At 74.3% G+C, this 83,974-nt stretch carries 69 protein-coding genes and 3 tRNA genes (1 of these 72 running past the window's edge); 23 read left to right on the forward strand and 49 right to left on the reverse strand.

What is annotated here, in order from left to right; all coding sequences use genetic code 11:
• A protein-coding gene (locus tag ACLQ22_RS08450) for a lysophospholipid acyltransferase family protein (RefSeq protein ID WP_425691731.1) crosses the window boundary here: on the reverse strand, nucleotides 1–194 show its 5' portion. It extends 544 nt beyond the left edge of the window; only the first 194 of its 738 coding nucleotides appear in the window; the start codon lies at nucleotides 192–194; its stop codon lies off the left edge, out of view.
• A gap of 127 nt (nucleotides 195–321) precedes the next feature.
• Here ACLQ22_RS08450 and cofC point away from each other — a divergent pair, with 127 nt between their 5' ends.
• From cofC to ACLQ22_RS08470, 4 genes are read left to right on the forward strand one after another with little or no spacing between them, the layout of a single operon-like run.
• Nucleotides 322–957: a 2-phospho-L-lactate guanylyltransferase gene (cofC, locus tag ACLQ22_RS08455; RefSeq protein ID WP_425691732.1), complete on the forward strand. Its 636-nt coding sequence runs from the start codon at nucleotides 322–324 to the stop codon at nucleotides 955–957.
• Nucleotides 958–978: 21 nt separating this feature from the next.
• Nucleotides 979–1,176: a cold-shock protein gene (locus tag ACLQ22_RS08460; RefSeq protein ID WP_425691733.1), complete on the forward strand. Its 198-nt coding sequence runs from the start codon at nucleotides 979–981 to the stop codon at nucleotides 1,174–1,176.
• Nucleotides 1,177–1,229: 53 nt separating this feature from the next.
• Nucleotides 1,230–3,557, forward strand: a complete 2,328-nt coding sequence (locus ACLQ22_RS08465; protein WP_425691734.1) for an RNA degradosome polyphosphate kinase — start codon at nucleotides 1,230–1,232, stop codon at nucleotides 3,555–3,557.
• A gap of 24 nt (nucleotides 3,558–3,581) precedes the next feature.
• A complete protein-coding gene (locus tag ACLQ22_RS08470; protein WP_425691735.1) occupies nucleotides 3,582–4,550 on the forward strand; it encodes an NUDIX hydrolase in 969 nt (322 codons plus the stop codon).
• A gap of 52 nt (nucleotides 4,551–4,602) precedes the next feature.
• On the opposite strand, the gene ACLQ22_RS08475 is transcribed toward ACLQ22_RS08470, so the two are convergent.
• The 4 genes from ACLQ22_RS08475 to leuC form a co-directional block, all read right to left on the reverse strand.
• Nucleotides 4,603–6,570 carry an endonuclease/exonuclease/phosphatase family protein gene (locus ACLQ22_RS08475; RefSeq protein WP_425691736.1) on the reverse strand — a complete coding sequence of 656 codons (1,968 nt, stop codon included), beginning with the start codon at nucleotides 6,568–6,570 and terminating at the stop codon, nucleotides 4,603–4,605.
• A 130-nt stretch (nucleotides 6,571–6,700) separates the two neighbouring features.
• Nucleotides 6,701–7,417 carry an HU family DNA-binding protein gene (locus tag ACLQ22_RS08480; RefSeq protein WP_425691737.1) on the reverse strand — a complete coding sequence of 239 codons (717 nt, stop codon included), beginning with the start codon at nucleotides 7,415–7,417 and terminating at the stop codon, nucleotides 6,701–6,703.
• Nucleotides 7,418–7,589: 172 nt separating this feature from the next.
• Nucleotides 7,590–8,177, reverse strand: a complete 588-nt coding sequence (leuD, locus tag ACLQ22_RS08485; RefSeq protein ID WP_425691738.1) for a 3-isopropylmalate dehydratase small subunit — start codon at nucleotides 8,175–8,177, stop codon at nucleotides 7,590–7,592.
• 12 nt (nucleotides 8,178–8,189) lie between these two features.
• Nucleotides 8,190–9,638, reverse strand: a complete 1,449-nt coding sequence (gene leuC / locus ACLQ22_RS08490; protein ID WP_425691739.1) for a 3-isopropylmalate dehydratase large subunit — start codon at nucleotides 9,636–9,638, stop codon at nucleotides 8,190–8,192.
• A gap of 49 nt (nucleotides 9,639–9,687) precedes the next feature.
• On the opposite strand from leuC, the gene ACLQ22_RS08495 reads away from it, so the two are divergent.
• Nucleotides 9,688–10,374, forward strand: coding sequence for an IclR family transcriptional regulator (locus ACLQ22_RS08495; protein WP_013284529.1), 687 nt, complete (start codon nucleotides 9,688–9,690; stop codon nucleotides 10,372–10,374).
• Between the two features lie 432 nt (nucleotides 10,375–10,806).
• Here the strand turns inward: ACLQ22_RS08495 and ACLQ22_RS08500 are convergent.
• From ACLQ22_RS08500 to ACLQ22_RS08520, 5 genes are all read right to left on the reverse strand, one after another.
• A tRNA-Glu gene (locus ACLQ22_RS08500) sits at nucleotides 10,807–10,879 on the reverse strand.
• A gap of 242 nt (nucleotides 10,880–11,121) precedes the next feature.
• A complete protein-coding gene (locus tag ACLQ22_RS08505; RefSeq protein ID WP_425691740.1) occupies nucleotides 11,122–11,358 on the reverse strand; it encodes a hypothetical protein in 237 nt (78 codons plus the stop codon).
• Nucleotides 11,359–11,403: 45 nt separating this feature from the next.
• Nucleotides 11,404–11,476: transfer RNA gene (locus ACLQ22_RS08510), tRNA-Glu, on the reverse strand.
• Between the two features lie 133 nt (nucleotides 11,477–11,609).
• A tRNA-Gln gene (locus ACLQ22_RS08515) sits at nucleotides 11,610–11,681 on the reverse strand.
• Between the two features lie 107 nt (nucleotides 11,682–11,788).
• Nucleotides 11,789–12,592, reverse strand: coding sequence for a fumarylacetoacetate hydrolase family protein (locus tag ACLQ22_RS08520; RefSeq protein WP_425691741.1), 804 nt, complete (start codon nucleotides 12,590–12,592; stop codon nucleotides 11,789–11,791).
• 193 nt (nucleotides 12,593–12,785) lie between these two features.
• Here ACLQ22_RS08520 and ACLQ22_RS08525 point away from each other — a divergent pair, with 193 nt between their 5' ends.
• A complete protein-coding gene (locus tag ACLQ22_RS08525; RefSeq protein ID WP_425691742.1) occupies nucleotides 12,786–14,069 on the forward strand; it encodes a hypothetical protein in 1,284 nt (427 codons plus the stop codon).
• A 34-nt stretch (nucleotides 14,070–14,103) separates the two neighbouring features.
• Nucleotides 14,104–14,997 (forward strand): 3-methyladenine DNA glycosylase, encoded by an 894-nt coding sequence (locus tag ACLQ22_RS08530; RefSeq protein WP_425691743.1) that lies wholly within the window; start codon nucleotides 14,104–14,106, stop codon nucleotides 14,995–14,997.
• Between the two features lie 20 nt (nucleotides 14,998–15,017).
• Here ACLQ22_RS08530 and arfB read toward each other — a convergent pair whose 3' ends face one another.
• From arfB to ACLQ22_RS08565, 7 genes are all read right to left on the reverse strand, one after another.
• Entirely contained in the window at nucleotides 15,018–15,443 is a 426-nt protein-coding gene (gene arfB, locus ACLQ22_RS08535) for an alternative ribosome rescue aminoacyl-tRNA hydrolase ArfB (protein ID WP_121396149.1), read from the reverse strand.
• Nucleotides 15,444–15,452: 9 nt separating this feature from the next.
• Nucleotides 15,453–15,755 (reverse strand): hypothetical protein, encoded by a 303-nt coding sequence (locus ACLQ22_RS08540; RefSeq protein ID WP_425691744.1) that lies wholly within the window; start codon nucleotides 15,753–15,755, stop codon nucleotides 15,453–15,455.
• Nucleotides 15,756–15,864: 109 nt separating this feature from the next.
• On the reverse strand, nucleotides 15,865–16,728 hold the full coding sequence (locus ACLQ22_RS08545; RefSeq protein WP_425691745.1) for a S1C family serine protease: 864 nt from the start codon (nucleotides 16,726–16,728) through the stop codon (nucleotides 15,865–15,867).
• 44 nt (nucleotides 16,729–16,772) lie between these two features.
• Nucleotides 16,773–17,732, reverse strand: coding sequence for a VWA domain-containing protein (locus ACLQ22_RS08550; protein ID WP_425691746.1), 960 nt, complete (start codon nucleotides 17,730–17,732; stop codon nucleotides 16,773–16,775).
• Nucleotides 17,729–18,715, reverse strand: coding sequence for a DUF58 domain-containing protein (locus tag ACLQ22_RS08555; protein ID WP_425691803.1), 987 nt, complete (start codon nucleotides 18,713–18,715; stop codon nucleotides 17,729–17,731). The genes ACLQ22_RS08550 and ACLQ22_RS08555 overlap by 4 nt, the downstream gene beginning before the upstream one ends.
• 29 nt (nucleotides 18,716–18,744) lie before the next feature.
• Complete coding sequence (locus ACLQ22_RS08560) at nucleotides 18,745–19,794, reverse strand: AAA family ATPase (RefSeq protein ID WP_425691747.1); 1,050 nt, start codon at nucleotides 19,792–19,794, stop codon at nucleotides 18,745–18,747.
• Between the two features lie 159 nt (nucleotides 19,795–19,953).
• The gene (locus ACLQ22_RS08565; protein WP_425691748.1) at nucleotides 19,954–20,481 is read right to left on the reverse strand and encodes a hypothetical protein; all 528 of its coding nucleotides are present in this window, start codon (nucleotides 20,479–20,481) and stop codon (nucleotides 19,954–19,956) included.
• Nucleotides 20,482–20,884: 403 nt separating this feature from the next.
• On the opposite strand from ACLQ22_RS08565, the gene ACLQ22_RS08570 reads away from it, so the two are divergent.
• On the forward strand, nucleotides 20,885–21,874 hold the full coding sequence (locus ACLQ22_RS08570; protein WP_425691804.1) for an endonuclease/exonuclease/phosphatase family protein: 990 nt from the start codon (nucleotides 20,885–20,887) through the stop codon (nucleotides 21,872–21,874).
• Nucleotides 21,875–21,922: 48 nt separating this feature from the next.
• Here ACLQ22_RS08570 and cimA read toward each other — a convergent pair whose 3' ends face one another.
• The gene (cimA, locus tag ACLQ22_RS08575; protein WP_425691749.1) at nucleotides 21,923–23,503 is read right to left on the reverse strand and encodes a citramalate synthase; all 1,581 of its coding nucleotides are present in this window, start codon (nucleotides 23,501–23,503) and stop codon (nucleotides 21,923–21,925) included.
• Nucleotides 23,504–23,844: 341 nt separating this feature from the next.
• Here cimA and ACLQ22_RS08580 point away from each other — a divergent pair, with 341 nt between their 5' ends.
• From ACLQ22_RS08580 to ACLQ22_RS08595, 4 genes are all read left to right on the forward strand, one after another.
• Nucleotides 23,845–24,405: a peroxiredoxin gene (locus tag ACLQ22_RS08580; protein WP_121396157.1), complete on the forward strand. Its 561-nt coding sequence runs from the start codon at nucleotides 23,845–23,847 to the stop codon at nucleotides 24,403–24,405.
• Between the two features lie 2 nt (nucleotides 24,406–24,407).
• The gene (locus ACLQ22_RS08585) at nucleotides 24,408–24,938 is read left to right on the forward strand and encodes a carboxymuconolactone decarboxylase family protein (RefSeq protein WP_121396158.1); all 531 of its coding nucleotides are present in this window, start codon (nucleotides 24,408–24,410) and stop codon (nucleotides 24,936–24,938) included.
• A 168-nt stretch (nucleotides 24,939–25,106) separates the two neighbouring features.
• On the forward strand, nucleotides 25,107–25,565 hold the full coding sequence (locus tag ACLQ22_RS08590; RefSeq protein WP_425691750.1) for a PRC-barrel domain containing protein: 459 nt from the start codon (nucleotides 25,107–25,109) through the stop codon (nucleotides 25,563–25,565).
• 30 nt (nucleotides 25,566–25,595) lie between these two features.
• On the forward strand, nucleotides 25,596–26,360 hold the full coding sequence (locus tag ACLQ22_RS08595; protein WP_425691805.1) for a tyrosine-protein phosphatase: 765 nt from the start codon (nucleotides 25,596–25,598) through the stop codon (nucleotides 26,358–26,360).
• Between the two features lie 75 nt (nucleotides 26,361–26,435).
• On the opposite strand, the gene ACLQ22_RS08600 is transcribed toward ACLQ22_RS08595, so the two are convergent.
• Together ACLQ22_RS08600 and ACLQ22_RS08605 are read right to left on the reverse strand one after the other, a co-directional pair.
• Nucleotides 26,436–27,533, reverse strand: a complete 1,098-nt coding sequence (locus ACLQ22_RS08600) for a branched-chain amino acid aminotransferase (RefSeq protein ID WP_425691751.1) — start codon at nucleotides 27,531–27,533, stop codon at nucleotides 26,436–26,438.
• A gap of 195 nt (nucleotides 27,534–27,728) precedes the next feature.
• Nucleotides 27,729–28,760: a 3-isopropylmalate dehydrogenase gene (locus ACLQ22_RS08605; RefSeq protein ID WP_425691752.1), complete on the reverse strand. Its 1,032-nt coding sequence runs from the start codon at nucleotides 28,758–28,760 to the stop codon at nucleotides 27,729–27,731.
• Between the two features lie 223 nt (nucleotides 28,761–28,983).
• On the opposite strand from ACLQ22_RS08605, the gene ACLQ22_RS08610 reads away from it, so the two are divergent.
• Together ACLQ22_RS08610 and ACLQ22_RS08615 are read left to right on the forward strand one after the other, a co-directional pair.
• Nucleotides 28,984–29,829 (forward strand): FAD:protein FMN transferase, encoded by an 846-nt coding sequence (locus ACLQ22_RS08610; protein WP_425691753.1) that lies wholly within the window; start codon nucleotides 28,984–28,986, stop codon nucleotides 29,827–29,829.
• 319 nt (nucleotides 29,830–30,148) lie between these two features.
• Nucleotides 30,149–30,505, forward strand: a complete 357-nt coding sequence (locus ACLQ22_RS08615; RefSeq protein WP_121396167.1) for a hypothetical protein — start codon at nucleotides 30,149–30,151, stop codon at nucleotides 30,503–30,505.
• Between the two features lie 64 nt (nucleotides 30,506–30,569).
• Here the strand turns inward: ACLQ22_RS08615 and serA are convergent, their stop codons facing one another.
• The 5 genes from serA to ACLQ22_RS08640 form a co-directional block, all read right to left on the reverse strand.
• Complete coding sequence (serA, locus tag ACLQ22_RS08620) at nucleotides 30,570–32,168, reverse strand: phosphoglycerate dehydrogenase (protein WP_366638273.1); 1,599 nt, start codon at nucleotides 32,166–32,168, stop codon at nucleotides 30,570–30,572.
• Between the two features lie 384 nt (nucleotides 32,169–32,552).
• Nucleotides 32,553–33,566: a ketol-acid reductoisomerase gene (gene ilvC / locus ACLQ22_RS08625; RefSeq protein ID WP_366638271.1), complete on the reverse strand. Its 1,014-nt coding sequence runs from the start codon at nucleotides 33,564–33,566 to the stop codon at nucleotides 32,553–32,555.
• 121 nt (nucleotides 33,567–33,687) lie between these two features.
• Nucleotides 33,688–34,203: an acetolactate synthase small subunit gene (gene ilvN / locus ACLQ22_RS08630; RefSeq protein WP_089001623.1), complete on the reverse strand. Its 516-nt coding sequence runs from the start codon at nucleotides 34,201–34,203 to the stop codon at nucleotides 33,688–33,690.
• Between the two features lie 81 nt (nucleotides 34,204–34,284).
• Nucleotides 34,285–36,180, reverse strand: a complete 1,896-nt coding sequence (locus ACLQ22_RS08635) for an acetolactate synthase large subunit (RefSeq protein ID WP_425691754.1) — start codon at nucleotides 36,178–36,180, stop codon at nucleotides 34,285–34,287.
• Nucleotides 36,181–36,447: 267 nt separating this feature from the next.
• Complete coding sequence (locus ACLQ22_RS08640) at nucleotides 36,448–38,772, reverse strand: putative bifunctional diguanylate cyclase/phosphodiesterase (RefSeq protein WP_425691806.1); 2,325 nt, start codon at nucleotides 38,770–38,772, stop codon at nucleotides 36,448–36,450.
• Nucleotides 38,773–38,900: 128 nt separating this feature from the next.
• On the opposite strand from ACLQ22_RS08640, the gene ilvD reads away from it, so the two are divergent.
• A complete protein-coding gene (ilvD, locus tag ACLQ22_RS08645; RefSeq protein ID WP_425691755.1) occupies nucleotides 38,901–40,748 on the forward strand; it encodes a dihydroxy-acid dehydratase in 1,848 nt (615 codons plus the stop codon).
• A 138-nt stretch (nucleotides 40,749–40,886) separates the two neighbouring features.
• Here the strand turns inward: ilvD and ACLQ22_RS08650 are convergent, their stop codons facing one another.
• From ACLQ22_RS08650 to ACLQ22_RS08675, 6 genes are all read right to left on the reverse strand, one after another.
• Nucleotides 40,887–42,734: a SulP family inorganic anion transporter gene (locus ACLQ22_RS08650; protein WP_425691756.1), complete on the reverse strand. Its 1,848-nt coding sequence runs from the start codon at nucleotides 42,732–42,734 to the stop codon at nucleotides 40,887–40,889.
• Nucleotides 42,731–43,069, reverse strand: a complete 339-nt coding sequence (locus ACLQ22_RS08655) for an ArsR/SmtB family transcription factor (protein ID WP_089003636.1) — start codon at nucleotides 43,067–43,069, stop codon at nucleotides 42,731–42,733. The genes ACLQ22_RS08650 and ACLQ22_RS08655 overlap by 4 nt, the downstream gene beginning before the upstream one ends.
• Nucleotides 43,070–43,239: 170 nt before the next feature.
• Complete coding sequence (locus ACLQ22_RS08660; protein ID WP_425691757.1) at nucleotides 43,240–45,690, reverse strand: glycoside hydrolase family 2 protein; 2,451 nt, start codon at nucleotides 45,688–45,690, stop codon at nucleotides 43,240–43,242.
• Nucleotides 45,687–46,520, reverse strand: coding sequence for a carbohydrate ABC transporter permease (locus ACLQ22_RS08665; RefSeq protein ID WP_366640194.1), 834 nt, complete (start codon nucleotides 46,518–46,520; stop codon nucleotides 45,687–45,689). The genes ACLQ22_RS08660 and ACLQ22_RS08665 overlap by 4 nt, the downstream gene beginning before the upstream one ends.
• A 106-nt stretch (nucleotides 46,521–46,626) precedes the next feature.
• The gene (locus tag ACLQ22_RS08670; RefSeq protein WP_425691758.1) at nucleotides 46,627–47,643 is read right to left on the reverse strand and encodes a carbohydrate ABC transporter permease; all 1,017 of its coding nucleotides are present in this window, start codon (nucleotides 47,641–47,643) and stop codon (nucleotides 46,627–46,629) included.
• 69 nt (nucleotides 47,644–47,712) lie between these two features.
• Nucleotides 47,713–49,002: an ABC transporter substrate-binding protein gene (locus ACLQ22_RS08675; RefSeq protein ID WP_425691759.1), complete on the reverse strand. Its 1,290-nt coding sequence runs from the start codon at nucleotides 49,000–49,002 to the stop codon at nucleotides 47,713–47,715.
• Nucleotides 49,003–49,377: 375 nt separating this feature from the next.
• Between ACLQ22_RS08675 and ACLQ22_RS08680 the strand changes: the two genes are divergently transcribed.
• Nucleotides 49,378–50,397 (forward strand): LacI family DNA-binding transcriptional regulator, encoded by a 1,020-nt coding sequence (locus tag ACLQ22_RS08680; RefSeq protein ID WP_425691760.1) that lies wholly within the window; start codon nucleotides 49,378–49,380, stop codon nucleotides 50,395–50,397.
• Between the two features lie 93 nt (nucleotides 50,398–50,490).
• Here ACLQ22_RS08680 and ACLQ22_RS08685 read toward each other — a convergent pair whose 3' ends face one another.
• Nucleotides 50,491–50,631 carry a hypothetical protein gene (locus ACLQ22_RS08685; protein WP_425691807.1) on the reverse strand — a complete coding sequence of 47 codons (141 nt, stop codon included), beginning with the start codon at nucleotides 50,629–50,631 and terminating at the stop codon, nucleotides 50,491–50,493.
• A gap of 54 nt (nucleotides 50,632–50,685) precedes the next feature.
• Nucleotides 50,686–52,962 carry an EAL domain-containing protein gene (locus ACLQ22_RS08690; RefSeq protein ID WP_425691761.1) on the reverse strand — a complete coding sequence of 759 codons (2,277 nt, stop codon included), beginning with the start codon at nucleotides 52,960–52,962 and terminating at the stop codon, nucleotides 50,686–50,688.
• A gap of 204 nt (nucleotides 52,963–53,166) precedes the next feature.
• Between ACLQ22_RS08690 and ACLQ22_RS08695 the strand changes: the two genes are divergently transcribed.
• On the forward strand, nucleotides 53,167–53,544 hold the full coding sequence (locus ACLQ22_RS08695) for a PH domain-containing protein (RefSeq protein ID WP_121396183.1): 378 nt from the start codon (nucleotides 53,167–53,169) through the stop codon (nucleotides 53,542–53,544).
• Nucleotides 53,545–53,565: 21 nt separating this feature from the next.
• Here the strand turns inward: ACLQ22_RS08695 and ACLQ22_RS08700 are convergent, their stop codons facing one another.
• Complete coding sequence (locus ACLQ22_RS08700; RefSeq protein WP_425691762.1) at nucleotides 53,566–54,492, reverse strand: 2-hydroxyacid dehydrogenase; 927 nt, start codon at nucleotides 54,490–54,492, stop codon at nucleotides 53,566–53,568.
• A 191-nt stretch (nucleotides 54,493–54,683) separates the two neighbouring features.
• On the opposite strand from ACLQ22_RS08700, the gene ACLQ22_RS08705 reads away from it, so the two are divergent.
• The 3 genes from ACLQ22_RS08705 (at nucleotide 54,684) to ACLQ22_RS08715 (ending at nucleotide 59,373) form a co-directional block, all read left to right on the forward strand.
• Entirely contained in the window at nucleotides 54,684–56,498 is a 1,815-nt protein-coding gene (locus tag ACLQ22_RS08705) for a SpoIIE family protein phosphatase (protein WP_425691763.1), read from the forward strand.
• A 67-nt stretch (nucleotides 56,499–56,565) separates the two neighbouring features.
• Nucleotides 56,566–57,741, forward strand: coding sequence for a PQQ-dependent sugar dehydrogenase (locus ACLQ22_RS08710; RefSeq protein WP_425691764.1), 1,176 nt, complete (start codon nucleotides 56,566–56,568; stop codon nucleotides 57,739–57,741).
• 57 nt (nucleotides 57,742–57,798) lie between these two features.
• Entirely contained in the window at nucleotides 57,799–59,373 is a 1,575-nt protein-coding gene (locus ACLQ22_RS08715) for a metallophosphoesterase (protein WP_425691765.1), read from the forward strand.
• Between the two features lie 762 nt (nucleotides 59,374–60,135).
• Here the strand turns inward: ACLQ22_RS08715 and ACLQ22_RS08720 are convergent.
• The 6 genes from ACLQ22_RS08720 to ligA form a co-directional block, all read right to left on the reverse strand.
• Complete coding sequence (locus tag ACLQ22_RS08720; protein WP_425691766.1) at nucleotides 60,136–62,493, reverse strand: transketolase-like TK C-terminal-containing protein; 2,358 nt, start codon at nucleotides 62,491–62,493, stop codon at nucleotides 60,136–60,138.
• Nucleotides 62,494–62,686: 193 nt separating this feature from the next.
• A complete protein-coding gene (gene gatB, locus ACLQ22_RS08725; protein ID WP_425691767.1) occupies nucleotides 62,687–64,186 on the reverse strand; it encodes an Asp-tRNA(Asn)/Glu-tRNA(Gln) amidotransferase subunit GatB in 1,500 nt (499 codons plus the stop codon).
• Nucleotides 64,187–64,199: 13 nt separating this feature from the next.
• Complete coding sequence (gatA, locus tag ACLQ22_RS08730) at nucleotides 64,200–65,681, reverse strand: Asp-tRNA(Asn)/Glu-tRNA(Gln) amidotransferase subunit GatA (protein WP_425691768.1); 1,482 nt, start codon at nucleotides 65,679–65,681, stop codon at nucleotides 64,200–64,202.
• Nucleotides 65,678–65,983: an Asp-tRNA(Asn)/Glu-tRNA(Gln) amidotransferase subunit GatC gene (gatC, locus tag ACLQ22_RS08735; RefSeq protein WP_121396190.1), complete on the reverse strand. Its 306-nt coding sequence runs from the start codon at nucleotides 65,981–65,983 to the stop codon at nucleotides 65,678–65,680. Before gatC ends, gatA begins: the two co-directional genes overlap by 4 nt.
• A 178-nt stretch (nucleotides 65,984–66,161) precedes the next feature.
• Nucleotides 66,162–68,822 (reverse strand): putative bifunctional diguanylate cyclase/phosphodiesterase, encoded by a 2,661-nt coding sequence (locus ACLQ22_RS08740; RefSeq protein ID WP_425691769.1) that lies wholly within the window; start codon nucleotides 68,820–68,822, stop codon nucleotides 66,162–66,164.
• Between the two features lie 172 nt (nucleotides 68,823–68,994).
• Complete coding sequence (gene ligA, locus ACLQ22_RS08745; RefSeq protein WP_425691770.1) at nucleotides 68,995–71,130, reverse strand: NAD-dependent DNA ligase LigA; 2,136 nt, start codon at nucleotides 71,128–71,130, stop codon at nucleotides 68,995–68,997.
• 198 nt (nucleotides 71,131–71,328) lie between these two features.
• On the opposite strand from ligA, the gene ACLQ22_RS08750 reads away from it, so the two are divergent.
• A complete protein-coding gene (locus tag ACLQ22_RS08750) occupies nucleotides 71,329–71,859 on the forward strand; it encodes a type II toxin-antitoxin system PemK/MazF family toxin (protein ID WP_425691771.1) in 531 nt (176 codons plus the stop codon).
• Nucleotides 71,860–72,028: 169 nt separating this feature from the next.
• On the opposite strand, the gene ACLQ22_RS08755 is transcribed toward ACLQ22_RS08750, so the two are convergent.
• The 7 genes from ACLQ22_RS08755 to ACLQ22_RS08785 all read right to left on the reverse strand — a co-directional run bounded on the left by ACLQ22_RS08755 (nucleotide 72,029) and on the right by ACLQ22_RS08785 (nucleotide 78,586).
• The gene (locus ACLQ22_RS08755) at nucleotides 72,029–73,030 is read right to left on the reverse strand and encodes an ADP-ribosylglycohydrolase family protein (RefSeq protein ID WP_425691772.1); all 1,002 of its coding nucleotides are present in this window, start codon (nucleotides 73,028–73,030) and stop codon (nucleotides 72,029–72,031) included.
• 73 nt (nucleotides 73,031–73,103) lie between these two features.
• Complete coding sequence (locus tag ACLQ22_RS08760; protein ID WP_425691773.1) at nucleotides 73,104–73,463, reverse strand: VOC family protein; 360 nt, start codon at nucleotides 73,461–73,463, stop codon at nucleotides 73,104–73,106.
• 35 nt (nucleotides 73,464–73,498) lie between these two features.
• Nucleotides 73,499–74,503: a methionine synthase gene (locus ACLQ22_RS08765; RefSeq protein WP_425691774.1), complete on the reverse strand. Its 1,005-nt coding sequence runs from the start codon at nucleotides 74,501–74,503 to the stop codon at nucleotides 73,499–73,501.
• Nucleotides 74,504–74,543: 40 nt separating this feature from the next.
• Nucleotides 74,544–75,617 carry a tRNA 2-thiouridine(34) synthase MnmA gene (gene mnmA / locus ACLQ22_RS08770; protein WP_425691775.1) on the reverse strand — a complete coding sequence of 358 codons (1,074 nt, stop codon included), beginning with the start codon at nucleotides 75,615–75,617 and terminating at the stop codon, nucleotides 74,544–74,546.
• Nucleotides 75,618–75,805: 188 nt separating this feature from the next.
• Nucleotides 75,806–76,981, reverse strand: coding sequence for a cysteine desulfurase family protein (locus tag ACLQ22_RS08775; RefSeq protein WP_425691776.1), 1,176 nt, complete (start codon nucleotides 76,979–76,981; stop codon nucleotides 75,806–75,808).
• Nucleotides 76,982–77,102: 121 nt separating this feature from the next.
• Nucleotides 77,103–77,759: a class F sortase gene (locus ACLQ22_RS08780; RefSeq protein ID WP_425691777.1), complete on the reverse strand. Its 657-nt coding sequence runs from the start codon at nucleotides 77,757–77,759 to the stop codon at nucleotides 77,103–77,105.
• Entirely contained in the window at nucleotides 77,756–78,586 is an 831-nt protein-coding gene (locus tag ACLQ22_RS08785) for a DUF4397 domain-containing protein (protein WP_425691778.1), read from the reverse strand. Before ACLQ22_RS08785 ends, ACLQ22_RS08780 begins: the two co-directional genes overlap by 4 nt.
• Before the next feature lie 230 nt (nucleotides 78,587–78,816).
• On the opposite strand from ACLQ22_RS08785, the gene ACLQ22_RS08790 reads away from it, so the two are divergent.
• Nucleotides 78,817–79,419 (forward strand): RNA polymerase sigma factor, encoded by a 603-nt coding sequence (locus tag ACLQ22_RS08790; protein ID WP_366638220.1) that lies wholly within the window; start codon nucleotides 78,817–78,819, stop codon nucleotides 79,417–79,419.
• Nucleotides 79,373–80,158: an anti-sigma factor gene (locus tag ACLQ22_RS08795; protein ID WP_425691779.1), complete on the forward strand. Its 786-nt coding sequence runs from the start codon at nucleotides 79,373–79,375 to the stop codon at nucleotides 80,156–80,158. Before ACLQ22_RS08790 ends, ACLQ22_RS08795 begins: the two co-directional genes overlap by 47 nt.
• 117 nt (nucleotides 80,159–80,275) lie before the next feature.
• On the opposite strand, the gene ACLQ22_RS08800 is transcribed toward ACLQ22_RS08795, so the two are convergent.
• Both ACLQ22_RS08800 and ACLQ22_RS08805 read right to left on the reverse strand, forming a co-directional pair.
• Complete coding sequence (locus tag ACLQ22_RS08800; protein WP_425691780.1) at nucleotides 80,276–82,984, reverse strand: HAD-IC family P-type ATPase; 2,709 nt, start codon at nucleotides 82,982–82,984, stop codon at nucleotides 80,276–80,278.
• Nucleotides 82,985–83,155: 171 nt separating this feature from the next.
• Nucleotides 83,156–83,974: electron transfer flavoprotein subunit alpha/FixB family protein (locus ACLQ22_RS08805; protein WP_425691781.1), on the reverse strand; the 819-nt coding region annotated here is incomplete at its 5' end.

Consider the following 83,974-nt stretch of genomic DNA (forward strand, 5'->3'; position numbering starts at 1 on the left):
CGGCCGGAGTCGTAGACGAAGTGCGCCGCGACGAGCGGGTCGGCGTGCGAGATGTGGTTCGGCACGATGATCACGCCGCCGTCGCGACGCAGGTGCTCCATCCCGCGCCAGGTGCGCCGGGTCCAGACGGTCATCACCGGCTTGACCAGCACCACGGCGAACCATTGCCAGAACCCCAGCCTCCGCCGTGTCACCCGCGCCTCCTCGTGCCGCCCCGACCCGCACCGGATCCGCACCGGTGACGCCCGCAGCGGAAATCATGCCTGCTCGACCCGGGTCCGGCCAGAGAGGGTACCGCCGTACGGCTGGCAGGATGGCGGTGTGAGTCAGCCGAGGTGGACCGTGGTGGTGCCCGTGAAGCGCCTCGCCGCCGCGAAGAGCCGGCTGCGGGGGGCGCTGCCGGCCGTACCGCACGAGGAACTGGCGCTGGCCCTGGCCGCCGACACGGTCGCCGCGGTGCAGGCCTGCCCGGCGGTGGCCGGGGTGCTGGTCGTCACCGACGACGCCCGAGTGGCCGAGGCCGCCCGGCGCGCGGGCGCCCGGACGCTGCCCGACGCCCCCGGCGCCGGGCTGAACGCCGCCTTCCGGCACGGCGCGTCGGCCGCGGGCGGCGGCTGGGTGGCCGGGCTCACCGCCGACCTGCCCGCGCTGCGCCCGGCCGAGCTGGCGGCGGCGCTGCGGGCGGCGCAGGCCGCGCCCCCGGGCGTACGCCGGTACGTGGCCGACGCCCCCGGCCAGGGCACCGTGCTGCTGGCCGCGCCGCCGGGCGTGGCCCTGGATCCCCGCTTCGGGGTCGGCTCGGCCGACGCGCACGCCGCGAGCGGGGCGCTCGCCCTCACCGGGGACTGGCCGAGCCTGCGTCGGGACGTGGACACCGCCGACGACCTGGCGGCGGCGGTCCGGCTCGGGCTGGGGCCCCGCACGGCCGCCTTGGCCGCCGCCGGCTGCCCGGCCTGAGGGGCGTGTAGCGTGCGGGGCATGCAGGGCACGGTGGCCACCTACGACGCGGCGACCCGCAGCGGGACGCTGCTCCTCGACGACGGCACCGAGCTGGCCTTCCCGGCCCGGGCGTTCGACGCCTCCGGCCTGCGGCTGCTCCGCCTCGGCCAGCGGCTGCGCGTCGATACCGACGCCACCGGCGCGGTGGTCCGGGTGACATTGCCGACGATGGCCTGAGCGGCTGGTCGAAGTTCATTTTGCGTTAACCGCATCCGGGTGATTATGGGCAGGTGAGCACCCCTCGCAAGCACCCCGCCAACCGACCGCCCACCGACCCGGCCGCACCCCGCAACGGCACCCGGTCCCGGGGCGCCGACGGCCGGTTCCACGCCGACGCACCCACCGGAGGCTCCGCGCCGGACGCCGCCGGGACCGACGCGGCGAGCGCCTCCGCCGGCCTGGAGGAGGTGCTGGACCCGGCGCCCGGCCCGCCCACCGAGGCGGCGGCGACGCCGCCCGCGCCCGACCTCGGGGATGAGCCCCCCACGGCGGAGCCGCTGCCGGAGGACCGCTTCCTCAACCGGGAGCTCTCCTGGCTCGACTTCAACGCCCGGGTGCTGGCGCTCGCGGAGGACCCGCGCACGCCGCTGCTGGAGCGGGCCAAGTTCCTGGCCATCTTCGCCAGCAACCTCGACGAGTTCTACATGGTGCGCGTCGCCGGGCTGAAGCGCCGGCTCCAGGCCGGCCTGCCGGTACGCGGCGGGGACCGGATGCCGCTGCGCACCCAGCTGGAGCTGGTCGCCGGGAAGGCCGCGACGCTGGTGGCCCGGCACTCGGCCTGCTTCACCGACGAGGTGCTGCCGAAGCTGGCCGCCGAGGACATCCGGATCCTGCGCTGGGCCGACCTGGACGACCCCGAACGGGAACGGCTGCGCGCGTACTTCCGGGAGCAGATCTTCCCGGTGCTGACCCCGCTGGCGGTGGACCCGGCGCACCCCTTCCCGTACATCTCCGGGCGGTCGCTCAACCTCGCGGTGGCGGTGCGCGACCCGGACGGCGGCTCGGAGTTCTTCGCCCGGGTGAAGGTGCCGAACAACGTGCCCCGCTTCGTCCGGGTGCACCGCAGCCTGCCGGGCGTACGGATGCTGCCGCTGGAGGACCTGATCTCGGTGCACCTGGGGCAGCTCTTCTCCGGCATGCAGGTGGTCGAGTGCCACCTGTTCCGGGTCACCCGCAACGCCGAGGTGGAGGTCGACGAGGACCGCGACGAGGACCTGCTCCAGGCCCTGGAACGGGAGCTGGCCCGGCGCCGGTTCGGCCCGCCCGTCCGGCTGGAGGTGGCCGCCTCGATCTCCGACCACGTGCTGGAGCTGCTCGTGCGCGAGCTGGACATGCACGACCAGGAGGTGCTGCGGGTGCCCGGCCTGCTCGACCTCTCCGCGCTCTGGCAGCTCTACGACGAGGCCGACCGGCCGGACCTGAAGGATCCGCCGTTCGTGCCGGCCACCCACCCCCGCCTCACCGAGGGCGAGGTGCCGCGCAGCGTCTTCGCGACCCTGCGCGACGGCGACATCCTGGTGCACCACCCGTACCACTCGTTCGCCACCAGCGTGCAGCGCTTCATCGAGCAGGCCGCCGCGGACCCGGACGTGCTGGCCATCAAGCAGACCCTCTACCGCACCAGCGGCGACTCCCCGATCGTGGACGCGCTCGTCGACGCGGCGGCCGCCGGCAAGCAGGTGGTGGTGCTGGTCGAGCTGAAGGCGCGCTTCGACGAGGTGGCCAACATCGGCTGGGCGCGCAAGCTGGAACGCGCCGGCTGCCACGTCGTCTACGGCCTGGTCGGGCTCAAGACGCACTGCAAGACCGCCCTGGTGGTACGCCAGGAGGGCAACCAGATCCGCCGCTACTGCCACATCGGCACCGGCAACTACCACCCGAAGACCGCCCGGCTCTACGAGGACTTCGGCATGCTCACCGCCGACCCGGAGATCGGGGCCGACCTGACCGACCTGTTCAACGTCCTCACCGGCTACAGCCGGCAGACCGCGTACCGCCGGCTGCTGGTGGCGCCGCAGGGCATCCGCAGCGGGCTGATCGAACGGATCGAGCGGGAGATCGCGCACGTGCGGCTGGGCATGCCCGGGCTCGTGCAGATCAAGGTGAACTCGCTGGTCGACGAGGAGATCACGGACGCGCTCTACCGGGCCTCCCGGGCCGGCGTCCACGTGGACCTGGTGATCCGGGGCATGTGCACGCTGCGACCGGGGGTGCCCGGACTGTCGGAGAACATCCGGGTCCGCTCGATCCTGGGCCGGTTCCTGGAGCACTCCCGGATCTTCCGGTTCGGCAACAACGGCGACGCCGAGTTCTGGATGGGCTCGGCGGACCTGATGCACCGCAACCTGGACCGCCGGGTCGAGGCGCTGGTGCGGGTGAGCGACCCCGTCGCCCGGGCCGAGCTGGACCACGTGATGAGCGCCGCGATGAGCCCCGACGTGGACGCGTTCGAACTGGCGGCGGACGGCACCTGGAGCCGGCGTACCGGCACGGCGGAGGAGCCGCGGGTCCATCTCCAGGAGTTGCTGCTGCGTCGCGTCGGTGGCACGGCGGGCTGACCGGTACCCGCATAGGCTGACCTGATGCTGGATGAGCGGGACGCGGCCGGCCCCGGCCGGGGCCGGCTGGCCGGGTTCCCCGACGCCACGCCCCCGATCCGGGCGGCGGGCGGTGTGGTGTGGCGCCCCGCCGACGACCCCGGGCCGGTCGAGGGACCGGCCGCGGTGCCGCGAAGCGGAGTGCTGGTCTGCCTCGTGCACCGGCCCCGCTACGGCGACTGGTCGCTGCCCAAGGGCAAGCTGGAGCCGGGCGAGCATCCGCTGCGCGCCGCCGTGCGGGAGGTGGCCGAGGAGACCGACGTCCGGGCGGTGCCGCAGGTGCGGCTGCCCACCGTGCGCTACCGCAGCGAGGGCCGCCCGAAGGTGGTCGACTACTGGTCGATGCGGGCGGCGGCCACCGGCGGTTTCCAACCGGCCACCGAGGTCGACGACGTGCGCTGGCTCGGCGTGGACGAGGCGATCCGGCTGGTCAGCTACCCGCACGACGCCGAGGTGCTGGCCGCGTTCGCGGCCCTGCCGACGGTCACCGCGACGGTGGCGCTGGTCCGGCACGCCCACGCCGGCAAGCGGGCCACCTGGTCGGGCCCGGACACCGGCCGGCCGCTCGACGCCCGGGGCTGGGCACAGGCCCACGCGCTCGCCCCGCTGGTGGCGCTGGTCCGTCCGGTACGCCTGCTGTCGGCCTCGGCCCGCCGCTGCGTACAGACCCTCGACCCGGCGGCGGCGCTGCTCGACCTGCCGATCGAGGTCGACGGCGACCTGGACGAGCCGCGGCCGGGCCAGCAGCCCGACGAGTGCGCGCTGGCCGCCGCCGCCCGCCTGGCCGCGCTGGCGGCCACCGGCGAGCCGGTGGGGTTGTGCAGCCAGGGCAAGGTGATCCCGGGCGCCCTGGCCCGGCTCAGCGGGCGGCCGGGCGACTTCACCACCCCGAAGGGCGGCGGCTGGCTGCTCGCCTTCGCCGGTGACCGCCTGCTCGCCGGCGACCGCCTCTGACCGCGCGCCCGCAGGGGCCCCGGCGTTCCTGACCGCCCCGGCGGGCGGCGGGTCAGGCCGGCGGCAGGGTCAGCGTCACCGCGACCGGCAGGTGGTCGCTGGCCGTCCCGGGCGGGGCCGCCGCGTCGCCGGCGGCCAGGTCGGGCGTGACGAAGACGTGGTCGATCTGCTGGCGCGGGGCGTCCGCCGGGCTGGTCGGCAGGGGGCGGGCGGCGGCCAGCGCGTCGACCAGACCGGCCCGGGTGAACTCGGCGAACGCCGGGTCGCCCGGCTCGGTGTTCAGGTCGCCGGCGACCACCAGGGGCCGGCCGGCCGCGTACCGCACGGCGAAGTCGGCGACCGCGCGGGCCTGGACCACCGGGTCCTCGCCGGGCGGCGGTTGCAGGTGGGTGGCGACCACCGCGAGACGGACGCCCGCGCCGAAATCCACCGTGACGCTGAGGGCCTGCGCCCCGGTGGGCGCGCCGACCGCCGGCAGCGGCCGGGTCCGCGCCGCGTCCAGCGGCCACCGGCTCAGCACGGCGTCGCCCCAGAGCGGGTCGGCGGCCGGCGCGAAGACGTACGGCATGTCCAACCGCTCCGCCAGCAGGTCGAGCGTGTCGTGGCCGCCGTTGAGCAGCCAGCCCCGGTCCACCTCGCTGAGTGCCACGACGTCGGCCCCGGCGACGGCCCGCGCCAGCGCGTCCGGGTCGAAGCGGCCGTCCATCCCGAAGCCCATCCGGACGTTGTACGCCGCCACCCGCACCGTCTCCGGCGGCCCCTCCCGGTTGCTCGCGGACAGCAGTTCGTCGCTCGCGACCGCGGCCAGCAGCGTCAGTACGGCGGCCGAGGCGGCCGTCCACACCGGCGGCAACGGCGACCGGACCGGCCGCGGGGTGGGCCGGGTGGCCAGCGCGACGGCGGCGACCAGCACCGCCACCGCCACCGGCACCCCGGCGTTGGGGTGGCCGAGGTCGTAGGCGGAGTAGTAGGCCACCGCCGCGACGGCGAAGACGAGCATCCCGGCGACGGCGGCGTACCCGCGTCGCCCGGCCGCCCGTGCCGGGTCCGGCCCGCCACCGGCCGCCCGGGTCGGGTCCGGCCCGCCGCCGTCGGAGCCCTGGGCCCGGGCTCCGTCGGCGCCCCGTCCGTCGGCCGCGCCGGCCGACGCCAGGCACGCGCCGAGACCGACGGCGGTGAGCAGGACGGCCGGCAGCAGCAGCTCCCCGCGGCCGAGGGTGACGAGGACGGCCCCGCCGACTAGGGCCACCGGCCCGAGCCACCGCCAGGCGCCCCGGCGGGGCGACGCCAGCGCGGCGAGCAGGAACCCGCCGACCGCCACGGCGAGCGGGGCGGGGCCGAACAGCGGCACCGTGGCCACGCCCACCTCGTCGGCGGGATCCGACCGCAGCAGACCGAACTGGTACGAGCTTGCCGTCCGGGCGACCGCCGGGGAGAGCGCCACCATGCCGGCGAGCAGCAGCGCCGGCCCGGCCAGCAGCCAGCTCCGTACGCCGCCCGCCCCGGCCTGCGGCGCGGGCCGTGCCTGCCCCGCGAGGAAGAGGCCCGCGACCCCGACGGACGCCAGCCACGCCGGCCAGTCCCCGAAGAACGCCGAGCGGTACGTGTCTAGCACCGTGTGCAGGACGGCCCCGACAGCCAGCCCGAGCGCCAACCCGGGTACGGGGCGGTCGGTGCCGGCGGCGACACCGGCGAGCCAGACCAGCCCGGCGAGCAGCCCGACCGTGGCGAGCCAGAGCTGGAGCCGTCCGCCCGGCTGGCCGTTGACGGCGAGCCGCGCCAGCACCAACAGCACCGCGGCGACGAGCGTGACGGGGCGGGCGCCCACCCGGCGGATCAGCGCGGGCGCTGCCAGGGCGAGCAGGAACCAGCCGAACGCGAACGCCCCCAGCAGTTCGGCGGGGGTCGAGGCGGCCTGACCGAAGATGGTGATGACCGCCGGCAGGAAGACGCGCAGCACGTCGACCAGGAGCACGACGCCGAGGGCGAGGGTGACGGTGGTGAGGTGGCGGTAGCGCACCGGGCTGCCTTTCGCCGACCGGAAGGGGTGCGGCGATTCTGCGGGCGGGGCACGGTCGGGGTCAACGGGTGGGGGTGGCCACGGCGAAGGGCGCCCACCGTCGGTGGACGCCCTTGCCGTACCGCTGGGTTCAGCGCTTGGTCGCGGCCTTCTTGGCCGGCGCCTTCTTGGCCGGCGCCTTCTTGGCCGGCGCCTTCTTCGCCGCCGCGCTCTTGCTCGCCGTCGCGGCGGTCTTCTTCGCCGCCGTGGACTTGGTCGCCGCGGTGGTCTTCTTCGCCGGGGCGGCCTTGGTGGTCGCGGTCTTCTTCGCCGCGGTGGTCTTGGTCGCCTTCGCCGCGGGGGCCTTCTTGGCCGCCGCGGTCGCCTTGGCCCCGGTCGCCTTCGCGCCCGCCGCCTTGGCCCCGGTGGCCTTGGCCCCGGTGGCCTTGGCCCCGGTCGCCTTGGCTCCGGTGGCCTTCGCCCCGGTGGCCTTGGCACCCGTCGTCTTGGCCGCCGCGGTGGTCTTGGCGGCGGCCGTGGTCTTGGCGGCGGCCGCCGTGGTCTTCTTCGCCGCCGCCGTGGCCTTCGGCACCTTGCCGCTGGCCACCATCTCCTTGAACCCGGCGCCGGGCCGGAAGGTCGGGACGGATGTCTTCTTGACCTTCACCGCCTCGCCGGTCCGCGGGTTGCGCGCTGTTCGGGCGCCCCGGACGCGCTTTTCGAACGCTCCGAATCCGGTGATCGCCACCTTCTCGCCCTTGGTGACCGCCGCCTGGACCTCAGCGAGGACCGCGTCGAGCGCGGCCGTCGCCGTCTTCCGGTCCCCCAGGCGAACGGCGAGCGCCTCGATGAGCTCGGCCTTGTTCACGACTTCCTCCCGATTGTGCAACTGACTCGACGCGAGCCATTCTGCGCGCACGGTATGCCCTGTGCTGCCGGGACACAAACATTCGGTCGAAAAAAGCCCTTGTGTCGCAACGGATTCGCCCCCACCGGTGAGACCGGCGGGGGCGGAAACCGCTGTGGGATCGGGCGTACGGCTATGCGACCGAGGGCAGGAACGGCGGCCGGGTGGCCTCGAAGGCGCTGATCTCCGACTCGTGGCGGAGGGTGAGTCCAATGTCGTCCAAGCCCTCCAGCAGCCGCCAACGGCTGAAGTCGTCCATCGGGAACGACCAGGTGGCCTCGCTGACTCGCACCTCGCGGGCGGTCAGGTCCACGGTGACCGGGGTGGTCGGGTCGGCCTCCACCAGGTCCCAGATCTGCTCGATCGCCTTCAATTCCAGCTCGACCGGGAGCAGACCCTCCTTGAGGGCGTTGCCCCGGAAGATGTCACCGAAACGGGGGGCGATCACGGCACGGAAGCCCCAGTCGCGCAGCGCCCAGACGGCGTGCTCCCGGGAGGAGCCGGTGCCGAACTCCGGACCGGCCACAAGAATCGACGCGCCGGAATGGACGGGATCGTTGAGCACGAATTCCGGGTCCTCACGCCAGGCGCTGAACAAGCCGTCCGCGAAACCGGTCCGGGTCACCCGCTTGAGGTACACGGCGGGGATGATCTGATCGGTGTCCACATTGGAGCGCCGCAGCGGCACGGCGGTGCCCGTGTGGGTGGTGAACCTCTCCATCTGGGTGCCCTTCTACAGGTCGGCGGGAGCGGCCAGCCGGCCCGCCACGGCGGTGGCGGCGGCGACCGGCGGGGAGACCAGGTGGGTGCGTCCGCCCCGGCCCTGGCGGCCCTCGAAGTTGCGGTTGGAGGTGGAGGCGGAGCGCTGGCCCGGCGAGAGCGTGTCCGGGTTCATCCCCAGACACATGGAGCAGCCGGCGAAGCGCCACTCGGCGCCGGCGTCGCTGAAGACCTTGTCCAGCCCCTCCGCCTCGGCCGCCTCGCGGACGGCGGCGGAACCGGGCACGACCAGCATCCGCACCCCGTCGGCGACCCGGTGCCCGCGCAGCACGTCGGCGGCGGCCCGGAGGTCCTCCAGCCGGCCGTTGGTGCAGGAGCCGACGAAGACCACGTCGACCGCGAGGTCCCGCAGTGGGGTGCCGGGACGCAGGTCCATGTACTCCAGCGCGCGCCGGGCGGCGGTCCGCTCGGCCTCGGTGACGAACTCCTCGGGCGTGGGCACCACCGCGCCCAGCGGCGCGCCCTGGCCCGGGTTGGTGCCCCAGGTCACGAACGGGGTGACCGCGCCGGCGTCCAGGGTCACCTCGGCGTCGAAGGTCGCGCCCTCGTCCGTGGGCAGGGTCCGCCACCAGGCGACCGCCGCGTCCCAGTCGGCGCCCTTGGGGGCGTTGGGCCGTCCCTTCAGGTACGCGAAGGTGGTCTCGTCCGGCGCGATCATGCCGGCCTTGGCGCCCCACTCGATGGACATGTTGGCGATCGTCATCCGCCCCTCCATGGACAGCGACCGGATCGCCTCGCCGCGGTACTCGACGATGTGCCCACGGCCGCCGCCCGTGCCCACCTGGGCGATCAGCGCGAGCACCAGGTCCTTGGCGGTGACCCCGGGGGCCAGCCGCCCCGTCACGTTCACCGCCATCGTCTTCGGCCGGCTCTGCGGCAGCGTCTGGGTGGCCAGCACGTGTTCGACCTCACTCGTGCCGATGCCGAACGCGAGCGCGCCGAACGCGCCGTGGGTGGCGGTGTGCGAATCCCCGCAGACGATGGTCATGCCGGGCTGGGTGACGCCGAGCTGCGGGCCGATGACGTGCACGATGCCCTGGTTCTCGTCGCCCAGCGGGTGCAGCCGCACACCGAACTCGGCGCAGTTGCGGCGCAGCGTCTCGATCTGCGTACGCGAGGTGGGGTCGGCGATGGTGAGCAGGTCGCCGCGCCGCTGCTGGAACGACGGGTCGGCGTACCCCGTCGGGGTGTTGTGGTCCTCCGTCGCGAGCGTGAGGTCGGTGCGGCGCACCCGGCGCCCCTCGAGGCGCAGCCCGTCGAAGGCCTGCGGGCTCGTCACCTCGTGCAGCAGGTGCAGGTCGATGAAGAGCAGATCGGGCTCGCCCTCGGCGGACCGCACGACGTGCGCGTCCCAGACCTTCTCGGCCAGGGTCCTCGGCTCGGTAGTAGTGACTCCCACCATCTGGACATCCTAAATTCTGGGAGGTAAGTTTCGGCTTGTGGGACACAGTATGAGCGGTGTCGGCGTTCTCGACAAGGCGGTGGTCATCCTGGCCGCCTGCGTCGACGGCGCCAGCCTGGCCGAACTCGTTGAACGCACCAAGCTGCCCCGGGCCACCGCGCACCGGCTGGCGCAGGCGCTGGAGATCCACCGGATGCTGGTCCGGGACACCCAGGGTCGCTGGCGTCCCGGCCCGCGCCTGGGTGAGCTCGCCAACGCCGCGCCGGACGTGCTCCTGACGGCGGCGGAGCCGCTGCTGGCGGCGCTACGGGACGCGACGGGCGAAAGCGCCCAGCTCTACCTGCGCCGCGCCGACGAGCGCATCTGCGTGGCCGCCGCCGAGCGGGCCAGCGGCCTGCGGGACACCGTGCCGGTCGGCTCGGTGCTGCCGATGACGGCGGGCTCCGCGGCGCAGATCCTGCTCGCCTGGGAGCCGCCGGAGGCGGTGATGCCGCTACTGCCCCGGTCGAAGTTCACCGGCCGCACCCTGGCCGAGGTACGCCGCCGGGGCTGGGCGCAGAGCGTCGCCGAGCGGGAGGCCGGTGTGGCGAGCGTCTCGGCGCCGATCCGCGACCGCACCGGTCGGGTCATCGCCGCGATCAGCATCTCCGGCCCGATCGAGCGCCTCGGACGCCGCCCCGGCGAACGCCACGCGATGGCCGTGGTCCGAGCCGGCCAACGCCTCTCCGGCCTCTGACCCACCACCTGCCCGCCTGCCTACTGCCGACGCCATCCCGGCCCGACCTGGCCCCGGCCCGACCCCGCCGGACCCTGACCGCCCGCCCGGATGCACCGGCACCCTGGCTGTCCAGGCCGGTGCGCAACCGCCGGATGATCAAGAAGTTTGCGTCCAGATTCGGCGCCGGACCAGACGCAAACTTCTTGATCGCCCGATTCGGAGCGCCACGGCGCCAGGGGCGACCGCCGGCCGGGGCAGCCCCGGACAGCCCCGGCCCGACCCCAGCAGCCCGTCCCGGACGACTCGCGTCGGTGATCATGAAGTTGGCGGCAGGGTTGGAGATCATCTTCGCCGCCAACCCCATGATCACCGCTCGAAAGGGTGGGGTGGGTGGGAGGGCGGGATGCGGAACGGCCCGTCCCACCGGGGTGGGACGGGCCGTTCGAGATGTAGCCCCGACCGGATTCGAACCGGCGCTACCGCCTTGAGAGGGCGGCGTCCTGGGCCGCTAGACGACGGGGCCAAGACTTCACTGCTTCCACCGCCCTTCCGAGCGGTGCGGCTGTAGTCTAGCGGCGTCCCCTCGGGGGACGGAAATCGGGGCGACCGACGCCGGGTCGACGGAGGCACCCACAGGTCAACACACCGAGCAGTCGAGCAGCCGGGTCGAGCCAGCCAGCGGCAACCAGGTCTCGCCCGCCCAGCGGCCAGCACCACTAAGCCCGCCCAGTGGGCCGCATCACCAGGCCTGCTCAGGGGGCAGCATCACCAGGCCTGCCCAATTGGGCAGCACCACTGGAGCACCAGCACCAGCACCGGCTGGGGCCGCCCACCAGCCAGCCAGTCGAGCCACCAAGCGGCCAGCACCGCAGAGAAGCCAGTCAGCGGCGGCACCACGGCGGCACCCAGCGGCGGGACCACAGGGTCGGCCAGCGGCCGGCAGGGCGGCGCGACCGCCTGCCAGTGGGGTGCCCGCCGGGCCGACGGCGCGACGCGGGACATGCGAAACGGCCCGCCCCACCGGAGTGGAACGGGCCGTTCGAGATGTAGCCCCGACCGGATTCGAACCGGCGCTACCGCCTTGAGAGGGCGGCGTCCTGGGCCGCTAGACGACGGGGCCAGAACTACTTGCGGCACCGCTCCGCGGAGCGGTGCCGCTGGACTCTATCAGAGATAACCCCGATCCCCTGCCGGGAACCGGAGTCGTCTCCTACGAGATCCAGCGCCCGAAGCTCTTCCGAACCTCGGCTGCGCTGGGGTACCAGGACTCGAACCTAGACTAACTGAACCAGAATCAGTCGGGCTGCCAATTACCCCATACCCCATTGGCCCCTTGCGGTGCCGGGATCAAACTTTACCCTCCCGGTGCCAGCAGGCCAAATCGAGTCCCCCAAACCGCCCCTGAACTGCGGAAACGGGGCCTCGACGCGGATCAGGCGACGGGTACCACCGGGTTGGTCAGGTCCCCGATCCCCTCGATCCGCACGGTGACCGTATCCCCGTCCAGGAGCGGGCTAACCCCGGCCGGCGTGCCGGTGAGCACCACGTCGCCGGGGAGCAGCGTCATCACGTGCGAGACGTACGACACCAGGGCCGGCACGTCGAAGACCATGTCGCGGGTCCGGCCGAGCTGGCGGACCTCCATCTCCTCGGGATTGCGACCCACCTCACAGCGGATCTCCAGGTCGCGGACGTCGAGCCCGGTGGTGATCCACGGCCCGATCGGGCAGAACGAGTCGAAGCCCTTGGCGCGGGTCCACTGGCCGTCGGAACGCTGGAGGTCCCGGGCGGTGACGTCGTTGGCGCAGGTGTAGCCGAAGATGGCCCGCTCCGCGGCGGCCCGGTCGGCCCGGCGGGCGCCGGGCGCGCCGATGACCACGGCCAGCTCGGCCTCGTGCTCGACCTGCTTGGAGAAGATCGGCAGCCGGATCGCGTCCCGGGGCCCGATCACGGAGGTGGACGGTTTGAGGAAGAGCAGCGGCTCCTTCGGCACCTCGCTGCCGTGCTCGGCGGCGTGCTCGGCGTAGTTGCGGCCGACGCAGACGACCTTGCTGGGCAGGATCGGCGAGAGCAGGCGGACGTCGGACAGTGCCCAACGGGCACCGCTGAAGGTGATCTGCCCGAACGGGTGGCCCTCGATCTCGGCGACGGTCAGGCCCTGCGGGCCCGCCTCCGACTCGCCCTCGACGACCCCGAACGACATTCCCTTGGCATGAGCAAAACGAGCGATACGCACCAGGCCAATCTAGCCCCGGCGACCCGCGACCCGGCCGAGGCCGCGGGGAGGCGCACCGGCACGGCCGGCGGCACACCCGCAGACCAGGGAGCGCGCACCCTACGCCACCGCCCGCTCGCGGGGGCGGAGTTCGCGACTTCGTACCCGCCCGGCGTCGTCGCGCCCCTAGCGTCGGCTCCGGAGGTTCGTTCGTATGCCTGCATCGACACGACACCACAGGGCCCTCGCAGTGTTCGTACACTGCCTCGGCATTCTCGCCGCCGTGCCGGCACTGCCCACGGCGGCCCCACCCGCGGCGGCCGCGCCGCCACCACCGGTGGTCGCGCCGACCCCGGAGCCGGCGATGCCGTCGGCGCCGCCGGCGGTGCCCACCCCGACCCGGGCCGCCCCGCCGGTGGCGAAGCCGCCGGTCACGGTCGCGGTGCTGCCGGAGCGCTCGCCGGCGCCGCGCTACCGGATCCAGGTCCGCAACAGCGGCGGTACGCCGGTCGACACCACGGTCCGGCAGGAGCTGCCGCCCGGGGCCTCGGCGACCGCCATCACCGACGGGGGCCGGGCCACCCGGGGCGCCGGGCAGTCGGCCACCGAGGTGACCTGGCAGCTGAAGCTGCCCGCCCGCAGCACCACCACCCTGGGCACGGCGCTCAGCACCGCCGCCCCGGCCCGACCGATGACCGCGCCGGCCTGCGCCTTCGCCCGTGACGGCAGCCGGCCGTACGACTGCGCGACCGCGACCTGGAGCGCGGGCGTGCCGGCCGCCGCGCCCGAGCGTTCCGAGGCGCCGCCGTGGCGCCGGACGCCGGTGCTGCTGGCCGGGCTCGCCACGGTGGCGGTGCTCGCGGTGGGCGGGGCCTGGACCTGGCGCCGGCGCCACCGGCCGGTCGCCGCGGCCCTCTCCGGCGAGGGGCCGGGGACGGTCTACCCGCGCCCGGCCGCGCCGCGACCGGAACAGGTCCGCCGCAAGCCGTCCGTCTGGTTGATCGTCCCGGTGGCCGCCGCCGTGCTCGCCGGCACGGTGGGGACGGCAGCCTGGACGGCCACCCGGGAGGTCGCCGCCGTCGACACCGGCAGCCAGCCGACCAGCGGCGCGTGGGTGGGTCAGGGGGTCAACGGGGCCGTCGGCGAGCCGCTGCGCGAGTCGGCGTTCGAGTTCACCGTGTACCGCGTCGCGTGCGAGCCCGGCGCGGCGGCCCGGCAGTGCGAGGCCACGGTCGGGGTGCGCAACCTCACCCCGGAGCAGCAGAGCTGGCACGGCCGGCTGCAACGCGCGTACCTGCCCGACGGCAACTTCGTCAGCACCGACGAGCAGGCGACGCGGACGGCCAACCAGGGCCGGGACGTCTTCGCCCAGCCGATGGCGGCCGGCAGCCGGACGGTGCTGCCGCTGGTCTTCACCGTCGACGGGCAGGCGCCGCCGGAGCAGTTGGAGCTGCGCAGCGGGGTGTTCTCCGCCGGGGTCCGGGTGGACGTGCCCTGACGGGGCGCCGGGCGGCGGTCGTACCCTGGGGTCCGTGACCGCCGCCCTCGCCCCGACCGTCGTGCTCGACGCGGCGCGCTGGCAGGCCCGGTGCCGGGCGCACGAGGAGCGGGTCGACGCCTGGCTCACCCCGCACCTGGCGCGCCGCCGCCGGGGCGGGAAGCACCCGGTGGAGGACTTCCTCTTCACCTACTACTCGCACCGCCCTGCCCAGTTGCGCCGCTGGCACCCCGGCGCCGGCGTGGTGCTGCGCGACGCGGACCCGGCCGGGTTCGGCCGGGACTACCGCGCCACCGCCGCCGGGGTCACCGTCGACACCGAGGCGGTACGCGCGCGGCGCGCGGAGTCGATCGGGTGGATCCGGGCGCTGCTGGCGGCGACCGCCGACCGGCCCGCGCACCTCGGCTGCTTCGGGATGCACGAGTGGGCCATGGTCTACCGGCAGACCCAGGAGGAGGTACGCCACAACGCCTGGCCGCTGCGGCTCAGCCCGGAGCGGACCGCCGCCCTGGTGGAGGAGCGCGGCGTGCGGTGCAGCCACTTCGACGCGTACCGGTTCTTCACCGCGCCGGCCCGGCCGTTGAACCTGCTCACCCCGACGCGCGAGACGCAGCACGCGCACGAACAGCCGGGCTGTCTGCACGCCAACATGGACCTCTACAAGTGGGCCTACAAGCTGTCCCCGCTGGTGCCGAGCGAGCTGGTCGCGGACGCGTTCGAGCTGGCGCGGGAGATCCGCACGCTGGACATGCGCGCCTCGCCGTACGACCTGAGCGCCCTCGGCTACGCACCCGTGCGGGTGGAGACCGTCGAGGGCCGGCACGAGTACGTGGGGGCGCAGCGGTCGTTCGCGGAGCGGGCCGCCCCGCTGCGGGCGCGCCTGGTCGCCGAGTGCGACCGGCTGCTGTCGACGACCGTCGACGGGTGAGGGGGCCGACCCGCCCCGGGTCAGTCGCCGTCGACGCGGCGGTCGCGCTTGCGCTGTGACCGGCGCTTCTTCTCGGCCAGTCGGCGTTCCTTCGCGCCGCGCGACGGGCGGGTGGGGCGGCGGGGCGGGGGCGGCGGGGCGGCGGCCTCGCGCAGCAGCGCGGCCAGCCGTTCCCGGGCGGCCTCCCGGTTGGCCAGTTGCGCCCGGTGCTCGCTGGCGGTGACGGTCAGCACGCCGTCGACCAGCCGGCCGGCGAGCCGCTCCAGCGCCCGCGCCCGCAGCGGCTCGGGTACGCCGGGCGAGGCGGCCAGGTCGTAGCTCAGCTCGACCCGCGAGTCGGTGGTGTTGACGCCCTGCCCACCGGGCCCAGACGACCGGGAGAAGCGTTCCCGCAGCTCGGCGGCGGGCACGGTCCACCGGTCGTTCACCCGCAGTCCGTCGTCCACCCCCCGAGGCTAGCGCCCCGCCCGGACGCTCGGGGTCGCGGCCGGGCTCGGGGTCTGCGCGGGTGGGGCGGGCTCACCGTCGGAGCCGGCGGCGGCGTACGCGACCGCCCCCATCAGCAGCAGGGCGATCACCCCGATCTTCGTGGTGGCCACCTTGATCAGCAGCCACGCGGCGCGCCGGGCGCCGGGCACGGTCTTCCTGACGGTCTGGTAGTCGGCCCACCCGCGTCGTGCCCGGGCGTACGCCGACCCCACACCGGTACCGATCAACAGGCCCACCAGCAGGAGGACCACGATTTCAGGACGCTCCACCCACGCCAGTATCCATACTCAGCGTGATATTTCTATTGGCCGATCATTTCGCGCCGGGTATCCGACAGTTTTCACATTCCCGAGCGGCTCATCGGGGCAAGATCGCAGCTCAGCCGCCCTTTCCGATGATCGTGTCGGCGGTCTGCTGCACCTGTTCGATGGGGATGGCGAAGCCGATGCCGATCGAGCCGTTGCCGTCGATCGTGGCGATGGCCGTGTTCACCCCGACCACCTCGCCGCGCGCGTTCACCAGCGGGCCGCCCGAGTTGCCCGGGTTGATCGAGGCGTCGGTCTGCACTGCGGTGTGCCGGTTGTCGCCGAGGCGTACCTGCCGGTCCAGGGCGCTGACGATGCCGGCGGTGACGGTGCCGGGCAGCCCGAGCGGCGAGCCGACCGCCAACACCGGCTCCCCCACCCGGGTGGATCCCGGCTTGGCCAGCGGCAACGCCGCCAGGCCGGCCGACGGTGGCACCCGGAGCACGGCGAGGTCGCTGCGGGGCTCCCGCCCGACCACCTCGGCGGCGAACCGCCGCCCGTCGGGCAGTTCCACCGTCACCGAGCCGCCGCGCCCCTTGGCCAGGATGTGGTCGTTGGTGATGATGTGCTGCTGGTCGTCGACGGCGAAGCCGGAGCCGGTGGCCGAGGCGCCGCCGGCCCCGCCCACCAGCACCGAGACGACCCCCGGCACGGTCTTGCCGGCGGCGGTCACCAGCTCCGCCGGGACCGGGGCCGCCGAGGCCGCCGCCGGGCCCGCAGCGTCGTCGCGGCCGGCCACGATGCCGCCGGCCACCGCGCCGGAGGCGGTCGACAGGGCCACCACCGCCAGCGCCGCCAGCACCCGCCCGCGCGGGCGCCACTGGCCCGGGCCACCGTCCGGTCCGGGCCCGGCCCACCGGGCCCGCCCGTCCGGATCCAGCTCCGGGGAGATGAACCAGGGGCCGCGCGGTTCGCCCAGCCCGGTCTGCACTGCCATGCGTACGCTCCTCACGTGTCCTTCTCGACGGTGGCCGGACAGGTTCAGGGCAGCCGGGCGAACCAGCGCATCGAGCCGGCCGCGGCGCCCATGGCGAACATCAGCCCGAGCCCGATGAAGCGGGCCGAGACGTCCTGCCGTTCGGTGCGGTAGCCGACCGAGGTGCCGATGTCCTCGTAGACGGCGCGCAGCTCGTCGCTGGTGCTGGCCTCGTGGAACACGCCGCCGGTCTCCTCGGCGACCGCGCGCAGGGTCTGCCCGTCGACGGGCACCTGGATCGGCCGGCCGCCCCGGTCCACGGTGCCGCCCGGGGTGCCGAAGGAGATGGTGTGCACCGGCACCTTCATGTCGATCGCCTCGGACGCCGCCTCCATCGGGTCGATGCCGGAGGTGTTCGCCCCGTCGGAGAGCAGGATGATCCGGGCCGGCGGCGGATCCTTCGCCGCCTGGCTGTCGAAGCCCTTCACCGCGCCGAGGGAGGTGCTGATGGCCTCGCCGATGGCGGTGCCCTGCACGCCGGTGGCCCCCTCGACCAGCCGCTCGATGCCCTCGTGCAGCGCCTCCCGGTCGGTGCTCGGTGGCACCAGCACCGCCGCGCTGCCGGCGAAGGCGACCAGCCCGACGTTGAACTCGTCCGGCAGGCCGTCGACGAAGCGCCGGGCGGACTCCTTGGCGGCGCTGAGCCGGTCCGGTTCCACGTCGCCGGCGAGCATCGAGGTGGAGACGTCGACGGCGACCATCACCGTGGCCCGTTCGCGGGGCACCCGGACCTCCGCCGTGGGCCGGGCGAAGCCCACCACCAGCAGCGCCAGCATGGCCAGGAAGAGCCCGGCCGGCACGTGCCGCCGCCAGGCCGGGCGGTGCGGCGCGACCCGGTCGAGCAGCCGCAGGTTGGTGAAGCGGACGGCGTACCGGCTGCGTCGGCGCTGCATCAGCAGGTAGCCGACGGCCAGGGCGAGCACCCCGAGCAGGAGCCAGAGCCGGACGGGCGACTGCCAGATCACGCCGCACCTCCCCGGGCCGCCCGCGCCGGGGCGGCGGCGAGGCGCCGCTGGGCGTGCACGTGCCGCACGATGTCGGCGCCCCAGTCCCGGTCGGTGCGCAGCGGCAGGTGCGTGGCCCCGCTGCGGCGCAGCGCCTGGCGTACCTGCTCGCGCTGGGCGGTCGCGGCGGCGGCGTAGCGCTCGCGCAGCGCGCGGTCGCCGGTCCAGACCTCGCGCCGCCGCCCGGTCTCCGGGTCGACGAGGGTGACCAGGCCGACGTCGGGCAGTTCCAGCTCCCGGGGGTCGGTGACCTCCACGGCGAGCACCTGGTGCCGCGCGGCGAGGCGGCGCAGGGGCGCCTCCCAGGACGGCGCCTGCCGTTCCTCGTCGGGCAGCCCGTCGAGGAAGTCCGAGACCACCACGACGAGGCCGCGGCGCAGCGCCACCCGGTGCACGGCGGCCAGGCCGTCGGCCAGGTCGGGGCCCGCCGGCGCCGGCTCGTCCCCGTCGTGGCCGCCGACGCGCGGGGCGGCCAGCAGGGCCCGGAGAAGCCCGAACAGGTGGGTACGCCCGCTGCGGGGCGGGAACCGGCGCAGCCCGTCCGGGCCGAGCACCTGCGCGCCGAGGCGGTTGCCCACGCCGCCGGTGAGGAAGCCGACCGCCGCGACGGCCGCCACGGCCAGCTCCCGCTTGTCCAGCTCGGCGGTGCCGTACTCCATGCTGGGGCTCGCGTCGACCAGCAGCCAGGTGGTCAGCTCCCGGTCGGCGTCGACCTCGCGCACGTGCGGGACCGTGGTGCGGGCGGTCACCGCCCAGTCCATCCGGCGTACCTCGTCCTCACCGGGCCGGTACTCCCGGCTGCCGGCGGTCTCGCTGCCGGGCCCGGGCAGCAGGCCGCGGTACCGGCCGTGCAGCAGCCCGTCGAGGCGGCGCGTGACGGTCAGCTCCAGCCGGCGCAGGCGACGGTCCGCGGTGAGGTCGGCCAGTCCCGGCTCGGCCGGCAAGGGGGCCGGCGCGGTGGCCCCGCGCCACCTCATGCCGCCGCCAGATCGGCCGCGTGTTCCGGGTGGGCGGTGGCGACGCGGGGCGGCGGCACGGCCTCCACCAGCCGCCGGACCACCGCTTCGGCGGCCACCCCGTCGGCGACGGCGTCGAAGGAGAGCACCAGCCGGTGGGCGAGCACGTCGACGGCGAGTTCGCGGACGTCCTCGGGCAGCACGTACCCGCGGCCGCGCAGCAACGCCTGGGCCCGCGCGGCGCGCACCAGGCCGAGGGTGGCCCGGGGGCTGGCCCCGTACGCGAGCAGCGGGGCGATCTCGGGCAGGCCGAACCGGCCGGGGTCGCGGGTGGCGAAGATCAGCCGGACCACGTACTCGGCGATCGCGTGGTGCACGAAGACGTGGGCGGCGCGGGCCTGGAGGTCCCGCAGTCGCTGCGGGTCGAGCACCCGCCGGGCGACGGGCCGGTCGGCGCTCATCCGGTAGAGGATGGCGAGTTCGTCGGCGTCGCTCGGGTAGTCGACGACGACCTTCATCATGAACCGGTCGCGCTGCGCCTCCGGCAGCTGGTAGACCCCCTCCGACTCGATGGGGTTCTGGGTGGCCAGCACCAGGAACGGCTCGGGCACCGGATAGCTGCGCCCGCCGATGGAGACCTGCCGCTCGGCCATCGCCTCCAGCAGGGCGGACTGCACCTTCGCCGGGGCCCGGTTGATCTCGTCGGCGAGCACCAGGTTCGCCATGATCGGGCCCAGCTCGATGTCGAAGTCCTCGCGCGACGCGCGGTAGATCCTGGTGCCGACGATGTCGGAGGGGACCAGGTCCGGGGTGAACTGGATCCGGGAGAAGGTGCCGCCCACCACGGTGGCCAGGGTCTGCGCGGCGAGCGTCTTGGCCACCCCGGGCACGCCCTCCAGGAGGCAGTGCCCGTCCGCGATGAGGGCGGTGAGCAGGCGCTCGACGAGCCGATCCTGCCCGACGATCACGCGTTTGACCTCGAAGAGCGTCTGTTCCAGGTCGGCCGGTGTCGCATCGGGATCGGCCGGGCTGGGCACGCTGGCCAGGGTGTCCGAGATGTCCGTCACGGTGCTTGCTTCCCGTGCCGGCGGTCGGACAAACGTCGGATTATCGGCGCCGGGGCGGCCCTAAGGGGCCCGAACCGGGACGAGCTTCCTGGTCCGGCAGGGACGGCGCGGCGGTGCCGGCCCCCACACGAGATGGGGGCCGGCGCCGTCAGCGGGTGCTCAGTTGGCGATGACGAGGTGGAACGGCCGATCGGCCGCGTTCCCCGACGAGCTGCGGGTCTGGATGAAGACCGCGTTCGGCGTCTGGAGCCGTGGCGCGACGGAGACCTCGCCACCCGGGGGCACGTTGTACGGGTCGGTGGTGCCGATGGTGGCCACGAACGTCTTCAGCGAGACGTTGTAGTTGAACACCACGTGGTACTCCCCGGGGCCGTACCGGGTGGCGGAGACCACCTCGGGCGAGCCGCGGAGCAGGGTGCCGTTGCTGGTGACGACGGCGGAGGCGACCGTGCCCGGCGCGCTCGCCTGCGCGGACGGGCCCTGCGCCAGCGCGGCCTTGGCCTTGCGGGCCTCGGCGGGGGTCACCGCCGGCTGACTGCCGGAGCCGGGCTGGCGGGCGGCCGGCTGGGCGACCTCGGCGGGCGCCTGCGCCGCCGGCTGGGCGACGGCGATCCCGCCCCCGGCCAGGGTGAGCGCCAGCGCGGCGAACGCCACCGCCACCGCCTTGCGTCGGAAGAGTGTGGTCATGACAGGTCTCCCTTTTGTTGACCGTGCGGATTCGACCGGCCCCACTGATCGCGGGGACGGTTGATTTCCATTTTTCGGGCCGGAGAAATAGCGACAACCGCCTGGAGCCCACACCTTCAGGCCGCACCTAGATGTTGCCGCTTCAACGATTTTTCACCGGCTCTGAGCAGCCAATACTACTCAGAGTTTCGACGTCTCAACCCACTGGAAGGTAGCACCGCAAAATGCCGGGCGTCAATAGTCGATCACGCCCCGTCAATCGCTCCATCTGATGTCGCCGAATTGTGAGAAGCGAGGGCTGGAACATTCACGAATGCGCGACGCGAAAGCGTCCGGGCCGCCGCGTGGGCGCGCGTCCGGGCCCGCCGGGCGGGCGCGGAGACGCTACCCTCCAGCCGTGATCATCGAGACCGCGCGGCCGCCGGCGGGCCGCCGGGCGGCGCGGCTGCGCACCGCGCTCTGCTGGGCCGCCGTCGCACCCGGCGTCGCCTGGGCGGCGGTACGACTGGGCGGACTCGACCGGGGGCCGCTGGTGCAGCTGCTCGCCTTCACCCCGTACGCCGCCGCCGGGAGCCTGCTGCCGCTGGTGCTCGCGCTCGCCCTGCGGCGCCGCGCGCCCGCGGTGGTCGCGGCGCTGGTCGCGGCGGTCCTGGTGGCCGTGGTGGCGCCCCGGGCGCTGCCGTCCGGCCAGCCCTCCGTCACCGGGCCCACGGTGCGGGTGCTGACCGCCAACCTGCTCGCCGGGGCCGGCGACGCGCGGGCGCTGGTCGACCTGGTCCGGCAGCACCGGGTCGACGTGCTCGCCGTGCAGGAGTTCACCCCGGACGCCGAGGCGGAGCTGGACCGGCTCGGCCTGCCCGGACTGCTTCCGCACCGGCAGCTCCACCCGCAGATCGGCACCGTCGGCTCCGGCCTCTACGCGCGGTTCCCGATCAGCGACGGCGGCGTCCGGCACAATCGCGGCGGCTGGGGCTTCGACCAGGCCTACGGCACGGTGGCGGTCCCCGGGGCGCCGGCGGTCCGGGTCGAGTCGGCGCACCCGTCGGCCCCGTACGCGGTGGACCAGGTCGGCCACTGGCGCACCGACCTGGCGGCGCAGCCGCCCGCCACCCCGGACGGGCCGCTGCGGGTCCTCGCCGGCGACTTCAACGCCACCCTCGACCACGCCCCGCTGCGCGCCCTGCTGGACACCGGCTACGTCGACGCGGCCGACCAGGCCGGCGCGGGCCTGGTCGGCACCTGGGGCCCGTACGACGAGGACCCGATCCCGCCGGTGACCATCGACCACGTGCTGGTCGACCGGCGGATCGCGGTGCGGGCGGTCAGCGTGCACCGCGTGCGGGGCAGCGACCACCGCGCCGTCCTGGCCGAGCTGCGCCTCCCGGCGCGGTGACGCCCGGGCCGTCCCGCAGCCGCCGGTGGCGCGGGTGGCCCGGGCGGCTCAGACCCGGGCGCGGTCGAGGCCGTAGGTGAGCGCGTCGACGAGGGCGTGCCAGGACGCCTCGACGACGTTGGGGTGCACGCCGACCGTGGTCCAGTCACGGTTGCTGCCGTCGACCGTCTCCAGCAGCACCCGGGTCACCGCGCCGGTGCCGTGGGTGCCCTCGAGGATCCGCACCTTGTAGTCGGCCAGCTCGAAGTCGCGCAGCTCCGGGTAGTGCCGGGCCAGCCCGACCCGCAGCGCCTCGTCCAGGGCGTTGACCGGACCGTTGCCCTCGGCGGTGGCGATGACCCGCTCCCCGCGTACGCGGATCTTGACGGTCGCCTCGGAGACCACCGCGCCGTCCTCCCGGTGCTCGACCAGCACCCGGTACGACTCCAGCGCGAACGGCCTGGCGGGGGCGGTGTCCAGCTCCGAGCGGACCAACAGCTCGAACGACGCGTCGGCGGCCTCGAACGACCAGCCGCCGGCCTCCAGCTCCTTGACCCGCCGGGTGACCCGCGACAGCGCCTCCGGATGGCCGGCCAGGTCCAGGCCGAGTTCACGGCTCTTGAGCTCGACGCTGGCCCGGCCGGCCATCTCGGTGACGAGGATCCGCATGTCGTTGCCCACCACCTGGGGGTCCACGTGGTTGTAGAGCAGCGGATCCACCTTGATCGCGCTCGCGTGCAGCCCCGCCTTGTGGGCGAAGGCCGCGGCCCCGACGTACGCCTGGTGGGTGTCGGGGGCGATGTTGGCGATCTCGGCGATGGCGTGGGCGACCCGCACCATCTGCCCCAGGCAGCCCTCCGGTAGGACGGGCAGCCCGAGCTTGAGTTGGAGGTTGGCGACCACGGCGAAGATGTCGGCGTTGCCGGGGCGCTCGCCGTAGCCGTTGGCGGTGCCCTGGAAGTGGCGCACCCCCGCCTCCACGGCGGCGACGGTGTTGGCCACCGCGCAGGCCGTGTCGTTCTGGCAGTGGATGCCGAGCAGCTCCGGGCCGACCCCGAGCCGCGCGGTCAGGTCGGCGATGGCGGCGGTCACCTGGGACGGCAGCATCCCGCCGTTGGTGTCGCAGAGCACCACCCGCTCGGCGCCGGCGGCGAGGGCGGTCTCCACGACGGCGGCCGTGTACGCCGGGTCGGACCGGTAGCCGTCGAAGAAGTGCTCCCCGTCGACGAAGACCCGGCGTCCCTCGGCCACCAGGTGCGCCACCGTGTCGCGGACCATCGCCAGGTTCTCGGCCGCGGTGGTGCGCAGCGCCCGCTCGACGTGCCGCAGGTCCGCCTTGGCGACCAGGGCGATCGCCGGCGTCTGCGCGTCGAGCAGGCCGCGGACCTGCGGATCCTCGCCGACGGCCACCCCGGCCCGCCGGGTGGCCCCGAACGCGACCAGCAGCGCGTGCTTCAGGTCGAGCTCGGTGCGCGCCCGCCGGAAGAACTCGGTGTCCTTCGGCACGGCGCCCGGCCAGCCCCCCTCGATGAAGCCGACCCCGAACTCGTCGAGCAGGCGGGCCACCGCGAGCTTGTCGACCACCGAGTAGCTGAGCCCCTCGCGCTGGGCGCCGTCGCGCAGCGTGGTGTCGTACACCTGGAACGTCATCAGGGAGTCCTTTCGGGGAGCAACAAAAAGACCCCCCGCGGATGCGGGAGGTCTGCGCGCTCGGCGGAGGGGAGGCCGGCGCGCTAGGGGCGAATAATCAGGTCGGTGCTGGTCACGATCGCCACTCTGCCACCTGGAACCCGGTTTTGGGAGGCGCAATCCACATGGCGGGACGGTGACGGAGGGTCCCGGTACCGCACGGATGGCCGGTTCACCGGCACAACCCGCCGCTCGTGATCGACTTCACAAGTCACCCGGCCGCCACGCGGCGGAAACGGGGCTGCGGAAGTATCTGGAACCGATCCAGTTACCGGCCCTCGTGCCGCTGTCAAGGAGGACCTGTGCTCACTGTCGGTGACCGCTTCCCCGAGTACGAACTCACCGCCTGCGTGTCGCTGGACGCCGACAAGGCGTTCGAGTCGATCAACCACAAGTCCCACCAGGGGAAGTGGCGCGTCGTCTTCTTCTGGCCGAAGGACTTCACCTTCGTCTGCCCGACCGAGATCGCGGAGTTCGGCCGGCTGAACGAGGAGTTCGCCGACCGGGACGCCCAGGTCCTCGGCGTGTCGGTGGACAACGAGTTCGTCCACTACGCGTGGCGCAAGGACCACCCGGACCTGCGCGAGCTGCCGTTCCCGATGCTCAGCGACGTCAAGCGTGAGCTGACCGCCGCCTGCGGCGTGCTCGGCGAGGACGGCGTGGCCCAGCGGGCGACCTTCATCGTCGACCCGGACAACGAGATCCAGTTCGTCATGGTGACCGCCGGCTCGGTCGGCCGGAACGTCTCCGAGGTGCTGCGGGTGCTCGACGCCCTCCAGACCGACGAGCTCTGCCCGTGCAACTGGAACAAGGGCGGCGAGACCCTGGACGCCACCAAGCTCCTCGCCGGCGCCGGGGCCTGACCATGGGTCTGGACGCGGTCAAGGCGGCCCTGCCGGAGTACGCCAAGGACATCAAGCTCAACCTCGGCTCCACCATCGGCACCAGCACGCTGAAGCCGGAGCAGGCGTGGGGCACCGCCCTGGCCTGCGCCGTCGCGGCGCGCAACCCGGTGGTGCTGCGTGAGATCGCCGCCGAGGCGGCCACCCACCTCGGGCCGGAGGCGGTCGAGGCGGCCAAGGGCGCCGCCGCGATCATGGCGATGAACAACGTCTACTACCGGGCCAAGCACCTGATCGGCGACGAGCAGTACCAGTCGATCCCGGCGCGGCTGCGGATGCAGATCATCGCCAAGCCGGGCGTGGACAAGGCCGACTTCGAGCTCTGGTGCCTGGCGGTCTCGGCGATCACCGGCTGCGGGGTGTGCCTGGAGTCGCACGAGAAGACCCTGCGCAACGCGGGCTTCAGCCGCGAGCAGGTGCACGAGGGGCTGCGCATCGCCGCCGTCGTGCACGCCGCCGCGGTGACCCTGGACGCCCAGGCCGCGCTCGCCTGACGGGTACGACACGGGGGGCCGGTGCCGCGGTGCGGCGCCGGCCCCCCGTCGTCTCCGGCACCGGCCCCCGCCGTTTCCGGTGGCGACGGCCCGGGTAGCTCCTCGGAGGAGACGAGAGACACCCGGACCGGCGAGACGACTGGCGACAGTCGGGGCAGGAGTTGTCAGATGGACAGGCTCGACCCGCACAGCACCCACGGCAGCCCGGATCCGCTGCGCGGCGGCGGCCAGGGCGAGTTCGCCGGTGGCGCCCCGGCCGGCACGTTCGACCCGTGGCGTTACCGCGACACCGCGAGGGTCGCCGACGCCGACCTGGTCGGCTACAAGGTCGAGGCCACCGACGGCGGCATCGGCAGGATCGACAGCGCCAGCCACGAGGTCAACGACAGCTATCTCGTGGTGGACACCGGCCCGTGGATCTTCGGCCGGAAGGTCATGGTCCCGGCCGGCACCGTCAACCACGTCGACCACGACGAGCGCAAGGTGTACGTCGACCGGAGCAAGGACCAGATCAAGGCCGCCCCGGAGTACGACGAGACCGCCGACACCGACCCCACCTACCGGGACCGCCTCGGCGGCTACTACGGCGAGACGTACTCGGCCATCCCGCCCGGCACCGCCCGCTAGCCGGCACCGGCGCGCGACGGCCTCCCGCGAATCGCGGGAGGCCGTTACCGTGTCAGCGTGGACTCCATCGAGGTCGGTCGCAGGATCCCCTTCTCCGCGATGTTCAACTTCCGCGACGTGGGCGGCCACGCCGGCCACGACGGCCGCACGGTGCGCCCGGGGCGGCTCTACCGCTCCGACTCGCTGCACCGCCTCGACGACACCGACCGGGAGGCGTTCGCCGCCCTCGGCGTCCGCACGGTCATCGACCTGCGCCGCCCGTACGAGGTGGAGCGCGACGGCCGCGTCCCCCACTTCGACGGCCTGACCTGGCGCAACATCCACCCGGAGCACGCGGAGTGGGGCGAGCGCCCCTACCGTCCCGGCACCGACCTGGCCCGCTACCTGGCCGACCGGTACGCCGACCTCGCCGGGACCGGCGGCGCCGGGCTCGCCGAGGCGGTCGGGCTGATCGCCGACTCCGCCAACGCCCCGGTGGTCGTGCACTGCGTCGCCGGCAAGGACCGCACGGGCATCGTCTGCGGGCTCACCCTCGCGGTGCTCGGCGTCGCCGACGACGACATCGCCGCCGACTACGCCCTGAGCACCGAGGCCGGCGAGCGCTACCGCGCCTGGTTCGAGGCCACCGGCCGGCAGGCCGGGCACACCCTGCCGGTGCTGACCTGCCCCGCCGAGGCCATGACGCTCTTCCTCGCCGAGCTGCGGGAGGCCCACGGCTCGGTCGAGGGCTACCTGCGCCACACCGGCGTCACCGACGCCCAACTCGCCGCGCTGCGCGACCACCTGCTGACCTGACCCCGCCCTCCTCCCGCGACGGCGCCGCCCCCGCACCGGGGCGGCGCGGGGGCGGGGCGGTGCGAAAGGGGCGGATCAGAGGATGCGGCGGACCCAGCCGTGCGGGTCGTCGACCTTTCCGCGCTGGAGGTCGACGAGCTGCTGGCGCAGGGCCGTCGTGACCCGGCCGGGCTCGCCGCCGCCCACCAGGAACTCGCCGTCGGGGAAGCGCACCCGCCCGATCGGGGTGACGACGGCGGCGGTGCCGCAGGCGAACACCTCGCGGAGCCGGCCGCTCGCGGCGTCCGCCTGCCAGTCGGCGAAGCTCACCGGCCGCTCCTCGATCCGGTGCCCGGCGTCGGCGGCCAGGGTGAGCACCGACTCCCGGGTGATGCCGGGCAGGATCGTGCCGGTCAGCGGCGGGGTGACCACGGTGTCGTCGTCGTAGACGAAGAACACGTTCATGCCGCCCAGCTCGTCGACGAAGCGACGCTCCACCGCGTCCAGGAAGACCACCTGGTCGCAGCCGTGCTCGATCGCCTCGGCCTGCGCCACCAGCGAGGCGGCGTAGTTGCCGCCGCACTTCGCCGCGCCGGTGCCGCCCGGGGCGGCCCGGGTGTAGTCCGGGGAGACCCAGACCGTCACCGGCTTCACCCCGCCGGAGAAGTACGCGCCGACCGGCGAGGCGATCACCACGTAGAGGTACTCGTTGGCGGGCCGGACGCCGAGGAACACCTCGCTGGCGAACATGAACGGCCGCAGGTAGAGGCTGCCGTCCTCGCCCTCGGGGATCCAGTCCTGGTCGGTGGCCACGAGCTGACGCAGCGAGTCGACGAACGCCTCCTCGGGCAGCGGCGGCATCGCCATGCGCCGGGCGGAGGCGGCGAACCGGGCGGCGTTGGCCTCCGGGCGGAACATGGTGACCCCGCCGTCGGCCGTCCGGTAGGCCTTCAGCCCCTCGAAGATCTCCTGCGCGTAGTGCAGCACCGCGGCGGCCGGGTCCATCGGGATCGGCGCCCGCGCCTCGACCCGGGCGTCGTACCAGCCCTTGCCGTCGGCGTAGCGGATGGTGACCATGTGGTCGGTGAAGACCCGGCCGAAACCCGGGTTGGCCAGCAGGGCGGCCCGGTCGGCGACGGATACCGGCGCGGGATTCGGACGGATCTCGAAGTCGAGCTTGTCACCACCGCTCATCGCGTTGACCTCCCTGCGGGACTACGGCACACGGGTCCGCATGCCGAGAAATCTGGTGCGAGAAACTTACCCCGAACGGTCGTTCAGCGGGTAGCGCCGCCCGGGCGTACCGGCAGCACCGGACGGGTGTACGCCGCCGGGCCGGGTGCGGCCGGGCGGCGTGGTCGGAACTCGGGACGGGGTGGGCCGGCGGCCTCAGGAGGTGGCGTACCCGGCCAGCCGGTCGCCGACCTCCTCGGTGCGCAGTGCCGCGCCCGGGGCCCGCCCGGCCAGCTCCACGCCCACCGCCGCGGTGACCCGGGCGGCGGCGTCGGCGTGCCCGAGCTGGTCGAGCAGCAGGGCCGCCGAGAGTACGGCCGCCACCGGGTCGGCCACGCCGCGCCCGGCGATGTCCGGCGCCGAGCCGTGTACCGGCTCGAACATCGAGGGGTACGCCCCCTCGGGGTTGATGCTGCCGCTGGCGGCCAGCCCGATCCCGCCGGTGACGGCGGCGGCGATGTCGGTGAGGATGTCGCCGAACAGGTTGTCGGTGACCACCACGTCGTAGCGCTGCGGCTGGGTGACCAGGAACATCGCGGCGGCGTCGACGTGCTGGTACTCCGTGGCCACGTCGGGGTGCTCGGCCGCCACGGCCTCGAACGCGCGCGCCCACAACGAACCGGCGTGGGTGAGCACGTTGGTCTTGTGCACGAGGGTGACCTTGCGCCGCTCCCGGCGCGCGGCGCGGGCGAAGGCGTCGCGGATCACCCGCTCCACGCCGTGCCGCGTGTTCAGGCTCTCCTCGGTGGCGACCTCCGCCGGGGTGCCCCGGTGCAGCGCGCCACCGGCGCCGGCGTAGAGGCCCTCGGTGCCCTCGCGGACGACCACCAGGTCGACCTCGCCGGGCTTGACGCTCGCCAGCGGCCCGGCCACGCCGGGCCAGAGCCGCGACGGGCGCAGGTTGACGTACTGGTCGAAGGCGAAGCGCAGCTTCAGCAGCAGGCCCCGCTCCAGCACGCCCGGCGGCACGGTCGGGTCGCCGACGGCGCCGAGCAGGATCGCGTCGTGCCCGGCCAGCTCGGTCAGCACCGAGTCCGGCAGCACCTCGCCGGTGCGGTGCCAGCGGGCGGCGCCGAGGTCGTACTCGGTGGCGTCCACCCCCGGCAGCACGGCGTCGATGACCTTGCGGGCCTGCGCGACCACCTCGGGTCCGATCCCGTCCCCGGCCACCACCGCGATCCGTGCCACGTCCCTGTGCTCCCTCGCCTCGCCGTTTCGTCCGACCGTACGCCGCCGTCCCGCCTCCCGGTACGATCCTTCCAGAATGCGGGAAAGGAGGATGCACAGGATCCTCCCAGGTGGCATTCATGGTGGGGTCATCTCCGCTGCCTAGCGTGATGACGAGCGGGTCAACGGGGGCCCGTGACGGAGGCCGCGAGGGCGCGGCCGGCGTCAGCGAGGGAGCAGCGTCATGCGGATCGACCAGCAGCCACGGACCCGATGGGTGGACCAGTCGGCCTTCCAGCCGCGCCGGCCGGACCTGCGGCTGGGCGCCCGCAGTCACCGCGTGGACCGGCCCGGCACGGTCGGCGAGGACCGGATCGCCGTCCAGCACACCGTGCGGACCTCCACGGCGGAATACTCGCTGCTGCTCAACGCCCCCGAGTGGCTGGGCCGTCGCGGTGTCGGGGAGGCGCTGCGGGACGCGGTGGCGGAGCTGCGCGCCATCGACCTCACCTACGGCCCGACCCGGCCGGAGAGCCTGGTCTCCCGGCTGCGCCGGGGTGAGATCAGCCCCGACTCGTACCCGCCGCTGGCCGACCTGGTGGACCGCTGCGCGGCGATGCGGGCGGCCACCGACGGCTGGTTCGACGCCTGGGCGGTGCCCGGCGGCTTCGACCCCGGCGGCCTGCTCGGCGGGTGGGCGGTGGAGCGCGCCGCCGCCCGGCTGCGCGCCGCCGGCGTCCACGACTACGCCGTGCTCACCGGCGCCGACCTGGTCGTCCGCGGGCACGCGGCGCACGGCGGCCCGTGGCGGGTGGCGGTGCACCACCCGACGGACCAGCACCGGGCGCCGCTCGTGCTGGAGATGACCGCGGGCGCGGTCGGCACCTCGGGGGTGAGCGGCCGGCAGGGGCACGTGGTGGACCCGCACACCGGGGAGCCCGCCGACCAGCTGGTCGCCGCGACGGTGGTCGGGCCGGACCTCGCCGTCGCCGACGCCTACGCCACCGCGCTCTACGCCGCCGGGCCGGCCGGGCTGGACTGGTTCCGCGACGGGTCGGACTACCGCGCGCTCTTCGCCCACCGCCGCTGAGCCGGCCCCGCGTCGCCTCAGGCAGCGGGCCGGACGCGCGATCGGCCCCCACGGTCTCGGCAACGACCGTGAGGGCCGGTCAGCGACGAGTGCGCGTGGCTCGCGCAATCGAGGGGTGCGGGCCGGACGGCCGGACGTCGACCTCGCCACCCGAAGACGGGCCCACGCCGCGAGCTCGGCCAGTGACCGCACCGGTACGCTAGCGAATCGACGCAACTCAACGCAAGGGTCTCCACAGCGGACCGTCGCGACAGGAGCGTGCCGATCCGGCGGCGGGCCGATTTCGACGCGGTGAACGGCGGATGGCACGCTGTCCGCCGTGAGTTTCGATCTGAGCGTGTGGGCCCTGGCGGACGGGGCGACACCCGAGGACGTGCGGGCGGCGGTGCTGCGGTGCCGGCAGGGACAGCACGTCGACCGGTACCCGGACCCGCGGGTGGTGGCGTTCTACCGCGCCATCACCGGCAGCTACCCGGACCGGCCGGCCGGCCCCGGCACCCCGTGGGCGGTGGCGCCGCTGCACGCGGCCAGCGACCACGTCGAACTGAACCTGCACCCGACCTGCGAGGACCAGGTGCTGCTCGACATCGAACGGCTGGCCGGCGCGTACGACCTGATGCTCTTCGACGCGCAGGACGGCTCGGTCTACCCGCCGCCGGCCCGACTGCCCGGCTGACCACTCCCCGAGCACGACGAGGGGCCCGGCGGATCCGCCGGGCCCCTCGTGTCGCGCGTTCAGGTCACTCGTCGCGCAGGTCCGCCGCGCTGGCCGCGACCGCGCCGATCGAGTCCGCGGCCGAGGTGAGCAGGTCGGCGCCGAGCGCCTGGTCGACCGTGAGGGTCATCAGGGTCTCGCCGCCGGCCTCGCGGCGGGCCACCTGCATCGCCGCGATGTTGACGCCGGCCTCGCCGAGCAGCGTGCCGACCGTGCCGACCACGCCCGGGCGGTCGACGTAGCGCAGGAAGACCAGGATGCCCTCCGCGCCGATCTCCACGTCGAAGCCGTCGACCTCGGTGAGCTTGATGACGTCGCGGCCGCCGGCGGTGGTCACCGTGCCGGAGACGCTGACCGTGCGGCCGTCGGGCAGCGCGCCGCGGACGGTGACCAGGCTGGGGTGGTCGACCGCGTCGGTCTGGGCGACCAGCGTGACCTCGACGCCGCGCTCGGCGGCCAGGTGCGGCGCGTTGACGTAGGTGACCTGCTCCTCGACCACCGAGCTGAACAGCCCCTTGGTGGCGGCGAGCTTCAGCACCGACACGTCGTGGTTGACGATTTCGCCGCGCACCTCGACGGTGACGCTGGCGGCGACCCCGCCCGCGACGGCGGTGAAGGCCCGGCCGAGCTTCTCAGCCAGCGGCAGCAGCGGCCGCACGTCCTCGGCGACCACGCCGCCGGCCTGCACGTTCACGGCGTCCGGCACGAACTCGCCCTGCAACGCCAGCTTCACGCTCTTGGCCACGGCCAGGCCGGCCTTGTCCTGCGCCTCGCCCGTGGAGGCGCCCAGGTGCGGGGTGGCGACCACGTTGTCGAAGGCGAACAGCGGCGAGGAGGTGCAGGGCTCCTTGGCGTAGACGTCCACGCCCGCGCCGGCGACCCGGCCCTCGGCGATCGCGTCGGCCAGGGCCTGCTCGTCGACGAGCCCGCCCCGGGCGGCGTTGACGATCCGGACGCCGGGCTTGACGACGGCCAGCTCCTTCTCGCCGATCAGGCCGACGGTCTCCGGGGTCTTCGGCAGGTGGATCGAGATGAAGTCGCTCTCCCGCAGCAGCTCCTCCAGCCCCACCAGGCGGACGCCGAGCTGGGCCGCGCGGGCCGGCTGGATGTAGGGGTCGTACGCGATCAGCCGGGTGCCGAAGGCGGCGATCCGCTGGGCGAAGAGCACGCCGATGCGGCCGAGGCCGACCACGCCGACGGTCTTGCCCTGGATCTCGACGCCGGTGTACTTCGACCGCTTCCACTCCCCCGCCTTCAGCGCGGCGCTGGCGCTGGCGGTGTTGCGGGCCACGGCGAGCAGCAGCGCGAGGGCCTGCTCGGCGGCGGAGACGATGTTCGAGGTGGGGGCGTTGACGACCATGACGCCCCGCGCGGTGGCGGCCGGCACCTCGACGTTGTCCAGACCCACGCCCGCCCGGGCGACGACCTTCAGCCGGGGCGCGGCGGAGATCGCCTCGGCGTCGATCTGGGTGGCGCTGCGCACGATGACGGCGTCGGCCTCGGAGAGCGCCGAGAGCAGGGCCGGACGGTCGGTGCCGTCGACGTGCCGGACGTCGAAGTCGTGGGCGAGCACCTCGATGGCGGCGGGGGCGAGTTCTTCGGCGATCAGTACGACAGGAGTCATTGGTCCTCGTAGTTGTCGTCAGAGCGGTGGGCCGGGCTGCGGGACGCCGCGCTGCGCCCTGCGCTGATCCGGGCCATGGCCGTCAGGTGCCGGCTACGCACCTACCCCGCGATCGTAGGGGCCCGGCCGGCCGGCATGTCCCGGACTACGGGGTGAGTGCCCTCACAACGGGTGACGGCCCGCCGGTGAACGGCGCGTGACGGGCGCGTGGGGTCGCCCCGGCGTGGCGGGTGTGCCGGTCGGCCCCGGCCGGCTCGGCCGGGGGCCGTCGCGCGGCGAGCCGGTGCGGACACGGCCTGCGCGAGCGGCGGGGTGGCGCGGACAGGGAGCGGCCCGGTCCGGGCGCCGGGGAGAGCGCCCGGGCCGGGCCGCCGGGGGTGTGACTCAGGCGGTCTCGGTGATCGGGCGGTCGACCCAGCTCATCATGCCGCGCAGCTTGCTGCCGGTCTCCTCGATCGGGTGCGCCGCGCCCTCGGCCTGCCACTTGCTGAAGTTGGGCCGGCCGGCCTCGTCCTCGGCCACCCACTCCCGGGCGAACTCGCCGGACTGGACCTCACTGAGGATCTTGCGCATCTCCTCCTTGACCCGGGCGTCGATGACGCGCGGGCCGCGGGAGAGGTCGCCGTACTCGGCCGTGTCGGAGATGCTGTAGCGCATCTTCGCGATGCCGCCCTCGTACATGAGGTCGACGATCAGCTTCAGCTCGTGCAGGCACTCGAAGTAGGCCACCTCGGGGGCGTAGCCCGCCTCGGTGAGCACCTCGAAGCCGGTCTGCACGAGCGCCGCCGCGCCGCCGCAGAGCACCGCCTGCTCGCCGAAGAGGTCGGTCTCGGTCTCCTCGGTGAAGGTGGTCCGGATGACGCCGGCCCGGGTGCCGCCGATGCCCTTGGCGTACGACAGGGCCAGCGCGAGGGCGCTGCCGCTGGCGTCCTGCTCGACGGCGACCAGGCAGGGCACGCCCTTGCCGTCGGCGTACTGGCGGCGCACCAGGTGACCCGGGCCCTTCGGCGCGACCATCGCCACGTCCACGTCGGCCGGGGGCTTGATCAGGCCGTAGCGGATGTTGAAGCCGTGGCCGAAGAAGAGCGCCTTGCCCGGGGCCAGGTTCGGCGCGATCGACTCGGCGTAGATGCTGCGCTGGGCGGTGTCCGGCGCGAGGATCATGATGACGTCGGCCTCGGCCGCCGCCTCGGCCGGCGTGAGGACGCGCAGGCCCTGCTCCTCGGCCTTGGCCCGGCTCTTGGAGGCCTCCGGCAGACCGATCACCACGTCGACTCCGGAGTCGCGCAGCGACAGCGCGTGGGCGTGGCCCTGGCTGCCGTACCCGATCACCGCGACCTTCCGGCCCTGGATCAGGCCCAGGTCGGCATCGTCGTCGTAGTACACCTCAACGCTCATGATTTCCCTTTCGTACGGCGGCCCGGGCGGCCCGTCGTGGATCTGTGCGGTCCCAGGCGGCGCGACGCGCCGGCACTGGTCGGGCGGTCCCGGCCGGCGCGGGGCACCGGCCGGGTCGGGGTCAGGCGGCCCGGAGCGAGGGCCCGGCGGTGATGGAGCGCGAGCCGCGCCCGATCGCCACCAGCCCGGACTGGACCATCTCCTTGATCCCGAACGGTTCGAGGTCGCGCAGCAGCGCGTCGAGCTTGTCCGGGGTGCCGGTGGCCTCGATGGTCAGCGTGTCCGGCGCCACGTCGACCACCCGGGCCCGGAACAGGCCGACCGTCTCCAGCACCTGGGCCCGGGCCGCGCGGTCGGCGCGCACCTTGACCAGGAGCAGTTCCCGGGCGACCGAGACCTGCGGGTCCAGCTCGACGATCTTGAGCACGTTGACCAGCTTGTTGAGCTGCTTGGTGACCTGCTCCAGCGGGGACGACTCGGCGTTGACCACGATGGTGATCCGCGAGACGTCCGGGTTCTCGGTCTCCCCGACGGCGAGACTGTCGATGTTGAAGCCGCGCCGGGAGAACAGCCCGGAGACCCGGGCCAGGACGCCCGGCTTGTTCTCCACCAGGACGCTCAGCGTGTGCATTGTCATGCCACGACCTCGCTCCGCTCGGTCGTGCCCTGACGCGGCACGGGACTGAGCCTGATGATTCGCTCGCGTTGCTCGCTCATGTCAGATGTCATCCTCGTCGAAGGCCGGGCGGACGCCCCGGGCGAACATGATCTCGTCGTTGCTGGTGCCGGCGGCGACCATCGGCCACACCATGGCGTCCTTGCCGACGACGAAGTCGATGACCACCGGTGCGTCGTCGATGGCCATCGCGGCGGCGATGGTCCGGTCGACGTCCTCGGCGTTCTCGCAGCGCAGGCCCACGCAGCCGAGCGCCTCCGCGAGCTTCAGGAAGTCGGGGATGCGGTGCTTGTGGGTGCCGAGGTCGGTGTTGGAGTAGCGCTCCCCGTAGAACAGGGTCTGCCACTGCCGCACCATGCCGAGGTTGCCGTTGTTGATCACGGCGATCTTGACCGGGATGCCCTCCAGCGCGCAGGTGGCCAACTCCTGGTTGGTCATCTGGAAGCAGCCGTCGCCGTCGATCGCCCACACCACCGTGTCCGGCTTGCCGGCCTTGGCGCCCATCGCCGCCGGCACCGCGTAGCCCATCGTGCCGAGGCCGCCGGAGTTCAACCAGGTGTACGGCTTCTCGTAGGAGATGAACTGCGAGGCCCACATCTGGTGTTGGCCGACCCCCGCCACGTAGATCGCGTCCGGGCCGACGAGCTCGCCGAGCCGCTTGATCACGTACTGCGGGGAGAGGGTGCCGTCGGCGGGCTCCTCGTAGCCCAGCGGGTACCGGTTGCGCAGGTCGTCGAGCTGGGTCCACCAGTCGGCGAGGTCGACGCGCCGGCCGGCCGCCTGCTCGTTGGTCACCGCCGCGATCAGCTCGTCGATGACGTGCCGGGCGTCGCCGACGATCGGGACGTCCGCGTGCCGGTTCTTGCCGATCTCGGCCGGGTCGATGTCGGCGTGCACCACCGCCGCGTCCGGGGCGAACGAGTCCAGCTTGCCGGTGACCCGGTCGTCGAAGCGGGCGCCCAGGGCCACGATCAGGTCGGCCTTCTGCAGGCCGTAGACCGCCGAGACGGTGCCGTGCATGCCGGGCATTCCCAGGTGCTGCGGGTGCGAGTCGGGGAACGCGCCGAGCGCCATCAGCGTGGTGACCACCGGGATCCCGGTCAGCTCGGCCAACCGGCGCAGCCCCTCCGTGGCGCCGGCCTTCAGCACGCCGCCGCCGACGTAGAGCACCGGGCGCCGGGCGGTGGCCATCAGCCGGGCCGCCTCGCGGATCTGCTTGCCGTGCGGGTGCAGGGTCGGGCGGTAGCCGGGCAGGTCCAGCGTCGGCGGCCAGGTGAAGGTGGTGGGCGCCTGGAGGACGTCCTTGGGGATGTCGACCAGGACCGGCCCGGGTCGGCCGGTGGCGGCCAGGTGGAACGCCTCGGCCAGCACCCGGGGGATCTCCTCGGCCTCCTGCACCAGGAAGTTGTGCTTGGTGATCGGCAGGGTGATGCCCTGGATGTCCGCCTCCTGGAAGGCGTCCGTGCCGATCGAGGGCCGCGCGACCTGCCCGGTGATCGCCACGATCGGCACCGAGTCCATGTACGCGTCGGCGATCGGGGTGACCAGGTTCGTGGCGCCGGGCCCGGAGGTGGCCATGCAGACCCCCACCCGGCCGGTCGCCTGGGCGTAGCCCGTCGCCGCGTGCCCGGCGCCCTGCTCGTGGCGGACCAGGATGTGCCGGACGGTGGAGTCGTAGAGCGGGTCGTACGCCGGCAGGATGGCGCCGCCCGGGATGCCGAAGACGATGTCGACGCCGAGCGCCTCGAGGGACCGCACGAGCGAGCCGGCACCGCTGACCTGGGCCGGGGCGGGTGTGCGTACCCCCGGGACGGCCGGGACGGCCGGGGTGGCCGCGGCGCGGGCGGCGCCGGCGTGCTCGGCGTCGCTCGCGGGCTCGGCGACCGTGCGGGCCCGCCGGGCGGAGTGGGCGAGTGTCTCTGGCGTGGGTCTCGTCATGGCGGTTCAGGCCTTCGGCTGGAGTGGGTGCGGCTGTTCGAGCGGGTGACGCGGGCGACGCCCGGCGTCGATGGGTCCGACGGCAACAAAAAAGCCCTCGTGCAGGATGCACGGGGCCAGCGCACTCTCGACATGGAGAGTGCGCTCAGGTAAGTACTCGCAGCGACCGGTACGACGACATGCGGCAAGCCTGACGCATCTCACGCGATGAGTCAACTGATCCCACATGTTGGTTGACGGAGCGTCGGATTTCACCCGTCCGGGACGCTAGGAACCCCGCTCCACCTGCGTGGACCCCTGCCCGGAGGGGCGTGGGGCGGGCAGCGTCGGCAGCCGCCGGGGCGGCGGCGACGCGGGCGGGCCGGCCGGCGCCGGGGCCTGGGCCGGGCGGGCCCCCGGGGACGTGGCCGCCTCCAGCATGGCTTCCAGGTGCTCGGCCGGCACGCCCCAGCCGAAGAGCGCTCCCTGGCCGAACCGGCAGCCGGCGGCGACCACGGCGGCCAGCTCCGTCGGCGTGGTCACCCCCTCGGCGATGACCTCCAGGCCGAGCTGGTGACCGAGCCGCATGACGATGTCGACCATCGGCGCGAACGCCGGGCCGTCCCTGCCCACCGGCCGCACCGGCTCGTGCTCCGCGACCAGGCCGTGGTCGATCTTGAGGATGTCGATCGGCAGGCGGCGCAGCTGGCCGAGCGACGAGTATCCGGCGCCGAAGTCGTCCAACGCGATCCGGACACCGGTCAGCCGCAGCGCCGTCAGCCGCCGGATCAGCTCGTCCAGGTCCGTCGCGACGGCGTGCTCGGTGACCTCCAGCACCAGCCGCTGCGGCGGCACGCGGTGGGCGCGCAGCGCCTCGGCGACCTGGACCACGTACTCCGGGGCGTGCAGCTCGCGGGGCGACACGTTGACCGAGACCCAGACGTCGTGGCCGTCGGCCAGCCAGCGGGAGAGCTGGTGGCACGCCTGGTGCAGCACCCAGGCGCCCAGCTTGGCGATCATCCCGCACTCCTCGGCCAGCGGGATGAACTCGTCCGGGCCGACGTTGCCCAGCACCGGGTGGCGCCAGCGCAGCAGCGCCTCCGCGCCGACCGGGCGTACCGAGGGCAGCGACGCCACCGGCTGGAACGCCAGGCGCAGCTCGTCGCGCTCGATCGCGCCGCGCAGCTCGTGTTCCAGCGTGGTACGCCGGCGCAGCAGCTGGTCGTACGCGGCGTCGTAGCGCTCGATCCGGTTCTTGCCGCGCTGCTTCGCGTAGCGCAGCGCCAGGTCGGCGTGGCGCAGCAGCAGCTCCACGTCGGGCTCGTCCGTCCAGCCGGCCACCCCGATGCTCACCGACAGGAAGACCGGCCCCTCCGGCTGGTCGTAGGCGCGCCCGAGCACGCCGAGCAGGCGCTCGGCGACCCGGTCCGCGTCGGCGGGCTGGCCGTGCATCAGCACCGCGAACTCGTCGCCGCCGAGCCGGGCCGCCACGTCGCCGGGGCGCAGGTTGGCGCGCAGCCGCTCGCCGACCTCGGCCAGCACCGCGTCGCCCACGTCGTGGCCGCGCATGTCGTTGACGTGCTTGAAGCCGTCGAGGTCGAGCCCGAGCAGCACGCAGGGCGCGCCGGCCTCGGCGCACCGGTGCAGCGCCCGCAACAGCCCTCGCCGGTTGGCCAGCGCGGTCAGTTGGTCGGTGTGCGCCAGCTCGCGGAAGTGCGCCTCCCGCTCGGCCAGCCGCCGGGCGTAGCCGCGCACGTCGCGCAGCGTCAGGTACTGCCGGGTCACCAGGGCGAAGCCCTCCACGCTGCCGGCGACGATGCCCAGCGCGTCGAACCGGCCGTCCTGGAGCAGGTGGTACATCGCCGAGGCGGCCATGGCGAACATCGGGACGAACGCGTACGCGCCGTCGCGGCGGATCAGGTCGGTGGCCGGCCGGTCCGCCGCGTCCGGCCGGCGGGCGGCCGACGCGGCGGCGACCAGGCCGGCGGCGAGCACGCCCGCCCCGACCAGCGCCATGCCCGGCCCGGCCTGGCAGAGACCGGTGGCGATGCCGAGCCCGCCGCAGGTGACGGCGGTGGCCCCGGCGCCGGCCCAGGCGGCGCGACCGCGCGGCGGCGGGGCACGGAAGGCCACGATCAGGGCGAGCCCGGCGGTCAGGGCCGCGCTGACCGTGGCGAGCAGGATCGGCACGCAGGCCACCGGGGTGGCGTCGCCGAGCAGCCGGGTGGGCTCGGAGAAGATCACCCAACCGACGAACCAGAACGCCGTCGCCATCACCAGGCCGTCGAGCGCCAGCCGGGCGGTGGCCGCCGCCGTGGCGGCCACGCCGGGCAGCCGGAGCAGCCCGGCGGAGAAGATCAGCCCGCTGACCGCCGTGCCGATCGACACGACGCCGGCCCAGCCCATGCGCCGGTCCGGGGCGTGCCCCTCGTGCCCGGCGATGGAGAGCGCCACGGCCACCCCGACCAGCAGGGTGACCAGCGCCACCCCGGACGCGGCGGCGAGCAACGCGTACGCCTGCCGGTGCGGCCCGGCGCGGCGCAGGACGCCGGCGGCCGACAGCGCGGTGGCCGCCGCGGCGACCAGCCCGCACAGCACCGCGACCGCGACCATGCCCGGGGGGAACTGCACGTTCCAACTCTGCCGGATGCGCGCGCGGCGTGGGGGCCCGGGTGTGCATCCTTTGGGACACGGCGCGCACGGCGGCCGGCCGTCCCGGCGACGGTGTCACACTGGTGGGCATGCCTGAGCTGCGGTCGAAGACCTCCACGCACGGTCGGACGATGGCCGGCGCCCGGGCCCTGTGGCGGGCCACCGGGATGACCGACGACGACTTCGGCAAGCCGATCGTCGCCATCGCCAACAGCTTCACCCAGTTCGTACCCGGTCACGTGCACCTCAAGGACATGGGCGGCCTGGTCGCCGAGGCGGTGGCGGAGGCCGGCGGGGTGGGCCGAGAGTTCAACACCATCGCCGTGGACGACGGCATCGCCATGGGCCACGGCGGGATGCTCTACTCCCTGCCCAGCCGGGAGCTGATCGCCGACGCGGTGGAGTACATGGTCAACGCGCACTGCGCCGACGCCCTGGTCTGCATCTCCAACTGCGACAAGATCACTCCGGGCATGCTGCTGGCCGCCCTGCGGCTGAACATCCCGGCCGTCTTCGTCTCCGGCGGGCCGATGGAGGCCGGCAAGACCGTGGCGATCGAGGGCGTCGTGCACTCCAAGATCGACCTGATCGACGCGATGATCGCCTCCTCCAACGAGGCCGTCACCGACGACCAGCTCGGCGAGATCGAGCGGTCGGCCTGCCCGACCTGCGGTTCGTGCTCCGGCATGTTCACCGCCAACTCGATGAACTGCCTCACCGAGGCGATCGGCCTGGCGCTGCCGGGCAACGGCTCGACGCTGGCGACCCACGCCGCGCGCCGGTCCCTCTTCGTCGAGGCCGGCCGCACCGTCGTGAAGATCGCCAAGCGGTGGTACGACGGCGACGACGCCTCCGTGCTGCCGCGCGCCGTCGCCAGCCGGGCCGCGTTCGAGAACGCGGTCGCCCTGGACGTGGCGATGGGCGGCTCGACCAACACGATCCTGCACCTGCTCGCCGCCGCCCGCGAGGCCGAGCTGGACTTCGACGTCGCGGACATCGACGCCGTCTCCCGCCGGGTGCCCTGCCTGGCCAAGGTCGCCCCGAACTCCCCTCAGTACCACATGGAGGACGTGCACCGGGCCGGCGGAATCCCGGCCATCCTCGGCGAACTGGACCGGGCCGGCCTGCTCCACCGGGACGTGCACGCGGTGCACTCCCCCAGCCTGGAGCGCTGGCTCGCCGACTGGGACGTCCGGGGCGGGTCGGCGACGGCGGAGGCGGTCGAGCTGTTCCACGCCGCCCCGGGCGGGGTGCGCACCACCGAGCCGTTCTCCACCACCAACCGCTGGTCGTCGCTGGACACCGACGCCGCCGGGGGCTGCGTGCGGGACCTCGCGCACGCCTACAGCGCGGACGGCGGGCTGGCCATCCTGCACGGCAACCTGGCCCCGGAGGGCTGCGTCGTGAAGACCGCCGGGGTGCCCGAGGAGTGCCTGACCTTCCGGGGCCCGGCCAAGGTCTACGAGTCGCAGGACGACGCCGTCGAGGCGATCCTCAACAAGCGGATCGTCGCCGGCGACGTGGTGGTGATCCGCTACGAGGGGCCGAAGGGCGGCCCCGGCATGCAGGAGATGCTCTACCCGACCTCGTTCCTCAAGGGCCGGGGCCTGGGCCGCTCCTGCGCGCTGCTCACCGACGGCCGCTTCTCCGGCGGCACCTCCGGGCTCTCCATCGGGCACGTCTCACCGGAGGCGGCCTCCGGCGGGCTGATCGCCCTCGTCGAGTCCGGCGACGAGATCGTCATCGACATCCCGGGCCGGTCGATCGAGCTGAACGTGGCCCCCGACGTGCTGGAGGCCCGCCGCGTCGCGCAGGAGAAGCGCGACAAGCCGTACACCCCGGTCGACCGGCAGCGGCCGGTGTCCGCGGCGCTGCGCGCGTACGCCTCGATGGCCACCTCGGCCAGCGACGGCGCCTACCGCCGCGTCCCGGAGTAGCCGCCGCGGCGCGTTCGCCAGTGTCTCGTCACGCAGCCTTGACCGGGTGATCCGTGCTCCCTGGGGCGGTGGTGGTCGCCGAGCCGGTCCGCGGGCGAAGGGCCGTACGGGCGCTTTCGAGCTGAGTCGTTTGTGACATCAGGCGAGGCGTCCGGGCCGCGCTGTGCCACCGAACTGCGATGAATCGTCTACGACATCAGCTCGGCACGTGCTCCGTGGGCACCCGCTTCCGCTCGTCAGCGGAGGCGGGTGCAGACGGGCCGCCGCACCCGCGAGGCCGGAAGGACCACCCGGGGAACAGGGTGCCTTCTGCATCAGCGCGACGCCACGGCCGGGCAGCACGACGGTCCGGGCGTACCGGATGGCGGCCGGGGTGTCGGGGAAGACCAGGCCGTCGCGGCGCAGCCGGTCGGCGACGCCGAGGGTGGCCAGCACCTGGTCGTGGCCCGGGTGGATGCCGGAGAGCAGCACGGTGATGCCGCGTTCGGAGAGCCGGAGTATGGCGTCGCCGAGCACCTGTGCGCCGGTGGCGTCGAGGGCCGTCACCCGGGACATCCGCAGGATCACCACGCGCACGTCGGCCACGTCGGAGAGTTGGAGCAGGAAGTGGTGCGCGGCGGCGAAGAAGAGCGGGCCGTCCAGCCGGTAGGCCACGATGTGGTCGGCGAGCAGGGCACGCTCCTCGGCGCTGTGCTCGCCGGGGTCGAGGGCAACCTGTTCCACCCGGGCCGTGCGGGCCACCGCGCGCAGGGCGATCACGATCGCCACGCCCACCCCGACCGCAACGGCGGTCACCAGGTCCAGGGCCACCGTGACCGCGAAGGTGAGCACCAGCACGAGGGCGTCGCCACGCGTGGCGCGGGCCAGCGCCCAGAGCGACCCGGCCTCGACCATCCGGACGGTGGTGGCCAGCAGGACGCCGGCCAGGGCGGCGAGCGGGATCCGGCCGACCAGCGGGGCGGCGGCCAGCACGATCCCGGCGAGGGCGACGGCGTGGGTGAGCGCGGCCAGCTTCGAGCTGGCGCCGGCGCGCACGTTCACGGCCGTACGGGCGATGGCGGCGGTGGCCGGAATCCCACCGAACGCCGGTGCGGCGAGGTTGGCCAGGCCCTGGCCGAACAGCTCGCGGTCGGGGTCGTGGCGCTGGCCGACGGTCATCCCGTCCGCCACGGTGGCGGAGAGCAGGCTCTCCAAGGCGGCCAGCGCGGCGACCGCGAGGGCGGAGGGCAGCAGGACACCGACGGCGTCGAGGTCGACGAAGCCGAGCGAGGGCGCGGGCAGGCCGGCGGGCAGGGCGCCGATGCGGGCCAGCTCGACCGGGGTGGTCTCGGCCAGGACGGTCGCGACGGCCACCCCGAACAGGGAGAACGGCCAGCCGGGACGCCAGCGGGCGCCGAGCAGCATCACCGCCGCGACGCCGAGGGCCATCGCCACCGGGACCGGCCGCGGGTCCGCGATGAACCGGGTGACCGCGTCGGCGGCCACGGCCCAGACGCGGTCGCCGTGCGCGTCGGTCACCCCGAGCGCCGCCGGCACCTGTTGCAGGGCGATGACCACCGCGATACCGGCGGTGAATCCCTCGATCACGGGGACGGGGAGGTAGTGGACGTACCGGCCGAGGCGGGCGAGGGCCAGCGCGATCAGCACCAGCCCGGCCAGCGCTCCGACCATCAGCACACCGGTGGGGCCGAACTGCTGGACCACCGGCACCAGCACCACGGTCATCGCCCCGGTCGGCCCGGAGACCTGGAGGTGGGAGCCGCCGAAGACGGCGGCGACGGCGCCGGCCACCACCGCCGTCACCAACCCGGCCTGTGCCCCGAGCCCGGAGGTGACGCCGAAGGCCAAGGCCAGCGGCAGCGCCACCACCGCCACGGTCAGCCCGGCGAGCAGGTCACGCCGGGGCGAGCGGCGGACGGCCTGCCAGTCGGCGCGCGGCGGCAGCAGCCCGAGGAAGCGCTCGCCCAGCCCGAGTGCCTGGCTCACCGCTGCGTCCCGGAGGAGCGCAGCTCGTCCAGCAGCGCGTCCCGGTCGGTGAGGACCGCGCCCAGGATGCGCCGCCCGGCGGCGAGCAGGTCGGCCACGTCGGGGGTGCTGAGCGCGTACATCACGAGGGCGCCCTCGCGACTGGAGGTGACCATGCCGGCCCGGCGCAGCACCGCGAGCTGCTGCGACAGGTTGGACGCCTCGACGTCGATGGCCGCCAGCAGGTCGCGGACCGGCTTCGGCCCGTCCTGAAGCAGCTCCAGCACCCGGATCCGTACCGGGTGGCCGAGGGTGCGGAACAGCTCCGCCTTCGCCTGGTAGAGCGGTACCGACACGTCAGCCTCCGTCATGCGACCCACATCCGGTTGCCAACTTTAGCACTTGCAAAACTCTTCAATTGGTGCGCAACGGGGTGCCCGCGACGGAGATCTTGGTGCGGTGCGGCCCCTGCGGGGGCGGTATCTTGCCAAGATCTCCGTCGCGGCTCCCCGGCCGCGCGAACACCTCAGTCGGCGACGATGTCGCTGACGTGGCGCAGGACGGGGCGGGTGGTCAGGGCCGCCGGGGCCAGTGGGGCGTTCGTGCGCACCGTGAACGTGGTCGACTCGCCGGGTAGCAGGGTGACCAGCGCCTCGTCGATCTCGGCCGCCGGGTCGAGGCGGTCCGGGAAGAGCGTCAGGTCGCGCAGGACCGTGCGGGCGGTGACCCGGACCCGGTGCCCGCCGTCGACCGGCTCGACCGACGCGTCGTACCCGGCCGGCGGCCAGTCGGCGTCGCGGTCCTCGGCGAAGAACCAGAGCGCCCGCTCGGCCGTCCCGCCCGCGTCGGCCACCAGCAGCTCGCGGCGGGCCTGCTCCGGCCGCGCCAGCTCCGCCGGCAGCGCCAGCTCGATCCTGGCGTACGCGGGGACGTCCAGCTCCAGCGTCGTCTTGGCCCGGGGCTCGCCGGTCAGGGTCAGCCGGGTCACCGAGGCGGTCGCCCGCCACGGGGTCGCCCCGTCGTTGACCCCGATCAGGGCCAGGCCGCCCGCGCGGGGCTGGACGGTCAGCAGCCGGTCCGCGTACGCCCGGCGCAGCGCGTACCACAGCGGCTTGCGGCGGCCGTCGCCGTCGACGGCCGACCACGAGGTCACCGGCCAGCAGTCGTTGAGCTGCCACACGATCGTGCCCGCGCAGACGTCCCGGTGGGAGCGGAAGTGCTCCACCGCGAGCTGGATCGCCCGCGCCTGGTTGAGCTGGGTCAGCCAGTGCCAGTCGTCGAAGTCCGCCGGTGGCGGCAGGTGGGCGTCGAGCCCCCGCCGGAGCTTGGCGTCTCCGTCGATCGCCTTCTGGTGGTGCGCCATGCCGGGCGAGTCGGGTGCCAGGGGCTCGTCCGACAGCGCCCGGCGCAGCGTCGCGTACGCGGGCGGGGCCTGGTAGCCGAACTCGGCGACGAAGCGCGGCACGTACTCGCGGTACTTCGTGTAGTCGTCGGTGTTCCAGACGTCCCAGATGTGCGTCGTGCCGTGCGCCGGGTCGTTGGGGTGGATCTCCTCGCTGCCCGACCACGGGCTGCCCGGCCAGTACGGGCGCGTCGGGTCCAGCTCGGCCACGATCCGGGGCAGCAGCTCCAGGTAGTAGCCGCGCCCCCAGCTGCGCCCCGCGAGGGGCTCCTGCCAGTCCCAGTCGTGCCAGCCCCAGATGTTCTCGTTGTTGCCGGTCCAGAGCACCAGCGACGGGTGCGGCGCCAGCCGGACCACCTGCTCGGCGGCCTCGGCGGCCACCTCGGCGCGGAACGGCTCCTCCTCCGGGTAGGCGGCGCAGGCGAAGAGGAAGTCCTGCTGCACGAGCAGCCCCAGCTCGTCGGCGAGGTCGTAGAAGTCGTCCGACTCGTACCGGCCGCCGCCCCAGACGCGCAGCAGGTTGACGTTCGCGTCGGCGGCCTGCCGGAACCGGTGCGCCAGCCGGTCCCGGGTGATCCGGGTGGGGAACGCGTCGTCGGGGATCCAGTTGACCCCCCGGACGAAGACCGGGGTGTCGTTGACGTGCAGGGCGAACGGGGTGCCGTGCGCGTCGGGGGCGGTGTCGAGGCGTACGGAGCGGAAGCCGATCCGGCGGGACCACGTGTCGAGTGGGCGGGCGTCGGCGTCGTACAGCGTCACCTCCAGCGGGTGGCGGGCCTGGTCGCCGTACCCCCGGGGCCACCACAGCGCCGGATCGCGGACGGTGAGGGTCAGCGCGGCCGTGCGCTGCCCGGCCGGAATCGTCGCCTCGGCCCGCGCGCCGACGACGGTCGCCCGCACGCTCAGCGGCGCGTCCCCGGCCCGCTCGACCTCGACGTGCAGCTCCACCCGACCGTCGCCGGCCTCGACGGTCACCAGGGGACGCACGACGGCCAGCCGCGCCGTGGACCAGGCGTGCAGCCCGATCTCCTGCCAGATGCCGGCGGTGACCAGGGTCGGCCCCCAGTCCCAGCCGAAGTTGCAGGCCATCTTGCGGATGAACGGGAACGGCTCCGGGTAGGCGTTCGGCCGGTCCCCGAGCCGGTCCCGCTGCGCCTCGGCGTAGCGGTAGGCGGAGTCGAAGCGTACGGCCAGGGTGTTGGACCCCGCGACCAGCCGCGACCGGACGTCGAAGCGGTGGCCGCGGTGCATGTTCTCGGCGCGGCCGACCTCGGCGCCGTTGAGGGTGAGCGTGGCGACGGTGTCCAGGCCGGCGCAGACCAGGTCGACCCGCTCGTCGTCGCCCGGCTCGTGGCGGAAGGTGGTCTCGTAGACCCAGTCGGTGCGCCCGATCCAGGCCAGCGCCTTCTCGTTGTCGTCCAGGTACGGGTCGGGGATCAGGCCGGCGGCGAGCAGGTCGGTGTGTACGCAGCCGGGGACGGTGGCCGGCACCGCGCGGCCCGCTACCGCGGGCGGCACCTGCGGCCCCGGTACCGCCCGCAGGGTCCAGCCCTCGTGCAACGCTTGCCGGATCACGACTTCACCGCACCTTCCATGATTCCGCGGACGATCTGACGGCCGCCGACGAATAGCATCACCAGCAGCGGGAGGGTGGCGACCAGGGCGCCGGCCAGCACCCGCCGGTACAGCACGTAGTTGCCGCTGGCGAGGTCGGAGAGGGCGACCATCGAGGTCGGGTAGTCGGTGCCGCCGAGGGTGATCAGCGGCCACTGGAACTCGTTCCAGGTGGCGACGAAGGTCAGCAGGCCGAGCACCGCCATGGCGGGCCGGACCGCCGGCACCACCACGCTCCAGAAGATCCGCATGGTGCTCGCGCCGTCCATCCGCGCGGCCTCGACCAGCTCGTCGGGGACCGCGTCGAGGATGAACTGCCGCATGTAGAAGACGCCGAACGCGGTGACCAGGCCGGGCACGATCACCGCGAGGAGGGTGCCGTTCCAGCCGCCCTCGCCGGGCATCCGGCCCATCAGGATGTAGAGCGCGACGACGCCGAGCTGGTTCGGCACCGTCATGGTCAGGACGACCATGACCATCAGCGCGTTACGTCCCTTGAACCGCAGCTTGGCGAAGGCGAAACCGGCCAACGAGCAGAAGAAGAGCACCGACGCCGTCACCACCGACGACACGATCACGCTGTTGCCGAGCGACTGGAGGAAGAACACGTCCTGCATGGAGAAGACCTCCCGCAGGTTGGTGACCAGCTGACCGCCGGGCAGCACCTGGGGCGGGATCTTCGCCAGCGCCTCGTCGGTGTTCGTGGCGATGACGAACATCCAGTAGAGCGGGAACGCCGAGAACGCGATCACGACGCTCAGGAACAGGTAGGTCCAGACGGTGCCGGGCATGTGCTGCGGCGCCCGGCCCGTCAGCGCCGCCCGCCGGGAGTTCGAAACCTTCACCTGTACCTCCTTTCGTTCGCGGCTACGGGGCTCGCAAGCTCACTCCTCGCGCTCACCGCTTGCCACCTCCCAGGCGGTTGGTGATCAGGGCGTTGATCCCCGCGACGAGCAGGATGACCAGGAAGAGGGCCCAGGACATGGCGGCGGCGTAGCCGAGGTTGAGGTCCCTCCAGCCGACCTTGTAGATGAGCTGCGCGACGGTCTGCCACTGCCCGTCGTCGCCACCGAGACCCAGGGCCGGATTGGCGTCGAAGAGCATCGGCTCGGTGAACAGTTGCAGGCCGCCGATGGTGGAGAGCACCACGGTGAAGATGACCACCGGCCGGATCATCGGCACGGTGATCCGCCACAGCTGGCGCCACGGCCCGGCGCCGTCGACGGCGGCGGCCTCGTACACGTCGCGCGGGATGGACTGCATGGCGGCCAGGTAGAGCAGCGCGTTGTAGCCGATCCACTTCCAGTTGACCATGGTGGCGATGGCGATCCACGACGACCACTTGGCGGACCGCCAGTCGATCGGCGCGGTCTCGCCGATGCCGAGCAGCGACAGCGCCCAGTTGGCGATGCCGGTGTCCCGGGCGAAGACCACGGAGAAGATCAGCGTGGAGGCCGTCACCGGGGTGATGTACGGCAGCAGCACCCCGACCCGGAACCAGGTCTGGGCCCGCAGCTTCCGGTTCAGCAGCGACGCGACGACCAGCGCCAGCAGCAACTGCGGCACGGTGGAGAGCAGGAAGATGCCGAAGGTGTTGGAGAGCGCGTTGAAGAAGTCGTCGTCGGTGAACAAGCGGCGGAAGTTCTCCAGCCCGGCCCAGCCGGTCAGCGTCGGGTCGTCGAGCCGCCAATGGCGCAGGGCGACGACGCCGTTGAAGACGATCGGGAAGAGCCCGAAGACGGCGAAGAGCAGGAAGAACGGGGCGATCAGCAGGTACGGCACGTAGCGCATGTCGAAGCGGTGCAGCCGGGTGCGCCAGGGGCCGGGCTCGTAGGGGCGGTTCCGGTGGCTGGCCGTCGCGCCGGAGTCCCGGCCGGGCCGGGGCGTCTCGGGGGCGGCGCGGGTGGTGGACATCGGGGACCTCCAGGGGACCGGGTGGGACGGCCGGCCGGGACGGGGCGACCCGCCCCGACCGGCGTACGGTCAGGACTTGGCGGCCTTCTCGGCTTCCTTGACCGCCTCGGTCCACGCCTGGTCGGGCTTGCCCTTCAGGTTCCCGGTGGCCAGCCGGTTCAGGACGTTCTCCACCGCCACCCGGGTCGGGCCGTTCCGGCGGCCGAGGTACTGGGGGGTCAGGTTCTCCGCCGTCCTGGAGAAGATCTGGCCGACCGGGGCGCCGCTGAAGAAGGGGTTGGTGAAGTCCCTGATCGCCGGGTCCTGGTAGAGCGCCGGCTGGGAGGGCAGGTTGCCGACCTTCTTGAAGATCTCGATCTGCTGCTCGGGCTGGATCAGCCACTCGACGAACCTGTACGCCTCGTCGACGTTCCTGCCCTGCTTGGGGATGGTCAGGAACGAGCCGCCCCAGTTGCCGCCCCCGCCGGGGATGGCGGCCACGTCCCACTTGCCGCTGGTGCCGGGGGCGGTGTTCTTGATGTGCCCCTGCATCCAGGCCGGACAGGCGAGCACGGCGAAGTTGCCCTTGACGAAGCCGCTGTTCCACTCGGGGGAGAACGCGGTGAGGTTGGCCGAGAGATCGGCGGCGATGGTCCGGGCCGCCACGTCGAACGCGACCTTCGGGCCGCCGTCCATCTTCAGCGCCTCGCTCTCGTCGTAGAAGCCGACCGGCTGCTGCCCGAGGACGGGGTTGAAGATGTTGGTGCCGGCGTCGATGAACTTCTTGCCGCTCCTGGCCGTGTACTGCTGGCCGACCTCGATGAACCTGTCCCAGGTGGGCCAGAGCGCGGAGACCTGGTCGCGTGCGGTGGGCAGCCCTGCTGCCTTGAACAGGTCGGTGCGGTAGCACATGGCCAAGCCGCCGACGTCGGTGCCGAGGCCGATCTGGGCCTTGCCGTCGGGTGTCAGGGTCTGCTTCCACTTCCACGGCAGGTACTTCTGCTCGTACGTGCCGGCGCCCTTGTCGAGCAGGTTGACGAACTTGTCGGCCTGGCCGCGGAACTGAACGACGAAGCCCTCGTCGACGGCGGCGATGTCCGGCGCGCCGGAGCCGGCGACGAGCTTCTTCTGCAGGTCCTCGTGCTGGGCGTTGTACTCGCCGGTGTTCAGGCTGATCCTGACGTTCGGGTTCGCGTCCTCGTACTTCGTCTTGAGCTCGTCGAGCCCGAAGTCGCCCCAGAAGTTGATTTTGAGGGTGACCGGGCCGCCCGCCTGGGAGTCGCCGCCACCCCCGCTGTTGCCGCTGCACGCCGCGACCATGACCAGGCTGACCGCGCCGACGGCGGCCGCCCTGGCCCAGTGCGTCAAGGACCGTCTCATGTCATCCTCCGCGCCAGATGGGATCGCTCCCGACATCGAGAGCCGTTGACTGAACCGGATAAGTTCCGCCACCGTACGGTCCGGTTTCGACAGTGTCAACGGGCAGTCGCCACGGGCGTCTCGGGGTAATCTGCAACGACCGTGGGAGCGCGATCATGGGAGGTGGAACCATTTCGGCGAGAGACCGGAACGCGCGCCGACGGTACGGCCCGAGCCGCATCACGATCACTTAACCGGGAAAGTCGGCGACCGGCCCGGCGGCGCGCCCTGGTCGCGCCGGCCCGCTCCCGGGACGGTGCAGTAGCGTGGACCGCCGCCGGTCGCCCCGGCCTCGTGGTGACACCCGCCCGGGCGGGAGAGTGGAGGAGTACGCCGGTGAAGCGGCCCACGATCGCCGACGTCGCCCGCCGTGCCGGGGTGTCCAAGGGGGCGGTCTCCTACGCGCTGAACGGCCAGCCCGGGGTCTCCGAGGCCACCCGGCAGCGGATCCTCGCCATCGCCGCCGAGATCGGCTTCAACCCGAGCCGCGCCGCCCGCTCCCTCTCCGGGGCCACTGCCGACGCTGTCGGCCTGGCCCTGTGCCGCCCGGCCCGCACGCTCGGCATCGAGCCGTTCTTCATGGAGCTGATCAGCGGCGTCGAGGCCGAACTCTCCGCCCGGTCGTACGCCCTCACCCTCCAGGTGGTGGCCGACCAGGACGCGGAGGTCGCGGTCTACCGCCGGTGGTGGGGCGAGCGCCGTGTCGACGGCGTCCTCGTCTGCGACCTGCGCGCCGACGACCGCCGGGTGCCGGTGCTGGAGGAGCTGGGCCTGCCCGCGGTGGTGATCGGCGGCCCGGGCGGCACCGGCGGGCTGGCCAGCGTCTGGTCCGACGACGCGGCGGCGCTGGTGGAAACCGTGGAGTACCTGGTCGCCCTCGGCCACCGCCGCATCGCCCGCGTCGGCGGGCTGCCCGCCCTGCTGCACACCGAGATCCGCACCGAGGCGTTCACCCAGGTGTGCCGCCGGCTCGGCCTGGCCGACGCGGTCACCGTGCCGTCGGACTACACCGGCGAGGAGGGCGCCCGCGCCACCCGGCGGCTGCTCAGCTCGGCCGGCCGACCCACCGCCGTGATCTACGACAACGACGTGATGGCGATAGCGGGGCTGTCGGTGGCCCAGGAGATGGGCCTCGCCGTGCCGGGTGACCTGTCCATCGTGGCGTGGGACGACTCGCCGCTCTGCCAGCTGGTGCACCCGCCGCTGACCGCGCTCGGCCGGGACATCCCGGCGTACGGCGCGCACGCCGCCCGGCAGCTGCTCGCGGTGATCGGCGGCGCGCCAGCCGACCGCGTCCAGGACGAGACGGCCCACCTGACCCCCCGGGGCAGCACGGCGCCGCCGCGCGCCGGCTGAACGGCGGGCACCGGGGGCAGGTCGACGACCGCGAAGTCCCGCGCCGCCGCGCGGTCGGCCGCCACCGTCACCCCGGCGTGCACCACCACGGCCTCACCCTCCCCCGCCGCTTCGTACCAGGCCAGGCTCGGGCCGCTGGGGGCGACGCCCGCCTCGCCGAGGCGCCGGAGCCGCACCTGCCCGAGGGGTGAGCCCGAGTTCCTTGAGGACGATCACCCGGTTGAGCCGGTGCAGCTGCTCGGCCCGGTAGGACCGGTAGCCGCGGGGCGAAGTCCGCGGGCCGCCCGGTCAGCGCGAGGCCGAGGGGAACTCCTCGAAGTACGCCTCGACCCGCTCTGCGGTGGCCGGGCGGGCCAGCGCGAAGCCCTGCCCGTACCGGCAGCCGGCCCGCCGCGCGCCCTCGACCAGGTTGGCCGACTCCAGCTCCTCGGCCACGATGTCCAGACCCAGGCGGTCCCCCACGTTCACCACCACGTCGATCAGCGGGCGCTGCGGGTCCGCCGGGTCCACCAGCTGCGGGCCGACCTTGAGCAGGTCGATCGGCAACCGACGCAGCTGCGCCAGCGAGGCGTGCTCGGCCCGGAAGTCGTCCAGCGCGGTGCGCACGCCCAGCGAACGCAGCCCAGCCAGCCGGGCCACCACGGTCGGCAGCTCGGCGCCCACCCGGGGCTCCGCCACCTCGACCACCAGCCGGTCCGGCGACAACCCGTACGCGTCGAGCACGGCCGCCGTGCGCGGCACGAAGTCGGGCGAGGCCAGCTCCCGGACGGTCACGTTGACCGCCATCCAGAGCTGCCGGCTGCCCGCCGACCAGGCGGCGAGCTGCCGGCAGGCCCGGTCCAGCACCCAGCAGCCCAGCTCGCCCACGATGTCGAGGTCCTCGGCCACCGGCAGGAACTCGGCGGGAAGCACCGTGCCGAGCACCGGGCTGCGCCAGCGCAGCAGCGCCTCCGTGCCCACCGGCTGCCGGTCGGTCAGGTCGAGCACCGGCTGGTAGACGAGGTCCAGCTCGCCCCGGGCGACCGCCCCGGGCAGCTCCCGTTCCAGGTCGAGCCGGCGGACGAGCTGCTCCTCCAGGTAGGCGTCGTACCACTCGACCCGGTCCCGGCCGAGCTGCACGGCCCGTCGCCGGGCCAGGTCCGCCTGGCGCAGCACGTCCTCCGGGCCGCCGTTGCCGATCTCGGCCAGCCCGATGCCGGCCCGCAGCCGCAGCACCGCACCGGCCACCTCGTAGGGCTCGGTGAGCGCCGCGAGCAGCCGGGTGCCCAGCGCGTACGCCAGCACCGGCCCGACCTCGGTGACCACGGCGAAGCCGGTGGCGGTGACGTCGGCGAGCAGGTCGCGGGGGCCGACGACCGCGCGGGCCCGGCGGACGGCCTCGGCCAGCACGGCCTCGCGGCCCTGGTGTGCATCGGAGGCGGGGCCGGTTCCGTCGAGGTCGACGACGAGCAGCGCGCCGGCGGGGCCCGGCGCGTCGCGGAGGGTGGCGAGGGCCCGCAGCAGCGCGGGTCGGTCCACGGGCGCGCCGGAGCGGTCCGGGTCCGGCGGGCGGTGCCGGACCGGCGGGCCGTCGGGGCCGGTCGACCGCGCCGGGTCGTCCGCCCGGAGCAGGTCGCGGAGCACCAGCGGCGGGGCCAGCGCGAGGGCGAGCAGGACCGCCGTGAGGTCGGGCGGGCCGCCGTCGCGGAGCTGCCACCCGACGGCCGCCACGGCCGCGACGGCCGGGACCACCGCCCGGGGCCACACCCTGGTCGGCGGGGCGGGCGGGTCCGGCTCCGGGCGGGTCGCCCGCCGCGCCCCCGCCGCCGTCAGCAGCACCCCACCCACCAGCGGGGGTACGGCCACCAGCGCCGCCCGCTCCGGTGCCGTGCCCGTCTGCACCGCGGCCAGCACCATCAACCCGGACAGGGTGAGCGCCGCCCCGCCCCGGCAGCGGGCCGCGCCGGTACGCCGGTGCGGCCCGGTCAGCACCAGGAGCACGGCGAGCGCGAGCCCGGCCAGGGCCACGGCCACGGCGAACCGCACCGGCGGGTCGAGCGGGTCACGGGGCAGCAGCAGCCAGCCGGCGAGGACCAGCCCCAGGCCGGCGGCGGTCGCGTCGACGGCCCCGCGCAGCCGGACCCGGGCGGACGGGCGGGGCCGCCGCGCCGCCCGAGGCAGACCCGCGACGAACAACGCGGCGGAGGCGGCCAGCCCCGACACCACGACGGCGGACCGTTGGCCCGGTTCGGCGAGCGGGAGCACGGCGGCGGTGAGCCCCGCCGTCACCACCGCGGCGTCGAGCAGCACGGCGACGCGGCGGGGCGGCGCCGCGCGCCGGCGGGCGGCGCGGGACCGGGTCGGGACCTGGGCGGGGATGGGGGCCGGCGGCGGGGCGGCGGTGAGCCGGGAGAGCCGCGCGCCCGCCAGGGCGCAACTGGCCGCGCCGGCCAGCGCCACGACGGCCAGGGCGGGCACCCGACCGGCCGCGCCGGCGAGCAGGAGCAGCGCGACGGCGGCGAGGACGAGGGTGTCCGGCAGTGCGGGGCGGGGGATGGACGCGCGTTGCGGGTACGCGAGGGGCACGGCGGTCGCCTTCGTGAGGGGGCACGGGCGGTGCGACGGTGCGGGGCGCCGGACCCGGGGTCGGTCCGCTGCCCACCAGTCGCTAACGAACGGACACGAGGGCGGTGACGCCGGGTCCACCGTGATCCCCGTCACTGACGCTCGCGGTCCGCCCCGGTGCCGCCCGGCGCGTACCGGGGCCGGCGGGGGTGGGATCATCGGGGTGTGAGCAGCTCCGACACCGTCCACTTCCGGCACAACCAGGCCATCCTGGCCGCCGCGATCGTCGCCTTCTTCGGCGCCCTGCCGGTGGCCGGCGCCCGGTGGTACCTGCTGCCGGTGCTGCTCGTCCCGCTCGCCGTCACGGTGTGGGCGTGGCGGGCCGGCACCGACGCGGACGCCCGCGAGCTGCGCCTGCGGGCGCTGGTCGGGCAGCGCCGGATCAGCTGGGACCGGGTCGTCGAGCTGGCCGCCGACCCGCGCGGTCGGGCGGTCGCCCGGCTCGACGACGGCCAGCGCGTCACGCTGCCGGCCGTACGCGGCACCGACCTGCCCCGGCTGGTCTCGGCCACCGGCCAGACCCTGCCCGGCGCGGCCGGCTGAGCACCGCCGCGCCGGCACCGGTCAGTAGCCGTCCACCACCGTGTTGATCAGCGGCTCGCCGGCGGCGAACCGGCGGACCTGGTCGCCGACCAGCCGGTACGCGCGCGGCAGCAGGCCGCGCACCGATCCGGCGACGTGCGGGGTGAGCAGCACGTTCGGCATCGTCCACAGCTCGTGGTCGGCGGGCAGCGGCTCGGGATCGGTGACGTCCAGCGCGGCCGAGATCCGGCCGGTACGCAGCTCGGCGACCAGCGCCTGAGTCCGGGCCACCGGCCCACGGGCGGCGTTGACCAGCAGCGCGCCGTCCCGCATCGCGGCGAGGAACCTCTCGTCGACCAGCCCCCGGGTGTGCTCGGTCAGCGGCACCAGCAGCACCACCACGTCGGCCTCGGGAAGCAGCCCCGGCAGCTCCTCGACGCCGTGCACGCCCTGCTCCGGGCGGGCGGTCCGGGCCACCAGCGTGAAGCTCACCTCGAACGGCGCGAGCCGGTCCCGCACCGCCGTGCCGATGGAGCCCGCCCCGACGATCAGCACCCGCTTGCCGGTCAGCTCGTCGGTGGGGGCCACCTCGTCGTACGCCCAGTCGCGCCGGGCCTGCGCGCGGGCGAGGGCCGGGAAGCCGCGCAGCTGGGACAGGATCGCCGCGACCACCCACTCGGCGGTGGACGGGTCGTGCACCCCCCTGGCGTCGCAGAGCGTCACGCCCTGCGGGACCCTGCCGGCCCACGTGTCCGCCCCGGCGGAGAGGAGCTGCACCACGGCCAGGTCGGGCAGCTCGCGCAGCAGCGCGGTGGCGTCCCCGCCGGCCAGGAAGGGCGGCACCCAGAACCGGACGCCGGCGGTGGCCGAGGGGAGCCGGGAGACGTCCTCGGCCACCTCGACCGTGACCTCCGGCGGCACCTCACCGAGAAGTGTCCGGCCGGCCTGATGCGGGATCCATACCTTCACGCCCGCCGACGATAGCCCCCGGCGGGGGTGCCCGTCGGGCGGGGCGGCCCCCGGCACCCGGACGGGCCCGCCCGGCTCGGGTGAGGTGATCAAGGCGACGGTCCGGCGACCGCGTCGATTCTGGTCCGGAGGGGGTATAAGGGAGGACCGGAGTGCCGGTCGGCCTCCATCCGGCACGGACAGGTGGGTCAATGACCGACGGCTCCCGCGACGACGCCCCGGAGCGGGCCGACCCGATCGCGGCGCTCCGCGATCCCGACCGGCTGCGTTCCCTCGCCGAGACGCGGCTGACCGCCGCCCCCGACGAGGCGTTCGACCGGTTCGCCCGGCTGGTCGGGGACCTGCTCGACGTGCCGGTCGCGCTGGTCTCCCTGGTCGACGCCGAACGCCAGTTCTTCCCCGGCGAGGTGGGCCTGGCCCGGCCGTGGGCCGCCCGGCGGCAGACCCCGCTGAGCCACTCGTTCTGCCAGCACGTCGTCGACCTCGGCACCCCGATGGTGCTGCCGGACGCCCGGCTCCATCCCGCCCTGCGGGACAACCTCGCCGTGCCCGAGCTGGGCGTGGTCGCGTACGCCGGGATGCCGCTGACCGATCTGGAGGGACGCGTCCTCGGGTCGCTCTGCGCGATCGACGACAAGCCGCGCGACTGGACCGCCGAGCAGTTGCGGACGCTCGCCGACCTGGCCGCCGCGTGCTCCTCCGAGCTGCGGCTGCGGATCGCCCTGGAGGGCGCCGAGCAGGCCCGGCGGCGCGCCGAGGATGCCAACGGGCGGCTGGAGCTGCTGGCCGGGCTGGCGGGGACCCTGGCCGGGACGCTCGACGTGGCCACCGCGCTGCGCCACCTGCGCGACACGATGGTGCCGCTGCTGGCCGACTGGTCGCTGGTGACCCTGGTCGGGCCCGACGGGGCGCCGCGCGACGTGACCGCCGCGCACCGCGACCCGGCCCGCGCCCCCGACGTCGCCCGCTTCGCCGAGCTGATGCGCACGGGGCTGAGCCCCGACTCGATCACCCGGGCGGTGCTGCGTACCGGGCGGCCCGTGCTGGGCGGCGCGGCCACCCTCGCCGACGTGCGTCGGGGCACGATCGGGCCGGAGATGCCGGAGATCGCCGCCCGCCTCGGCTTCTCCTCGCACCTCAGCGTGCCGATCACCGACGCCGGGCGGGTGCTCGGCTGCATCACCCTGATCAACGGGCCGCAACGGCGGCACTTCGACGACAGCGACCTGCTCATCGCCGAGGACGTCGGCCGCCGGGCCGGACAGGCGATCGGCAACAGCCGGATGTACGGCGAACAGCGGCACGTCGCGCACGTCCTGCAACACAGCATGCTGCCGCGGCTGCCCGTCACCGACGACCTCGAACTGGCCGCTCGCTACCAGCCGGCGGCGGACCGGGTCGAGGTCGGCGGCGACTGGTACGACGCCTTCCGTCAGCCCGGCGGGGAGCTGATCGCGGCGATCGGCGACGTGGCCGGGCACGACATCGAGGCCGCCGCGACCATGGGACAGCTGCGCAACCTCGTGCGGGGCAACGCGTACGGCCGGCCCGACGCGGTCGGCGAGCTGATGAGCCGACTCGACGAGACGATCCGCGGACTGCACATCCCCGCCGCGGCCACCGCGACCCTCGTACGGCTGCACGCCGACGACGTCGGCGGCCAGCGGGTCACCTGGTGCAACGCGGGCCACCCCGCGCCGCTCGTGGTCCGGGCCGGGGGCAGGGTGGAGGTGCTCGCCGGGACGCCGGAGCCGCTGCTCGGGCTGAACCGTCAGGTGCGGCGGACCAGCCGGCACGCCCACCTGGCCACCGGCGACACCCTGCTGCTCTACACCGACGGCCTCATCGAGCGGCGGGACCGGTCCATCGACGAGGGGATGACCGAGCTGGTCGCCCGGCTGGGCGGCACGGACCGGCTGCCCCTGGGCGAGCTCTGCGACCTGCTGCTGACCGCCGCGCCCCGCCGGGAGGACGACGTCGCGCTGCTCGCGGTCCGGGCGATCTGACCGCCGCACGGAGCCGGTCCGATCCGTCGACCCCGGTTAGACGCCTCGGCGGACTACCCTGGGCCGGGTGAGCGCCCGTCCCCCGTACCCCCGCACCCACCGTCTCCGGGCGGCCCTGGCGGCCTCGTGCGCGGCGCTGCTGCTGGCAACCGCCGGTTGCAGCCTCGGCGAGCCGGAGCCCGACCCCGCCGGTGAGCCGCCCACCTTCCCGACGCCGTCGGCGACGGCGAGCCCTGGCGGCGCAGGCCAGGAGGTCGTCACCACCGTGCTGGCCAAGGGCCTGCGGGTGCCGTGGGCGATCGCCTTCCTGCCCGACGGCGCGGCGCTGGTCACCGAGCGGGACAGCGGCCGGATCCTGCGGGTCGGCCCCGAGTCGGGGCCCGACGGGCTGAAGGTCACCCCCGTGCAGACCATCTCAGACGTGGCGGCCTCCGGCGAGGGCGGGCTGATGGGCATCGCCGTCTCGCCCGACTACCAGCGCGACAAGACGGTCTTCGTCTACTACACCACCGAGCGGGACAACCGGATCGTCCGGCTGGAGCTGGGCGGCACGCCCACCCCGATCCTCACCGGCATCCCCAAGGCCGGCATCCACAACGGTGGCGGCCTGGCCTTCGGCCCGGACGGCCTGCTCTACGCGAGCACCGGCGACGCCGGCGACCGGCCGCAGGCGCAGGACGTCAAGCGACTCGGCGGCAAGATCCTGCGGATCACCAGGGACGGCAAGCCGGCGCCCGGCAACCCGTTCCCGAATTCCCCCGTGTGGTCGCTGGGCCACCGCAACGTCCAGGGCATCGCCTGGGACGCCGGCAAGCGGATGTACGCCGTGGAGTTCGGCCAGAACACCTGGGACGAGATCAACCAGGTGACCAAGGGCCGCAACTACGGTTGGCCGACGGTCGAGGGGCGCGACGACGACAAGCGCTTCGTCAACCCGATCGCCCAGTGGCCGACGTCGGACGCGTCCTGCTCCGGCCTGACCGCCGTGGACCGGCTGCTCGTCACCGCGTGCCTGCGCGGCAAGCGACTCTGGCTGGTCGAGCTGACCGACACCGGCACCGTGCTCGGCCAGCCGCGCGAGCTGCTGACCGACCGCTTCGGGCGGCTGCGGGCCGTGGCCGCCGCTCCCGACGGCTCGATCTGGGTCAGCACCTCCAACCACGACGGGCGGGGCCAGCCGCAACCCGAGGACGACCGGCTGCTGCGGCTGGTCTTCGCGGGCGGCGGGGCCGGCCGGAGCTGACGCACCGGCTCGTCCGGGTTTCCCAAGATCCTTCAGTGGGCAGGTCAGAATCTCACCATGGACGGCCAGGAGAACGAACAGCAACCGAACCGGGACGAGGACGCCCCGGCGACCGGTCCTGCCCCACGCCCGGCACTGCGGCGGGGTGGTGCCGACCGGACCGGTCGGCGCGCCCTCCGCGCGACCGGGGTGACCCTGGCGGTCCTCGTCGTCGCCCTGGTCGGCGTGGTGATCGGCGTGCTCGCCGGCGGGCGGGTCAGCACCGACATCGGCCCGTTCCAGGCCGACCTCACGGTCGCGCCGGCGATGGGCGGCGGCACCACCGTCGACATCCCGCCGCTGGGTGCGCTGCTGCTCGACAGCCACGACGGGCCGACCCACCTGACGGTGGAACTGGGCGCGCTGGACCAGAGCCGCACCGAGGCGCTGCTCGACGATCCGGCGAGCATCAACCGGGCCAGCCAGTCGGCCGTCGACGACGTCCGCGAGGGTGTGCTGCGCCTCGGCCTGCGGACGCTCGCCTCGGCGGTGCTGGTCACCCTGTTGCTGGCGCTGTTGCTCTTCCGCGACACCCGCCGGGCGGCCTGGGCGGGCGGGCTGGCGCTGGTGATCACCGCCGGCAGCCTGGGCGCCGCCGCGGCCACCATCCGGCCGGAGTCGATCGAGGAGCCGCGCTACGAGGGGCTGCTGGTCAACGCCCCCGCGATCGTCGGTGACGCCCGGCGGATCGCCAACGACTACACCCGGTACGCCGAGCAGCTCCAGCGCATCGTCGGCAACGTCAGCCAGCTCTACACCACCGTGTCGTCGCTGCCGGTCTACGAGCCCGCCCCCGGCACGACCCGCGTACTGCACGTCTCCGACATGCACCTCAACCCGACGGGCTGGCAGCTCATCCGCACCGTCGTCGAGCAGTTCGGCATCGACGTGGTGATCGACACCGGGGACATCACCGACTGGGGCTCCGAGCCGGAGGCCTCGTACGTCGGCTCGATCGGCCTGCTCAGGAAGCCGTACGTCTACATCCGGGGCAATCACGACTCGGGGCGGACCGCGGCGGCCGTGGCCCGCCAGCCGAACGCGATCGTGCTGAGCAACACGACCACCACGGTCGCGGGGCTGACCATCGCCGGTATCGGCGACCCGCGCTTCACTCCCGACAAGAACACCTCGCCCGCGGGCAGCGGGCTCACCCAGCAGACCGCGGACCAGCTCATCGGCGTCGGCGACCAGCTCGCGGCCACGGTACGCAGCTCGCCGCGCCCGGTGGACATCGCGCTGGTGCACGACCCGGCCTCCGCCGGCCCGCTGTCGGGCACGTGCCCGCTGGTGCTCGCCGGGCACACCCACGACCGGCAGGTCTCGAAGCTGCCCGAGGTGCCCGGGAAGGGCCCCACCCAGCTGATGGTGCAGGGGTCCACGGGCGGTGCTGGGCTGCGCGGCCTGGAGGGCGAGAAGCCCACCCCGCTGTCGATGACGGTGCTCTACTTCGACAAGGACAAGCTGCTCCAGGCATACGACGACATCACCGTCGGCGGCACGGGGCAGGCGCAGGTGAACCTGGAGCGGCACGTCGTGGAGGACCCGAAGGCCGGTGCTCCCGTCCCGGTCACCCCCACCCCGACCCGCTGACCCGACCCGCTGACCCGGCCTCCGGCCTCTGCCCCGGCCTGACCGTCCCGCCGCTGACTGCCCCGCCCATGACCGTCCCGCCCATGACCGTTTCGCCCATGACCGTTTCGCCGCTGACTGCCCTGTCCTGACGCTCTGGCCCTTGATCCTCATGTGTCGAGCGGTTGTCCTGGCCGTCACCGCGCTGCGCCCAGCCACTCACCCCGCGACTGTCACGGAAAGTAGCGGTACTCGCTCGCGGCCGACCACGCCCTCGGACGCTTTGCTCTGCAGCCATGGACGCACCAGTAACTCCACGTAGCGACCTACCGCCAACCCTCCACGAACACGTTTTGCGTTTTAGCTGGTCATCGGGATGGTGCGTCCGTGGCTGCAGAGCAAAGGGTGGAAGCGGGTGCCGCCACGCCCTTCACCCACCATCACACTCCGTCACGCGGTGCGGCAATCACTTTCGGTTATCTCGACGGCGATCGTCGGCTGGCCACGCGCCGGTGACCGTGAAGCTCCGGACGTTCGCTCGGCGATTCGCGATCGTGTCGCGGCTGCACCGCGGGGCGTCCAGGGTCCCGGCCGCGCTCCTGTGCCCACACCGGCACGCTCGCCGCAGCCGGCCGCAGCCGGCCACCGCAGCCGCCGCCGACCGCCCCGACGCATCGGACGGCCTTCGCACCAGGCCCCTGGTGGGCCAAGCACCGCAGCCAACCCACCCACCGCTGCCAGCCCTCAGCCCGCCACCAGTGAACCGCCCCCGCCGGCTCGCAGTCAGCGCAGGGACAGGGCCGCGAGGGCGGCATTGACGATGCTGCCGGGCAGCAGGTCGTGCAGGTCGTACAGCTCGTGGACGCTGCCGGACTGGCCGAACTCGTCCACGCCCAGCGGCACCGCCGGGGCGGCGAGCGCCGAGCCGAGCCAGGCCATGGCGTGCGAGGCGGCGTCGTGCACCGTCACCACCGGCACCCGGTCGGCGAACGCCGAGCGCAACGCGCCCGGCACGCTCGGCACGGTGGCCGTGCGTACGCCCTGGCGCAGGGTGCGCTGCCAGGCCCGGTAGAGCCGGTCCAGCGAGGTGACGTCGACGACGTGCGCGGCGATGCCCTCCTCGGCCAGTTCCGCCGCCGCCGCGAGCACCTCGGGCAGCACCGCGCCGGAGGCGGCGAGCTGCACCACCGGGGCGTCGGCCAGGTGCGGGTACGCCTCGTGGGCGTCCACCAGCCGGTACGCCCCGGCGACCGCCTGCCGGCGCAGCACCGCGTCTCCCAGCCGGGCCCGGGCCGCCTCGAAGGGCGCCTGGTCGATAGGGCGGGTGCTGAGCCGGAAGTAGTACGCGCCGTCCTCGGCGGGAGCGGCCGTCGCCGCCGGGGCGGCCCCGCCGGCGATCTGGCCCAGCGCGTCGCAGAGCAGCCAGTCCAGGGTGGCCGCGTACGCGGGTTCGAGGAACGTCACCCCGGGCAGCTCCAGACCCACCGAGGCGGTGATGGTCGACTGGTGGGCGCCGCCCTCCGGGGCGAGCGTGATGCCCGACGGGGTGCCCGCGACCACGAACCGGGAGCCGGAGTACGTGCCGTAGAGGAACGCGTCCAGGCCGCGCAGCACGAACGGGTCGTAGACCGTGCCGACCGGCAGCAGCGGCTGCGCCGACAGGTCCCAGGCGAGGCCGAGCTGCCCGAGCAGCAGGAACAGGTTCATCTCTGAGATGCCCAGCTCGATGTGCTGGCCGGCGGGGCTCTCCGTCCAGCGCAGCATCCGGTCCTCGGTCCAGGAGCGCTGCTCCGTCGGGGCGAAGACGCCGGTCTTGTTGATGAACCCGGCCAGGTTGGTGGAGGTCGCCACGTCCGGCGCGGTGGTCACCAGGTAGCGGCCCACCTCGGGGTTGCGGGCCAGCTCGACCAGTACCCGGCCGAAGACCTCCTGCGTCGAGATCGGCTTGTTCGCGCGTACCCGCGTCGTGTCCGGGACGGTGACGCCCAGCGCCCGCTCGCGGGGCGCGCGGGACAGCGCCTCCCGGCGCTCGCCGACCCGGATGCCCGCCGGGGACGCCGGGTCCAGGCGGTCCCACTCGGTCTCGCGCGTCAGCCCGTGCGCGGCGCGCAGCGCGTCGACCTGCTCGGTGGTGAGCAGCGCCGAGTGGTTGCGCGGATTGCCGGCGATCGGCAGACCCCACCCCTTGACGGTGTACGCGAAGACCACGCTGGGCCGGTCGGTGACCGCGTCGCACTGGGCGTACGCGTCGAGCATCGCCGCCATGTCGTGCCCGCCCAGGTCGGTCACGAGCGGCCCCAGCTCGTCGTCGCCGACGTCGGCGAGGAACGCCTCGATGCCCTCGGGCGCGCCGTCGAGGAACTGCTTGCGCAGCACCTCGCCGGTGACCCCGAACAGCGACTGGTACTGCTCGTTGGGCATCGCGTCGATCCAGTCGCGCAGCGCCTCGCCGCCCGGCCGGGCGTACGCCTCGGCGAGCCGTCGGCCGTACTTGACCTCGACCACGTGCCAGCCGGCGGCCTCGAACTGGCCCCGCCACTGGTTGATCCGCACCCCGGGCACCACCCGGTCCAGCGACTGCCGGTTGAAGTCGACCAGCCACGTCACGTTGCCCAGGCCGGTGGTGGCCGGGTCGGCGACGGCCTCCCAGATGTTCCCCTCGTCCAGCTCGGCGTCGCCGATCAGCGCGACGAACCGGGAGCGCGGTCGGGCGCCGAAGTGCGCGTCGACGTAGCGGCGGGTCGCGGCGGCGAATAGCGGCGCCGCCGCGCCGAGCCCGACCGAGCCGGTGGAGAAGTCGACCTCGTCCGGGTCCTTGGTCCGCGACGGGTACGACTGGAGCCCGCCCCGGGCGCGCAGCCTCGTCAGGTAGGAGCGGTCGAGGTTGCCCAGCAGGTACTGGATGGCGTGGAAGACCGGCGAGGCGTGCGGCTTGACCGCCACCCGGTCCTCGGCGTCCAGGTGCGCGAACCACAGCGCCGTCATGGCGGTGACCAGCGAGGCGCTGGAGGCCTGGTGCCCGCCCACCTTCACCCCGTCGCCGGTGTCCCGGTCGTGGTTGGCCGCGTCCACGATCCGGGTCGCGAGCCAGAGCACCCGCTGCTGGATCTCGTCGAGGACGTCGAGGTCGGGCTGGTTCACGGTGGCTCCATCCGGGCGTCGCCGTTGACGCCCTGCCGAGGGGGTGTGCGGTGCCGCTCCGCCCACCTGCCCACCCGGCCCCACCCGCCCGTGTTGATCATGAGGTTGACGGCAGTCGTCGCTTCAAACTGCCGTCAACCTCATGATCGACGGGGTGGGTGAGAGGGTGGGTGGAGGGTGGGGGGTGGGGGGGTTAGGACTGGGCGCCGAGGCGCTCCAGGATCAGCTCGCGGACGGTCTTGGCGTCGGCCTGGCCGCGGGTGGTCTTCATGACCGCGCCGACCAGCGCTCCGGCCGCGGCGACCTTGCCGCTGCGGATCTTGTCGGCGATGTCCGGGTTGGCGGCGATCGCCTCGTCCACGGCGGCGGTGAGCGCACCCGTGTCGGAGACGACCTCCAGGCCCCGGTTGGTCATGATCTCGGTCGGCGAGCCCTCGCCGGCCACCACGCCCTCCAGGACGGTGCGGGCCAGCTTGTCGTTGAGCTTGCCGGCGTCGACCAGTGCCTGGAGCTCGGCGACCTGCGCCGGGGTGGCCCCGATGTCGGCCAGCTCCACGCCGGTCTCGTTGGCCCGCCGGGACAGCTCGCCCAGCCACCACTTGCGGGCGGCGGCCGGGGAGGCGCCGGCGGCCACGGTCCGCTCGATCAGCTCGACCGCACCGGCGTTGAGCACCGACTGCATGTCCGCGTCGGAGAGGCCCCACTGCTCCTGAAGGCGCCGGCGGTGCAGCCGGGGCAGCTCGGGCAGGGCGGCCTTCAGCTCGGCGACCCAGGCGGTGTCCGGCGCCAGCGGCACCAGGTCGGGCTCCGGGAAGTACCGGTAGTCGGTCGCGGTCTCCTTGGAGCGGCCCGGCGTGGTGTCGCCGGTGTCCTCGTGGAAGTGCCGGGTCTCCTGGGTGATCCGGCCGCCCGCGTCGAGTACGGACGCCTGCCGGATGATCTCCGACCGGACCGCCCGCTCGACCGACCGCAGCGAGTTGACGTTCTTGGTCTCCGTCCGGGTGCCCCACTCCTCGCCGGGCAGGTTGAGGGAGGTGTTCACGTCGCAGCGCAGCGACCCCTCCTCCATCCGCACGTCGGAGACGCCCAGCGAGCGGATCACGTCGCGCAGCTCGGTGACGTACGCGCGGGCCACCTCGGGGGCCAGCGCGCCGGTGCCGGGGACCGGCTTGGTGACGATCTCCACCAGCGGGATGCCGGCCCGGTTGTAGTCGACAAGCGACTCGGTGGCGCCGTGGATGCGCCCGGTGGCGCCGCCGACGTGCAGCGTCTTGCCGGTGTCCTCCTCCAGGTGCACCCGCTCGATGCCGATGCGTACCAGCTCGCCGTTCACCTCGACGTCCAGGTAGCCCTCGAAGCACAGCGGCTCGTCGTACTGGCTGATCTGGAAGTCCTTCGGCATGTCCGGGTAGAAGTAGTTCTTCCGGGCGAACCGGCACCACTCGGCGATCGAGCAGTTCAGCGCCAGGCCGATCCGGATGGTCGCCTCGATGGCGGCCCGGTTCGCCACCGGCAGCGAGCCGGGCAGGCCCAGGCAGACCGGGCAGACCCGGGTGTTCGGCTCGCCACCGAAGTCGGTGGGGCAGCCGCAGAACATCTTGGTGTTCGTGCCCAGCTCGACGTGGGTCTCCAGGCCGATCACCGGTTCGTAGCGCGCGACGACCTCGTCGTACGCGGGCAGTGTCGTCGTCATCTGAGCTCCTGCCTCACAGTGCCGGTGGGGTGAAGGTGCCGACGACGCTCTCCAGCGCGGCGGCGACCCGGTACATCCGGTCGTCGGCCATCGTCGGGGCCATGATCTGGAAGCCGACCGGCAGCCCGTCGGAGAGCCCGCACGGCACCGAGATGCCCGGCCCGCCGTACAGGTTCGTCGGGATGGTGAACAGGTCGGCCAGGTACATCTGGTACGGGTCGGAGGTGCGCGCCCCGAGCGGGAACGCCACGAACGGGGTGGTCGGCGAGATCAGCGCGTCGACCTGCTCGAAGGCGGCGGTGAAGTCCCGGGTGATCAGGGTGCGGACCTTCTGCGCCTGCCCGTAGTAGGCGTCGTAGTAGCCCGACGAGAGCGCGTACGTGCCGATCATGATCCGGCGCTTGACCTCGGCGCCGAAGCCGGCCTCCCGGGTCAGCGACATGACCTCCTCCAGCGACCGGTTGCCGTCGTCGCCGACCCGCAGGCCGAACCGGACGCCGTCGAACCGGGCCAGGTTGGAGGAGGCCTCGCTCGGGGCGATCAGGTAGTACGCCGGCAGCGCGTACCGGAAGTGCGGGCAGGACACCTCGACGATCTCGGCGCCCAGCTTGGTCAGCGCGTCGACCGACTCGCGGAACGCCGCCATCACGCCCGGCTCGGCGCCCTCGCCGACGAACTCGCTGACGATGCCGAGCTTCACGCCGGTCAGGTCGCCGGTCGCGCCGAGCCTGGCGGCGGCCACCACGTCGGGCACCGGCTGCGGGATCGAGGTGGAGTCGCGCGGGTCGTGCCCGCCGATCACCTCGTGCAGCAGCGCCGCGTCCAGCACGTTACGGGCGCAGGGGCCGGGGGTGTCGAGGGAGGAGGAGAACGCCACCAGGCCGTAGCGGGACGTGCCGCCGTAGGTGGGCTTCGCGCCGACGGTGCCGGTGACCGCGCCGGGCTGGCGGATCGAGCCGCCGGTGTCGGAGCCGATCGCCAGCGGCGCCTCGTACGCGGCCAGCGCCGCCGCGCTGCCGCCGCCCGAGCCGCCCGGGATGCGGCTCAGGTCCCACGGGTTGTGCGTCGGCCCGTACGCCGAGTACTCCGTGGAGGAGCCCATCGCGAACTCGTCCATGTTGGTCTTGCCGAGCATCACCGTGCCGGCGGCGCGCAGCCGCTGCACGATCGTCGAGTCGTACGGCGGGCGCCAGCCCTCCAGGATCTTCGACCCGACGGTGGTCGGCACGCCCTTGGTGGTCAGCACGTCCTTGACGGCGACCGGCACGCCGGCCAGCGGGCCCAGCTCCTCGCCGGCGGCGCGGCGGGCGTCGACCTCGGCGGCGGCGGCGAGCGCGCCCTCCGAGTCGACGTGCAGGAACGCGTTCACCCGGTCGTCGACGGCGGCGATCCGGTCCAGGTGCGCCCGGGTCACCTCGACGGCGGAGGTCTCACCGGTGGCGACGAGCCCCGCGATCTCCGTCGCGGTCAGTCTGGTCAGGTCGGTCTGGGTCATGACGCCACATCCTCGTCCAGGATCCGCGGTACGCGGAACCGCTGCTCCTCGGCGTCGGGCGCACCCGACAGCGCCTCCTGCGGGGTCAGCCCGGGCACCACCACGTCGTCCCGCAGGACGTTGGTCAGCGGCACCGAGTGCGACGTCGGCGGGATGTCCGCCGCGGTGACCTCGCCGACCTGCGCGACCGCCTGGAGGATCACGTCGAGCTGGCCGGCGAAGGTGTCCAGCTCCTCCTCCGTGACGGCGAGCCGCGACAGTCGCGCCAGATGCGCGACCTCCTCGCGGGAGATGGCGGCCATCGGTGCCCCCTTCGTGACGGTGCTGCGGGTCGGACCGGGTGTCGGCCGCGCGGCCGACGTGCGTGACGCGCGGTGACCGGAGCGAGTCTATTGTTCCGCCCCGGCGGCGCGTCCCCGACTCCCCCTCCGGCGCGGCGAGCGCCCTCCACCGGCGGTCGCACCCGGGCGCGGCGGCGACTCAGCGGGCGTGCCGGCGGGGGATCTCCGCGTCGGGGCTGGGCGTCGGGCGGACCGGCCGGTAGCGGGCCAGCCAGCCGACCAGCTCCTCGGCCGGCATCGGCCGGGCGTAGAACCAGCCCTGCGCCGCGTCGCAGCCCGCCGCGTGCAGCATGCGCCAGGTGCGCTCGTCCTCGACGCCCTCGGCGACCACCCGCAGCCCGAGCGCCTTCGCCAGCTCGATCGTCGACCTGACGATCGCCGCGTCGTCGGCGTCCTCGGCCATGCCCAGCACGAAGGAGCGGTCCACCTTCACCTCGGACAGTGGCAGCCGCCGCAGGTGCTGGAGGGAGGAGTAGCCGGTGCCGAAGTCGTCCAGCGAGATGCCCACACCGATCCGGTGCAGCCGGGTGATGGTGGCCAGCACCCGACGCGGGTCGGCCATCAGGGCGCCCTCGGTGATCTCCAGTTGCAGCCGCTGCGGCGGTACGCCGTAGCGGGCGAGCCGGTCGGCGATCTGGTCGGCGATCTCCCCGGTGTGCAGGTCCCGCACGCTGACGTTGAGCGCCGCGGGCAGGCCCATCCCGGCGGCCGACCACTTGGCGAGCTGTTCCACCACGTCGTCCACCACCCGACGGGTGAGCAGCCGCATCACCGCGCTCTGCTCGGCGACCCGGATCAGCTCCTCCGGGTCCACCATCCCCCGTCGGGGGTGCCGCCAGCGCAGCAGCGCCTCCACCCCGACCACCTCGCCGGTCGCGATGGCGATCTGCGGCTGGTAGTACATGGTGATCTCGCCCGCGTCGACGGCCGGGGCGGTGTCCGCGTCCCGCCGGCCGGCCGCGTCGTGCCGGGCCACCCGCCGGCCCGTCGGGGCGCGGTCGCCGCCGCGGTCCCCCGCGCCGTCGTCGACGGGCGGGCCCTGCCGGCGTACGACCGCGCCGCCCTGCCCGCCGGGACGCCCGGCGCCGTTGCGGCGGCCGGGGCCGTCGCCCCGGTCGGGGCCGGTCTCCCCCGCGGCCAACGCCCGGCGGCGGATCGGGTCCGCGGCGGTCACGATCCGGTCGATCAGCTCGTCGCCGGGCGGCGGACCGGGCCGCTGCCGGCGGCGGCGCAGCCGCCAGCGGCCGGAGCCGGCGGTGAGGCCGGCGACGTCGGCCGGGAGTTCGGCCCCGTCCCCGCCCCGCGCGCCGCCGGCCCGCCCGTCACCCGGCAGCCGGCCGCCCGGCGTCCGTCCCGTCGGGACGGTCACCGCCCCGTCGCCCGGGGAACCGTCGCCCGGGGAACCGTCTCCTGGGGAGCCGTCTCCCGGGGAACGGTCGACGTCCCCGCCGGGCGGGACGCCGGCACCGTCCACGGCGGGCGGGGCGGTCGCGGGACGGCCCGCCTCCAGCACCCGGCGCAGGTCGGCGAGCAGGCCGAGCCGCTCGGCGGAGTTGTGGTCGGACTCGGCCGCGTAGACCGCCACGGTGTCGTTGCGGTGCTTGGCGTCGTACATCGCCACGTCGGCGTGGCGCATCAGGGTCGCGAAGTCCTCGCCGTGCTCCGGGAAGAGCGCGATGCCGATCGAGCCGCCCACGTCGAGCGGCAGCCCGTCCAGCGACACCGGCTCTGCCAACGCCCGGACCACCCGGCCGGCGAGTTCCCGGGCCTCGTCGACGTCGGCCAGGCCGGTCATCACGATGGCGAACTCGTCCCCGCCCAGCCGGGCGACCATGCCCTCACCGACCACGTCGGTCAGCCGCGCGCTCACCTCGACCAGCAGCCGGTCCCCCACCGCGTGCCCGAGCGCGTCGTTGACGTTCTTGAACCGGTCGAGGTCGATCAGGAGCAGGGCGAGCCGGGCGCCCGGCTCGCCGCGGGCCGCCCGTTCGGCGTGCACGTGCACCTGCTCGCCGACCTCGGCCAGCAGCGCCTTGCGGTTGGGCAGGCCGGTGAGCGGGTCCAGGGCGGCGAGCTGCTGCTGCTCGACACTGAGCCGGGCCATCCGGTAGACGGCGAACAACGGCACCAGCACCAGCGGGATCAGCGCCGCGCTGGCCCGCGCCGCCGCGACCAGCACCGGGGCGAGCAGCAGCAGCGAGCCGGTGGAGAGCAGCTCGAAGCCCAGCCCCTGCCGCAGGCTGGGCCACCACCGGTCGCCGAAGCGCAGCCGCACGGCCACGCTGACCAGCGCGTAGTTGACGGCGAACCAGGCCACCGTCGCGCCGCCCACCGCCAGCACGTCCGTCCCGCGCAGCCGGCCGTCGTCGAAGATGCTCCCGGGCCCCAGCCAGGTCACCGCGTACGCGGCACCCAGGGCTGCCGCGTACTGGGCGGCGTTGAAGGCGGTCCGCCACGGGGCGTGGCCCATCCGCCAGCCGGAGACGACGACGGCCACCGCCTGCACCAGGACCGCCGGGCCGAACCCCCAGCCGAGCAGGATGGCGAAGGTGAAGCAGGTGGACGGGAAGACCGCGGAGGTCTGCCGGCGGCCGGGCGGGACGAACGGGCGCGCGTCGCAGCCGACGGCCAGGGCCGCCATCACCCAGAACGCCACCGGCAGTCGCGGCAGCTCGGCCGGGAGGTCGAGCAGCGGGCGTACGCAGAGCACCGCCGCCAGCGCGACCACCGACCAGACGAAGGCGAAGAACGGGCGTGCCCGGCCAGGCGGAACGGAGTTTCGCGAGTCCGCGGACTCCATCACACCTCCCGAGCGCTCGGTCCACGGGCGTGACCGGTCGCACGCCGTGCCACCAATGAAACGCCCTCCGTGTCGTAATGCCCGGCACGACAGTCGCGAATCGGTCGTAGTCGTAATTAAGTTGGTATCTCGACCTGCCCCCGCCGGGCCGGTGGCGGCTTGCGCCCGGTCGTCACTCCTCGGTGCGGGCGACCTCCCGGGCGGCCTCCGGGCCGGCGTCGAGCAGCACCCGGAAGCCGTCCTCGTCCAGCACCGGCAGCTTGAGGCTGGCCGCCTTGTCGGCCTTCGAGCCGGGATTCTCGCCCACCACGACGAAGGACGTCTTCTTGGAGACGGAGCCGCTCACCTTGCCGCCCCGGCTCTGGATCGCCTCGGACGCCTGGTCGCGGCTGAACCCGGGCAGCGTGCCGGTCACCACGACGGTGAGCCCCTCCAGGGGGCGCGGCCCCTCGTCGACCGCCTCCTCCGCCATCCGTACGCCGGCCTCGCGCCACTTGCGGACCACCTCGCGGTGCCAGTCGACGGCGAACCACTCCCGGATGCTCGCCGCGATCGTCGGCCCGACGCCGTCGACCGAGGAGAGTTCCTCCTCGCTGGCCCGGTCGATCGCCTCGACGGAGCGGAAGTGCCGGGCGAGCGCCTGCGCGGCGGTGGGGCCGACGTGCCGGATGGACAGGCCCACCAGCACCCGCCACAGGTCGCGCTCCCTGGCCACGGCCAGGTTGTCGAGCAGCTTGACGGCGTTGCTGCCGAGCGTGCCGTCCTTGTTGACGAAGAAGGGCGAGCGGGCGAGCTGCTTCTCGTCCAACGAGAACAGGTCGCCCTCGTCGGTGATGACCTGGGCGTCGAGCAGCGCTGCCGCGCCCTTGTGGCCGAGGGCCTCGATGTCGAACACCTTGCGGCCGGCGAGGTGGTAGACCCGCTCGCGCAGCTGACCGGGGCAGGTGCGGGAGTTGGGGCAGCGGATGTCGACGTCGCCCTCCTTGGCCGGCGCGAGCGGCGTGCCGCAGGCCGGGCAGGTGGTGGGCATGACGAACGGCCGGGCGTCGGCGGGGCGCAGTTCGACCACCGGGCCGAGCACCTCGGGGATCACGTCGCCGGCCTTGCGCAGCACCACGGTGTCGCCGATCAGGACGCCCTTGCGTTCGACCTCGCGGGCGTTGTGCAGGGTGGCGTACGCGACGGTGGAGCCGGCCACCTTGACCGGCTGGAGGACGGCCCGCGGCGTGACCCGGCCGGTGCGCCCGACCTCGACGTCGATGTCGAGCAGCTTCGTGTTCACCTCCTCCGGCGGGTATTTGAAGGCGATCGCCCAGCGCGGCGCCCGGCTGGTCGAGCCGAGGCGACCCTGGATGGAGACCGGGTCGACCTTGACCACCACGCCGTCGATCTCGTGCTCGACGTCGTGCCGGTGCTCGGCGTAGTGGGCGGTGTATTCCGCGACACCGGCCAGGTCGGGCACCACCCGCCAGCGGTCGCTGGTCGGCAGCCCCCACGCCTTCAGCGCCGCGTAGGACTCGGACTGCGTCACCGGCTTGAAGCCGCGGCGGGCGCCGATGCCGTGCACCACCAGCCGCAACGGCCGGGAGGCGGTGATCCGCGGGTCCTTCTGGCGCAGGCTGCCCGCGGCGGCGTTGCGGGGGTTGGCGAACGGGGCCTTGCCCTGCTCGACCAGCCCGGCGTTGAGGTCGGCGAAGGCGGCCACCGGGAAGTAGATCTCGCCGCGGACCTCGACGAACTCCGGCACGTCGCCGAACTCGGCCGACGTGGCGAGCTGGCCCGGCACGTCTCGGATGCTGCGCACGTTGGCGGTGACGTCCTCGCCGGTGCGGCCGTCGCCCCGGGTCGCCGCCCGGACCAGCCGCCCGCGTTCGTAGGTGAGGTTGATGGCGAGACCGTCGACCTTCAGCTCGCAGAGGTAGGGCACCGGCCCGCCCGCGTCGCGCTCGACCCGCTCGGCCCAGGCCGCCAGCTCCTCGTCGGTGAAGGCGTTGTCGAGGGAGAGCATCCGCTCGGCGTGGGCCACCGGGGTGAAGTCGGTGGAGAAGGTGCCACCGACCCGCTGGGTGGGCGACTCGGGGGTGCGCAGCGCCGGGAACTGCTCCTCCAGCGCCTCCAGCTCGCGCAGCTGCCGGTCGAACTCGGCGTCGGGGATGGTCGGCGCGTCCAGCACGTAGTAGCGGTACTGGTGTTCCGTCAGCTCCTGGCTGAGCGTGGCGTGCCGTTCCCGGGCGTCGGGGGTCGGCTCGGCACCGGCCGCCGCCTCCTGTGCCGGAGTGACCTGCTGGGCAATGGCTTCCTCGGACACCGTGCGACCTCCCGTGATTCCGCTACCCCGGCACCGTAGCGGTCCGGTGGGACAGTCCGCCGGCCACCCGTCGCGCCCGACCGGCGCCGGGGCCCCGGCCGTGCGAGGATCGCCGGACGGCGGGGCCGCGGGGGCGGGTCGCTCCGCCGTCACACCCGCGGCGTCCGCGCCGCGCCCACTGACCAGGCGGGGGTACGGATGCCGGAATGGCTGCTCTGGGCGGCGGCGATCGTGCTGGCCGTGGCCGCCGGCTGGGCGTGGAACGACCGGCGACGGGGCGGCCGGGACGCCGCTCCGCGTCCGCCCCGGCGGCCGGGTACCCGGCCCGGCCGCAGGACGCCGTCGGGCGGTCCCGGCCGCTCCACCGCGCCGCCCCGCCCGCGTACGGCCGAGCGGTCCCCCGCCGGGGCGCCGCGTCCCGGCGAGATCTGGTGGGCCGACGTCCCGTACGCCGACGGCACCGGCTCGAAGGTGCGGCCCTGCCTGGTGCTGCGGGCCGACAGCCGGGGAGCCGACGTCCTGAAGATCACCAGTCAGGACAAGAGCGCCCGGGACGACCATGTCCGCATCCCGACCCGCGAGTGGGACCCCGACGCCGAACACGACAGCTTCGTCGACCTGGCCGAGCCGGCGCACGTCCCGCTCGCCGACTTCTCCCGCCACGCCGGCGCCTGCGATCCCGCCCTGTGGCGCCGCATCCGCCGCCTGCCCCACCTGCCCGGCGCCTGAGGCGCAGCGCACCCCCGACCGGGCCGACCGCGCCCCCGCGCCCCGGGCGCGACGGTTCCCGTCCGCGCGCCTCCGGGTGCGACGGATCCCGCCCGCGCGCCCCGGGGTGCGACGGATCCCGTCCGCGCGACCGGGGCGGGGCGCCGGCCCGGGCGCGGGCGTGGCGGGGTCAGTCCCAGGCCCGGGCGAGGGTGGTGAGCTGGTCGGCGTACTCGATGCGGTCGGCCCACGGGGCGGGCCAGGCCGCCATGCCCAGGGCGGTGCCGACGAAGGCGCCGGCCAGCGCGGCGATCGAGTCGGAGTCGCCGGCGGTGGTGGCGCCCCGGGCCAGCGCCGCCACCGGGTCGTCGGCGTGCCGGATCGCGCAGAACAGGGCCGTGGCCAGCGCCTCCTCGGCGATCCACCCCTCGCCGGTGTGCCGGCACGGGTCGCCGCCGTCGTCCGGGCCGGCGAGGGCGGCGTCGAGGCGGTCGAGGACCGCGAGGCACTCGTCCCAGCCCCGGGCGATGAAGTCCTCCGGCGCGTCCACGCCGGGGCGCTGCCACAGGTCGCCGAGCCAGTCGGCGCGGTAGACCCGCCGCTGGTCGCGGGCCCGCTCGGCGAGCAGCCGGGGCAGCTCCGCCAGCGCCGCGCCGTCGCGCAGCAGCCGCACCGCGTACGCGGTCAGCTCGCTGGCCGCCAGGCCGGTCGGATGACCGTGGGTCAGCCCCGCCTGGAGCTGGGCCAGCCCGGCGAGGGTGTCCAGGTCGACGTCGACCAGGCCGACCGGGGTGACCCGCATGTTGGCCCCGCAGCCCTTCGAGCCGGCCACCGTAGCCTCCTGCCAGCGCGCCCCACGCCCGAGTTCCGCGCAGGCGCGCAGGCAGGTCATGCCCGGCGCCCGGTTGTTCTCCGGGCTGGCCGCCCAGTCGAGGAAGCGGCGGCGCAACAGCGGCTCCACCGCCTCCGGGGTCGGCGCGGGCGCGTCGTGCAGCGCCCAGCCGACCGCCAGCGCCATCTGCGTGTCGTCGGTCACCAGCGCCGGGTCGCCGGCGAGCTCGCGCGGGCCGGCGGGCCCGTAGCGGCGAACGATCTCGGCGACAGTCAGGAACTCGGTCGGCTTGCCCAGCGCGTCACCGTAGGCGAGGCCGAAGAGGGAGCCGGCGGCCCGCCGGAGCGAGGTGTCGATCATTCCCGCGATCATGCCGCCCGCCCGCAACCCGCACCACTCGACGGAGTCGGCTGCGCCGGCGTGCCGGGTCGGCTCACTCGGGGAAGACCAGGCAGAAGGGATGGCCGGCCGGGTCGGCGTAGACCCGGAAGTCGTCGCCCTCGCCGGGCAGCCGCCGGGCGCCGAGCGCCAGCACCCGCTTCTCGGCCGCGTCCACGTCCGTCACCTGTACGTCCAGGTGGAACTGCTGGGGGCGTTCCGGGTCGGGCCACGCCGGCGGGCGCAGGTCGGGTGCCTTCTGGAAGGCGAGGCGGTGCCCCGAGCCGGCGACCACGACCCAGCCGTCGTCGCTGGCGTCGGGATCGACGGGCAGGCCCAGCAGCTCCGAGTAGAAACCGGCCAGGGCCCCGGGGTCGGGACAGTCGATGACCACGGTGCGCAGTTGTCCGATCATGTCGGCCTTCTGCCCCGCCCGTACGACGGGAAACCTCAGTCCTCGGCGAGCCGCCGTCCCGCGTCCCGGCAGGCGGCGAGCACCGCGCGCGCGTACTGCGGGGTGGCGTGGGCGAGGCCGCAGGCCGGGGTCACCACGACCTGCTCGGCGAGGCGCCGGCGGGGGAACCCGAGGCGGTCCCAGAGCTGGCGTACGCGGTCGGCGACCTGCGCCGAGGTCGGCGCGCGACCGGCGGCCGACGGCCCGGTGGGCGCGGCCCCGGCCAGCAGCCCGAGCCCCGCGTCGATCGCCTCGCCCAGCGGGTCCAGGTCGGTGACGAGACCGAGGTCGAGGGCCACGCCGACGGCACCGGTCGAGCGGATCAGCTCCAGCGGCACGTCCGGCGCGCAGCAGTGCACCAGGGTCGGCACCCCGGCCGCCTCGACGACGGTGCGCAGCAGCGACGCGGCGACGCTCGGATCCACGGCCCGGTACGCGCCGAGCCCGCTCTCGGTGGGCACCCGCCCGGCGAGCACCGTCGGCATCGACGGCTCGTCGAGTTGGAGCAGCACGGTGGCGCGCGGCAGCCGGCGGGCGACCGCCGCCACGTGCCCGCGCAGCCCCTCGGCGAGCGAGTTGGTGAGGTCCCGGACCGCGCCGGGGTCGCGCAGCATCCGGCCGCCGATCGGCAGCTCCAGGGACGCGGCCAGGGTCAACGGGCCGCCGGCCTGGACCTTGACGGGCCCCGCGTACTCCTCGGCCTGTTCGGCGAGCTGGTCGAGGTCGCGTTCCATCAGGTCACGGGCGCGGCGCACGTCCCGTCCCGGGCGCGGTGCGATCCGCCAGCGGGCGGCGTACAGCTCCACCGGCAGCTCGACCAGCAGGCCGGCGGTCCGGCCGATGAGGTCGGCGCCGGGGCCCCGGGCCGGCAGCTCCGGCAGGTGGGGCAGGGCGGGAAGCTCTCCGAGGACGATCCGCTGCGCCTCGGCGATGTCGGTGCCGGGAAGCGAACCGATGCCGGTCGCCGCGCCGGCCGGCCAGGGCCACACCTGATCTGTCACGGCCGAAGACTATCCGGTCCGCGGATCGGCGGGTGGGTCGTCAGCCGGCGATGGTGGCGGAGCCGAGCACGACGTCGCCGGCCGGGTCCGGCCGGTACGCCACGATGGCCTGACCGGCGGCGACCCCGCGGACGGGGCGGCGCAACTCGGCGCGCAGCCCGTCGGCGGTCAGCTCGACGGTCGCCGGCACCACGTCCCCGTGCGCCCGCAGCTGCACCTCGCACTCCAGCGGCGCGTCGGGGCGCGGGCCACCCGTCCACACGGGACGCTCGGCGCGCACCCGGGAGACCTCCAGCGCCTCGGCCGGGCCCACCGTCACGGTGTTGGTCTTCGGCGTGATTGACAGCACGTAGCGGGGCCGTCCGTCCGGCGCCGGGCGGTCCAGGTGCAGGCCGCGTCGCTGCCCGACCGTGTACGCGTACGCGCCGGTGTGGCTGCCCACCACCGCGCCGGTGGCGGCGTCCACCACCGCGCCGGGCGCCTCGCCGAGCCGCTCGGCGAGGAAGCCGCGGGTGTCCCCGTCGGCGATGAAGCAGATGTCGTGCGAGTCCGGCTTGTCGGCCACCGCCAGCCCCCGCCGCGCGGCCTCCTCGCGGACCTGGGCCTTCGTCGAGTCCCCGAGCGGGAAGATCGACCGGTCCAGCTGCTCGCGGGTGAGCACCGCCAGCACGTACGACTGGTCCTTGGGCAGGTCGACGCTGCGACGCAGCAGGCCGTCCGCGCCGAGCCGGGCGTGGTGGCCGGTGACCACGGCGTCGAAGCCCAGGGCCACGGCCCGGTCCAGCACCGCGGCGAACTTGATCTTCTCGTTGCAGCGCAGGCAGGGATTGGGCGTACGGCCGGCTGCGTACTCCGCGACGAAGTCGTCCACCACGTCGGCGTGGAAGCGGTCGGCCATGTCCCACACGTAGAACGGGATGCCGATGACGTCGGCGGCCCGCCGGGCGTCGCGGGAGTCCTCCAACGTGCAGCAGCCGCGCGCGCCGGTGCGGTAGGTCTGCGGGTTGCGGGCCAGCGCCAGGTGCACGCCGGTCACGTCGTGCCCCGCCTCGACGGCCCGCGCCGCCGCGACCGCCGAGTCGACCCCGCCCGACATCGCCGCCAACACCCTCACCGGCTCACTCCCTTCACCCCACCGACCCTATCCCCGCCCCACCCCCACCCCACCCACCCACCTGCCCTCCCCGCCCCGTCCTCCCGTCGATCGTGCAGTTGTGCTGGGGGACGAATGCCGCGGGAAGTCATGCTTCGGCACCACAACTGCATGATCGCCGCAGGGGTGGGGCGCGGGGCGGGGTGGGGTCAGCGGGGGGTGCGGAGGGCCGCGGCGCGGCGGGCGCGCTCGACGGCGGCCGGGAGGGCGGCGATGAGGGCGTCGACGTCGGCGGGGGTGCTGGTGTGGCCGAGGGTGAAGCGCAGCGAGGAGCGGGCGCGGTCGTCGTCGGCGCCCATGGCGAGCAGCACGTGTGAGGGCTGGGCCACCCCGGCGGAGCAGGCGGAACCGGTCGAACAGGCGATGCCCTGGGCGTCCAGCAGGAGCAGCAGGGCGTCGCCCTCGCAGCCGGGGAAGGAGAAGTGCGCGTTGCCCGGCAGCCGGTCGGTCGGGTCGCCGTTGAAGACGACCTCGGGCACCGCGTGCCGGACCCGCTCGACCAGGTCGTCGCGGAGCGCGGCGACCCGGGCCGCGTACTCCTGCTGGCCCTTGACCGCCGCCTCCAGGGCGACCGCGAAGGCCACGATGCCGGCCGTGTCGAGGGTGCCGGAGCGCACGTCGCGCTCCTGGCCGCCGCCGTGCAGCAGCGGGGTGGCCGACACGTCGCGGGCGAGCAGCAGGGCGCCCACCCCGGTCGGCCCGCCGAGCTTGTGCCCGGTCACGGTCAGCGCGGCGACCCCGTCGACGGAGAAGTCGACCGGCACCTGCCCGACCGCCTGGATCGCGTCGGTGTGGAACGGCACCCCGTGCTCGGCGGCGACCGCGGCCAGCTCGGCGACCGGCTGCACGGTGCCGACCTCGTTGTTGGCCCACATGGCGGTCACCACGGCGACCCGGTCGCCGTGGGCGGCCAGCTCGGCACGCAGCTCGTCGGGGCTGAGCCGGCCGGCGGCGTCGACGGAGAGCCAGCCCACGCCGGCGCCCTCGTGGTCGGCCAGCCAGTCCACCACGTCGAGCACCGCGTGGTGCTCGACGGCGCTGGAGACCACCCGGTCCCGCCGGGGGTCGGCGGACCGGCGGGCCCAGAAGATGCCCTTCACGGCGAGGTTGTCGCTCTCGGTCCCGCCGCCGGTGAAGACGACCTCGGAGGGCCGGGCGCCCAGCGCGGCGGCCACCCGCTCCCGCGACTCCTCCACCCGCCGTCGGGCACGGCGGCCCGCCGCGTGCAGTGAGGACGCGTTGCCGACCTCGCGGGCGGTGGCGACGTACGCCTCCAGTGCCTCGTCGAGCATCGGAGTGGTCGCCGCGTGATCCAGGTAAGCCATCACGGTTCAGCCTACGACCGGCGCCGGACCCGGCGGTGGCCGGAGTACGCCGTGCGGGGCCGGGGCGGAGGGCGTGCGCTCCCGCCCCGGCCCCGCGCCCGCAGCCGGAGCGGGGATCCGGTCAGGCCGGCACGGCGGTGACCACGATGTTGTCGCGGTACCGGCGTGCCTCGGCGTCGAAGGGCCCGCCGCAGGTGATCAGGGTCAGCCGGGGCTTGCCGTCCCGGGCGAAGTAGCGGTCCAGGGGGATCTTCGTCTTCCGGTACTCCTCCCGGGCGACGACCCGGTACTCCCTGCGGACGCCGTCGCCGCCGGTGGCGGCGAGGGTGTCGCCGCGGTCCAGCTCCCGGAGCCGGAAGAAGGCCCCCTCGCCCTGGGTGGCGCTGTCCACGTGCCCGGCGACGACCACCGACCCCGCCCGCGCCTCCAGCCCCGGGCCGTGGCGGTACCAGCCGATCCGGTCCACGCTGGGCGGCACCTCGAACTCGCCGGTCGCGCCGTTGATGCCCACGGCGTCGACCGTGGCGGTGACGCCGATGGCCGGGATGACCAGCCGTACGGGCGGGACGGTCCGCGTACCGCCGGGCAGCTCGCCCCGGGTCACCGGCACCGACGGGCCGGCGGCCGGCGGGCTCGGGGCGGCGCCGGCCAGGTCGGCGGCCTCGGTCGCGCCGACGTTCCCGGCCGGCCGGGAGCCGCAGGCGACCACGGTCGCGACGGTGAGCGCGGCGACGCCGGCGGCCACGGCCGCCAGCGCCCCGCGGTGGCGCACCGTCACCTGCGACCGGTCCGGGCGGTGGCCACCCGCGCCCCGCCGCCGACCAGGAGCAGCACGCCGGCGCCGGTCAGCACGTACCACCAGGTGTCCACGCCGGTGCCGGCCCGGCCGCCGTCGCCGCTGGGCACCCCGGCCGGGGCCGAGTGCAGACCGGTGATGGTCTGCGCCACGACGCCCAGGTTCTTCGCCTCGGCCGAGCCGATGGCGTACACGATCGTCGCGGTGCCCTCCTTGAGGTCGAGGTCCGCCGGCCCGATCGCCACGGTGTCGGTGCCGGCGAGCACCACGTCCGCCTTGACGGTGCCCGCGTCGACGTCGCCCTTGGCCTCGTTCGGGTTGGTGAGGCCCTCGAAGACCGGGGTGCCGCCGGCGCGTACGTCCACCGCCGGGGCGGCGGCGGTGTGCCGGACGATCAGCCGGGCCTTGCCGGCGGCGACCTTGCCGGTGTCGTTGACGAACGGCGTGATCTTCGGCTTGCCGGCGGCGTCGAGGTGGGCGGCGAGGCTGATGTTCGCCCCGCCCGGCACCGCGGCGTCGTCGACGCTGAGGATGGCCTGGGCGATCGGCTCGCCGGGCTTGGTGAGCGCGATGTCGTACGCGCCCTCCTCGAGGTTCAGCGGGCCGGCCACGTCGCCGGGCTTGAAGTTGTCCAGCGTCTTCTCGCCGTTGACGTAGACGTCGACCGGGGTGTCCGGAATGCCGTGCACGACGGAGACCTTCGACGAGGCGGCGTACGCGGGGGTGGCGGTGAGGGCGCCGGCTCCGGCGAACGTCAGCGCGGCGACCGCGCCGCCCGCGGCGACCCGACGGAAGTACGAGAGCTGCATGTCTGCCTCCTGGTGATTGGTACTGGTTCGTCAGGCCTGGTGTGCAAAACGAGTTACGCCCGGTCCACCACCGCCGGATGCGGCCGGCGGCGACTTCTTTTCGTCCGTCACAGCCGCATCCGTCCGCCGCCCGCGGAGCGAAGAGCTGCTGAGACCAGACCGACCGGAGAGGTGGGGCGATGGCTGTGGGAGCTACAGTCGGGCATGCCCCCAGGAAGGCGATCCGCCCTGTGACAGCGGCACGGCAGGAGCCGGACCCACCCGTGGACGACCTGGCCGCCCGCTTCCGTGCGGGCGACGAGCTGGCGCTGCGGGAGGCGTACGACCGGTACGGCCGGGCGGTCCTGCACCTGGCCACCAGCACGTTGGCCAACCGCAGCGACGCGGAGGACGTGACCCAGACCACCTTCGTCGCCGCCTGGCTGGGGCGGGACACCTTCGACCCGGCCAAGGGCTCGCTGGTCGGCTGGCTGCTCGGCATCGGCCGGCGCAAGGTCATCGACCGGCTGCGGGCCTCCGCCCGGGAGACCCGGGTGGTCGAGACGGTCCGGCAGCTGCCGGAGTCGGCGCCGGCCGGCCCGGATCCGGACACGGTGGTCGACCGGCTCGTGGTCGCCGACGAGCTGGCCCGACTGCCCGACGACCAGCGGCGCATGCTGGAGTTGGCGTTCTTCGACGACCTGACCCACCAGCAGATCGCGACGGTGACCGGGGTGCCGCTCGGCACGGTCAAGAGCCACATCCGGCGCGGCATGGCGAGCTTGAAACGCAGATGGGAGGTGGACGGTGCCGCACCTGGACCACGACCGGCTGGTCTTCCTGGCGCTCGGTGAGACCGAGGCGGACGCCGGAGAGAACACCCACCTCGACACCTGCGCGCACTGCCGGGCGGAGATGGAGACCCTCCAGCACGTGGCCGGCCTCGGCGCCGGCGCCCAGGGCCTGCACGACCTGCCCGACCCGCCGGAGCACGTCTGGCAGGGCATCGTCGCGGAGATCCGGGCGGCGGAGTCCCTCCCGGTACTGCCCGGGCCGCGCGCCGAGCGGTCGACCGACGAGCGCCCCTCGGGCGAACCGCCCTCCGACCGGTCGGGCGCGGTGCTCCTCGCGCCGAGGCGGGGGCGCTGGTCGCGCTGGGCCGTGACCGCCGCGACCGCGGTGGCCGCCGCCGCGATCGGCGTCGTCGGCACCGTCGCCGTGCTCGACGCGACCGGGTCGACGCCGGAGCCCGCGCCGCGGCGGGTGGTGCTGGCCAGCGCACCGCTGAAGGCGTACGGCGAGACGCCGCCGGACGCCAACGGCGAGGCCCGGGTCTTCGACAACGGCCGGCTGCACCTGCACGTGGCGAATCTCCCGGACGTCCCGGGGTACTACGAGGTCTGGCTCATCAACCCGCGGAACATGGAGATGTTCTCGGTCGGCGTGCTCGGCGACGCGACGGACGAACTGCTGCCGTTGCCGCCGAACGTGGACCTTGAGGCATACTCGGTTGTCGACGTCTCCGCCGAGGCGTACGACAACAACACCGCCCACTCCGGCAAGAGCCTGTTGAGGGGCACCCTGACGGGCTGATCGGCGGGCCGGCTCAGCTCCCCGGCCCGCCGATCAGCTCCCATCGCCCGCCCCGGCGGCCGGCGTCGCGATGCTGCCCGCCAGGCGACCGGCGGCCCCGGCGACCCGGCCGGCGGCTCAGCCGAGCCGGCGGCCGAAGCGGCCGAACCGCTTGTCGAGCGCGACGATGGCGGAGACCACGACGGCGATGCCCAGGATCCGCAGCCACGCCTGCCCGTCGATGGGCGCCGTGCGGAACAGGTCGTTCATCACCGGCAGGTAGGTCAGGGCGAGCTGGCCGAGGGCCTGCACCAGCACCCCGACGATCAGCCAGCGGTTGCTGAACAGGCCCAGGCGCCAGGGCGAGCGGGTCAGGGAGCGGCAGCTGAACAGGTAGAACGCCATCACGGTGACGAAGAGGTTCACCGCGGCGGTGCGCGCCTGCGCCAGGTCGGCCCCGCCGGAACGCTCCCACTCGAACAGCCACCAGGCGCCCACCACCAGCAGCGCGGAGACCAGCAGCACCCGGACCACCAGCGCGACGGTCAGCAGGGGCTGACCCGGGTCGCGGGGCGGGCGGTCCATGATCCCGGGCTCCCTCGGCTCGAAGGCGAGCGTCAGGCCGAGGAACACCGCCGTGGTCATGTTGATCCAGAGGATCTGGCTCGGCAGGATCGGCAGCGCCGAGCCGAGCACGATAGCGACGAGGATGACCAGCCCCTCCGCCGCGTTGGTGGGCAGCGTCCAGGTGATGAACTTGGTCAGGTTGGCGAAGACGCCGCGCCCCTCCGCGACGGCCGTCTCGATGGTGGCGAAGTCGTCGTCGGTCAGCACGACGTCGGCGGCCTCCTTGGCCACTTCGGTGCCGCTGCGGCCCATGGCCACCCCGATGTTGGCCTGCCGCAACGCGGGGGCGTCGTTGACCCCGTCACCGGTCATCGCGACCACCTGGCCGTCGGCCTGCAACGCCTCCACCAGCCGCAGCTTCTGCTCGGGCGAGACGCGGGCGAACACCGACGCCTGCCGTACCGCCGCGGGCAGTTCCCCGGCGGGCAGCGCCGCCAGGTCGGCGCCGGTCAGCACGTCGCCCGGCCCGGGCTCGGTACGCAGCAGCCCGAGCCGGCACGCGATGGCGCTGGCGGTGGCCAGGTGGTCCCCCGTGATCATCTTCACGTCGATCCCCGCGCGGTGGCAGGACCGGACGGCCGCCGCGGCGGCGGCCCGGGGCGGGTCGAGCATCGCGTGCAGCCCGGTGAAGACCAGGGTGCCGGCCAGTTCCTCCTCCGCGAGCCCGTCCGCCGGGCCGACCGGTCGCATCGCGGTGGCGAGCACCCGCAGCCCCTCGGCGGCCAGTTCGTGGGCGGCGGCCAGCACGGCCGGGGCGTCGAGTGGTCCGGTCGAGCCGTCGGGACGCGCCGCCGAGCCGGACCACTCGACCACCCGCTCCACGGCCCCCTTGACCAGCACGATCCGCCCGCCGTCGGGACGCTCGTGCAGGGTCGCCATGAACTGCCGCTCCGAGGTGAACGGGACGGCGGCCACCCGGGGCAGCTCCGTGGCGACCTCGTGCGCGTGCAGCCCCACCTTGGCGCCCGCCACCAGCATCGCCCCCTCGGTGGGGTCGCCCAGCACGACCCACCGCCCATCCCGCTCGTCCAGCCGGGCGTCGTTGCAGCCCACGCCGGCCAGCAGCGACCAGCGCAACGCGCCCTCCCCGGTCGGGGCCGGGCCGCCCCCGGGGTCCCGGATCTCGCCGGTCGGGGCGTAGCCGGTCCCGCCGACCTCGTAGCGCCCCTGCGGCGTCCAGAGCACCTGGACCGTCATCTGGTTCTCGGTGAGGGTGCCGGTCTTGTCGGTGCAGATCACCGTGGTGCTGCCCAGCGTCTCCACCGCCGGCAGCCGCCGGATCACCGCCCGGCGGCGGGCCATCCGGGACACGCCGATCGCCAGGGTGATCGTCACGGCGGCGGGCAGCCCCTCCGGGATCGCGCCGACGGCCAGCGCCACGGCGGCGGTGAACGTCTCGCCGGCGTCCTGCCCCCGCACCACGCCGATGCCGAAGGTCACCGCGGCGAGGAGCAGGATCGCCACGGTGAGCAGGCGGCTGAACCGGGCGAGCTTGACCGTCAGCGGCGTGTCCAGCACCTCCGCGCCGCCGACCAGGCGGTGGATCCGGCCCAGTTCCGTCTCCGCCCCGGTGGCGACCGCGACGCCGACGGCCGTGCCGCCGGTGAGCAGGGTGCCGGAGTAGAGCAGGTTGCGGCGGTCGGCCACCGGCGTCTCGGCCGGTACGACCAGCTCGTCCTTGCGTACGGGCAGCGACTCGCCGGTCAGCGCCGACTCGTCGGCCCGCAGTTCGGCGGCGCGGACCAGCCGCAGGTCGGCGGGCACCTTCTCCCCCGCCTCCATCAGCACCAGGTCCCCGGGGACCACGTCGTCCGACGGCACGTGGCGCTGCCGGCCGCCGCGCAGCACCCGGGCCTGCGTACGCACCATCGCCCGCAGCGCGTCGAGGGCCGCCTCCGCACGGGACTCCTGGAGGAAGCCGACGACGGCGTTGACGAGCACCACCCCGAAGATCACCGCCGAGTCGACGTACTCGGCGAGCAGCAGGGTGACCACGCCGGCGGCGACCAGCACGTAGATCAGCGGGTTGTGGAACTGCCGCAGCAGGCGGCGCAGGACCCCGCCCCCGGTGGCGCTGGGCAGCACGTTGGGCCCGTACCGCTGGAGCCGGGCCGCCGCCTCCTCGTCGGTCAGCCCGTGCTCGGTGTCGGTCCCGAGCAGCAGCACGACCTCGTGCACGGCGAGCGCGTGGTGGTCACCCTCGGACGTCCTGGCCGGCATCGGCACACTCCTGTTCCGCACGGGGACGGCCGCACCGGGTACCCGGGGAGAGCGTCTCCATCGTCGCAGGTCGGCGTGGGGGCCGTGGGTCGTTCCGGGCGGCGACCGGAGAAACGGCGAGGGCCGGGAACCGTGTCGCGGTTCCCGGCCCTCGCGCGGACGGACGTCAGCTCACTTGCGCTTGCGGATCTCCTCCGCGGCCTGCGGGACGATCTTGAACAGGTCGCCCACCACACCGAAGTCGGCCAACTCGAAGATCGGCGCCTCGCCGTCCTTGTTGACCGCGACGATCGTCTTCGACGTCTGCATACCGGCCCGGTGCTGGATCGCACCCGAGATACCAAGCGCGACGTAAAGCTGCGGAGACACCGTCTTACCGGTCTGACCCACCTGGAACTGGTGCGGGTAGTACCCGGAGTCGACCGCCGCGCGGGACGCCCCGACAGCACCACCGAGCAGGTCGGCCAGTTCCTCGACCAGCTTGAAGTTGTCGGCGTTACCGACACCACGACCACCCGAGACCACGATGCCGGCCTCGGTCAACTCCGGACGCGAGCCCTTCTGCTCGGCCACCCGGTCCACGACCTTCGCCAGCTTGTCGGTGTCGGTGACCGCGACGGTGAGCTGCTCCACCGCCGGGCTGGCCGCCGCCGGCGTCGGGTTGACCGAGTTCGGCCGCACCGTCACCAGCGGCAGACCACGGGTGACCTTCGACGTGACGATCGTGGAGCCGGCGAACGCCACCTGGGTGGCGGTGCCGTCGGCGGCCAGGCCGACCACGTCGGTCAGGATGCCGTTGTCCAGCTTGACGGCCAGCCGGGCGGCGATCTCCTTGCCCTCCTGCGACGAAGCCAGCAGCACCGCGGCCGGCCGCACCCGCGACACCAGTTCGGCCACGACGGTCGCCTTCGGCGCCACCAGGTAGCCGTCGATCTCCTCGCTCTCGGCCGCGTAGATCTTCTCCGCGCCGTACTCGCCCAGCCTGGCGCT

This window comes from Micromonospora sp. DT178 (assembly GCF_049841695.1).
Taxonomy (GTDB): domain Bacteria; phylum Actinomycetota; class Actinomycetes; order Mycobacteriales; family Micromonosporaceae; genus Micromonospora.

Bases quoted from the DNA above. Each gene is read 5' to 3' on its own strand.
- serA (WP_366638273.1), bottom strand. From the start codon at position 32,168: ATGACTCCTGTCGTACTGATCGCCGAAGAACTCGCCCCCGCCGCCATC.
- ACLQ22_RS08640 (WP_425691806.1), bottom strand. From the start codon at position 38,772: ATGGTCGCGGTCGCGGTGCTGTGCGGGCTGGTCGCCGCGGCGGCCACC.
- ACLQ22_RS08800 (WP_425691780.1), bottom strand. From the start codon at position 82,984: ATGCCGGCCAGGACGTCCGAGGGTGACCACCACGCGCTCGCCGTGCAC.
- gatB (WP_425691767.1), bottom strand. From the start codon at position 64,186: ATGACGACGACACTGCCCGCGTACGACGAGGTCGTCGCGCGCTACGAA.
- ACLQ22_RS08705 (WP_425691763.1), top strand. From the start codon at position 54,684: ATGACCGACGGCTCCCGCGACGACGCCCCGGAGCGGGCCGACCCGATC.
- ACLQ22_RS08740 (WP_425691769.1), bottom strand. From the start codon at position 68,822: ATGGAGTCCGCGGACTCGCGAAACTCCGTTCCGCCTGGCCGGGCACGC.
- ilvC (WP_366638271.1), bottom strand. From the start codon at position 33,566: ATGAGCGTTGAGGTGTACTACGACGACGATGCCGACCTGGGCCTGATC.
- ACLQ22_RS08590 (WP_425691750.1), top strand. From the start codon at position 25,107: ATGGACAGGCTCGACCCGCACAGCACCCACGGCAGCCCGGATCCGCTG.
- ACLQ22_RS08775 (WP_425691776.1), bottom strand. From the start codon at position 76,981: ATGGCTTACCTGGATCACGCGGCGACCACTCCGATGCTCGACGAGGCA.
- ilvN (WP_089001623.1), bottom strand. From the start codon at position 34,203: ATGACAATGCACACGCTGAGCGTCCTGGTGGAGAACAAGCCGGGCGTC.
- ACLQ22_RS08545 (WP_425691745.1), bottom strand. From the start codon at position 16,728: ATGGCAGTGCAGACCGGGCTGGGCGAACCGCGCGGCCCCTGGTTCATC.
- ACLQ22_RS08785 (WP_425691778.1), bottom strand. From the start codon at position 78,586: ATGCAGCTCTCGTACTTCCGTCGGGTCGCCGCGGGCGGCGCGGTCGCC.
- ACLQ22_RS08470 (WP_425691735.1), top strand. From the start codon at position 3,582: ATGCTGGATGAGCGGGACGCGGCCGGCCCCGGCCGGGGCCGGCTGGCC.
- ACLQ22_RS08675 (WP_425691759.1), bottom strand. From the start codon at position 49,002: ATGAGACGGTCCTTGACGCACTGGGCCAGGGCGGCCGCCGTCGGCGCG.
- ACLQ22_RS08505 (WP_425691740.1), bottom strand. From the start codon at position 11,358: ATGTCCCGCGTCGCGCCGTCGGCCCGGCGGGCACCCCACTGGCAGGCG.
- ACLQ22_RS08635 (WP_425691754.1), bottom strand. From the start codon at position 36,180: ATGACGAGACCCACGCCAGAGACACTCGCCCACTCCGCCCGGCGGGCC.
- ACLQ22_RS08565 (WP_425691748.1), bottom strand. From the start codon at position 20,481: ATGACCACACTCTTCCGACGCAAGGCGGTGGCGGTGGCGTTCGCCGCG.
- ACLQ22_RS08460 (WP_425691733.1), top strand. From the start codon at position 979: ATGCAGGGCACGGTGGCCACCTACGACGCGGCGACCCGCAGCGGGACG.
- leuC (WP_425691739.1), bottom strand. From the start codon at position 9,638: ATGGTGGGAGTCACTACTACCGAGCCGAGGACCCTGGCCGAGAAGGTC.
- ACLQ22_RS08610 (WP_425691753.1), top strand. From the start codon at position 28,984: ATGCGGATCGACCAGCAGCCACGGACCCGATGGGTGGACCAGTCGGCC.
- leuD (WP_425691738.1), bottom strand. From the start codon at position 8,177: ATGGAGAGGTTCACCACCCACACGGGCACCGCCGTGCCGCTGCGGCGC.
- gatA (WP_425691768.1), bottom strand. From the start codon at position 65,681: ATGACCCAGACCGACCTGACCAGACTGACCGCGACGGAGATCGCGGGG.
- ACLQ22_RS08760 (WP_425691773.1), bottom strand. From the start codon at position 73,463: ATGATCGGACAACTGCGCACCGTGGTCATCGACTGTCCCGACCCCGGG.
- gatC (WP_121396190.1), bottom strand. From the start codon at position 65,983: ATGGCCGCCATCTCCCGCGAGGAGGTCGCGCATCTGGCGCGACTGTCG.
- ACLQ22_RS08715 (WP_425691765.1), top strand. From the start codon at position 57,799: ATGGACGGCCAGGAGAACGAACAGCAACCGAACCGGGACGAGGACGCC.
- ACLQ22_RS08585 (WP_121396158.1), top strand. From the start codon at position 24,408: ATGGGTCTGGACGCGGTCAAGGCGGCCCTGCCGGAGTACGCCAAGGAC.
- ACLQ22_RS08525 (WP_425691742.1), top strand. From the start codon at position 12,786: ATGCCTGCATCGACACGACACCACAGGGCCCTCGCAGTGTTCGTACAC.
- ilvD (WP_425691755.1), top strand. From the start codon at position 38,901: ATGCCTGAGCTGCGGTCGAAGACCTCCACGCACGGTCGGACGATGGCC.
- cimA (WP_425691749.1), bottom strand. From the start codon at position 23,503: ATGACGTTCCAGGTGTACGACACCACGCTGCGCGACGGCGCCCAGCGC.
- ACLQ22_RS08495 (WP_013284529.1), top strand. From the start codon at position 9,688: ATGAGCGGTGTCGGCGTTCTCGACAAGGCGGTGGTCATCCTGGCCGCC.
- ACLQ22_RS08750 (WP_425691771.1), top strand. From the start codon at position 71,329: ATGCCGGAATGGCTGCTCTGGGCGGCGGCGATCGTGCTGGCCGTGGCC.
- ACLQ22_RS08670 (WP_425691758.1), bottom strand. From the start codon at position 47,643: ATGTCCACCACCCGCGCCGCCCCCGAGACGCCCCGGCCCGGCCGGGAC.
- ACLQ22_RS08665 (WP_366640194.1), bottom strand. From the start codon at position 46,520: ATGCCCGGCACCGTCTGGACCTACCTGTTCCTGAGCGTCGTGATCGCG.
- ACLQ22_RS08600 (WP_425691751.1), bottom strand. From the start codon at position 27,533: ATGAGCGGTGGTGACAAGCTCGACTTCGAGATCCGTCCGAATCCCGCG.
- ACLQ22_RS08755 (WP_425691772.1), bottom strand. From the start codon at position 73,030: ATGATCGACACCTCGCTCCGGCGGGCCGCCGGCTCCCTCTTCGGCCTC.